A 111,738-nucleotide genomic window follows, 5' to 3' on the forward strand; every position below is an offset into this window, starting at 1 on the left:
CCGGAATCGGCGGTCCAGCAGGTACTGAAAAACGCCGTCATTAACGGGCGCTCAGACACTGCGTAGTGCTGTCACTGGATACCGCGGCGAGGCGGTACCCTGTTAAAGAACGTTTTACATCGTGGCAACTATCTGCCGGTGTCAATGCGCGGGTGCCAACGGTGCCGAAGCGTTGGAGCCGGCGTCTGACTATTTCAAGTTTGTGAGGACTCTGTGGGTTCAGTTATCAAGAAGCGCCGCAAGCGTATGGCAAAGAAGAAGCATCGTAAGCTGCTTCGCAAGACCCGCCACCAGCGTCGCAACAAGAAGTAACCAGGATTTTTCCTGGGCAAACCCGCCGTCCCTTCGGGGACCGGCGGGTTTGTCGTTTAAAGCGGGTTGTCCTGCGGGCCGCAGGGGCCGGTACTGCCGGGGCTGAGTGGTGCCAGGGATCCCGATTAACGGGACCGGACCCAGGAGAAGCCCCGCCACAGCCCATAGGCCCCGCCGGCAATGGTGGCACCCTTCAACCCCAGGGTTGCCGCGCGCCGTCCGGACCGGAAATCGTAGATGGGCCAGTTGCGGTCCCTGGCATGGCGGCGCAGCCGGGAATCCGGGTTGATCGCCACCGGATGTCCCACCAGGCTGAGCAGGGGCACATCGTTGTAGGAGTCGCTGTAGGCCCAGCAGCGGTCCAGATCCAGGCCCTCTTTCTTCGCCAGGACCTTCACGCCCTCGGCCTTCGCCGGTCCGTGCAGGAATTCCCCCACCAGGCGCCCGGTGTACAGTCCGTCATCGATTTCGCTGACCGTCCCCAAAGCGCCCGTCAGGTGCAGCCGGTCCGCGATGACTGACGCCACCTCCACGGGGGTGCCGGTCACCAGCCAGACCGGCCGGCCGGACTTCATGTGCTGTTCGGTGAGGGCACGGGTGCCGGGCCAGATCTTGGATTCGATCATCTCGTCGTAGACTTCTTCGCCCAGGACCCGGATATCCGCCGCCGCCAGGCCGGTGGCCAGCGTCAGCGCGGCGTCGCGCACTGAATGAACATCCTTGAGGTTCTCGCCCTGCAGCATAAAGCGCACCTGTTTGCGGGCAAAGCCGAAAGCTTCCCGAAGCGTGAAGACCCGCCGCTGGTACATTTTGCGCCCCACATGGAAAAGGCTTGCTCCCCGCATCAGGGTATTGTCGACGTCGAAGAACGCAGCCTCGCCGGGTTTGACCACCGCTGGCAGAGGCTCGGAGGCTCGTACTGCGGTGGTTCTGGGCATACCCCTGAGTCTACGCAAAAAGTCGGCCGGAGCACTGGTGCCCGGACAAGGCACGGCATAACTGGACCCGGCGGCTATTTTAGATGTATGACCTCATCAGATGCGCACCCCGACCTGCTCCTGCTGACCCGCCCGGGCTGCCACCTGTGTGAAGCGGCCCGGACGGTCCTCGAACGGATCCGCGCCGACCTCGGCGTGGGTTGGCGTGAACAGTCCATCGAGGGGGACGCGGACCTTACCTCCCGCTTTGGAGAAGAAATACCAGTGCTTCTGATCGACGGGATCCAACGCGATTTCTGGCAGCTGGACGAGGCCCGGATCCGGCGGCTTCTGGGAGCCTAGCTTCCCGGGGCTTTGTCCGGCCCCGCTGCGGGCTTAGAGTGGGAAAACCGGGCAGCCCGGAGGGACCGGCGGCAAGCCGGCAGGAACCGCAGCCGCCCGGGCGGCACAACAACCGATAGGGACATGTGAGCACCTCCGAGGAATCCGACCGGCTGGCCGGTGCGGCCGTCCGGCACATCCCTCCTGCATCCCTGGCCCGCCTGACCATCTATCTGCGGGCCCTGAGCAGCATGCTGGGCGAGGGAATTGACCGGGTGTCCTCGGACGAACTGGCGGAAGCGGCGGGAGTTAATTCCCCCAAGCTCCGCAAGGACCTGTCCTATTTGGGTTCCTACGGCACCCGGGGCGTTGGGTACGACGTTTCCTATCTCAGCGAACAGATCGCCGCAGCCCTGGGCCTGACCCGCAACTGGCGGGTGGCGATTGTCGGCGCCGGAAACCTCGGCCGCGCCTTGGCCGGTTACCCCGGATTCGGATCCCGCGGTTTCGAAGTGGTGGCGCTGTTCGACGCCGACCAGTTGGTGATTGGCCAGGAAGTCGGCTGGCTGCGGGTCAGCTCCATTGAAGCCATGGAGAGCGTACTGGAGCGGACGGGAGCAAACATGGCTGTCCTGTCCGTTCCCGCAGAGGTGGCGCAGGACCTCTGCGACCGTCTCGTGGCGTCGGGCATCACCAGTATCCTGAGCTTCGCACCCGTGGTGCTGCAGGTCCCGGACGATGTCCAGGTGCGGAAGGTGGATATGGCCACCGAGCTGCAGATCCTTGCCTACCACGCGCAGCGGGCCCAGGTCTCGAACATTGCGTCCAAGGCCCGGGCCCGGCTCGCAACCTAGGGTGGGGGCGGAGTAACGAACCCTGAGGGCTCGCTCAAGTACTGGCTGCGCCGGGGCCGAAAGTACCTCCTGCAGTCACTGCGGTACAGCATTCCCAGGCCGGCGGCGGCCACCAGCAAAGCAGCCACCTGCACTCCTGAGCCGGCGGCAACCGCTTCGGTGAGTGCCGCTGCTGCGAGGACGGAACCACCAATGCGGGCCCAGTTCCTGCCTTCACGGATCAGGACCGCGAGCAAAAGATAGATTCCGAAAACCACCAGGGCTGCGGCCAGGGTCACCACCTGCATCGCGGCGGCATATTCTCCGGCATCAACCCCAAGCATCTCGAGCTCAGCGATGTTTGGCGGCAGCTCCGTTACCGGGCTGCGGCTTGTCGCGATTCCACCGCTGAGGCTGATGATCCCGCCAACCACGATCAGCGCGAAAGCCAAGCTCACCGCCCGCGGCCTGGGGCCCTTCCACTCGCTGAAGGGAATGCGCGCCGGCAGCGCCGGTGGTGGAGCAGCCGCCGGCGGTTTGGGGATCACCAGTTCACCGGCCGGTAATGCTGTTGCTGTGGGGGGTCCGGCTGTTGGCGGGGCCGGTCGGTCCGCCCTTCGGTGTGCGGCCGGAACCCGGGCCCCGAGAACACCCCGGGCTTTTCTGCCGAGGTCAAGGACACGGGGTTTTTGGGGATTGGGGGAAGCGGGAAGTGAACTCATGGTCGGCTGCCGCCTTCGTGAAAAGGGATACGCTCCCCGCCGGACTCTGCTGCCGTCCAGAGGGGTCATCAAACGCTACAGCGCAGGAACGGCGGTGTGACCAGCTGCAGTGGTTTGAGGGGCTTCGCGGGAACAAAAAGGGCCGGTCCGGACTCCGGACCGACCCTTTGCCCGCTTCAAGCGGGAAGGTTCAGCGCTGTGCCTCTGACCCCGCGGCTGTCAGTAGTAGGGGCCGAAACGTGGCCGCGGCTGGAAGTACGGCTTCGCCTGGGGGCGGTACAGCATCACAATGCCGGCGATCCCGGCGAGCGAGCCGAGCAATCCGATCAGCTCCATGGGAGAGGAGAACGCAAGGCCGCTCAGCAGGGAGAGCAGTGCCGATACGGCGGACAGCGCCGCAAAAACGGTTCCCAGAATCCTCGCCCAGTTCTTGCCCCTGCGGACCAGGAACGCAATGAGGACGTAGACCAGCAGGACGATCAGCGACAGGACGACCCCGGTGGTCACGAAGACGCTTCTGAACGTTTCCTCGTTCATGCCGGCGTCTTCGACCATCTGCCGGTCACTGTCCGAAAGCATGGTGAAGCTGACGGAGTCCGCGAGGGAGAGGTATGTGCTGGTCAGGTAGATCAGCGTCAGGAGCCCCGCGGCGAGGATCAGCCAGAATCCCGTCATCACATCACGGGGAGGAACGGGCTTGCCTCCGGGCATCTGTCCAGCCCCGGGAGTGGCATAACCGGACGGCTGCGCCGACTGGTAGCCGTACGGGCTCTGCGGCTGCTGGCCGTACTGCTGCTGCCCGTACGGAGGCTGTCCATAGGAGGGCTGCTGGCCGGGAGCCTGTGCCGAGCCCTGCTGGCCATACGGAGTGTAGGGCTGCCCCTGCTGGGACTGGCCATACTGGGGCTGACCATACTGCGGCTGGCCGGATTGGTCCTGGCCAACCGGATTCTGGCCGTACGGGGGAGTCTTCGGCAGGCGCTGGCCGTACCTGGGTTCGTCGTCGGCCGCAGCGCCGGGGTCCCTGGGCTTGTTCGGGTCGCGGGGGTCCGGGGAATTCGGGGGTGTGCTCATTGTGCGCCTACTTGCTCGTTGGTGCAGATGCTGCCCTGGCAGACGCCGGGTCTTTTCGGTGCAGCGGTTGGATTTCCCCCAGCCTATCGCGGCTGCACCCTCCGCCGCAGGCCTTCCCCCAGATGCAGAAGGACACCCCGGCGCGCTGCCGGGGTGTCCTTGTGTAGCTGTCGGTGAGGGCGGGTGCCCGGGCCTTGGGCTAGGCTGCCGCCACGAACTCGGCGTCCACGCTGATGGTCACCTTGTCGCCCACGAGCACGCCGCCGGTTTCCAGGGCTGCGTTCCAGGTCAGGCCGAAGTCCTTGCGGCTGATGACGGTGGAGCCGGAGAATCCGGCGCGGGTGGCGCCGAAGGGGTCCACGGCCACGCCGTTGAACTCGGTGTCCAGGACCACCGGAAGAGTGGTTCCCTTGATGGTGAGGTCGCCGGACACCTTGTAGGTCTCGCCCGAACCCTCAACGCCGGTGACGGAGAACGTCAGCTCGGGGAACTGCTCGACATCAAAGAAGTCCGCTCCCTTGACGTGGCCGTCGCGGTTGGCATCGTTCGAGTTGAACGACGCGGACTTGATCACGGCGTTGATGGTGGAATCGCTGATGGACGGGCCGACCTCCATGACCGCGGCGACGTCGTCGAAGTTGCCGCGCACCTTGCTGATTCCGGCGTGACGAACGGTGAATCCCACCTCACTGTGCGAGCCGTCGAGGGTCCAGGTGCCGGTGGAAAGTCCGTTGGGGATCATGCTGTTCTCCTGTTGCTGGTTGGTGTCGGGGTCAAACCCCGATGCATGTCGATGCATTTGCATCTACTCTGACACAGATTCGTTCAAGCTTCAAGTATTTCGGAGATTTAGTTCCGGACGCTTCCTCTGCGAAACTTATAGACATGTCCCGTGCCTCGATCCACCTCGTCCGCCATGGAGAAGTCTTCAATCCGGACGGTGTCCTCTACGGGCGCCTCCCGGAGTTCCATTTGTCCGAACTGGGACAGGAAATGGCCCGCCGCGTCGCCGGCCACTTTGAAGACCGCAAGAATGACGGCGCGAAGCTGGTGCACCTGGTCGCGTCGCCGCTGACCCGGGCGCAGGAGACCGCTGCGCCGATCGCCGCCGCCCTGGGTTTGGAGATCGCCACCGACGAACGCATCCTGGAGGCGACCAACCGGTTCGAGGGCCTCTCCGGGGTTACCAGCAGGCTGCGCAACCCGCGGTACTGGCCGCTGATGTACAACCCGCTGAAGCCTTCCTGGGGAGAGCCCTACACGGCGCAGGTGGAGCGTGTCATGGCCGCGGTGCAGGATGCCCGGAGGCAGGCTCTTGAGCTTGGCGGAGACAAGGCCGAAGCCGTTTTGGTCAGCCATCAGCTGCCCATCTGGGTGACGCGCCTGGCCGCCGAGGGCCGCAAGCTGTGGCATGACCCCCGTAACCGCCAGTGCACCCTGACTTCCGTCACCACGCTGGATTTTGATGGTGACACGCTGATCGGTGTCCGCTACGCGGAGCCCTCCGCGGACCTGCTGCCCGGGGCTGCGAATATTCCGGGAGCATAATAGTATTACTACGCGTTGTAGAAGTGGCAGCCCCCGCCGCGATGAAAGCTGGAAATAGTTGAAGAATCCTCAGAGCACTCCCCAGCCGGATGCCATGCGCCGCCGCTCCTTCCTGAAATTCGGCGCCGGCCTGGCCCTTGGCGTGCCCCTGGTCGCCGCAGCGGCGGGATGTGCCGTGGAGGATCCACTGGCTGCACAGGCCAAAGCGGGGGACAACAAGAACTACATTGCCGGTGACGGATCCGTTACTGAATACGCCGCCGGCCAGCGCGGCGAACCGGTCGAATTCAGCGGCACGCTCTTTGACGGCACAACCGTTCCCTCCTCGGACTTCGCCGGGGACGTGGTGGTCCTGAACTTCTGGTACGCGGCCTGCGCACCCTGCCGCAAGGAAGCTCCGGACCTGGTGGAGCTGCACGGAATGTTCGAGCCTGACGGCGCGCGTTTCTATGGCGTGAACATCCGCGATGAACGCAGCACCGCCGAGGCCTTTGAACGCTCCTTCGGTATCGATTACCCCAGCTTCCAGGACAAGGACGGCGGAATCCTGCTGGCCATGACGCAGTTTGTGCCGCCGTCGGCCGTTCCCACCACACTGGTCCTGGACCGGGAGGGACGTGTGGCCGCCCGCATCCTCGGCCTGGCAGACAAGAGCACCCTGAAGGCCCTGATCTCCGACACGCTGGCAGCCTAGCCGGCATGTTTGATTCCGCCGTAACCGCAGCAACCGCCGTCGTTCCCGCAGCAGCGCTGCCGGCAGCGAATGTGTTCGCCGAAACCATCCTGAACGGGTCCATGCTGCTGGCCATCCCCGTTGCAGCCCTGGCCGGGCTCGTGTCCTTCCTGTCCCCGTGCGTCCTGCCGCTGGTTCCTGGCTATCTGGGCTACGTCACCGGGCTCACCGGCGTGGACCTTCAGAAGCAGCGCCGCGGCCGGATGTTCGCCGGCATCGGACTGTTCGTCCTGGGGTTCTCGGCGGTCTTTGTCATTATCGGTGCTGGCGTCGGGCAGCTGGGCAGCTGGCTGCGCGGCGCCGACCAGGCCTGGATTACGCAGGCCCTGGGCGCCGCGATTATTGTTCTGGGCATCGTTTTCATGGGCGGCCTGAGCTGGTTCCAGCGCGACCGGAAAATTGCCGCACGACCGCCGGCCGGGTTGTGGGGTGCCCCGCTGCTGGGTATCACCTTCGGGCTGGGCTGGGCGCCATGCCTTGGGCCGACCCTGTCAGCAGTGCAGCTGCTGTCCTTCTCCGGTGACGACGCCAGCGCCGCCAAGGGTGCGTTCCTGACCTTCATTTACTGCCTCGGCCTGGGGCTTCCCTTCCTGCTGATCGCGCTGGGGTTCCGGCGCGGCATGGGCGCACTGGGCGTTTTCCGCCGGCACCGGCTCGCCCTGCAGCGTTTCGGCGGCGGCATGCTGATTGTCCTGGGCGTCCTGATGCTCACAGGAGTCTGGAACATCTGGATCAACCATCTCCAAGGTTGGTTGGATAGTGTGACCCTGCCGATCTGATGAGCTTTTCCCCCGAGCCAGCCACGGCTCCTGTCCAGCACGAACCCTCAAAAGAACTATGAGAACCAGTTGAACCGTGAACCGGATGTTTTGACCGAAGCCGAGAAAAACGGCGGCAGCACCTCCGCCGTGCCCGGAAAGGGCGGCAAGGGCGGTAAAGGCGGCAAAACCGGCGGCCGCAACGGTGATGTCCAGCTGCCCTCGCTTGGCCCGCTGGGCTTGCTGCGCTGGGCCTGGACCCAGCTGACCAGCATGCGCACGGCACTGTTGCTGCTCCTGCTGCTGGCCGTGGCGGCCGTGCCGGGTTCGCTGTTTCCGCAGCGGCCGGCCAACCCCGCCGTCGTCACCCAGTACCTGGAGGACAACCCGGACTCCGGCCCCTGGCTTGACCGCTTCCAGCTCTTTGACGTGTATTCCTCCGTCTGGTTCTCGGCCATTTACCTGCTGCTGTTCATCTCCCTGATCGGCTGCGTCATTCCGCGGGCCAAGGCCCACTACCGGGCCATGCGGTCCAAGCCTCCGCGCACCCCCAAGCGGCTGTCCCGGCTGCCGGAATACGGCACGCTGGCCGTTCCGGCGTCGTCGGGCCTCACCGCCGCCTCCGCCGTCGAACAGGCAGCGCAGATGCTGCGGAAGCGCGGCTACCGGGTGGATGTCCGCGATCTCGACGGCGACCGTCCCTCCGTGGGCGCCGAACGCGGCTTCGCCAAAGAGGTGGGAAACCTGGTGTTCCACACGGCCCTGATCGGGGTCCTGGTCTCCATCGCCGTTGGCGGGCTCTTTGGTTACAGCGGCCAGAAGATCGTGGTGGAGGGGGAGTCCTTCGTCAACACCCTGGTCGGTTACGACTCCTTCACCCCCGGCACCAGCTTCACCGAGGAGCAGCTGGCCCCCTACTCGCTGACGCTGGACAAGTTCGATGTCCAGTTCGACCGCGAATCGCAGACCCACTACGGCCAGCCGCTGGACTTCGCCGCCACCATGACGGTGAAGGAAAGCCCGGACGCCGAGGAGCACACGGAAACCCTGAAGGTCAACGCGCCCCTGACCATCGGCGGCAGCCGTGTCTACCTGGTGGGCAACGGTTATGCCCCGGTGGTCACGGTGCGCGACGGCGAGGGCAACATTGCGCTGCAGGGCCCGGTTGTTTCCGTCCCCAGCGACGGCATGTACACCTCCTTGATGGTGATCAAGGCTCCGGATGCCAAGCCGGACCAGCTCGGCTTTGTGGGCTTCTTCCTGCCAACGGCCATGCTCGATGACCAGGATGTGTCCTACTCCGGTGACCCGGACCCGTTCAACCCGCAGTTGAACCTAAACGCCTACTACGGGGATCTGGGGTTGGATGAGGGCGTGCCGAGCAATGTCTACGTGCTCGACACCGAAAACCTGACCGAAATCAACAGCCGGAACCTGGATGAGGGCGGCATTGTGCTGGGGGCTGACCAGACGTACGAGCTGCCCGAGGGCAAGGGTTCCATCTCCTTTGACGGCATCAAGCGGTACGCCGCACTGGACATCCACTATGACCCGGCCAAGATCTGGGTCCTCGGCTTCGCCACCCTGTCGCTGGCCGGTCTGGCCGCCTCCCTGTTCCTGGCACGCCGCCGCATTTGGATCCGCACCGGCACCCACGAGGACGGGCGCATCATGGTCGAGTACGGGCTGCTGGCCCGCGGCGAAGACCAGCGGTTGTCCAGCGAAGCGGCAGCGGTCCGAAGCCTGCTGGAGAAGCAGTGGTTGGCGGGCAGCAGCACAGTGGAGGACAATGGCGCGGAGGACACATCCGCTCCGGGTTCCGGAGAACACAGCACAAACCGGCACACAAAGCCCGGAGCATCAGCGGTGGACAGCAAGGCCGCTCAGGAGAAGGAAACAGGTAAGGACTCGTAATGCCAGACATGCCCTCCATTGACTACACACTCGCTGAGTACAGTGAGCTGTTCATGCTGTTGGCGGCGTTCGCCTATACGGTGGCGTTCCTGGCCTTCACCTGGGACCTCGCGCAGAGCAGCAGGACCATCAAGGCGGTGGAGAGCAGGCTGACGCAGCAGGGCTCCGCAGCCCCGGCGAAGTCTGAAGCGTTCTCCGGCGCTTCCGCTCGCACGGCCGGCTCCGGACGCCCCGGGGGAGCAGGCTCCGACAGCTACCTGGCCGACGGAAACGTCCGCGGCTGGGATGCCGACGGCGAGCCGGTGGCACAGACCGCCGACGCCTCCATGGGATACGTGGGGGCGCGCCGGAACACGGCCCGCGTTGCCGTCGCACTGACCGTCCTTGGTGCGCTGATCCACACCGCCGCCGTCGTTTCCCGCGGCATGGCCGCCCACCGTGTGCCCTGGGGCAACATGTACGAGTTCTGCACCACCGGCGCCCTGGTGGTGGCCGTGGTGTTCCTGCTGGTCCTGCTCAAGCGCGACCTGCGGTTCCTGGGCACCCTGGTGCTGGGTCTGGTCCTGGTCATGATGATGGTTGCCACGATCGGATTCCCGACGCCGGTGGCACACCTGATTCCCGCGCTGCAGAGCTACTGGCTCATCATCCACGTCTCCGTGGCTGTCATTGCGTCGGCACTGTTTACCCTCACCTTCGCCATGTCGGTGCTGCAGCTCCTCCAGGCCGACCGCGAGACCAAGATCCGCGCCGGCGGAACGTCCAAGCTGGGCTTCCTGCGCATCGTGCCGTCCGCGCAGAGCCTGGAGAACTTCTCCTACCGGATCAACGCCGTCGCCTTCGTGCTGTGGACCTTCACGCTCATGGCGGGCTCCGTCTGGGCCGAGCAGGCCTGGGGCCGGTACTGGGGCTGGGACACCAAGGAAGTGTGGACCTTCGTGATCTGGGTGGTCTACGCCGGCTACCTGCACGCCCGTGCCACCCGCGGCTGGACCGGTACCCGCGCCGCCTGGCTGTCCATCGTGGGTTACCTGTGCGTGATCTTCAACTTCACCATCGTGAACGTGTACTTCGCCGGTCTGCATAGCTACTCCGGCGTCTAGCCGGTCCTGTCACCGGCGGACAGCGTCCGCAGCCTCAAAACCCGCCTTCCGGTTCTCCGGGAGGCGGGTTTTTGCTCTGCACGCCCGCTGGGCCGGAGGCGCTCCCGCACAGGTTCCCACTCTTTGGGGCTGGTGTGACTGGTGTGGCACCTTCCGTCACGGGAGTGCTCACAGGGTGGGAACCAGTGGGCCGGGGGTGGCCGGGTGGAGGGGCGGCCGGGAGCGGAAACCGCCGACAGCAGTCTGCCACCGGGGAGGGCCGGGGGGAGGGGGGAGCGCCGCCACAACGAAGGAACCCGCCCCCGGATGCCGGGAGCGGGTTCCTTATGGAAGTGAGGTGCTGGAGGGCGCGATGCTACGCGCTGGGCTTCTCGTCGTCGTTCTTGTGCCCGGACTGCTTCTCCCGCTCGCGCAGCTCGGCCTCGCGGCGCTTGAGCTCGGCTTCCTTCTGCTGCTGGCGGCGCCGGATCTCGAGATTGCGCAGGAAATCGGGGTCGTCGTCCGGTGCGGTGGGATGCCGGGGTTGGCGGTTTTTCGGTTCCGGTCCGCTCTTGGGGCGGCCGAAGAGGAACCACAGCAGGGCACCGAGCACGGGCAGCAGCACAATCGTGAAGAGCCACGCGGTCTTGGAGATGCTGCGCACCTCCTGCGCCCGCGACATGACGCAGTCGATGATGGCATAAATAATGACAGCGGCGACAATGATGACACCGAAAAGCACGAGGCGAGGCATGACTCAATTGTAGTGGAGCAGGACACAGCTGTGTCTTCCCGGTTCGGGCCGGGCGGGTCGGTTCTCCGTCAGGCACCGGACCGACCACGCCGAAAGTCCTGTTAGCAACTAGAATGGGCCTGTGGCTTTCTGGAAATTTACCGCTCTCCGCCTTGGTTTGGTGGCCCTCTTCTTCGCTGGATGCTATTGGCTGGGCCTTGGCCTGGTGTTCTCGGCGATTATCGGCGCCGTGCTCGCATGGTGCGTGACCTACCTGTTTTTCCGCGAGATGCGCGACGCCGCGGCCCGCAGCGTGCAGCAGCGCTTCCACGGCGGCGCGGCGCCCACCCGCAACCGCGGGGAACTGGAGGACGCCGGAGCCGAGGATAACCTGCTCGACGCCCATCCGGACGTGCAGATCGACAATGACCGCAAGCCCCGCCGGAAGTAAGCGTTAGGCGAGGCCGAACAAGCCTTAGGCGAGCAACCGGGTCAGCACCAGCCCGAGGCTGTACAGCATGGCGAAGCCCATGTTGATGAGTCCCGTCTGCTGCAGGACCGGGATCAGACTCCGGCGCTTTTTCCCCTTCAGCATGAGCCAGCTCGGCATCAGGCACACCGGGATGAGCAGCAGCACCAGCAGGACCCACGGGTAGTCCGCGGCGATGAACAGCGGCAGCAGGATGGCCAGCGCCAGCATCATGACGTAGCTGATCCGGGCCGCTTCGTCCCCGAGCCGCACGGCCAGGGTGCGTTTGCCGGCTTCGCGGTCCGTGGGGATGTCGCGCACGTTGTTGGCCATCAGCAGGGCCATGGCAATCAGCCCGGTCCCCACGGCGCCAAGCACCGCCGGAAGGCTGATCTGGCCGGCCTGCGTGTAGGTGGTGCCCAGGGTGGCCACGAGGCCGAAGAACACAAACACGAACACGTCGCCCAGACCCATGTAGCCGTAGGGGTTGCGGCCGCCGGTGTATCCCCACGCAGCGGCGACGCAGCCGATGCCCACCAGGATCAGGAACCAGGTGGAGGACAGGATGATCAAGGCCAGTCCGGCAATCATCGCCACGCCGAAGCAGGCGAAAGCGGCGTATTTGACCTGCTTCGGGGCGGCCGCGCCGGATCCGGTCAGCCGCAGCGGCCCCACCCGGTTGTCGTCGGTGCCCCGGATGCCGTCGGAGTAGTCATTGGCGTAGTTCACGCCCACCTGCAGCAGCACGGCCACCAGAGCCGCCAGCAGGGCGTTCACAGGCTTGAAGGAACCCAGGTCATACGCCGCCGCCGTACCGATAATGACCGGCGCCACCGCCATGGGCAGCGTGCGGGGGCGGGCTCCTTCTAACCACTGCGCGGCTGTAGCCACAATCAACGTCCTTTTGTTATGAGAGATGTATAACGTTCTATTCTTCCGCAGCCGTGGAGCGCGGAAGGCCTGATCCGCGGACGGGTCAGGGGTGCGTGTGACCCGCCGCGGCCAGCAGCTGGCGCAGGCCCATCCGGTCCGTCTTGCCGTTGGGCAGCAGGGGCAGCGCCTCCAGCAGGAGCACCACCTTGGGCACGGCGGGCTTGCCCAGCGACGAGCGGACGGCCGCCTTGACCTTTTCCGGGTCCACGGAGCCAACGACGGCGGCGCCCACCAAGTGGCCCCACTCGGGGCTGTCCAGGCCCAGGACAATGGCCTCGGAGACCTCGGGCAGCTGCTCGATGGCGGCCGAAACCGCGGCGGCGGAGACCTTGATGCCGCCGGTGACGATCACGTCATCCAGCCGGCCGGACACCGTCACCAGCCCGTTCTCCACGGTGCCGGCGTCATCGGTGCGGTACCAGCGTTTTCCCGAATTGAAGCGGAACCGCTGAGCGGTCAGTTCCGGCTGGCCCATGTAGCCCTCGGCCAGGACATCGCCGGCAATCCACAGCGAACCGGATTCCACCTCCACGTCCACACCTGGCAGCGGAACGCCGTCGTACACGCAGCCGCCGCAGGTTTCGCTCATCCCGTAGGTGGTGACAACGTTCAGGCCCTGGGCCGCCGCCTCGGCCAGCAGCCCGGCTCCGGCCGGCGCTCCGCCAAGGAGGATGGCGTTGAAGCGGCGCAGCACGCGCAGGGTCTCGGGCTCCGGATTGGTCAGCAGCCGGTGCAGCTGGGTGGGCACCAGGGACGTGAAGCGGTTCCGGTCAGTCATGTCCGCAGCCGCTGAGGTGAAGCGGGCTGCGCTGAAGGACCCGGAGGTGTCCATGAAGACCGGATGCGTGCCGGCGTACAGGGAACGGATGAGCACCTGGACGCCAGCAATGTAGTGCGCCGGCAGCGCCATCAGCCACTGGCCGTCCGCGTGCAGCGCCATGGCGGTGGCCATGGACGATGCAGCGAGGGCATCGGTGGTGAGCATGGTCTGTTTGGGCGCGCCCGTGGACCCCGAAGTACTGATGACCAGGGCTATGTCATCGTTGGGCAGCTCGCCGGAGAAGGTCTGGTCCGGATCCGCATGCGGGGCGACGGCGGGGCCTTCGCCGGCGAGGGCGGCCGCCAGCGGGGCCAACAGTTTTTCGGCATTAAATCCGGCGGGAGTGTGGACAGTCAGCAGTTCCATGGCGGCGGCCTAGAAGTAGTAGGGGAAGGAGGACCAGTCGGGATCCCGTTTTTCGAGGAAGGCTTCCTTGCCCTCCACCGCTTCGTCGGTCATGTACGCCAGCCGGGTGGCCTCACCGGCAAACACCTGCTGCCCGGCCAGGCCGTCGTCGGCGAGGTTGAAGGCGAACTTCAGCATGCGGATGGCCTGCGGGGACTGGCGGGCGATATCGGCAGCATACTCCAGGGCCACCTTTTCCAGGTTTTCGTGGTCCACGGCCTCGTTGACGGCACCCATGGCCACCATGTCCTCGGCGGAATATTCACGGGCGAGGAAGAAAATTTCGCGGGCCTTCTTCTGCCCGATCTGCCGGGCCAGAAGGGCCGATCCGTAGCCGGCGTCAAAGCTTCCCACCGTGGCGTCGGTCTGCTTGAACTTTCCGTGCTGACGGGAGGCGATGGTCAGGTCCGAGACCACATGCAGGCTGTGCCCGCCGCCGGCCGCCCAGCCGTTGACGACGGCGATGACCACCTTGGGCATGGTCCGCATCAGACGCTGTACCTCCAGGATGTGCAGCCGTCCGGCGCGTGCCGGGTCGATGGTTTCCTTCGTTTCACCCTCTGTGTTGTGTACTACGTACCTGTAGCCGTCACGGCCGCGGATCCGCTGGTCGCCGCCGGAGCAGAACGAATGGCCGCCGTCCCGGGGAGAGGGGCCGTTGCCTGTGAGCAGGACAGTGGCCACGTCCGGGGTCATCCGGGCGTGGTCCATGGCCCGGTACAGCTCATCAACGGTGCCGGGACGGAACGCATTGCGGACTTCCGGACGGTTGAACGCGATGCGCACCGTCGGCAGGTCACGCACGATACCGCCGTCGGCCGTGCGCTCCACTTGGCGGTGGTAGGTCATGTCCTGCAGGTCCTCAAATCCTGAGACAAGACGCCACTGCTGCGGGTCGAAAATATCGGACACCTGTTGGGGAAGTTCTGTGCTCACGGTTCCGAGTTTATCGCTCCACCCCAAACCGGCCGTGCGAGGGCTGTTTTGGTCCCGGACCCTGTCACCGGATGGAGGTGCTGCAATACGTTGGCAGCATGGCTGGCTCTGCACCGGGGATCGATGGCCCCGCATCCGAAACAATGCTCAAGCTCGGCAGGTTCTTCACCCGCTGGGACGAAACCGCCGACGGCCGCGCGGTGTTCCGCGAGGGCGGGCGGAAAGGAGACTCCTTCTACCGGAACCGGTGGAGCCACGACAAAGTCGTCAGATCAACGCACGGGGTGAACTGCACCGGCTCATGCTCCTGGAAGGTCTACGTCAAGGACGGGATCATTACCTGGGAGGCGCAGGAAACCGACTATCCGACGGTTGGCCCGGACCGGCCGGAATATGAGCCGCGCGGCTGCCCGCGCGGCGCCGCCTTCTCCTGGTACACGTATTCACCCACCCGGGTCCGCTATCCGTACATCCGCGGCGTGCTGCTGGACATGTATCGGGCCGCGAAGCGGGAAACGGGTGACCCGGTGCTGGCCTGGGAACAGATCATCAACGATCCCGAGCGCCGCCGAAGCTACCAGCGGGCCCGCGGCAAGGGCGGCCTGGTGCGTTCCAGCTGGGCTGAGGCACTGGAAATGACGGCAGCCGCCCACGTCTCCACGGTCAAGAACTACGGGCCGGACCGCTGCACCGGATTCTCGCCCATCCCGGCCATGTCCATGGTCTCGCACGCCGCCGGAGCGCGGTTCATCAACCTGATCGGCGGGGTGATGAACAGCTTCTACGACTGGTACGCGGACCTGCCCGTGGCCAGCCCTCAGGTTTTCGGCGACCAGACCGATGTGCCGGAATCGGGTGACTGGTGGGACGCAACCTACCTGATGATGTGGGGCTCGAACATTCCGGTGACCCGCACCCCCGACGCGCACTGGATGGTGGAGGGGCGGTACCGCGGGACCAAGGTGGTTTCGGTCAGCCCGGACTATGCGGACAACACGAAGTTCGCCGATGAATGGCTGCCCGCGCAGGCCGGCTCCGACGCTGCCCTGGCCATGGCCATGGGGCACGTGATCCTGAAGGAGAACTTCGTGGAGCGGCGGGTGCCGTTCTTTGAGGAGTACGTCCGCCAGTTCACCGACCTGCCGTTCCTGGTCACTCTGGAGACGCGCACCGACGGCAGCGTGGTGCCGGGCAAGTTCCTCACCGCCGCGGACCTGGGCCGCAGCGAGGCCAAGGCCTCGGATGCCGCCTTCAAGACGGTGCTTTTGGACCGCGACGCCGGCACCCCGGTGGTGCCCAACGGCTCGGTGGGTTTCCGGTACAACGACGAGGACGCCGGCAAATGGAACCTTGACCTGCAGGGCGTGGTCCCGGCCCTGTCCATCGCCGACGCATCCTCCTGGGAACGCGAAACATCCCGGGTGGAGCTGCCGGCGTTCACCGACCCCTCCGGCGTCGGCTCCGTGATGCACCGCGGCGTGCCGGTGACCACCGTGGCGGGCCGGACCGTCACCACAGTCTTTGACCTGATGCTCGCCCAGTACGGGGTGGGCCGGGAGGGCCTGCCGGGGGAGTGGGCAGCCGGCTACGACGACGCCGACACCCCCTACACGCCGGCCTGGCAGGAGGAGATCACAAACGTCCGCCCGGACGCGGTGCTCCGCACGGCCCGGGAGTTCGCCGCGAACTCGGAGAAGTCCAAGGGACGGTCAATGATCATCCTCGGCGCCGGCATCTGCCAGTGGTACCACGGGGATGTCACCTACCGGGCCATCCTGGCCATGCTGATGCTGACCGGCTGCGAGGGCCGCAACGGCGGCGGCTGGGCGCACTATGTGGGCCAGGAAAAGTGCCGCCCCATCACCGGGTGGGCCGCCATGGCCTCCGCCGGAGACTGGAACCGGCCGCCGCGGTTCATGATTGGCACCGCTTTTTGGTACATGCACACCGATCAGTTCCGCTCCGACGGTTATTCCTCGGACTCGATGCAGTCACCGCTGGCCCAGGGGCACCTGCGCGGCATGCACACCGCCGACGTCATCGCGAAGTCCACCCGGATGGGCTGGATGCCGTTTTATCCGCAGTTCGACAAGAAGAACTCGCTGGACGTGGCGGACGAAGCCACGGCGGGAGTGGCCAAAGGCGAAGCGGCGGATGAGGCCACCTGGGTGGCGCGGCGGCTCAAGGACGGGCGGCTGCGGTTTGCCGTGGAGGACGTGGACGCCCCGGAGAACTGGCCGCGGACCCTGGTGCTGTGGCGGTCCAACCTGCTGGGGTCCTCCGCCAAGGGCGAGGAGTATTTCCAGAAGCACCTGCTGGGCACGCTGAACAACGTCATGGGTGAGGACCACAGCGAATCCCGGCCCGCCGACGTCGTTTGGCACGAGAACGCGCCGCAGGGAAAGCTCGATCTGCTGGTCTCCGCGGACTTCCGGATGACCAGCTCCACCCTGCTGTCCGACGTCGTGTTCCCGGCCGCCACCTGGTACGAAAAGTACGACCTGTCCTCCACCGACATGCACCCGTACGTGCATGCCTTCACTCCGGCCATTTCCCCGCCGTGGGAGGCCAAGACGGATTACGACCTGTTCCGGCTCCTGTCCAAGGAGTTCTCCCGACAGGCCGCCACGCACCTGGGTGTGCGGAAGGATCTGGTGGCCACGGCGCTGACCCACGACACTCCGGGCGAGATAGCCCAGCCCGGCGGACACGCTCCGGACTGGAAGGGGACGGACATTCCCGCGGTGCCCGGCAAGAACCTGCCGGACCTGAAAATCGTGGAGCGGGACTACACGGCCATCGGCGAGAAATTCGTTGCCATCGGTCCGCTCGCGGACAAACTCGGGCTCACCACCAAGTACGTGAAGTACGACGTGGCCAAACCGCTGGCCCAACTGGCCCGCAAACACGGAGTCTTTGACCGGGGCGCCGCCGCCGGCCGGCCCGCGGTGGACACCGATGCCAGGATGGCCGAGGCCATCCTGATGCTCTCCGGCACCACCAACGGCGAGCTGGCCGTGCAGGGTTTCAAGACCCTGGAGAAACGCACCGGCACGCGGCTGGCGGACCTGGCCGAGGGGGCTGAAGACAAACAGATCACCTTCCGGGACACGCAGGACCGGCCGACGCCGGTGATCACCTCCCCGGAATGGTCCGGCTCCGAGACCGGGGGCCGGCGGTACGCGCCGTTCACCATCAACATTGAGCGGCTCAAACCCTTCCACACCCTCACCGGCCGGATGCACTTCTTCCTGGACCATGACTGGATGCAGGACATGGGGGAGGCGCTGCCGATCTACCGGCCGCCGCTGGATATGCACCGCCTGTTCGGCGAACCGGCGCTTGGCACCCGCGGTGAACTGTCCGTGGCGGTGCGCTACCTGACGCCGCACAATAAGTGGTCCATCCACTCGGAGTACCAGGACAACCTTCTGATGCTCTCGCTGTCCCGCGGCGGCACGGCGGTGTGGATGAGCACCCAGGACGCCGCGCTGATCGAGGTGGCCGACAACGACTGGGTGGAGTGCGTGTCCACCAACGGGGTGCTGGTGGGCCGGGCGATCGTGAGCAGCAGGATGCCAGCCGGCGTCCTCTACGTGCACCACGCGCAGGAACGGATCATCGACACCCCCAAGTCCGAGGCAACCGGCCGGCGCGGCGGCATCCACAACTCGGTGACGCGGATCCTGGTCAAACCGACCCACATGATCGGCGGCTACGCGCAGCTGTCCTGGGCCTTCAATTACCTCGGCCCCACCGGCAACCAGCGCGACATCGTCACGGTTGTGCGCAAACGCTCCCAGGAGGTGCGGTACTGATGCGAATCATGGCACAAACGGCAATGGTCATGGCACTGGACAAGTGCATTGGCTGCCACACCTGTTCGGTGACCTGCAAACAGGCCTGGACCAACCGGGCGGGAACCGAATACGTCTGGTTCAACAACGTGGAAACCCGGCCGGGGCAGGGCTATCCGCGCCGGTACGAGGACCAGGAAAAGTGGAAGGGCGGCTGGGAACTGAACAGCCGCGGCAAGCTGAAGCTGAAGGCCGGCGGCAGGCTGGCCAAGCTCTTCGGCATTTTTGCATCTCCCGTGCAGCCGGAGCTGAGCGACTACTACGAGCCCTGGACCTATGACTACGAAAACCTGATCAACGCTCCGGCCGGCAATGACTTCCCGGTGGCGAAACCCAAGTCCCTGATCACCGGCGAGGACATGAAAATCACCTGGTCCGCCAACTGGGATGACAGCCTGGGCGGATCGGGGCGCACGGAGCTGCAGGATCCGGTGCTGGAAAAGATGCGACGGGAGGCCGAAGAACAGGTAAAGCTGGAGTTCGACTCCACCTTCATGTTCTACCTGCCGCGCATCTGCGAGCACTGCCTGAATCCCTCCTGCATGGCCTCCTGCCCCTCAGGGGCCATCTACAAGCGGGAGGAGGACGGCATTGTCCTGGTGGACCAGGACCGCTGCCGCGGCTGGCGCCAGTGCGTCACGGGCTGCCCGTACAAGAAGATGTACTTCAACCACCGCTCCGGCAAGGCGGAGAAGTGCACCTTCTGCTATCCGCGGATCGAAGTGGGGCTGCCCACCGTCTGCGCCGAAACCTGCGTGGGCCGGCTGCGCTACATCGGCATCTTCCTGTACGACGCCGACAGGGTCACCGCTGCGGCGTCCGTTCCCAACGAGCAGGACCTGTACGAGGCGCAGCTGGACCTGATGATGGACCCCAATGACCCGGAAGTCATCGCCGCCGCCCGTGCCGAAGGAATTCCGGAGGACTGGCTGGACGCTGCCCGGCGCTCGCCGGTCTACGCCATGGCCAAAGTGTTCCGGGTGGCGCTGCCGCTGCACCCGGAATACCGGACCATGCCCATGGTCTGGTACGTGCCGCCGCTATCCCCGATCGTGGACGTTCTGCAGCAGCAGGGGCACGACGGCGAGAGCGCGGACAACCTCTTCGGCGCCATCGAGGCGCTGCGTATTCCGGTGGAGTACTTGGCTGAGCTGTTCACCGCGGGGGACACCGACCTGGTGACCGGCGTGCTGCGCAAGCTCGCCGCGATGCGCGCCTACATGCGGAATATCACCCTGGGCGATGCACCGGACGAGAAGATCGCCGCCGACGTCGGCATGACGGGTGAGCAGATCGTGGCGATGTACCGGTTGATGGCAGTGGCGAAGTACGAGGAACGCTACGTCATCCCCAGCGCCCATCTGGAAGACGCCCACAACCTGGAGGAAATCGGTTGTTCCCTGGACGTCGACGGTGGTCCCGGAATGGGGCAAACCGGTGTCTTCGGGGAAGCCTCCGGCCGGCCCACCCCGGTGGCAGTGGAGAACTTCGCCGCCCTGCAGGCCCGGCAGCGCGGCGAAGACCCCACCGGCAACGGTGACCTGGGCGGACGGGTGAACCTGCTCAACTGGGACGGACGCGGCGCACCCAAGGGACTCTTCCCGGCCAATGACAACCGCGGGGCACCGGACCACGGCGGAGGCAGCGGCGGATCGACCGGGGACGGCGGATCAACCGGGGACGGCAAGGGAGCGGTGTACGACCAGGCCGAGGGGGACGGGCCGCAGTCCGGCACCGGTCCAGGCCCAGGCCCGGGCCGCGAAGGGGGAACACCATGAGCCTGCTGGAGAAGCTGCTGGGCAAGGCGGGCAAGGGCACCTTCGACCCGGAACCGTACCGGGACGCGCACCCGCGGCGCAGCGCCGTCGTGCGGCAGGCAGCCGGGCTGCTGCTGGAATATCCGGACGAGGAGCTGGTGCATCTGGTTCCGGCGCTCCGGGACGCGCTCGTGGAAGCCGGGGCTGACACGGCACCCGTGGAGGAGCTCTTCGCCGCGCTGACGGACCGCCCGCTGACCGAGGTGCAGGCGGAGTACGTGCAGGAATTCGACCTCTCCAAACGGCACAGCCTGCATCTGACCTATTGGACCGACGGCGACACACGGCGCCGGGGCGAGGCGCTCGCGGCCTTCAAGGAAATCTACCGGGCCCACGGGGCGCTGCCGGAAGGCACCGAACTGCCCGACTACCTGCCGCTGGTGCTGGAGTTTGCGGCGAAGGTTGCGCCGGCGGACGGATACGAACTGCTGCAGCGCTACCGGCCGTCGCTGGAGCTGCTGCGGCTGGCGCTGCGCGATGACGGCCTGCCGCACGCCGGGGTGCTGGGCCTGGTCTGTTCCACGCTGCCCGGCGTTTCCCCGGAGGACAAGCAAACCGTGATGCAAACCGCAGGCTACGGTCCGCCCACCGAAACCGTGGGGCTGGAACCGTACAGTTCACGGCTGCTGCCGGTGCATGAAAGGAACGCGCCATGAGCCCGCTGAGTGTTCCCCTGCCAGTCCCCCTCGACGTTCCCCCGCCGGCCAACGTGCCCGTGGGACTGGGCGACGTGATGCTGTGGGGCGTGCTTCCCTACGTGGTGCTGGCCGTGCTGATCCTGGGTTCCATTTGGCGGTACCGGTATGACCAGTTCGGCTGGACCACCCGTTCATCGCAGCTGTACGAATCCCGGCTGCTGCGCATTGCGTCGCCGCTGTTCCACTTCGGCATCCTGGCCGTGATTGTGGGGCACTTCATGGGGCTGGTGATCCCCAAAACATGGATGGATGACATCGGGATCAACGAGGACCGCTACCACTTCTTTGCCCTGTCGGTGGGCTCCATTGCCGGGCTCGCCACCCTGATCGGAATCGTGCTGCTCATTTACCGCCGGCGCACCACCGGGCCGGTGTTCATGGCCACCACCCGCAACGACAAAACCATGTACCTCTTCCTGCTCGCCGCCATCCTGACGGGTCTGGCCACGACAGTCTTCTCGGTTTTTGACCACGGGATTGTGAACTACCGGGACACCGTGGGGCCCTGGTTCCGCTCGATCTTCATCTTCCAGCCCGACATCGAGGCGATGACCGCCGCGTCCCTGTCGTTCAAGATCCACACGCTCTGGGGACTGGCACTGTTCGCACTGTGGCCCTTCACCCGGCTGGTGCATGCCTTCACAGCTCCGCTGCAGTACTTGTTCCGCCCCTACATTGTTTACCGCTCCCGGGGAAAGCGTCCCGTAACGGGAGCAGCCACGCCGCGCGGCAGCTGGGCGCCGGTGGGCACCCCCGACCGGGACCGCAAAGGCACTCCCCGCCCCTGACTGACCGGACAAGCACCTGACCCAGCCTGCGAGTAAGGACCGACGCCATGCCAGCATCAGCGCAAACCCCGGCATCCGCAGTGAACCTGAAATCCGGTCAGCTCCGAAACCTCATCGTTGCCACCATCGCCTCCACCGTGGGGTTTTGGGCCTGGACCATCATCGGTCCGCTGTCCAGCCGGTACGCGGCGGGTATGGAGCTGGGGCCCGGACAAACATCCATCCTGGTGGCCATGCCCATCCTGGTGGGCTCGGTGGCCCGCATCCCGGTCGGCGCGTTGACGGACCGGTACGGCGGGCGGATCATGTTCACCGTCATCCTCGGCGTCACCGCACCGCTGGTGCTCCTGACGGGCATCGTGGGGCAGCTGGAAAACTTCCCGTTCCTGGTGGTCATCGCGTTTTTCCTGGGCATTGCCGGCACGGTGTTCGCCATCGGCATTCCGTTCTGCTCAGCCTGGTATGACCGCACCCGCAAGGGTTTCGCCACCGGAGTCTTCGGCGCCGGCATGGTCGGCACCGCAGTGTCGGCGTTCTTCACGCCGCGTCTGGTCAACGCGGCCGGCTATATGGGCGCGCACATCATCATCGCCGTCGTCGTGGCCGTGATGGCACTGCTGAGCTGGCTCATCCTGCGTGAGTCTCCCGCATGGAACGCACCCACACAGCCGGTGCTTCCGAAGATCACGCATGCCTTCACGCTGCGGGTCACCTGGCAGCTGTGTTTCCTCTACGGAGTGGTCTTCGGAGCCTTTGTGGCCTTCTCCAACTACCTGCCCACCTATCTGGGCAACGTTTATGACTACGACGCCACCGCCGCCGGCACCCGCACAGCCGGGTTTGCCGTCGCCGCCGTCATCGCCCGTCCCATCGGCGGAACCATCGCCGACAAGATCGGACCCAAACTGGTCACCCTGACCTCCCTGGCCGGCACTGTGGTGCTCGCCATCATCGTTGCCCTCCGTCCGGAGGAGGAACGGGTGTACGGAACCGCGTTCATCCTGATGGCGCTCTTCCTGGGGCTGGGCACCGGCGGCGTGTTCGCCTGGGTGGGCCGCGCGGCCCCGGCGCAGGACGTGGGAACCATCGGCGGGATCATTGCCGCCGCGGGCGGGCTCGGCGGCTACTTTCCGCCGCTGGTCATGGGCGCCACGTATGATCCGGCGAACCGCAGTTACTTCGTGGGCCTCATGCTGCTCGCCGCCTTCGCCGCTGTCGCCTTCCTGCTTACCTTTACGGTCCGCAACGGCGGCAAAGTGGATGAGCGGACCCGCACCTGACCCGCCGGTCCAGCGCCAGCTGCAGGCAAACCCCGGCTACAGCGGGTCGTGCACCCATGCGGCAAGCCAGTACGGGGAACCGTTCGGGAGGCCAACCGTGAACTCCACCTCCTTGACGGCAGCAGTATCCCTGCGCAGGAATACAGCTGCGGGTAGAGTCGGACAATGGGTGCAATCGAACTGATCCTCATCCGGCACGGTGAAAGCGCGGGGAATGTTGCCGCCACGGCAGCACAGCGCTCCGGAGCCGAAGTTATCGACATTGGGCTGCGGGACCCGGACGTGCCGCTCAGCGAGGCCGGCGTGGAACAGGCCCGTGCCCTGGGCCGCTGGCTGGCCGGCCTTCCCCCGGAACAGCACCCGGAATCCGTGTGGTGTTCGCCGTATTTGAGGGCCCGCCAAACCGCCGAACTCACCACCATGCAGGACCCCGGCACGCCGCAGGACCTGCGGATGGACGAGCGGCTGCGGGACCGTGAACTGGGCATCCTGGACCTGCTGACGTCCGCGGGCGTCAACGCCCGGTTCCCGGAGGAGGCGCAGCGCCGCAACTGGCTGGGGAAGTTCGCCTACCGCCCGCCGGGCGGGGAGTCCTGGGCCGATGTGGCACTGCGGCTGCGGTCGGTGCTGCGCGACATCGATGACGACGAGGACGGCAAACGGGTGGCCGTGGTTTGCCACGATGCGGTGATCATGCTGATCCGCTACATCTGTGAACGGCTCAGCGAGCAGGAACTGCTGGACATCGCTGCCAGCACAAGCGTCCGCAACGCCTCCATCACGCGGCTGGTGCGGCCGTCCGGGCAGGGACGCTGGACCCTGGACAGCTTCAATAATGTGGACCATTTGGAATCCGGCGGCGCCCCCGTCACCGAGCATGCAGGAGATGAAAACCATGTCCACCCCCGCTGAAGTTGTCACGCCGGCGCTGCTCAAAAACTGGCAGGTCAACCGCGAGGCACAGGATAAGTCGGACCGCGGCACTGTCCTGGTGGTCGGCGGAGCGCTGCGTTCCCCGGGAGCGGCCCTGCTCGCCGGACGCGCTGCGCTGCGGGTGGGCGCGGGACGGCTGACCCTGGCCGTCACCGAGTCGGCGGCAGTGGCAGTGTCGGTTGCGGTGCCGGAATCCGGTTCAGTGCCCCTGCCCGAGGACGACGGCGTGATCTCCGGCGGGCGGGCAGCGAAAGCGCTCGCTCCGGATCTGGAGACCGCTGACGTTTTGCTGCTTGGACCCGGCCTGGATGACGCCGGGCAAACCGAGGAGCTGCTCCGGGGGATCAGCCCGCTGCTGAATGATGACGCCGCCGTCGTCCTGGATGCCTATGCGCTGGGGGTGCTGCACGGATTGCCGGAGGTTTACCAGCGCTGGGCCGGACGCCTGGTCCTGACGCCAAACCAGAAGGAAGCCGCCCGGTTGCTCGAAACGGACCCGGACGGTGACACCGATACTGAGCAGACCGCCGTGGACATCGCCGCGAAATATCAGGCCGTCGTGGCGCTGCACGGGGTGATAGCCGCTCCGGACGGGCGCCGCTGGGTCATTCCCGCCGGCAACTCCGGGCTGGGCACCTCCGGCTCCGGCGACGTGCTGGCCGGTGCCATCAGCGGTTTCCTGGCCCGCAAGGCTTCCCCGGAACAGGCTGCCTGCTGGGGCACCTATCTTCATTCCACCGCCGGAGACCGGCTTTCCGCAGCTCAGGGGCCGCTGAGTTTCCTGGCCGGAGAGCTGCTGGAAGCCATGCCCCGCGTCATGGCGGAGCTGACCGTCTAAGAGTGGCAGCCATGACCCGGCCGGCCATTGCGCCGCTGCCCTACACCTTCACCCGCCGGGACGCGTTTGCCGCCGGGTTCTATGTTGTCTTTGTCCTGATCTTCAGCTACGCACCGGGACTGGGAATCCCCGGCCTGACCCGGCTGATTCCCGACCCGCTGCTGGCGGGCTACGTGGTGAACCTGGCGTTCTACCTCTCCGCCGGCGCGCTGGCGGCGTGGGCCTCCTGGCGGTATGCCGTCCGTGAAGTCCGCATTCTGGCCACCCGCCCCTGGCTGACCCTGGCCATCATCCCCGGCGGCGTCTTTGCGATGCTGCTGCTCACCGTCGTCGTTGCAGCTGTTACCGGACCACCGGAAACCGCAGTAAATCAGGAAGCGGTTGAGGGGCTGGTTGTCTCCCTGCCCCCGCTGCTGATCATTCCGCTGCTGGTGGTGATTGCACCGTTTGTCGAGGAGTACATTTTCCGCCACCTGCTCATCGGCAAGCTGAGCAAATACCTCAACATCTGGATTTGCTGCCTGATCTCCCTGCTGCTTTTCGCCGGCATCCACCTTGCAGGCAAGGAGGCTCTGGCGCTGCCCGTGCTGCTTCCGTATCTCGTCATGGGTGCTGTGCTGGTGGGCGTCTACGTGTGGGCGGGAAACAACTTCATGCTGTCCTACGGGGTCCACGCCGCGAAGAACCTCCTCGCGGTGATCCTGACCTATGCCATACCGGCGGAATTGCTCCAGCAGGGATAGGCATTGCAGCAGGGCTACGGTCTTGCGTCAACGCTAGGCGATGCAGAACTCGTTGCCCTCGGGATCGGCCATGGTGTACCAGGAGGACGGCCCCTGCTCGGCGCTGTACAGGAAGGTGGCACCCCGCGCCTCGAGCTCCGCGCGCATAACGTCCTTATCAGCCCCGTTCAGGTGGATGTCCAAGTGGATCCGATCCTTGGCCGTTTTGGGTTCGGGCACGGGCTGGAACAGGATGCGCAGGCGTTCCGGGGAGCCCACTTCGCTCTGCCGGCAAATCGCAGCACCGTCGCGCCACCGGCGCTCCCCGTTGTGGTTGATCAGCAAGTCCGGACCAATCGTCCCGTCCGCGAGCAGTGAGTCAATCAGCGCCTGGTCCAGGGGTTCAGGAACCCAGCCCAGGGTTTCGGCCCACCAGTCGGCCTGGGAATGGGCATCGGTGCAGTCAACACAAATCTGAATATTGAAGGTCATGATCAGGAGCCTAGCTCCCGCACTTCAGCCGGCTCCCAGCACTGCGGACAGATGCCGTCCGCAACGGTGTCTCCGCCGGATCCTGACGACGTCGGTCGGCGAAAATATTGACCGCGCGGCACCACCGTGCCATTGTTTGAGGACGCAGTTTTAGAACGAACGGTCAGTAAATAGCGCCGTGCCGGACAGCAAAGCCCGCCGCGCAGCATCAACAGTGGGAGCAGACATGGCTGAAGCGTTTCTTGTGGGCGGAGTGCGGACTCCGGTCGGCCGGTATGGCGGCGCACTGTCCAGCGTCCGCCCCGACGACCTCGCAGCCCTGACGCTGCGGGAACTGGTCGCCCGCGAAGGGCTGGACCCCGCCGTCGTCGACGAAGTGATCCTTGGCAACGCCAACGGTGCCGGCGAGGAGAACCGCAACGTGGCGCGCATGGCGGCTCTGCTGGCCGGCTTTCCCACTGAGATTCCGGGCATCACGGTCAACCGGCTGTGCGCTTCGGGCCTGTCCGCAATCATCATGGCCTCGCACATGATCAAGTCCGGTGCGGCCGACATTGTCATTGCCGGCGGCACCGAATCCATGAGCCGTGCCCCCTGGGTCACCGAAAAACCCACCACGGCGTTCGCCAAGCCCGGGGACACCTTCGACACCTCCATCGGCTGGCGCTTCGCCAATAAACACTTCACCTCCGGCGAGCTGTCCCGTGACGGCAAAATGACGTACTCCATGCCGGAAACGGCAGAAGAGCTGGCTGCCGTGGACGGCATTTCCCGGGAGGATGCGGATGCGTTTGCCGTGCGCTCCCACCACAACGCCATCGCCGCCACCGCAGCCGGGCGGTTCAAGGACGAGATTGTTCCGGTCACGGTTCCGGGACGCAAAGGCGACACCACCGTGGTGGACACCGACGAAGGCCCGCGTGAGGGCACCACCCCCGAAGTCCTGGCCAAGCTGCGTCCGGTGGTCCGCTCCGGCGGCATCGTCACCGCGGGGAATTCCAGTTCCCTGAACGACGGCGCCTCCGCCGTCATCGTGGCTTCGGAGCGTGCCATCCGCGACTACGGGCTGACCGCCCGTGCCCGGATTGTAGACGGCGCGTCGGCCGGAGTTCCGCCGGAAATCATGGGCATCGGCCCGGTGCCGGCCACGCAGAAGGTCCTTGCCCGCAGCGGCGTGCGGCTTGCCGACGTCGGCGCCTTTGAACTGAATGAAGCCTTCGCCACCCAGTCCCTGGCCTGCATCCGCCGCCTGGGCGTGAACGAGGACATCGTGAACAGCGACGGCGGAGCCATTGCCCTGGGCCATCCGCTCGGTTCCTCCGGATCACGGATTGCCATCACGCTGCTGAACCGGATGGAGCGTGAGGGTGCTTCCCGCGGTATCGCCACAATGTGTGTCGGTGTCGGCCAGGGAACCGCCATGCTGATCGAGGCCGTCTAGGTGGGCGCCGATTACAGTTCGTTCACCACCCTGCAGGTCACCGAGGGCAAGGACCGCGTCACAGCCCTCCTGAACCGGCCCGAGGTCCGCAACGCCATCGACGCCGCCATGGCCGAGGAACTGCACCAGCTGTGCGCCGGACTGGAGGAGAACCCCCGGATCCTGATTCTGACCGGCAGCGACGGGGTGTTCGCCTCCGGCGCTGACATCGCCCAGCTGCGCGAACGCCGCCGTGACGACGCCCTGCGCGGAATCAATTCCAGCGTTTTCGCCCGCATAGCCAAGCTGCCCATGCCCGTAATCGCTGCCCTGGACGGCTACGCCCTGGGCGGGGGAGCGGAACTGGCCTTCGCCGCGGACTTTCGGATCGGCACCCCGCGGCTGAAAATCGGCAACCCGGAAACATCGCTGGGCATCATGGCCGCCGCCGGCGCCACGTGGCGGCTGAAGGAACTGGTGGGCGAGCCGCTGGCCAAGGAAATCCTGCTGGCCGGCCGGATCCTCACCGGCGACGAGGCACTGGCCGTGCGCCTGGTCACGGAACTTGCAGACCCGGAGCACCTGCTCGACGCCGCCCATGCCCTGGCCGACCGCATCGCCCGCCAGGATCCACTGGCGGTACGGATCACGAAAGCCGTGTTTGCGGCACCGGCGGAGGCCCATCCCATGATCGACACCCTGGCCCAGGGAATCCTCTTCGAATCCGCCGCCAAGTTCGACCGCATGTCAGCCTTCCTCGAGCGGAAAAACAAGCCATGACAGTTCCCTCCAGGGTGGGAGTGCTCGGCGGCGGACGCATGGGGGCGGGCATCGCCCATGCCTTCTGCACGGCCGGTTCGCGGGTGACGGTGGTGGAGCGCGACGACGACGCCGCTGCCGCCGCCTTTGAGCGCGTCGCCGGCAACCTGGCCAAAAGCGTGGACCGGGGAACGGTTGCCGAATCCCTGGCGGACCTTACGGCCCGCCTGTCCGTCTCCACGGACTACGCTGACTTTGCCGGCTGTGACCTCGTGGTGGAGGCCGTGCCCGAGGATTTCAGCCTCAAGGCCGAGGCGCTGACAGCCGTGGAGTACCAGGTGGCCCCCGGCGCCTGGCTGGCCTCGAACACCTCCTCGCTGTCCATCGCCGAACTCGCCGGTAAACTGCGGCGCCCGGAACGGTTCTGCGGACTGCACTTCTTCAATCCGGTCCCGGCTTCCGAACTGATCGAGGTGGTGCTCGGGCCGCAGACCTCCGTGGAACTGGCCGACGCCGCCTCCACCTGGGTTCGGGAGCTGGGCAAGACGCCCGTCGTCGTGCAGGACGCTCCGGGCTTCGCCAGTTCCCGGCTGGGGGTGACCATCGCGCTGGAGGCCATGCGGATGGTGGAGGACGGCGTCGCGTCTGCCGAGGACATCGACGCCGCCATGGTGCTGGGCTACAGGCACCCCACCGGACCGCTGCGGACCACCGACATTGTGGGCCTGGACGTGCGCCTGGGCATCGCGGAGTATCTCGCCTCCACCCTCGGCCCCCGGTTCGAGCCGCCGCAGATCCTGCGGGACAAGGTGGCCCGCGGCGAACTCGGCCGCAAATCCGGCAAGGGTTTTTTCGACTGGCAGTGAGCTAGCTGAGCTGGGCGCGCGTGACCGGCTGCTGCAGCTCGGTCACCCAATCCGACTGGTCCTCGGACACCGCCCGCACGTACAGCTCCCGGCAGGGACCAGACGGGGTGAACCCGCGGGCGAAAATCTCAGCGTGCACGGCCTGCCAGCTCTCGGCTATGCGTTCCATGGACCCCAGATGCACACCGCACAGGGCTGTCTCGACGGCCGGCAGCTGGACCGCTTCCACGCCGTCCGGCACTTCTCCGGTATAGGCATATCCGGCGAGGATCCGCAGGCCGTCTTCGCCCGCGTCGTACTGTGCCACCGGAGTGTCCAGCGGCGCACCGGTGGGCCCCAGTGCGGCGGCAACGGCGTCAAAGAGTGGGCCGACGACGCCGGGGACCTCGGGCTGCTCGGACACCACCGCGGTGCGGGCGGCGAGCCGGAGGGCGGGCAGGGACTTCTGGATGACTTCGATCTGTGACATGGCATGTTCCTTTTCAATGAGGTGGAGCCTGCGTTCCACGTCGATGAGCCTGGCGGCAGCTGTCCGCTGTTCCTCCTCCACCTCGGCGCGGCGAATCCGCAGCAGAAGGGCGAGGCGCTCCGCGTTGACACCGGACTCGAGCATGGACGCAGTGTCTTCCAGTCCGAAGCCAAGCTGACGAAGTGCAACAATCCGGTGCAGCCTCTCCAACTGCGACGGATCGTAGGAGCGGTAGCCGCTGAACTCGTCCACGTGGGCGGGAACGAGCAGGCCGGCGGCGTCCCAGTGCCGCAGCATGCGGTGGGTCACCTGGCCGATCTGCGCGAATGCTCCGATGGATAACATGCTTCAGTTCTCCCGTCTGCCACAGTGTCAGGGTCAAGACTGTTCGGAATCAAGCTTGTCAGGCTCAAGTATCGCTGGGCCGGGTTCGGCCTAGGCTGGAAGCATGGATATCTGTGTGGACCGCACCGTGACGTGGGAGGGCGCCGCCAACGCCCGTGACCTCGGGGGCATTGCCCTTGCCGACGGCGCGGCTCTGGCCCCGGGCCGGATCTTCCGGATGGGGCGCTCGGAATGGCTGACTGAGAACGGCTGGCGGCAGGCGCATGACGCCGGCGTCCGCACCGTCGTCGACCTCCGGAACGAACCCGAGATCGGCCGCCGGGACACCGATCCGCGGGTTTCCCCCGAAGCCGTTGCCGGCATCACGTTCCTGAACCGGCCCACGCAGGAGGCGAAGGACCCGGAGTTCACCGCGCTGACCGGTCCCTACATGGACTCTCCACGCTTCTACCGGGAAAACCTGCGGCGCTGGCCGGAGAAGATCTCCGCCGTGATGCGCTCCATCGCTGAGGCCGGCGACGGCGCCGTGGTGATCCACTGCTCCGCCGGCCGGGACCGCACCGGCCTGATCGCGCTGCTGCTGCTGCAGCTGGCCGGTGCGGAACCCGAGGCCATCGCCGACGACTATGAGCAGGCCGTCCGGGGCATCAACGCCTTCCACACCACCCAGGTGCACCCGCGTGAAAAGCCGCTGACGGATGACCAGCTTCGCGAACGGGTGGCCGAAGGCCGGAAGGAACTGCTCCGCGCGCTGGACGGGTTCGACGCGGAGCAGTACCTGCTCTCAGCGGGACTTAGCCCACGGGTGCTGGAGCTGCTTCGACGCCGGATGCTGCCCTAACCCGCTGGCAGGGACGCACTCCCTCCGGCGCTGCCAAGGAGAAAAAAGAGCGCCGGGCAGGGCTGTTGAAGCCGCCCGGAACCAGGAGCGTGGAATAGCGGGCGCACCACTGCGCCGCTCCGCCGGAACCTGCCAGCGCCAGTGCCAGGGCGGCCAGGTCATGGAACCACATCAGCTGCTGCCGGCCGTCGACAACCAGCTGGAGCAGGTCAAGATCGATATCGGCGTAGGCCTGGACATCCACCCAGTCGTCAAACCCCGCCGGACCGCCGGAGCGGCTGGCAGGGGTGTTGTGGCCGGGGATGAAGCTGACGCATGAAGTGTCACTGGAAATGCTCACAGTGTGTTCCTTTACGGTTTGTCCTTGCCCGTGCCGGGTGGCTGCAGGCCGCTTCGTCATCCGAACCACCCGCCGAACAGTGGGGTTGGTGTGAGGCCAGTCGGAGCTTTTAGAGCCGGATCTGATCCGGCCGTTGGCCACCTCTCGTGAAGCTGAGACAACCTTAGCGCACGACGGCGACACTGGGAACCGCCGTCGTCATGCGCTTGGTGCGTGACCCCGCGCACTTCATGCATACGCATAGACTTGGGGTTGGGGGACATTCCGCACGACGAAAGAGGATTGGAATAATGCGCGCAGTTGTTTTTGAAAAGTGGCAGACCTTCCCCGAGATCAAGGACGTGCCCCGGCCTGTGCCGGGTCCCGGAGAAGTACTGCTGAAGGTGGCCGGCGCCGGGGCCTGCCACTCCGATGTTGCTCTCTACAAGGACTTCGCCGAAGGCGCGCCCGGGTCCATTCCGCCGGCGTTCATTCTCGGGCACGAGAACTCCGGCTGGGTGGAGGAACTGGGCGAGGGCGTCACCGGTGTCGAGGTCGGTGCCGCCTACCTGGTCTATGGTCCCGTGGGCTGCGGCCGCTGCAAGGCCTGCTCCCGCGGCCAGGACACCTACTGCGAGAACGCAGCCGAGATGCCGTACCTGGGCATGGGCCTGGGCCGCGACGGAGGCATGGCGGAATACATGGTGGTTCCGGTCCGCAATCTGGTGCCCCTGGGCGACGCAGATCCCGTGGCCGCCGCCCCGCTCTCCGATGCTGCGCTGACTCCGTACCACGCGATCAAGACCGCGCTGCCGCATCTCAACGGCGGCGGTAAGTTCGCTCTCGTGATCGGTTTGGGCGGGCTGGGCCAGATGGCGGTACAGATTCTGAAGGCACTGACCGGTGCCACCGTGATCGCCACCGACATGAAGGAAGAAGCCATGGCCAAAGCCGCAGCCAGCGGTGCCATCGTTGTTCCCGGGGGTGAGGGCCAGATCGAGCGCATCCGGGAAATCACCGGAGGACGCGGAGTGGACGCAGCCTTCGACTTTGTGGGCATTGCGCCCACGGTCGCCACTGCCGCTGGTTCGATGGCCGTGCAGTCCAAACTGACCGTCGTCGGCATTGCGGGCGGCGGCTACGAGTGGAACTTCTTCAAGACCCCGTATGAGTCCACCCTGACCAACACCTACTGGGGCACCATCGAGGACCTGCATGAGGTGGTCGACATGTACCGGGCCGGTCAGATCAAGCCCGATGTGGAGCTGTTCACCATGGACCAGGCACTGGACGCCTACCGGAAGCTGGAATCCGGTCAGCTTGCCGGCCGGGCCGTCGTGGTTCCGCACGGCAAGTAACAACCCGGCAGGGCCGACGGCGGTGCCTCCTTCCGGAGAGGGGGCACCGCCGTCGTCGTCCCGGCCCGCAGCCAGCTCGTCCAATTAGCGCCAGCCGGCTGCCGGAGCAACGTGCTTCATGATGTTCTCCAGCAGCTGCGTGTTGTAGTCCACGCCCAGCTGATTGGGAACGGTGATCAGCACGGTGTCGGCGTCCCGGACCGCGGCGTCGCCGGCGAGCTGTTCGGCGATGACGTCCGGTTCTCCGATGTAGCTCTTGCCGAAACGGGCCAGCCCGCCGTCCAGCGTGCCCACCTGGTCCCGGGTATCGGCCAGGGCGCGGAGCCCGAAGTACCGCCGGTCCTCGTCCGTCACCAGCGGAATGACGCTGCGGCTCACGGAAACCCGCGGCGTGCCCTCGTGTCCTGACTCGGCCCAGGCCGAGCGGTACAGGGCTATCTGCTCTGCCTGCAGCTGGTCAAAGGGAACGCCGGTGTCCTCAGTCAGCAAGGTTGAGCTCATCAGGTTCATGCCCTGCTGCCCCGTCCATTTGGCCGTGGCCCGCGTGCCTGAACCCCACCAGATCCGGTTGCTAAGTGAAGGCGACTGGGGTTCCACCGACAGCGTTCCGGAGGTGCCCGTCATCACCGGATCCGCGGGCGCAAGGCCGGCGCCGGCGATGGCGGCACGGAATACGAGGGTGTGTTTGCGGGCCTCATCGGCGTCGGTGTTCCCGTCGGCCGGAACGTAACCGAAGGCCTCATAGCCGCGCAGGGCAGGTTCAGGGGATCCCCGGCTCAGGCCCAGCTGCAGCCGCCCGCCGCTGATCAGGTCCGCGGCAGCTGCTTCCTCGGCCATGTAGAGGGGATTTTCATACCGCATGTCGATCACCGCGGTGCCCAGTTCCAGAGTGCTGGTCCGGGCCGCCATGGCCGACAGCAGCGGGAACGGAGCCGCGAACTGGGGAGCGAAATGGTGCACCCGGAGATACGCTCCGTTGACTCCGAGGTCCTCCGCAGCCACCGCCAGGTCGATGGTCTGCAGCAGCGCGTCACGGGCAGTGCGGACAAAGGATCCCTGCACATCCCGGTAATGTCCAAAGGACAGGAAACCGATGTTCTTCATGTTCAGGCACAGCGCCGGTTCCCGAAGAGATATTCCCCAAAAAAGCATCCCGGATCCGGCACCGGCTGGATACGCGGCGAAGGAAGGCGGAAACAGCATGCACCTGACCATGGTCCCCGGCATTGGCGGTTCCAATGACGCACACTGGCAAAGCCTGTGGCAGGCCGGTGCGGCGGAAATGTCCCGGATTTCGCCGTCGTCCTGGGATGACCCGAACCTGGAAAATTGGCTGGACGCGCTCGACGACGCCGCCGGCCGCCGCGCCGGCGACACCATCCTGGTGGCCCACAGCCTGGGCTGCCTGGCCTCGGCTGAATGGCTGCTGCGCAATCCCGGCGGTGCCCGCGGCGTACTGCTGGTTGCGCCGCCGGACCCGGCCGAACCGGCATTTCCCGACACCGCCGGTTCCTTCCGGGATCCGAGGCTTCAGCCGCTCCCCGTGCCCGGACTCCTGGTGGCCAGCGAAAATGATCCGTACTGCACCCTGCCGGGAGCGCGGCTGCTGGCCGGAGCGTGGGGTGTTCCACTGGTCGACGCCGGCGCACTGGCGCACATCAACGATGAGAGCGGCGTGGGGGACTGGCAGCAGGGACGGAACTTGCTGACCGCGTTTGCCGCCGGGCTGGGCGCAACCGTGTTTCCCGGGTAAGAATGGGCGCATGAGACTTCCGGTCCTGCCGCCCGTGGCCCCCATGCTGGCCAAAGCCGTCAATTCCCTGCCTGAGGGCGAGTATTCCTACGAGCCCAAATGGGACGGTTTCCGTTCCATCATCTTCCGGGACGGGGATGAGCTGGAGATCGGCAGCCGCAACGAAAAACCGATGACCCGCTACTTTCCCGAGCTCGTTCAGTCGCTCAAGGACAACCTGCCCGAGCGCTGCGTGGTGGACGGCGAGATTATCCTGATCAGTGCTTCCGGCGAACGGTTGGACTTCGAAGTGCTGCAGCAGCGCATCCATCCCGCGGCCAGCCGGGTGAAGCTGCTCGCGGAGCAGACTCCGGCGGCCTTCGCGGCTTTTGACCTGCTGGCCCTCGGTGACGACAGCTACCTGGACCGGCCGTATGCGGAACGCCGCGCAGCGCTGGCAGAAGCTCTGGCCGGAGCGCAGGCGCCGGTATACCTCACCGCCGCCACCACCGATCCGGCAACCGCGCAGCGCTGGTTCGGCGAATTCGAGGGTGCCGGTCTGGACGGAATTGTGGCCAAGCCGCTCGGGGATATCTATCAGCCGGGCAAGCGGACCATGGCGAAGTACAAGCATGAGCGGACCGCGGACTGCGTGCTGGCCGGCTACCGGGTGCACAAGAGCGGGCCCGACGCCGTGGGCTCGCTCCTGCTGGGTATTTACAACGACGACGGCGACCTCACCAACGTGGGCGTAGCCGGCGCCTTCAGCATGGCACGGCGGCGGGAACTGTTCACCGAACTGCAGCCGCTCATCTCAGACTCCGCGGACCACCCGTGGACGGCGGACAAGCAGGACGCCGGCACACGCACTCCGCGCAATTCCGAGGGCAGCCGCTGGAGCGGAGACAAGGACCTGTCCTTTGTGCCGCTGCGTCCCGAGCGGGTGGTGGAGGTCAAGTACGACCACATGGAAGGTGAGCGGTTCCGGCACACCGCCCAGTTCCTGCGCTGGCGGCCGGACCGGACACCTGAGTCCTGCACCTATGACCAGCTGGAGGAGCCGGTGAAGTTTGACCTGGCCGAGGTGCTGACCGTTCGGGCCGGGGCGTAGCCACTCCCGTCGGGACGAAGTCAACCGTCCCGGGCCGAAGCCGTCCCGTGCCGGGGAAGCTGCGATCAGTCAGCCGCGATCAGTCAGCCACGTCCCCGGCAGCCGCCGTCCCCCTTGCCGTTCCGATTCAGGAAGTCCACGGCTTCCACGATGGCCGGCAGATATCCCTCGCAGTAGCCGGCAGCGGTGGGATGCAGGCCAAACTGCACGTCCGGGGGGAGGATCCAGGATTCCGCGGATCCAATGCCGTGGCCGGCAAACACCTCAGTGACGTCCACAAACGTGCCGTCGCCAACCTGCTGCGCCACAACTGCGTTAAGGGCGTCGGTTCCGGCGTTAAACAGGTTCTGCGCTTCAATGCTGAGGGCTCCGGGGGTGGTGCCATCAAACAGGTGCGGATATCCGGCCACCACGAGTTCGGCCCGGGGTGCGGCCTCGCGAATCGCGGCGAAGCTGGCCTGAAGCTGGGGCACGACGGCGGTCTCGGCAAAGTTTTGGGCCGCTGCAAGAGCCGGGGCGCAGGTTTCCGGAAGCACATCTCCCAAACAGGCAGCCACTACGGACCCGAACTGCACGTCGTTGCCGCTGATCGTGACGGTGACCAAATCGGTTTGACGGTTCAGGAGATCGGCAGAGACAGCGGCGGAGATTTGCTCGGGCAGGTCCACGGGGCCGGCAGGGGGAGCAGGTTCGGTGGTGAGAGCGGTGGCGCCGGCGCAGGCTTGGAAGCTGTCCAGTTCCACGCGCGGCAGTGCATCCAGCAGAGTGGGGTACCCCTCGGCGGTCCGGCCGCAGGCATCCAGGACGGGGCCGCCGCCGTAGCCTGAAGCGTAGGAGTCACCGAACGCCACGTAATCGACGGTCCGGTTCCGGCCGTGGCCGTGCCCCCGGCCGTCCCCGTGACCGCCGCCCCAGCCGCGCCCGTCGCCTCCACCACCGCGCCCGTCGCCTCCACTGCCGCGCCCCTCACCACCACGCCCCTCACCACCACGCCCGTCGGGCCATGCCTGCTGGTCCGCGGAGCTGACCGTCACCGTGGAGGCGCCGGCCGGAGCTGCGGCACCGGCGAGCAGACCAGTGAGGCCAAGCGTCAGCGCGATGACAAACCCGGCCCGCCGCAGCCGGGGTGCCGTACTGCACCCGGGATGGGATCCAAAGGTTGTTGGGGCTTCAAAGTTCCGCATGATCGCTCCTCTGCGAGTCCGGATACGCGCTCAAACCCTAGTCCCGCGGTCATGTCCAAGAGGAGTCTGGTGTCCGGAAACGGGTAGATTTCCCGTGGTTTACCTCGGAAGCCTTCTTTCAGTAGTAAGGGTGTGCGGCACTCCATCCTCCTGTAGCCTGATCCCTATTACCGACCGTCCGGTCAGTTATGCAGCGGTGCCCCTCCCGCTCACTGCGGGGCCTCATCTCCGGTTACCGCCGGGACTGCCTGCCGCACTGCCCGGACGAAGCCGCCCGCCGCACGGCCGGCCGGATCAACGTTGTGAAAGGGCCTGTCAAAGATGACCTCAACCGCCATAGACGTTTCCATTGTCCCCAGCTACGTCCGCGACTCCTGGTGGACTCCCGACCGCTCCGAGCTCACGGCCGCGGAACCAGCCGAAGTGCGGGACGCCAGCACCGGAGAGTCCCTGGCGCTGGTCAGCACCGCTGGACTGGACCTTGCCGCCGCCGTCGAACACGCCCGCACCGTTGGCCGCCGCGGACTGCAGCAGCTCACCTTTCACCAGCGGGCCCTGAAGCTGAAAGAACTCGCGGGCTATCTGAACGCCCACCGTGACGAGCTGTACGAGGTCTCCGCCCGCAGCGGCGCCACCCGCACCGACTCGCTGGTGGACATCGACGGCGGCATCGGCGTGCTGTTCACCTTCGGCTCGAAGGGCCGCCGCGAACTGCCCAACTCCACGGTGCTGGTGGATGGCCCGCCCGAAGCGCTGTCCAGGGACGGCTCCTTCATTGGCGAGCACATTTACACCTCCCTGCCCGGGGTGGCAGTGCAGATCAACGCCTTCAACTTTCCGGTCTGGGGCATGCTGGAGAAGCTCGCACCGGCGTTTATTGCGGGGCTGCCCAGCATCGTCAAACCGGCGACACCCACTGGCTATTTGGCGGCGGAAGCGGTGCGGCTGATCGTGGATTCCGGGATTCTTCCAGCCGGTTCCCTGCAGCTGATCTCCGGCTCCGCCCGCGACCTGCTGGATCATTTGGACTACCGCGACTATGTGTCCTTCACCGGTTCCGCCTCCACAGCCGAGCGGCTCAAGGCACATCCGAACGTGGCGGAGGGCGGCGTCCGCTTCACCTGCGAGACCGACTCGCTGAACGCCGCCATCCTCGGCCCGGACGCTGCGCCAGGCTCCCCCGAGTTCGAAGCCTTCGTGAAATCCCTGGTCACCGAGATCACCGTGAAGGCCGGCCAGAAGTGCACAAGTATCCGCCGCGCCATTGTGCCCGCAGCCCTGGTGGACGACGTCGTGGCCGCCGCCGGGAAACGCATCGACGAGCGAGTGGTCCTGGGCGATCCGCGCGCCGACGGGGTGACCATGGGGGCACTGGCCTCCGTTGAGCAGCTCGAGGGCGTGCGCTCCTCCGTCCAGGCACTGCTCGACGCCGGTGCCAACCTTGCCTACGGTTCGCTGCAGGCTCCGGAAGTGGTCCGCGCTGACGGAACACGTGGGCCCGCAGCCGACGGCGCTTTCCTGGCTCCGATACTGCTGACCTGGGATGACACCGAGGCGGATGCCCTGCACTCGGTGGAGGCCTTCGGCCCCGTGGCCTCGGTTATCGGCTACCACGAGGTTGGCGACGCCGTGCGCCTGGCTGCCCGGGGAGGCGGATCCTTGGTGGCCACCGTGTGCACCAATGATCCGGACACCGCGCGGGAGCTGACGCTCGGCATCGCCGGACACCACGGCCGGGTGCTGATCCTGAACCGCGAGGACGCCCGGACCTCCACCGGACACGGCTCGCCCGTGCCGCACCTCATCCACGGCGGCCCCGGACGTGCCGGCGGCGGTGAAGAACTCGGCGGCATCCGCTCGGTGCTGCACCACATGCAGCGCACCGCAGTTCAGGGATCACCTAACATGCTCACTGCGCTGACCGGCGTCTGGCACACCGGCGCGGACCGGAACTTCGATGCCACCCATCCCTTCCGCAAGGACCTTGCCGCTCTGAAGATTGGCGACGCCGTCCGGTCGGAGCTGCGCGAAGTCACGCTGGCCGACATAGACGCCTTTGCCCGCACCACCGGGGACACCTTCTACGCACATACCAACGCCGAAGCCGCCGAGGCCAACCCCTTCTTCCCGGGAATCGTGGCCCACGGCTACCTGCTGTTGTCCTGGGCGGCCGGGTTGTTCGTGGATCCGGCGCCGGGGCCCGTGCTGGCCAATTACGGCCTGGAGAACCTGCGGTTCATCACGCCGGTGGCCGCCGGCGACTCCATCCGGGTCACGCTGACGGCCAAAAAAATCACTCCGCGCGAAACGGACGAGTACGGCGAAGTGGCCTGGGACGCGCTGCTGACCAACCAGAACGACGACGTCGTGGCCACCTATGACGTGCTGACCCTCGTGGCCAAGCACAGCTAGGGCTGCCACGGGCTCTCCCGCGGGTCATGATTCGGGCAGGTAGTTGGTCTCAAAAGACGGGTATCCACGGGGCGGGTATTGGTCTGCTGAAGGCTATTTAAGGCTGTTTTCGGGGGCGGAAATGTCAGAGGCGGATGAAAGCCTGAAGGCATGGATCAGCACAAGACTTTTCCCGGCCGCTCGGTCTTCCACGCTGTACCGGTTCCCGCTGCCGGTGTCTCTTCCGCCGATGTTTCCGCCCGCCCCGATATCTCGCCTGCTCCGGACGGCTTTCGTGCTCGGGGCGGCTTTCCTGCTCCATACGGCCCTCCTGCTCCGGGGGACGCTGCCGGTTTCTCCGGCACGTTGGTCCTGCAGGGCGCGGACGGACTGGATGAGGAGACCGCCGGTGTGGCGCTATCCCGCCTTGATTGCCTGATCCGGTGGGCGCAGGCGCAGCAGGCCAAAGTCCTGCACCGGATGGAGAACATCTACCGGGATGAGATGACTTTCCCGTCGGGGAAACCTGACGCCGGAATGGTGTTCAGCCTTGCGGCCTCGGAGGCAGCGGCCATCCTTGCCGTTCCGGAAAGCACCGCTCAACGGCTGATGTCCGAGGCGGGGAGGCTGTGCCGGGCGTACTCCGCGACGCTGGCCAGGCTTGAGCAGGGCGGGATCGGCTATGGCCACGCGCAGACGGTATTGGATCAGTCCCAGGGTGTTGAGTCGAAAGATCTTCCAGCCTTTGAAACGGAACTGCTGGACGCCGCAGCAGGCCAAACCCCGCCCCAGTTCCGGGTGCGGGCCCGGCGGCTGCGGGAGAACCAGTTTCCGCAGAGCATCGTGGAGCGCCAGCTGACCGCGTTCGAGAAGCGAAAGGTCTGTTTGGAACCGGCCGATGATGGAATGTCCTGGCTGTCAGCCTTCCTTCCGGCGGAGAATGCGCAGGCGGTCTTCACCCAGCTGAGCAAAGCCGCCAGAGGCGAGCAGGCAGATGGAGATCCCCGCACCGTGGACCAACTGCGGGCGGACATCCTTGCGGATCTGCTGATAAACAGTGTCGGCCGCCCCTCGCACACTGGCAGCGGCAGCGGCAGCGGCAGCGGCAGCTGCACCGGCGACACCGGAGCCAACGCGCGAGCCAAGGCCCGGACTGAGGTCCTGGTACTGATTAACGCCGAAACCCTCTTCGGGGCGGACAACCAACCTGCCGAGCTGCTTGGCTACGGGCCGATCAGTCCGCAAACAGCCCGCCGGATGGCCCGCGAGGCCATGAAGTGGACTCCTGTGGAGAGGGATCCTGAAACAAAAGAAATCCTGCGCGGGTTGGGCGCCGGAGGAAAGTTCCGTCAGGACTGCAGCGCTGGCTGAGGGCTCGAGACGGGACATGCCGTTTTCCCGGGTGCCGGTCCGGCGCCGTGATATCCGAGATTGATCACACCAAGCCCTGGGCTCAAGGTGGAGCCACGGATCATGACAACCTCGAATATCTGTGCCGGCGGCACCACATGTTCAAGACGCAGGGATTCTGGAAGGCATGCCAGCCGGTGGCCGGGATTATCGAATGGACATCGCCGGGAGGGAGGACGTACCGCACCGAACCACACCTGGCTCTTGCCCCGGTTCTGCGGGCGAGTCAGCCGGATGTTGTCCGGACCGGATCAGCCGCAGATACCTCTCCGGGCAATAGTGACGACGACTACGGTGGGGACCCGCCGCCGTTCTAGGCCACCACGGGGAGGAGCGCACCACGGGGAGGAGCGCTGGGCTCAGAGGGGACAAAGGTGGGGCAACAGGGGAGGGTCCAGGGGACAGATGGTTCCAGTTTCAATTCACCCGTGGTTCTGCGCAAAGGGTCCTGTCAGTTAGCTGCTGCGGTGGAGGCCGTCAAAGACCATCGTGATGAGGTCGTCCGCCAGTTGGTCCGGAGAAATGGGGCCGCCTGGCCGGTACCACTCCACGATCGAGTTGATCGTGCCGAACAGCAGCCGCGTGGTGGTCCGCGGGTCAATGTCGCCGCGCAGCGTCCCCTCGTTCTGGGCGGCCTGCACCAGGTCCGCAACGCGGTGGTCAAAGTCTCGGCGCCGGGCCAGCGCATCGCGCTCGATGTCCGTGTTTCCGCGGAGCCGCAGCAGCAGCGTCACAAACGGGAGCCGCTCGGTAAGGACCTGGATGGTCCCGCGCAGCACAAACTCCAGCTGGGCATCCGCGGGACCGTTGGAGGAGCGTGCGTCGTCGAGCACCGCTTCGAGCCCGCCCAGGGCGTTTTCCAGAGCCAGCCGCAGCAGGTCGCCCTTGGACGGCACATGGTGGTAAATCGCGGACTTGGTGATGCCCAGGTTTTCGGCGAGGATGCCCATCGACGTGGCCTCGTAGCCGTGCTTGTTGAACACGTCCACGGCAATGGCAAGGACTGACTGCTGGTCATATCCGGGACGGCCGCGGCGGGCGGCAACAGGGCTGGCTGCGGCAGGACCGGCCGAGGCAGCGGGGGTTGAAGGCATGGGATCCATTTTCACACGAACCACCGCGGCAGCCTCAGCCCTGCAGGGCTGAGGCGTCCTTGCCGCGCAGATCGTAGATCCGGCGCAGTTTGCCGCTGGAGCGGGCAAGCGTCCCGGGTTCCGCCACCTGCACCCGGCATGAGGACCCGGTGTGGACCTTAATTTGGGTCTCCAGTTCGGCGGCGGCAGCGAGGCAGACAGCCAGGGTGGATTCGATTCGGCGCTCAATTTTCACGGTGAGCTCATCCATCCGGTCCGGCCTGGTGATTTCCAACTGGAAGTGCGGGCTCAGAGCCGGGACGCGTAGGGCGATCTCCTCGATTTGGCTGGGAAAGAGGTTTACGCCGCGCAGGATGATCATGTCGTCGCTGCGTCCGGTAATCCGGCCCATGCGGCGCATGCCCGGACGGGCGGTGCCTGGCAGGAGGCGGGTCAGGTCATGTGTGCGGTAGCGGATGATCGGCAGCGCCTCCTTGGTCAGGGATGTGAACACCAGTTCGCCGGGTTCCCCGTCGTCGAGCACCCGGGTGTCATCAAAGGGGTCAATGATCTCGGGACGGAAATGGTCCTCCCAGATATGGGTGCCGTCCTTGCTTTCCACACATTCGCCGGCGACGCCGGGACCCATCACCTCGGACAGCCCGTAAATGTCGCACGCGTCCAGCTCCATGGCGGTTTCGAGTTCGTGGCGCATTTCCTCGGTCCACGGTTCGGCGCCCAGCACGGCGTTTTTCAGTGCGGTGGACCGCGGATCTACGCCTGCGGCCGTCAGGGCATCGGCAATGGTCAGCAGGTAGGTGGGGGTGCACAGGATGGTGTCCGGTTCGAAGTCCAGGATGAGCTGGACCTGGCGCTCGGTCTGCCCGCCGGACATGGGAATGACCGTACAACCCAGTTTCTCGGCTCCGGCATGGGCGCCCAGGCCGCCGGTGAACAGGCCATAGCCGTAGGCGTTGTGGACTTTGTAGCCGGGCTTGACCCCGGAGGCGCGCAGCGAGCGGGCCACGAGGGTGGCCCAGCGGTCCAAATCCCCGGCCGTGTAGCCCACAACGGTGGGCCGGCCCGTGGTCCCGGAGGAGGCATGGATCCGGGCCACGCGGTCCTGCGGAACGGCAAACATTCCGAACGGATATGTCTGCCGCAGGTCCTCCTTGGTGGTGTACGGGAACCGTGCCAGGTCCGACAGTTCCTTCAAATCTTCCGGGTGGACGCCCGCGTCGTCGAACTTCCGCCGGTACAGCGGCACGCGCTCATAGGCGTACGCCAGGGTGTGCTGCAGACGGGTCAGCTGCAGGTCCTCGATCTGGTCGCGGCTCATCCGCTCTTCCGGATCCAGTGAGCCGGGATCTGCGGCTGTCGATTTGAGCAGTGCGGAGGTGGAAGCCATGGGGGTGCCCTTTGCGCTGGTGGTGTCGGCGGCTGGTGGTGTGGGAGTGGGGCTAGGACCTGGGCCGGTAAGCCGGGTTCGGAATGGAGCGTGAACGGCCGCGGAACTCGGCCACAATCCGGGCACTGCCACCGGCTTCGACGGCGGTGACCTCAATGTCATAAACGCCGCTGCGCCCCGACGACGCCCGGTGTTGGGCCACCGCCCGGAGGGTTTCACCGGGCATGGCGGCCGAGATGAAGCTGATGTCCGCGCCGGAGGCAACGGTGATCAGCTCCATGCCACTGATGGTGTCTGTGCCGCCGGGGTTGCAGGCCAGCGCAAACGCGGTATCGGCAAGGGAAAACACCATGCCGCCGTGGGCCATGCCAAACCCGTTGAGCATGTCGGCCCGCACGGCCATGGTGCAGGTTGCCTCACCCGGGCCCAGATGTTCGACGGCGATGCCCAGCAGCCGGGCGGCGTCGTCGTGCTCCAAAATGGCGTGGTCCAACCCCTGGTCCAGTCCCGAAGTGTGCTGTTCCGAAGCGGCGACACCGGCGTCGGCCATAAAACCTCCCGAATTCTTTACCGAATGTTCATGAGGTAATCCTGTGACGGGCATCACTGTCAAGTGCCGGGCGGGGGAACGGAGGCGAGGTCAGGGCCGGGTTTGCGGCAGGCCGGGACACCGCCCGGTGCAGTGCCGTAGTTTGAGGAGGTGATACTTTTCAACGCCGCGGCCGCGGCTGGGGAATCGGCCTGCGGGGCTGCGGTGTCCCATGCTTCCTGAGTGGCTGGATCCACAGGTCTTCCTGGCCGATCCGGCCCTGGGTCCCTGGGTGGTACTGGTGGTTTGCGGCATCGTGTTTGCCGAAACGGGACTGCTGGTGGGGTTCTTCCTGCCGGGAGACACCCTGCTGTTCACGGCGGGGCTCCTGATCGCCACCGGAACCGTGGACGTGAACGTGTGGCTGATGGGACTGCTGATTTCCCTGGCAGCGTTTGCCGGAGACCAGCTGGGATACTGGATCGGCCGGCGGGCCGGCCCTGCGGTGTTTTCCCGGCCGGATTCCCGGATATTCCGGCGCGAGAACGTGGACCGGGCCGAGGAGTTTTTCGCCCGGCACGGCGGCAAAGCGATCACGCTGGCCCGGTTCGTGGGAATCGTTCGGACCTTTACGCCAGTGGTGGCTGGAGTGGGCAGGATGCGCTATTCCGCGTACGTTATGTTCGACGCCGCGGGCGCCCTGCTGTGGGGGATGGGACTGACCCTGCTGGGCTACGTCCTCGGGAACCGGTTCCCGTTTATCCGCGACCACCTGGACCTGCTCATCGTGGGGGTGGTCCTGCTGACGGTGGCGACCATTTCACTCACACTGCTGCAGCAAAACAAGCGGGCACCCAAGCAGGCGCGGCAGGGCGGCAAGCCACCCAGGCAGGAGCCGGGAAATAAGCCGGCACCAGCGAAGAAGCCGCTGAATAGACCTGCGCCCCTTAACAAGCCGGCGCCGGAACCGGGCGAGTAAACGTTCCGGTTCCGGCGCCATAAGCTGCCAGCCAGTCAGGCGTCCTGCTGTTACTTTCCTGCTGCCGGGATCGGCTCCTCAGCACCCAGGGCGTCCAGCACAAAGGCGTAGTCCCAGGACCGGTCCTTCCAGGCCTCGTACCGCCCGGAGGCGCCGCCGTGTCCGCCGTCCATTTCGATCTTCATGACAATCGGCTCGGTTCCGGTAGTGACCTCGCGCAGCTTCGCGACCCACTTGGCGGGCTCGGTGTACAGCACGCGGGTGTCGTTGAAGGAGGTCACCGCGGCAATGCGCGGGTAGTCCACGGCGCGGATGTTCTCGTACGGGGTGTACTCCTTCATGTACCGGTAAACCTCGGGGTCGGTGATCGGGTTGCCCCATTCCTCCCACTCCAGTGCCGAGAGCGGCAGCTCCGGATCCAAGATGGTGGTCAGTGCGTCCACGAAGGGCACCTGCGCCACGATCGCCCGGTACTTCTCCGGCGCCAGGTTGGCCACGGCGCCCATCAGCAGTCCGCCGGCGGAGCCGCCCATCGCGGCAATCCGGTTCGGGTCCACCCAGCCGGAGGAGGCAATGTAGTCGGTGGCCGCCACAAAGTCGCTGAAGGTGTTTTTCTTCTGCAGCTTCTTGCCCTGGTCGTACCAGGTGCGGCCCATCTCGCCGCCGCCGCGGATGTGGGCGACCACGAAGATGACGCCGCGGTCAAGCAGGGACAGCCGGGCAACGCTGAAGGCGGGTTCCATGCTGATTTCGTAGCTGCCGTAGGCGTACACCAGCGCCGGGTTGCTGCCGTCCTGCTTCAGCTCGGCACGGCGCAGCACCGAGAGAGGAATGCGGGTGCCGTCGCCGGCCGTGGCCCAGGCGCGCTCGGCAACATACTCGGCCGGGTTGTAGCCGCCCTTGACGGGAGTTTCCTTGCGCAGCTCCAGCTCGCCGGTGGCCAGCACATAGTCGTAGACGCGCGGGGGAGTCAGGTAGGAGGTGTAGCTGAGCCGGATAATCGGGGAGTCGTACTCCGCGTTGGCCAGGTTGGCCGTGTAGAGCTCCTCGTCAAAGGCCGGCTCCACCGGGTCTCCCTGCACCTCGGTGCCCAGGCCTTCCAGCGGAAGGATCTGCACCCGCTCGGTGGTGTCCTTGCGGACCGAGACAATGACGTGGGTTTTGGTGACGGCCGCGCCGTTGACCCGGACGGCGTCGTCGTGCGCCACCACGGTGTTCCAGTGCTGCTCGTCCAGCGGCAGGGCGAACTCCGTCTCGGCCACGAGCGAGAGCATGGAATTCAGGGCGTCCTTGTTGTGCGTGATCAGGTAATGGCGCTCGCCGGCGAGGGTCACGGGCTCGGCCTCGTAGAGGATGCGTTCGCTGCGCGGAATCAGGGTCCGCACTTCGCCGGCGGGATCCTCGAAGTCCAGGACCCGGTACTCCGAGTATTCCGAGTTGCTGATGCCAATCAGCAGCTGCTTCCGGTCCGCGGAGAGGTCAAAGCCGGTCCACATGGCGACGTCGTCCTCCTGGTAGATGACGACGTCGTCCTCCACCGGAGTGCCGAGGGTGTGGGCCTTGATCTGGTAGGGGCGCCAGGAGTCGTCAACGACGGTGTAGAAGACGCGGGTGCCGTCGGGGGAGAAAGCCAGGGAATAGAAGACGTTGGCGACGGTATCCGGCAGCAGCTCTCCGGTGCGCAGGTCCTTGATCCGCAGGGTGAACCGCTCGTCGCCGGCATTGTCCTCGGAGTAGGAGAGCAGGTTGCCGTCCTCGGTGACGGCGAGGCCGCCGAGCGCAAAGAAGGGCTTGCCCTCGGCCTCGGCATTGCCGTCGATCAGGATCTGCTCGCCGGGCACCGGTACTCCGGGCTCGACGACGGGTGGTGTCCAGTCGGCGTCCAGGTCTCCGGTGTCCTGCGCCGCGGTGCGGCAGTGGATGGAGTACTGCTTGCCCTCTTCGGTGCGGGAGTAGTACCACCAGCCCTTTTTGCGGGCCGGCACGGACAGGTCGGTTTCCTCGGTGCGGTTCTTGATCTCGTCGAAGATCTCCTGGCGCAGCTTCTCCTGGTGCGCGGTGACCTCTTCCATGTAGGCGTTCTCGGCCTTGAGGTGGGCCACCACCTCGGGGTTTTCCTTCTCCCGCAGCCACTCATACTCGTCAATGAACGTGTCTCCGTGATGGACGCGCTCGGTGGGAACCTTTTTGGCAACGGGAGGGGTGGGAGAAGTAGTCATGCCCCGAATATATCCATCCGGCTCCGGGGGACGAAGGGCCCCGCGCTGTTTATGCTGGCGGCTTACCGGGCGGGCCGCGTGCAGTTGGCTCCGCCCAACTGATTGAGTTTGACCAAGAGTGTCTCTGATAATCTGCAACGCATGACAGATGAGAGGCGCCCGGCTCCTCCGCGGTCACCCAGCGAGGAAGAGGCCAAGGCCCTTGCCTCGGCGGTACGGATGCGGATCCTCCGCCTGTGCCTGCAGGAGCAGTTGACCAACAAGGAGATTGCCACCCGGCTGGGAGCCAATCCCGCCACGGTTCTCTTTCACGTCCGGAAGCTTGTTGCCGCGGGTTTCCTCGAAGCGCAGGATGCCCGGTCCGGGCCAAGCGGGGCCTATGAAGTGCCGTACCTCGCCACGGGAAAGTCTGCCCGCCTCAGCATGGATGCCCGGGACATAGGACTGCGCAGTGCCATGATCAACGCCTTTGTCTCGGAAGTGGGGCAGGTGCCCGATTCCGCAGAGGTGGAGATATCCCGCCGCGGTGTCCGCCTCACCAAGGCCGGGCATGACAGGTTCCTGGACCGGATGATGGAGCTCCTCGACGAGCTATCCGCGCAGGAACCCCCGGAATCCGATGAGGACGCCACCCGGTATTCAATTTTTATGGCCGTGCACCCCGAGACGTACACCCGCCCGAAGACCTGAGGCTTGTTCCAGGAACGGCAGTGCCTAGGGCCGCAGCAGGAACCAGGCGGCCAGGGCGGCCGCGGCCAGGAAGAGCATCCAGTTACCCAGCACTTCCAGCAGCATGAGGCCAAACGATGAGTGCGGCGCAGTCTTCATCGGTTCCACGATCGGGTCATCAGTGACGCCTTTGCGGAACTGTCCCCAGAGGGAAGTGGCCAGCAGCACCGCGCCGCCGACCAGCGCCAGGGGAACCGCCGGCAGCGTGAAGAGCACAACGCCTCCGGCGAGCAGGGCGACCACCACCTGCAGCGAAAAGAAGATCCCGCCGGCCAGGGCGACCAGCCACATCGGGCGCCGGACAATGAAGCCCATCAGGAGAGGCGCGCAGGCGGCTCCCGCCAGGCCGGTCAGGGCGAGGAGGAAGCCCGACAGCGTGACCTGGACGCTGGCGTCACTGGAGCTGACCGCAGCGGCCACGGTGAAGAAGCCCAGCAGGCCCAGGCAACTGGGAACCAACAGTGCGGCCCACGCGGATGGCGACATTCGGTTGCGTGGGAGGTCCAGGTTTTCGGCGTAGGTCCGGGGATCACCGAAGACGTCGGCCGGGGTGCCGCCGGAGTCAGCCAGGAATTCCCGCGCTGAAGCCACGGCGTCGCCGATGGCTTCGCCCGGGACATCACGCAGGCGTAGTTCCATGGTGAAGTCATCGAACCAGCGGCGGGTGGCTTTATCCGGCGTTGTGCCGTTGCGGCCGTCACGGGTTTCCATGGGTGCCCCTTTCGGAGGTGCGGTCATGATGTTCCTGCACAAACAGGTAGTGATCCACAGTGCCGGTGAACCTGACCCACAGCTCGCGCTGCGCTTCCAGTTCCCGGCGGCCGTCGGCAGTGAGGGAAAAGTACTTGCGGCCGGGCCCGCCGTCACCGGCCCGCCAGGCGGTGGTCACCCAGCCCGCGGTTTCAAAGCGGGTCAGCAGGGGGTACAGCGTGCCGCCCTTGATGTTCCCGAAGCCCTGTTCCTCGAGCAGCGCCGCGATGGCATAACCGTAAGTGGCGCCGCCGTCGAGCGCCTTCAGGACGCACAGGCCAAGGGTTGCCCGCATCCAGTCGCTGGGCCAGGGGAGTGTCTGCACAACTAGATAATGGCATTAACTAGTTTGTCTGTCTACCTAGTGGCTTCCTTGACGTGATGCAGCCCACACGCATATCCTGAACGAACGGTCAGTAAATGCGTTCCATCCGTTCTGTCCGGCTCCGTTCCGCACATTGAGGTGGCAGTTATGCAGTTGTTTACCGAAGCTCCTGTGGCGTCCGTTCCCGCCGAAGCACCGGCTGCCGGCGACACATCCGGCCCGGAATCACATTTTGAGCATCTGCTGGCCGAAGACTCCCGCGTTGAGCCGCGGGACTGGATGCCCGAGGCCTACCGGAAGACCCTGGTCCGCCAAATCTCCCAGCACGCGCATTCCGAGATCATCGGCATGCAGCCGGAGGCCAACTGGATCACCCGCGCACCCTCGCTTAAGCGCAAGGCCATCCTGATGGCCAAGGTGCAGGATGAAGCCGGCCACGGACTTTACCTGTACTCAGCCGCCGAAACACTCGGCACTCCGCGGGAGAAAATGACGGCGGACCTGATCGCCGGCAAGGCCCGCTACTCGTCGATCTTCAACTACCCCGCACTGAGCTGGGCGGACATGGGAGCCATCGGCTGGCTAGTTGACGGCGCCGCCATCTGCAACCAGGTGCCGCTGTGCCGGGCATCTTACGGACCCTACGGCCGGGCCATGGTGCGGATCTGCAAGGAAGAGTCCTTCCACCAGCGGCAGGGCTTTGAAATCCTGCTGGAACTGGCCAACGGCACCGAAGCGCAGCGGGAGATGGCGCAGGACGCGATCAACCGCTGGTACGCCCCGTCGCTGATGATGTTCGGCCCGCCCGATGACGATTCGCCCAACTCCAAGCAGTCCATGGCCTGGAACATCAAGCGCTTCTCCAACGATGAACTGCGCTCGCGCTTCGTAGGCATGATCGTGGAGCAGGTGAAGGTCCTCGGGCTGACCCTGCCCGATGACCGGATCCGCTACAACGGGGACACCGGCCAGTGGGAGCACGGACCGCTGGACTGGGCGGAGTTCAAGGAAGTCCTTGCCGGCCGCGGTCCCTGCAACGCCCAGCGCCTGGCCCGCCGCCGGGAAGCACACGAAGACGGCGCCTGGGTGCGCGAAGCAGCGGCCGCCTACGCGGCCAAACAGGCGGCGGCGACGGCGGCGGCACAGGCACGACAGGCAGAGGTGGCGTAAGTGGTTTCCGGATCAACAACGGGCGACGACGGCGCCAAGCCCGCAGGCACGCAGACTTCCGATACTCCGGGGACGGCCGCCGAAGCCGCGGCGCTGGGATCGGCCTGGCCGTTGTGGGAAGTGTTTGTCCGCTCCTCGCGCGGGCTCTCCCACGTCCATGCCGGCTCGCTGCATGCACCGGATGCGGAGATGGCCGTGCGCAACGCCCGCGACCTGTACACCCGCCGCAACGAGGGCGTATCACTCTGGGTGGTTCCGGCGTCGGCCATTATTGCCTCCGACCCGGATTCCAAGGGCTCCTTCTTTGAATCCCCGCAGGGCAAGGACTACCGCCACGCCACGTATTACACCAAGTCCGAAGGAGTGAAGCACCTGTGAGCTCGGACAGCGCCACCCGCATCACTCCCGGCAACGCCCTGCGCCCCGAGGACATCGCCGCGTCCGGCACCCTGGCGCCGGCCGACGTCGCCGACTATGCCCTGCGCCTCGGTGACGACTCCCTGATCCTGGCCCAGCGGCTGGGCTGGTGGATTTCCCGGGCTCCGGAGCTGGAGGAGGACGTGGCGCTGGGCAATATCGGCCTGGATCTGCTCGGGCACGCCCGGTCCTTCCTCACCTATGCCGGATCGGCGACGGGACGGACCGAGGATGACCTGGCCTTCTGGCGCCGGGAGGGCGAATTCCGCTCCGCGCACCTTTTTGAGCAGCCCAACGGTGACTTCGCGCGGACCATAGCCCGGCAGCTGGCGGCTTCCTTTTATTCTTTCGAGCTCTACACCGCGCTGGTGTCCTCCACCGATCCCACCCTGGCGGCCATTGCCGCCAAAGCGGTCAAGGAGGTGGATTACCACCGCGACCACAGCGCCCAATGGATCCTGCGCCTGGCCGGCGGTACCGACGAGTCCCGCCGCCGCATCAGCCGCGGACTGGAACTGGTGTGGCCCTATCTGGGCGAACTGTTCGACGACGACGACGCCGTGCGCGCCCTGGCCGGGTCCGGCGTCGCTCCACTTCCCTCCTCGCTGCGTACAAACTTCGACGCCGGCATCGGCGCCGTCCTGGGCGAAGCAGAGCTGGAAGTCCCGGACGTGCCGGCCGCACCGGGCGGCGGACGCCAGGGACGCCACAGCGAACATTTGGGCTATCTGCTGGCGGAGATGCAGGTGCTGGCCCGGGAACACCCCGGCGCCAGCTGGTAGGCAGCAATGACCGAAACCCGAACGCAGGCCGTGCGGCCCGCCGACCCCGCAGCTGCCCGCGCCTGGGACCTTGCCGCCACCGTCTGCGATCCCGAAATTCCGGTGCTGACCATCGAGGACCTCGGGGTGCTGCGCGGGGTTGAGGTTTCGGGTCCGGACAGCGTCACCGTGACGGTCACGCCCACCTACTCGGGCTGCCCGGCGATGGACGCCATCAGGGAAGACGTCACCGCCGCCCTGGCCGCCGGTGGCTTTGACCGCGTGCGGGTGGACCTGGTCCTGGCTCCGGCCTGGACCACCGACTGGATGAGCGAAGCGGGCAAGGACAAGCTCACCGCCTACGGCATCGCACCGCCCACCGGACTCGCCGCCGCCGGCCGGGTGAGGCTGGGCCTGAGCGTGAAATGCCCGCAGTGTTCATCACTGAACACGCGCGAACTGACCCGGTTCGGCTCCACCTCCTGCAAGGCGCTCTACGTCTGCCAGGAGTGCAGTGAACCCTTCGACTACTTCAAGGTGCTCTGACCATGCCCTCCACCGCGCCGGCGTCCGCTGCGACACCGCCAGCTGCCTCTCCGTCCCGCCGCACTGCCTTCCATCCCCTGACGGTCGCCGGGGTCCGGCGCCTGACGGAGGACGCCATCGAAGTAACATTCGCGGTTCCCGAGGCCCTGTCCGGGTCCTACGACTACCTTCCCGGCCAGTACGTTGCGCTGCGCACCACCCTGGACGGCCAGCAGATCCGGCGCAGCTACTCCATCTGCGCCGAACCGGTGCCCGGGGAAATCCGTGTCGCAATCAAGCGTGATCTCGGCGGAAAGTTCTCCAACTGGGCCAACGAACACCTCAAGGCCGGCGACGTGCTGGACGTGATGAGCCCGTCCGGCGGGTTCATCTCCAAGCATCCGATGAACGGGCTGAACCACCCCGAGGACCTCGACGTTTCCGGGGAAGACGTGTTTGTGGCCGTGGCGGCGGGATCCGGCATCACGCCGGTCATCGCCATAGCCCGCACCGTGCTCGCGTCATCGGGCACCGCCCGCTTTGACCTGGTGTACGCCAACAAAGCAGCCATGGACGTGATGTTCCTGGAAGAGCTGGCGGATTTGAAGGACCGGTATCCGTCCCGGTTTGCCCTGCACCATGTGCTGTCCCGCGAACAGCGCATCTCACCCCTGCTGTCAGGACGTATCGACGCCGGGAAGCTGGCCACCCTGATCGACGCAGTGCTGCCCACGCCCCGGGTGGACGAATGGTTCCTCTGCGGGCCCTTTGACCTGGTCCAGATGTGCCGGGACGCCCTTGCGGACCGTGGGGTGCCGGCGGAGAAAATCCGCTATGAACTCTTTTCCACCGGCCAGCCGGGCCGGCCCGAGGGCTCCACGGGACGTCCCGTCGTCGTCGACCCCGGTGCTGACAGCTACTCCATTACCTTCCGGCTGGACGGACTGCAGGGAAAGGTGGCCAGTCCCACCCATGCCCGCGAATCCATCCTCAATGCCGCGCTACGTGCCCGGCCGGACGTTCCGTTCGCCTGCGCGGGCGGTGTCTGCGGCACCTGCCGCGCCAAGATTGTTTCCGGCACTGTGGAGATGGAAGAGAACTACGCGCTGGAACCGGACGAGCTGGAAAAGGGATACGTCCTGACCTGCCAGAGCCGGCCCACCAGCCGGGAAGTCATCGTTGATTACGACGCCTAGATCCCTCAAGGAACGGAGCACCCCGTGATTGATCTGACTGTCACTGACGGCATCGCGGAAATTGTCCTGAACTCGCCGCGGAAATTGAACTCGCTGAATGAGGAGGCGCTGGCGCAGCTGTCCCAGGCGTACGACGCCGCGGCGGTGCCCGGGGTGCGCGCCCTCCTGCTGCGCGGTGAGGGGAAAGCGTTCTGCGCCGGCCGGGACATTTCGGTGGTGGATCCGGCAAATGACGATGCGTACGCCTTTTTGGGGGAGCGGGTCACGCCGCTGCTGCAGAAGATGGCCGCTTTTCCGGCGCCCACCTTCGCTGCGGTCCAGGGGGCATGCCTCGGCGTCGGACTTGGCCTTCTGGTGGCCACCGACGTGGTGTACGTGGCGGAGGATGCCAAGATCGGCTCCCCGTTTGCGGCGCTGGGCGCGGCCCTGGATTCCGGCGGACACTGGCTCTTTACCGAACGCCTGGGCACCCACCGTGCCCTGGACCTGATCTATACCGGCGACCTCATGACCGGGGCAGAGGCCGTAACCTCCGGGCTGTTCAGCCGTTCCTTCCCGGCCGGCCAGCTGCTGGAACACACCCGGGACATCGTGGCGCGGGTGGCTGCCGGTTCAGGCGGCGCCTACCGGATTTCCAAAGCTCTGGTGGCCGAAATCCGGGACTCACGAATTGGACTGTGGACCGCCATGGAGGAAGAGAACAAAGCCCAGGGCATCCTCAGCGGAACCCGGGACTACACCGAGGGGTTCTCGGCCTTTATCGAAAAGCGCAAACCCGTATTCCAGGACTGAGGCCAGGCGATTTAAAGCTCCGGGACGCGCCGGGATTAGGAAAACTCCACGGCCCAGTACAGTTCCGAATCGGCACTGACATCGATGGATATTCCCGTGCCGTCCTTGTAGGGGTTGATCCCGCTGATGACCTCCACCGGTCCGCAGGGGATCTCGGTGCGGGGTCCGCCGCTGATGGAGATGCTGGCGGTTCCGGTGTCGCAGACAAACCGCGCTTCCAACGGGCCGGTCAGGAGCGGGCCAAGGTGCAGCTGGTTCGGAGCGTCCGGGCCGGCAACTCCACCGCCGGAGGTGGATGTTTCCGGGACGCCACCGCCGTGCGAAGCTGCCAGTTCGGACTGCAGCTGTTCGATCCTGGCCGCGCCGGCATCAGCCGCGCCGGCATCGGCTGCGGCGGACTCCTGCCCTTCGGCAGTCCCCGTCCCGCACGCGGACACAAGCAGCAGGGCCGGGATCGCGATGCCCACAGCAGACGTCCTGATCCATGTGCCGGCTATCCTGCCGGTTCTCGTGCCGATTCTCCTGCTGGTAACCACTGCTGCCCCCGATCCAGCTTGTGTTTGGACGTTCCGCCCGTTTTCGACCACCCTAGCGGAATGCCCAGAGGCAGCCCCCGGACCGGCAGCCGCAGCCTATTCGACAACCTGTAGAAATACGGGAAGAATGTCTTGCAGCCGGAGAAGCACCTGCCGAACCGGCCCGAGCCGCATCCGGGAGGGATCATGAGCACGCGTGGCGCACGCCTGGTGCGCGGCTGGGCCGCAGCATTCGCGGCCACGGCCGTGGCTGCCGCCTCCCATGTGCTGGCCGGCGGCCTCATTCCCCACCCCTCCATTGTGCTGTTCTGCCTGGCGCTGTCCGGGATGGTGTCCTGCGCGCTGGCGGGGCGGTCGCTGTCCCTTCCCGGTACAACCGGAGCAGTTCTGGCCAGCCAGGGTATTTTCCACGTGCTGTTCACTGTCGGCGGCGCGGGAATCCCGTCCGCTGGTGCGGGCGCAGCCGCCCAGGAAAGCCATGCGGGTCACGCCGCCCACTCCGCTCATGCCATTCCGCTGAATCCGGACGCCTTTGCTCACTTGGCGGGGACAGGACAGGACGCAGCCGGAATGGCGGCCGGGCATTCCTCCGCGCTGATGTGGCTTGGCCACCTGCTGGCCGCCGCGGCCACCATTGCCCTGATCCGCAACGGAGAGGCCGCTTTGCTGCGCATCCTGGCGGCCATGCGGCTGCGCATCACCACCATCCTGCCGCTGATTCTTCCGCTGCCCCTGGGGCCGCGGATCCCCAAGCTCTCCGTGCTGGTTCCGGTTGCTCCGCTCCGGAACCTCGGCGTACCGCTGCTGGCCATGCGCCACCGGGGACCACCGGCTGCTGCTGTGTCCTTCTAGTCCCGCACCAATCCGTGCAGGGCTTTCCTCCCAGCAGCCGCCGGCAGCACGCCGGCCAGGAAGCAGCCATGTCTATTTTTTCGTACCCATCAGTTTTCTCCTCCACAGCATCCGTCCCATCAGGAGCATCAGGAGCAACAGCAGTATCCGCAGCATCCCGTCCCGTCCGCCCTGCGCAGGCACTCCGCGCACTGCTCCTCGCAGCCCTGATTTTGGCCGGTGGCGGCGCCGCGCTGGCTACCGCTCCGGCGGCGGCCGCGCATGACGAACTTGTCAGCACCCTTCCGGCTGCCGGAGAGCGGCTGGAAGCAGCACCGGCGGAATTGGAGCTGACGTTCAGCTCGGCCCTGATGGACCTGGGCAACCAAATTCAGGTCCTGGACGCCGAGGGACGGAACTGGGCCGAAAGCGCCCCCGTCCTGAACCGCGAAACCCTCGCCCAGCCGCTGCCCACAGATATGCCCAATGGAGAATATTCGGTCCGGTGGCGCGCCGTATCATCTGACGGCCACCCGATCACCGGAAGCTACGAGTTCCTCGTTGGCGCTGACGCTGTGGCAGGTTCCGCCGCCACAGCGGTTCCCTCCGAGGCCGGTGACAACGCGTCCGACGCCGAAGCGACCGAGAGCGCTGAAGGCACCGAGACGGCCGAAACCAACGACGGCGGACTCCCCGCCTGGCTGGTTCCCGGCATCACCGGTGGCGTCACCGGCCTGATCATCCTCGCCGTGTTCACCGTGGTCTCCCGGCGCAAGCGCGGCCGGACCGAGTAAACCGCCGCAGCCTTTCACGCTGCCGCACCCTTTCTGCTGCGCCCTCACCGGCGGAGCCTTCCCACGGAGGCGTCCACGCGACGTTCTCCCCCTTGCGGCGCCCTCAAGAACCCGGTTCCACGCGAGCCGCGCGCCCCACCACAGGAGCAGAACCATGACCTTTTTTCCTTCCCGCAGTTCGTATCGTTCCCACAAATCCGTGCTGCTGGTCCTTTCCACAGCGGTGCTCGGAGCAGCCCTGACGAGCGGCTGCGCAACCCCGCCGGAAACGCCGGATTCAGCTGCTGCCGCCTCGGGCGCAGCCAGCAACCCACCGGCCGCATCTTCCGCGTCCCCGGGCGAAGCGGCGCCCCTGACCATTGAGCACCCGTGGGTCAAGGCTGCAACCGGCGGCATGACCGGAGCCTTCGGAGACCTCACCAACAACGGCACCGAGGACCTGCACGTGGTGGCAGCGGCATCACCTGCAGCGGCCTCCGTGGAACTTCATGAAACGGTGCTCCAAGCTGACGGAACCGCAGCCATGGCGGAGAACGGGGACGGATTCACCATCCCGGCCGGAGAAAGCTTCGTCCTGGAGCCCGGGGCCAACCACCTGATGCTCATGGGACTGGAGCAACCGGTCCTTGCCGGGGATGAAGTTTCCTTCACGCTGACGCTCTCCGACGGCAGCAGTGTCGAATTCACGGCCCCGGCGAAGGACTTCGCCGGAGCCAACGAGAGTTACCACGGAGGGTGACCGTGACCGGGGATACTGAATCACCGTCCACCTGCGCCCGCCGCAAGGTTGTGAACCGGCGGCACCTGCTGTTCGGTGGGGCGGCAACCGGACTCGGCGCCCTGGCTGCCGTGGGCGTTCAGCTCACCGGAGGGCACGCCGGGCCGGACTCAGGGGAAGGCTTGGCGCCCGGGGCCGATGCCACCGGCGTCAACGGCACCACTGTGGTGCCCTTTTACGGAGCACGGCAGGCGGGGATCGAAACACCGGCACAGGCTCACTCCGTGTTCCTGGCCCTGGACCTGAAACCGGGCCTGACGGCGCAGCGGCTGGCGGCACTCCTGCGGCTGCTCACCGACGATGCTGCGGCCCTGACCCAGGGGCGCCCGGCGCTGGCGGACACGGAGCCTGAACTGGCGGTGCAGCCGTCGCGGTTGACGGTCACGTTCGGATTTGGTCCGGCCCTGGTGGCGCTGGCAGCACCGGACAGGGTTCCGGCGTGGCTGAAACCGCTGCCCGCCTTCGGGATCGACCGATTGCGGCCGGAGTACTCCGCCGGCGACCTGCTGCTCCAGATCTGTGGGGATGACCCGATGGCGGTGGCCCACGCCCGCAGAATGCTGCTGAAGGACAGCCGTTCCTTCACCTCGCTGCGCTGGGTGCAGCCCGGATTTCTGCACGCCTATGGTTCGGGACCTCCGGGTGTAACTCCGCGCAACCTCTTCGGGCAGAAGGACGGAAGCGGAAACCCGCGGGTCGGCAGCGCGGAGTTCGAACGTGTGGTGTGGGGACACGGGGGCATTAAGCCGTGGCTGGAGAACGGCACGTCACTGGTGATCCGGCGCATCGCCATGAATCTGGACACGTGGGACGAGCTGGACCGCCGCGGACGGGAAGAGAGCATCGGACGCACCCTGGCCAGCGGTGCGCCGCTGACCGGCACCGAAGAACATGATGAGCCCGACTTCGCAGCCCGCACCGGGCTCGGCTTCCCCGTGATCGCCGATTCCTCCCATCTGCGCAGGGCGCGGCCGGATGATGAACGGCAGCGCATTTTCCGGCGGCCGTACAACTACGATGACGCACCCGGAACGGCGGATGGCGCGGGACCGGGGATCTCAAATTCGGGGCAGCTTTTCGTCTCCTACCAGGCCGACGTCGAGCGGCAGTTTGTGCCCATCCAGCAGCGGCTTGACCAGCTGGACATCCTCAACGCGTGGACGGTTCCGGTGGGATCGGCTGTCTTCGCAGTGCCTCCCGGCGTCCCGGAAGGAAGGTTTATCGGCGAGCAGCTGTTCTCCTGAGGAAAATCGGCCCGGGTTGATCAACACCACGCTCAGGTACTAGGTTGGAGCTAATGATCAGCATGCTGATGATTGGCTCCGGCTTAGCCGCAGCGGTCGTTCCTCTGCATGCGTCACAGACTGGATGGAGGCACTGATGACGGACGGTTACGATCCGAACAATGACCCGGCCAACCCCGACAAGCCCAAGGATGCCGGGAAAAACCTGCGGGATGACACGCGTGAAGGAACCGGCAACGCGGCGCCCAGCACGGAGAAGGGTGCGCATGCCAACCCCGATCCGGCGGCGGGCAATGTCACCGGCCTTGAGCCCGGAGGGGGAGTTCCGCCCGGAGAGACTCCTCCCGCGGAAGATCAAATGAGCATGGATCAGGGACACGACGAAGACTGAGCCGTGAATCCTGAGCCCTGAGTTCAGGCGGCGGCCCGGCACCCGGAATGTGGGGTGCCGGGCCGCCGCTTTTCTTTTTGCCCGCGCCTACCGCGAGTCCAGGTCCTCGAACACCAGGAAGGTCTGTGTATCCAGCACGCCCGGCATCGATTGAAGCTGGTCGAAGATCACCTGCCGTAAATGAATGTTGTCCTCGGCCCGCACCAGGAGGATGACGTCGAAGGAGCCTCCCACCAGGGCAATGTGGTGGATTTCAGGAACCGCGCTCAGCTGTTCCTTCAGCTCCCGCCAGGAGTGCTGCCGGACCTTGAGCGTTACATAGGCTGATGAGCGCAGTCCCGCCTTGACCGGATCGATGACGGCGGTGAACCGGCTCAGCACCCCGGTTTCCGTGAGCTTCGCTATCCGCGAGTACGCGTGCGCCCGCGAAATGTGGACCGCCTCGGCCACGGCGGTGACAGAGGCCCGGCCGTTGCTGCTGAGTTCCGCCAGGATGCTGCGGTCAATGCCGTCCAGCCGGGGTGCCGCGTCCTGTTCGGTGTCCCGTGGCATAGTGTCCACGCCCTCTCCTGTAATCCAGCTCACATTTTGCAGTCTGTCCATCAGCGTAGCGGTATCGGCAGCAACCATCCACGGTTTCTGCATCCTCTGGATACGAATACGGGTGCGTCAGCATACTGGGATGACAGAACATCCACGGCAAAGAAGCCCCGCGATGGCCGCTGACGGAGGCAAAATGACTATTTTTACGGGCAATCCGCCCCCCGGTGCCATGGAAGACCCCCGCCGGGGCACCCGTTCACCCGGGGTCCCCGACACCGATGCGCATCTGCTTCCGTCCGGCGTTCCGGTCCAGCTGGTGGACCCGGACGGCAACCACCGCCACGATGACAGGTATCCGCTGCCCGACGGCGGGATACTCCGGGCCGCCTATGCCCGGCTGGTCACCGGCCGGCGCATCAATGACCAGGCGAACGCGCTCGTGCGGCAGGGCCGGCTCGCCGTTTATCCCTCATCGCACGGACAGGAAGCATGTCAGGTGGCCGCCGCCGTCGTCCTTGAATCCGGCGACTGGCTCTTTCCGACCTACCGCGACACCGTCGCGGTGATCTCCCGCGGTGTTGACCCGCTGCAGGTCCTGACGCTGCTGCGCGGCGACTGGCACTCCGGTTATGACCCCTATGAACACCACACCGCCCCGCAGGCCACCCCGCTGGCCACGCAGCTGCTGCACGCCGTCGGGGTGGCGCACGCGGCGAAGCTCCGCGGCGAGGACACCGTGGTCCTGGCCATGTGCGGTGACGGTGCCACCAGCGAAGGGGACTTCCACGAGGCACTGAACTTCGCCGCCGTGTTCCATGTGCCGGTGGTCTTTTTTGTGCAGAACAACGAATACGCCATCTCGGTGCCGCTGAAAAACCAGTCGGTGGCACCGTCGCTGGCACATAAGGCCATCGGTTACGGCATGCCGGGAGAACGGGTGGACGGCAATGACCTGGCCGCACTGCTCGCCGTGCTCGGCGCCGCGATGGAGCGGGCACGGGAGGGCGCCGGTCCGTCCCTCATCGAGGCGCACACCTACCGGATGCAGGCGCACACCAACGCCGACGACGCCACGCGCTACCGCAGCCAAGAGGACGTTCAGAAGTGGGTGCCGCGGGATCCGATGACCCGGATGCGTGCCTATCTCCGCGGCCTGAATCTGCTGACGGACGACGATGAACTCCGCTTCGCCGGGGACGCCGAGGCCGTTGCCTCGCACATCCGCGACGGTCTAAACACTGAGGCCGAACCGGATCCTCAGGAGCTTTTTGCCCACGTTTATGCCCGCCGTACCCCACAGCTTGAGGAACAGGCCAACCTGCTGCGCGATGAACTTTCGCGCCAGGACGGCTGAAAGGCACCACGATGACTGTTACCCAAACCGCGGAAGCCCCCGCAACCGCCGCGGCGGCACCGGAGTCCCTGACCTTTGCCAAGGCCCTGAACACCGCGCTGGCCGATGAAATGGCCGCCGACACCTCAGTGCTGATGTTCGGCGAGGACGTGGGCCCGCTGGGCGGCGTCTTCCGCATCACCGACGGACTGACCGCCCGCTTCGGAGCGGAACGCTGCTTCGACACCCCGCTGGCGGAGTCCGGCATCATGGGCATGGCCGTGGGTATGGCCATGAACGGCATGCGCCCCGTGGTGGAGATGCAGTTTGATGCCTTTGCCTACCCGGCCTTCGAGCAGGTGGTCAGCCACGCGGCGAAAATGGCCAACCGCACTCGCGGCAAGGTCCGCCTGCCGCTGGTCATCCGGATTCCCTACGCCGGGGGCATCGGGGGAGTGGAGCACCACTGCGACTCCTCCGAGTCCTACTACGCACACACCCCGGGGCTGACCGTCGTCGCCCCCGCCACCGTCGCCGACGCCTATACACTGCTGCGCGAAGCCATCCGGCTGAACGATCCGGTGGTGTTCCTGGAACCCAAAAAGCTGTACTGGACCAAGGAAGACGTGGACCTGGCCGCCCTGCGCGCCCGCTTCGATACTCCGGACGGCCATGCGGACGCATCGGCGCACGACGGCGGTCCCCGGCCCGGCGCCATCGGCACCGCCGCGGTGGCACGCAACGGAACCGATGCAACACTGATTGCCTACGGTCCGTCCGTTTCAATCGCCCTCGCCGCCGCCGAGGCCGCGGCCGCCGAAGGCCGGTCCCTGGAAGTGATCGACCTGCGCTCCATCGTGCCCTTTGACGACGAGACCGTCACCGCGTCGGTCCGCCGAACCGGCCGAGCCGTGGTCATTTCCGAAGCCCCCGGGTTTGCCTCCGTTGCCTCGGAAATCGTGGCCCGGGTGCAGGAACGCTGCTTCCACTCGCTGGCCGCGCCCGTGCTGCGGGTGACCGGATTCGACATCCCGTACCCCGCGCCCAAGCTGGAGCACTGGTTCCTGCCGAGCGTGGACCGGATCCTTGACGCCGTTGATGAGCTGCAGTGGGAGGACCAATGAGCGTGCGCACCTTCCTGCTGCCGGATTTGGGCGAAGGCCTGACCGAAGCCGAGCTGGTCACCTGGCTGGTGGCCGTGGGCGATGAAGTCCGCGTGGACCAGCCCGTGGCTGAAGTGGAGACCGCCAAATCGCTGGTTGAGGTGCCGTCGCCGTTTGCCGGCACCGTCGCGCAGCTGCACGGGGAAGCCGGACAAACGCTCGACGTCGGGCGCCCGCTGATCTCGGTGATGCCGTCGGCGTCGGCTGCCGCAGCGGCTGGTTTGCCGGCTGCGGAAAGCCCGGCTCCCGGGCACAGCGATCCCGACGGCGAAGCGTACCGGCAGGAGGAAAAGGCCGGCTCGGGCAATGTACTGATTGGCTACGGCACCCCCGGCGGGCACGCAGTGGCGCGGCGGACCCGCAGGTCACGGGCCAGCAACCCCGCGGCTGCTGCTCCGGTCCTTACTTCCGCCCAGGCCCTGCCAGCTGAAGCACCGCCCGCCGAAGCGCCGCGGTGCATTTCCCCGCTTGTCCGGAAGCTGGCACGGGACGGCGGACTGCGGCTCGCGGAAATTTCCGGGACCGGTCCGGATCGCCTGATCCTGCGCTCAGACGTTGAAGCGGCCCTTGCTGCTGCCGCCGGCAACGGGTCATCCGCCGTCGCCGCCGCGCCAAGTGGCGAAACGGATCCAGACCCGCGCACCGGCCCAACTGGCGGAGCGAGTCCAGACCCGCGCACCGGCCTGGCCATCGCGTCGCGCACCCCGGTCACCGGACTGCGGAAGACCGTCGCCGCAAACCTGACCGCCAGCCGCAGCATCATTCCCGAGGCCACCGTGTGGGTGGACGTGGATGCAACAGCGCTGCTCGAGCTGCGGGCGGACCTCAAGCGCCGGAATCCGGACACCACTCCGGGGCTCATGGCTTTCTTCGCCCGGTTTGTCCTGGCCGGGCTGGCAAAGTTCCCCGAACTCAACACCCGCTTCGATCCGGCAGTTTCTCCGGCGGAAGGTGCGCAGCTCACCGCCTACGAGGGCGTGAACCTGGGGTTCGCAGCGCAGACGGACCGCGGACTTATGGTGCCCTCGATCCGGCGGGCGGACACGATGAACGCCCGGCAATTGGACGCCGAAATCCGCCGCCTCACAACCGCTGCACGGGCTGGCCGGGCGACACCGGCGGAGCTGACGTCGGGCACGTTCACGCTGAACAATTATGGAGTGTTCGGGGTGGACGGCAGCGCCGCGATCATCAACTATCCGGAGTCGGCCATCCTGGGTATCGGACGCATCATCGACAAGCCGTGGGTGGTGGACGGAGCGCTGGCGGTCCGGAAGCTAACCGAGCTGACCCTGGTGTTCGACCACCGGGTGTGCGACGGCGGCACCGCCGGAGGCTTCCTGCGCTACGTTGCCGACGCCGTCGAAAATCCGGGCAGCGTGCTCGCCGATCTGTGACCGGGGGCGTGCGGCGCGCCCGGAACGGTTGAAAGCAACAATTGCCGTCCGGCACCGCCTCCGCCGCGCCGGCGGGATAGGTTGGAGGCGACACTTCGCACCCGAACCCGGAAGGACCATTCCATGACCGACGCAGCCGGGCAGGACACCGCAACGTGGCGGGAGGTGGCTCCCCGGGTGCTGGTGCACACCAACCCGGGATTCGGCATGAACACGGGCCTCGTCATCGGCGACGAGCGGGCGCTGATCATTGACACCGGTGCCGGGCCGCGGCAGGGCTGCGCCATCCTCACCGCCGTCCGGGAGCGCACCGGCCTGCCGCTGATCGCGGTCAATACGCACGCGCACTTTGACCATTACTTCGGCAACGCCGTCCTCGCCGCCAACGGCGTGGAGGACATTTGGGCGACCAGCCGCTGCGCCGCCGTCATCGCCGAATCCGGCGATTCCCAGCGTCCCGCCGTCGCGGAAGTGGAAGCTGAGATGGCCGCAGGCGAAGGCGTCCACACCGAGATTCGGGTTCCCAACCGGCTGGTGGACGGTGCCCCCGTGGACCTGGATCTGGGCGGGATCTCCGTGACCCTGTTTCATTTGGGCCGCGGGCACACCGACCATGACCTGCTGGTTGGCGCCGGGGACGTGCTGTTCACCGGAGACCTGGTGGAGCAGGGCGCTGACCCGTCCTTCGAGGATTCCTTCCCCAAGGAGTGGATCCGGACGCTGGGCAAGATGGCGGCACTCGATGATCTCTACACCCACTTTGTGCCCGGCCACGGCACTCCGGTGACCGTGGACTTCGTGACCACGCAGATGAACAAGATGCGCACCGCCGTCGCCGTCACCCGCAGCGCAATGGATCAGGCCTCCGTGGACATGACCAAGGCCATCCCGATCCTGCCGTACGGGCCGGAACAGTCCCGCGCGCTGCTGATGCGGCTGCGCACGCTGGCCCGCTGGAAGTGGCTCAAGCAGTAGGGGCGGTAGCCTGAACCGGTGCCTGCCGACTCCTTCAGCCTCAAGACCATAGCCATTCCGGCGTTTGGGCCCACCCTGCTCTACGGCGTGGCGACCGGCGCCATCCTGCCGGTCATCGCACTCACCGCACGGGACCTTGGCGCCACCGTGGCGCTCGCGGCCCTGGTGATTACCCTGACCGGGATCGGGTCCCTGCTGACCAACGTTCCCGCAACCGTGCTCACCACCCGCTTCGGCGAAAAGTGGGCGCTGGTCATCGCATCCCTGTGGTGTGCCGCCGCGATGGTCACCGCTGCCCTGGCACCGGTGCTGTGGCTCTTCGCCGTCGCCGTGTTCATGGTGGGCATGGCCGGGTCGGTGTTCGGACTGGCGCGGCAGAGCTACCTCACCGAAGCCGTGCCGGTGTATTTCCGGGCGCGGGCCTTGTCCACGCTCGGCGGGGTGAACCGGATCGGTGTGTTCGCCGGTCCTTTCGCGGCCGCCGGCGCCATCCACTTCACGGGTACCCCGGGCGCCTACTGGGTGGGGGCCACGGCAGCCCTGCTGGCGGGCGTCATCAGCCTGAAGGTTCCCGAGCTCCGCCTCCCCGGGGACAGGATGAGCCGCTCCGGCAGGGCGAACCGAAAAACCGGGGGTACGGGATCCGGCGGCACGGGCAGGGGCAGCGGCACCGGTCCGGGACTGCCGGTAGCTCCGGCGCCCACGGTGCGGTCGGTCCTGCGCAGCCACGGCCGGGTGTTCCGGACCCTGGGCCTGGGAATCCTGCTGATCGCCGCGGTAAGGGCGTCCCGGCAGGCGGTCATTCCGCTGTGGGCCCAGCACATTGGCCTGGACCCCACCCAAACCGCGCTCATCTACGGGCTGTCCGGCGCCATCGACATGCTGATCTTCTATCCGGCGGGCAAGGTCATGGACCTGAAAGGCCGGCGCTGGGTGGCGGTGCCGTGCATGCTCACCATGGCCGCGGGCCTGGCGCTGATGCCGCTGACCAGCAACGGAACCGGGCTGCTGCTGGTCTCCCTGGTGCTGGGGTTCGGCAACGGCATCGGATCGGGCATTGTCATGACCCTGGGCGCTGATTTCTCGCCCTCCCCGGGCCGGCCGCAGTTCCTGGGCATCTGGCGGCTGCTCGCCGACACCGGCACCATGGCCGGCCCGGCGCTGCTCTCGGCGGTGACCGCACTCGCGTCCCTCTCAGCCGGCATCGCGGCAACCGCCGGGCTGGGACTGCTGGGGGCCGCGGCTCTGTGGTGGTGGGTGCCCAAGGGGCGCCCCGGCTACGGACAGCCGGCCGAAAACTCTGCGGGGAAACCGGGGAAACCGGGGAAACCGGCGGGACCGGTCAGTGGGCCGGATCTCCCGCCTGCATAGAGAACAGCCAGCAGGCCAGCGCGCTGAGCACGTACCCCACTCCGACAATCAGGCTCAGGCCGGACCAGAAGTACAGCAGCATGGACTCGCTGCTGCCCAGCACCGTGGCCCCGCTGGTGGCATACAGATAGGCGCCCACCGCCAGCGCCAGGGCGAGCAGGCCCGGAATGGCGCACAGTGCCGTAAACACCGGTGATCCTCCGCGGCGCCGGCCGCCGGGAGGCCAGTAATTCCAGTCCGGTGTTGTCCGCATCATCACCAGTCCGCCGATCAGCGTCCAGGTGCCCACCACCAGGAAGGAGGCGACGACGTCGGCCGGGCGGTGCCAGAGGTTAATGAACGTGGCCGCTCCCGCGAGCACGGCGTAGCTGCCGCCCGCCGCCGCAACAACCGGACGCCAGCGCGGGGACGCCAGCAGGAAGACCACCGCGGCAGCGGACGCCGCCAGCGTGGTGTGGCCGGAGGGCAGGGAATTGAAGTCGAGCGTGATGACCCCGCGGTCGGGCCGGTCAAAAAAGAGCCGCTTGAGCAGCTGGCTGCTGATATTCGCTGCTGCAAAGGTGCTCAGCGCAATCACCGCCGGGGCCAGCCGCCGTCGTCGCACCGTCACCACAAGGACCACAGCGCCGGCGATAAAAACCGACAGCAGCGGCAGATTATCCAAGAACTCCAGGACCGGCAGCGGGGAAGCGGGCATCGCCACTTCGGCTTCGCGCCAGGCTGATTCATCCGCAAGCTGGCCAGTGGTGGTACGGACAAATGCCCAGTAGGTCACCGCCACCGCGGCCGCGCAGAGCATGGCCCCGAAGAGGAAAACAGCAGCGTTGTGGGCGGGGCGGCGCTGGGATGGAGCACGCCTGTTCAGGAGATTGCGGGTATTCATTGTCTCCTAGTCTGCCACTGGATCTTGGCACTTAGCTGAACGACCAGCGTGACCGCACTCATGCGGCGGGGGACCGATGCCGGGACTAGGCTGGCTGGGTGGCTATCCCAGATCTTCCCCCGGTGACCGGCTTCCGCCCGGGCCTGTCCGCCCTGCTTTCCGAAGCCCGCGTGGTGTCGGTCCCCATGCGGGTTAAATTCCGCGGCATCCTGCACCGCGAGGCGCTGCTCCTTCCCGGCCCGGCGGGGTGGGGCGAGTTTTCCCCCTTCCCCGAGTACGACGACGCCGAGGCCGCACCCTGGCTCGCCGCCGCCCTGGAAGCGGCGGGGGAGGGCTATCCCGAACCGGTCCGGACCTCGGTGCCGGTCAACGGCACCGTGCCCGCCGTCGGCGTCGACCAGGTGGAAACGGTCCTGGCCCGGTTCGGTGCGGTGCCGGCCGTTAAGGTCAAGGTGGCCGAACGCGGCCAGACGGTGGCCGAGGACCTGGCCCGGGTGGCCGAGGTCCGGCGCCTGCTGCCGGACGCCGGCATTCGGGTGGACGCCAACGGTGGCTGGGACGTACCCACCGCCGTCGCAGCCCTGGAAGCCCTCGCCGAGGCCGGGCTGGAATACGCCGAGCAGCCCGTTCCGGACATTGCCGGGCTGCGTGCGGTGCGCGAAGAACTGGCGCGCCGCGGGGTTCCGGTGCTGATAGCCGCCGACGAAAGCGTACGCAAGGAAACCGATCCGCTGCGGGTGGCCCGGGAAGACGCCGCGGATTTGATCGTGGTCAAGGTGGCCCCGTTGGGCGGAGTGCGCCGGGCACTCGCCATCGTGGCTGCCGCCGGGCTGCCCGCCGTCGTCAGTTCGGCGCTGGACACCTCGGTGGGCATTCGTGCCGGCGTCGCGCTGGCCGCGTCCCTGCCCCAGCTGCCGTATGCGTGCGGACTGGGCACGTTGTCCCTGATGGACGGCGATGTCACGGAGGAACCGCTGCTGCCCGACGGCGGAGCGCTGGCCGTGCGCGGTGTGCCCGTGTCCGAGGAGCTGCTGGAGCGCCATGCCGCCGATGCGGACGTGACCCGGTGGTGGCTGGACCGGCTGGCCCGGGTGTATGCGCACCTTCCGGGCGTTTCTGGCGCTCAGGGGCCCACGGACGCCAGGCAGCAGTAGCCAGCTGCGGTTTCCCTCCACTTTGGGAAATCCCTCCGCTGCGCAGTGGCAGGGATTTCCCAAACCGGAGGGTTTCTCCCAAAACGGAGGGTTTCGGCTCCTCCGCTGGTGGCTTTGGTAGCCTCGCACCTACGAAGCAGGTTCACCGGAAGCTATGGCCAAACACGGGGGAGACAGACCATGCAGGTGTTGCAGCCAGGCGTCATTGTTCTTATCGGGCTGAGCTTGGGCGTTGTGAGCGGCCCGGCGCGGATCCCGGACATGAAATGGATTCCCTGGCTGGCCGCTGCCGTCCTGACAGCTTGGAGCTATACGGCGCTTCTGGTTCTCTGGGAGATTTCCCTGGCTGAAGCCCTTCTCTTCTTGGTCGCCCTGTTCGGGGGATCGGTCCTTTACGGCGGCAGGCTGTGGCAGCAGCTTGGCCTGGAACCCGGACTTTCCTACTGGGAGTGGGTAAAGCGGGACTTTGTCCACACCCGGTACCTGCGCCGCCTCTACCGGACCTCCCGGGCCAACCGCTAGAAACACAGGGGGACTCCGGGCCGCCGACGGCGTTTCGACTCTTTCGTTTCGACGCCTTCGTTTTGACTCCGATGCACAGCGGCGCAACGATGGAAAATTCCCCAAAGGAGGTTATTCGTGAAATATGCACGTTCCTTAGCGACTCTCTTCCTCGCCGCCGGTGGCCTGGTGGTGTGGATCGTTGCCGATCATCTGTTGCTGGGCCTGGGAATGACGGCAGTGGCGCTGGCGCTATGGGCCGGCGCTCCCAGCGTCATAGGGCGGCTTGGATCATTCGCCGGATCAACTGACGCCTCCGAGCCACAGCGGGTTCGCGAATACCGCGCCGGCCACCACGGCGCAACGATTGCCGACGGCATCCGTGCCGTGAGGCGGAAGGGCTAACGGCCAGCTGGTTGTTCACCCGGCGTTAAACCTCCGGTCTCCAACGCGTCGCCTGCCCCTGCCAGCGTGGGCAGCGACATGCACCCCCGGAGGAAGGCCGATCCCTTTGACGAACCAGCTGAACGCACCCGCACCCGCAGACTCTGCACCCGCAAACCCTTCACCGGCAAATGCTGCCCTGCGGAAGAAGCTGCTGCCGATGCTCGGCCATACCCGCGGCAAGCGCAGCGCCGTCACCTGTGCCCTGAAATGTGACAATGCCTGCAGTAAGGCAGTGTGCAACACCTCCGCCAACAGTTACTTCCGGGACATCGTCTCCGCGGAGTTCTCCCGGCGCACCGCACTTGGCGCCGGAGCGGCGGGAGTCTTGGGCGCGGCGGTACTGGCGCTGAGCGGTCCGGCGACGACGGCGGCAGCGGCACCACCCGGCCGCGGGCCGAAGGCGGGGCGCCTGGCCTTCACACCGATCGCACCCGTGGATGCTGCCGTCGACAGCTTCGATGTTCCCGCCGGCTATGACTGGGAACCGCTGCTGCGGTGGGGAGACCCGTTGTTCGCAGATTCCCCCGAGTTCAACTTTGGCGCCCAGAACGCCGCAGCCCAGGCCCGCCAGTTCGGCTACAACAATGACTACTTGGAAATCCTCCGCCAGCCCAACGGCAAAAAGGGCCTGCTCGTCTGCAATCACGAGTACGTCAACCCGGAGATCATGTTCCCGGCGGCCCCGGCTTCAGCCGCTGAGGAACTGGAGCGGCGCAACATCTTCCGCAACGCCGTCGGCATGTCGGTGGTGGAACTGGAACGCAGCAACCGCGGGAAGCCCTGGTCCTACGTCCGCGGCGCCAAGTTGAACCGGCGCATCACCCTGGACACTGTTTTTGAACTCACCGGTCCCGCAGCGGGTTCCGACCTGCTCAAAACGGCAGCTGACCCGCAGGGCCGGTATGTGTCGGGCACGCTGGGCAACTGCGCCGGCGGCAGCACTCCGTGGGGGACCGTGCTCTCCGGCGAGGAAAACTTCAACGGGTTTTTCCGCACCGACGGCACCAGCGCCGAGGACAAGCGGTACGGGCTGGGCAGCGAGGCTACGGCCATGGGCTGGGAACAGGAAGACCCGCGGTTTGACGCCCGCACACCGGAAACCCGGAATGAACCGAACCGGTTCGGCTACATCGTGGAGCTGGACCCCGAGGACCCGGAATCGGTGCCGCGCAAGCACACCAGCCTGGGCCGGTTCAAGCACGAGGGCGCCAACGTCATCATTGCCCGCAACGGCAGGGCTGTTGCGTACTCCGGCGACGACGAGCGCTTTGACTACCTCTACAAGTTTGTCTCGAAGAACAAATACCGGAAGAACGACAAGCGCCACAACATGACCCTGCTCAGCGAAGGGGACCTGTACGTGGCCCGGTTTGCCGGCAATTCACCGGAATCCGAAATTGACGGCACCGGAGCCGTACCCAGCGACGGCGGATTCGACGGTCGGGGCACCTGGCTGCCGCTGGTGGTGCGCGGCAAGTCGGCCGTGGCCGGGATGAGCGTGGAGGAAGTCCTCGTCTACACCCGGCTTGCCGCGGACAAGGCCGGAGCCACCAAGATGGACCGCTGCGAGGACGTGGAGCCAAACCCCGCCACCGGGCACGTGTATGTGGCCTGCACCAACAACTCCAACCGCGGCGTCGACGGCAAGGCACCCGTCGATGAGGCGAACCCGCGGCGCGAGAACCGCGACGGACACATCGTCGAAATCATCGAAGCCCGTGACGACGCGACGGCCACCGACTTCCGCTGGAACCTGCTGATGCTCTGCGGCGATCCCGCCCAGGGTGACGTCACCTATTTCAGCGGCTACCCCCGGGACAAGGTCAGCCCGATTTCCTGCCCCGACAATCTGGCCTTCGATTCGGCCGGCAACCTGTGGATTTCCACCGACGGGGCGCCGTCGGGCATCGGTTACAACGACGGACTCTTCAAAGTGGGGCTGTCCGGGCGGGAGCGCGGCAGGGTGGAACAGTTCCTGTCCGTGCCGCGCGACGGCGAAACCTGCGGACCGGTGATCCACGACGAGGAATCCATGGTGTTCGTGGCCGTGCAGCACCCCGGGGAGGACGGCAGCTACGGCGCGCACACCTCCTACTTTCCCGACTACGTGCCCGACGGCGGAACACCGGGCAGGGGCGAAGTACGGGCCCCGCGACCGTCAGTGGTGCAGGTCTTCACATAGGACACCAACCCCGGCTGGCCCGGACACAAGGGACGGCATTGAATAAAAGATGCATTTACATTTACCATTCCGTGATAGTGCACCCTCTCCTCATTCCTGTTTGACATCTGCAGATGGGGCCGTAAGTATGGAAATGTAATAAGCAATAGCAAGTTGCAAATTCATGCACAATGGGGGTAGTGAAAAATGAATAACAACAAGCTTAGAACAACGCTGTTGAGTGCTGCGGTTACGGTTGGTCTCGTGATGGGTGGGGCCTCAGCGGCAGCGGCGCACCCAGCTGCGCCGGAGAAGTCCGGCTCGCCCGCGGCCGGATCAGTAAACGCCGCCACCGCGAATATCTCCACGGCCGATATGGAGGATGGGCTTAACGTCCTCATGTCTATCCCGGATGCCGTACTGATGCAGGGCGACGCGGCCACTCAGCAGTGGCTGCAGCAGAACCCGGGAGTCTCCGGTTCCAGTAACGGCGTCGCAACAATGGCCGCGGACTTCTGGGGATGCTCAGGTTCCATCGTGCTGGCGTTGGGTGGAGTGGCGCTTCCCGCCGCGAAAATCCTCAAAATCAAGAAACTCATGAACGAGCTCGGCGGCGTGACCGAAGCGGTCAGGACAATGTGGGGCGCCAGCTTCAGCTACGAGAAGATGCAGGCAGCAGGCGGCGCCCTGGGTGCACTGGGCGCAGAGCTGCTGGGAATAGCAGGAATTAAAGAAAAGTGCTTCAACTAGCTTCGAATGGTTTTATGCAATAAGTTTGACTATTTTCCTCAGGAGGAAATTGTCGTGAAGTATATTATTCCGTCTCTCATTCTCGTCCTGGCCGTTGCCGGCATCGCCGTCTGGCTGTTCGCGGACAACCTGATGCTGGGTCTTGGCATGACGGCTGCGGCCCTTGTCCTGTGGGCAATCGCCCCAAGCACCCTGGGCCAGCCCGGAGGTTCCAGCGGGACAACAGTCAAGGTCGATCCGCAGCGGGTCAAGGATTACCGCACCGAGAACCCGGGTGCCACGATTGCTGACGGGATCCGCGCCACGCGGCCGTAGACAAATGAACCACACAACTGCAGGGTGCCCATGAGGAAGACGGGCAGCCTGCAGTTGTGTGGTCTTCGGATAGGTTGTCCCCATGACGGCCTTTGACGCAGTGATCTTCGACTGGAGCGGCACCCTGGTGCATGATCCGCCGCTCCGCGACCGGGTGGCAGCCGCCGGAGCGAGGCTGGGACGGCCGGATTCTCCGGAGGCGGACCGGATCTGCGACGCCCTGGCCCGGCATGAAAACGATCCGGACATCGCCGCAGCCCAGCTTGAAGCCGACACCTCCAGCGCCAAGTACTGCGCCGCCGAAACCCTGCACTTTGACCGCGCAGGCCTGGACGAGGAGCTTGCCGAAAGCCTGCTGCACGTGGATGAGGACCCCGCGTTCCGCCCGTTATATCCGGATGCGCTGCCGGCACTGCGGCGGCTGAAGGAGTTCGGGTGCCGCATCGCCGTGCTGAGTGACATTCATTTCGACATCCGTCCGCTGCTTAAGGAACAGGGCGCCGGCGACCTTATTGACGACTACGTGCTCTCCTTCGAACACGGGGTCCAAAAGCCGGATCCCCGGATCTTCGAGTTGGCGCTGGCACGCCTGGAGCTGCCGGCGCACCGGGTACTGATGGTGGGAGACCGGTCAACGCACGACGGCGCTGCGGCGGAATGCGGCATGGCCACGCTGCTGCTTCCCCGGCTTCAGGCATTTGGCTGCCGCGGCCTGTCCATGGTCGAGAATCTGGTCCAGGGACACGGAAACGTCCAGGGGCAGGGGCAGGGGTAGGCCGTGGAACCGGGGAACTACTACGCCACTCCCGAACTCGCAGCCGCGTATGACGCAGACAGTGCGGGCCGCCGGGACCTGGACTTCCATCTGGAGCTGGCTGCCGGGTTGAACGCCGTCCGGGTTGCCGACATCGGCGCCGGAACCGGTCTGCTGTGCAGCATGCTGGCCGGAGCGGGGCACGAGGTGGCCGGTGTTGAACCGCAGCGCACCATGCTGGATATCGCCCAACGGCAGGAACACGCCGCCGCCGTTTTGTGGCTGCACGGAACGGCCGAAAGACTGCCGGCCGGATGGGCCGACCTGGTGGTGATGACGGGGCACGTCGCCCAGTACTTCCTGGATGATGCAGCGTGGGCTGAAGCGGCTGCCCACGCCAAGCGGGCCCTGAGGCCGGGCGGTCGGCTGACCTTTGAAGTGCGCAATCCCTCGGTGGAAGCCTGGCGGACCTGGCCGACGGCGGGACGGAGCTGGCCGGCCCGGAGCATGGATCGGGGTGCCGGGCCGGGGACAGGGAATGCCCCAGGGCGGGGGATAGTCAGCACGGAAGTCCGCCGCGAAGGTGACCTGATAACCCACCTTGACACTTGGACCATGGACCACAGCTCTTGGACCACAACGGAAACCCTGAGATTCCCCTCAAAGGAAGCCGTGCTGGCGGGTCTGGAATCGGCGGGGTCGACGGTGGACCGCATCTGGGGGGATTGGGACCGCAGCCCGGTAACACCTCAGTCACCGGAATGGATCTTCCTCACCCACCCGGTTTAGCCCGGACCGCAGCGTCTACACTGGGCTCCCTGCGCCACCACTGCCGCTCTGCCGCCACCATCACAGCTGCCGCTCTGCCGCCACCATCACAGCTGCCGCCCTGCCAATACCACCGACCGCCTGCCGATAGCACCGACCGCCTGCCGATAGCACCGACCGCCTGCCGATACCACCGACCGCCTGCCGATACCACCGGAGGACCCCATGCCCGACTACGGCCGTAACCTGTTGTTTGGTTCCTTCATAACGCCGGCAGCGTCGCCGCCGCAGCATGCCGTGGAACTGACGGTCACCGCCGAATCTTCGGGGCTGGACCTGGCCACCTTCCAGGACCATCCGTACCAGCCGCGGTTCCTGGACACCTGGACGCTGCTCTCCTACGCCGCTGCCCGCACCGAGCGGATTACCCTGGCCACCAACGTGCTGAACCTGCCGCTGCGCCAGCCCGTTATTGTGGCCCGCAGTGCAGCCAGCCTGGATCTGCTGAGCGGCGGCCGGTTTGAACTCGGGCTCGGCGCCGGAGCGTTTTGGGATGCCATTGTGGCCGTTGGGGGAGAGCGGCTGGAACCGGGAGATGCAGTCACCGGACTTGGCGAAGCGATCCGGATCATCCGGGGCGTCTGGGACGAGGCCGGGCGCACACCGCTGCGGGTGGACGGGAAGATCCACCAGGTGCGTGGCGCCAAGCGCGGGCCGGCGCCCGCGCACGACGTCGGTATCTGGCTCGGCGCCTACAAGCCCCGCATGCTCCGGCTCACGGGGCAAACGGGTGACGGGTGGGTGCCCTCGCTGAGTTACCTGCCGGGCGGCCCCGCCGATTTGGGCCCCATGAACGAGACGATCGACGACGCCGCCACAGCGGCGGGCCGGAACCCCGCCGTCGTGCGCCGGCTGCTGAACATCAGTGGCACCTTCTCCGCCACAGGCGGTGGGCTGCTGCAGGGACCGCCGGACCAGTGGGCGAAGGAACTGGCCGCGATGGCCCTGGAACACGGCATCTCCGGCTTCCTCCTGGCGACCGACAGTGGAGAGGACCTGGCCCGGTTCGGCCAGGAGGTGGCCCCGCAGGTGCGGGAACTGGTGGCCGCTGCCCGGGGTGGAACGCCGGAGGCCGGCCAGGCATAGCTCGGCCGGCCTCCGGCCTGCGCCGAAACCGCTAGGAAGAAGTGCGTTCTTCGGTGGGTTCGGGGGCTGGCTGGGAAATCGGTGCGGAGTCCAGAGCCTTGCGCAGCGGGCAGGCCGGGACGAAGAACCAGCACAGCACTGCGGCGGCGGCGATCACTGCGGCGGTTATCCCGACCACGGCGTTGCCGGGGGAGGGCAGTTCCTGCACCAGGACGAAAACGCCCATGAGCAGCACGAAAACGCCAAAGCCCTTCCGCAGTGCGGCTTCCGGAATCCGCCCGGCCAACCGGGCCCCGAGGAAGGAGCCGGCTACGGCCGCTGCGGTGACTCCGCCGACCAGCGCCCAGTCGAGACTGACGCTGGTGAGGTATCCGCCGAGCCCGGCGAAGGACTTCATGGCGATGACAACCAGCGAGGTGCCCACTGCCACGGGCATGGACAGCCCGCCGAGCAGCGCCAGCGCGGGGACCACGAGGAACCCGCCGCCGGCGCCGACCAGCCCGGTGACCAGGCCGACGACGAGGCCTTCAACGATGACCTTGCCCACCGGCAGATCATTGTTGTGGGTCGCCGCAGAGACGTCCCTGCGGCCCCGGATCATCGCCATGGAGGTGGCGACCATCATGAGGGCGAAGGCGATCATCAGGATGGTTCCGGGAATGTGCCCTCCCACGAGCCCGCCGCCGAAGGCCCCGGCCATGCCGGCGGCACCGAAGATCAGTCCGGTGCGCCACTTCACGCGCCCCTTGCGGGCGTGGGTGACAGCGCTGACGGCGGAGGTCACGCCGACGACGAAGAGCGACGCGGCGATGGCCTCCTTGGGGTTCATGCCCGCAACATAGGTCAGGATCGGAACGGTGAGAATGGACCCGCCGCCGCCGAGCAGGCCGAGCGAGAGGCCGATCAGCACCGATAGCAGGAGGGTCGCAACGAGGGTGACGGTCATGGCAGGTGCTAGGCCTTCACAGCGGGCAGCGAGGCAATAACCGAGTCGCGGGTCGGTTCATTGGCCGTCTTGTTCCACGGCATCGCAGACAGTGCCTTGCCCATGGCGCAGGTGTTGGTGGCCGCGGAGAAGGTCAGCCCGGCGCCGATGAAACCGGCGACGGTGCGGAGCCGGGGGGACAGGAACTTTCCGCCGGCCAGGCCGGCAATCACCAGGGAACCGGCCGCCATGCGCACCTGGCGCTCCAGATCCCAGGTCTTGGCACCGGCAACGGTTTCGCCGCCGGCCTGGGAATAGGCGGGGACGCCGCCCACCAGGACATGGGTGTCATTGAAGCCGACTCCGGCCAGGTTCTTCCGGGCTTCGGAGGCGCGGACACCTGACTGGCAGACGAGCACCACCTTGGTGTCCAGCTTGGCGGCAAGCTCATCGGTGTGTTCAGCCAGCAGGGGAAGCGGCACATTGTAGGAGCCCTTGATGTGCAGGGTTTCGAACTCGGCGGCGGAACGCACGTCCAGCACCACAACCTCCTTGCCGGAAGAGATCCAGTTCTTGAGGTCTTCGGAGATCACGGTCTGCGGGGTATTGCTCATGGGGTTCTTTTCTGTCGAAAGGTCAGCGGGTTAGGCGTTGTGCGTGAAGTTCCAGGCGTTCCAGCCCGCGTAGCTGCCTTCGAGCTCGACGACGTCGAACCCGGCGCGGCGCAGGGCCGAGGCTGCCACGGAGTTGCGGACTCCGGACTGGCAGTAAGTGACGATGGTTCCGTCAGCGGGCAGTTGATCCGTGTTCCACAGCACCCGTCCGGCGCTGAGCTGGGCGGAGCCGGGCACGTGGCCGGCGGCATGCTCGGTTTTGTTGCGGACGTCCAGTACCAGGGCCGCGTCGAAGTTCTCCAGTTCCGCCGGGGAAATGGTGCGGGGAACGGAGACCGGCAGTCCGTCGAGCGTGGTGAAGTAACCGGCGACGGCGTCGATGCCCACGCGGACCAGGTGATCCCACAGGTCCATGGCGCTTTCCTGGTTCCCTGCCAGCAGGATCACCGGGCGGTCATCCCGCTCGGGGTCCAGCGCCCAGGCTCCAAAGCTGGCGAACTTGGTTCCGGCCGGAATATTCACGGCCCCCTGCACCGTGCCCTGGTGGACCAGGCTGTGGGGACGGGTGTCCACCACTGAGATTTCGTCGGCAGCCAGGCGGGCGGCAACTGTTTCCACCGGAATTTCAGGAAGCGGCGTACGCTCTCCCATCACAGCCGGACCCTGACGGTTCTGACGCTTCATCCGGCCAAAGTAGGCGTGGGCATCGGGCTGTCCGTCGAGCAGTGCGGCAATGAACCCTGCCTCGTCGTCCGCGGCCAGGAAGGGGCCCCACCAGGAGAAGTTGCGTTCGTAGCCCACGGTGGAGGAGGGGAGTGCGCCCAGTGCCTTGCCGCAGGCGCTGCCCGAGCCGTGACCCGGGAAGACCTGAACGTAGTCAGGCAGGGTAAGGAACTTCTCCTTCAGGGAGACGAACAGATCGTGCGCCCCGGCGAAGCGGGTGTCGACGCCGCCGGCGGCTTCGTCCAGCAAATCGGGGCGGCCCAAATCACCGGAGAAAACGAAGTCTCCGGAGAGCAGGAATCCGGGGCTGTTGCTGAAGGCACCGTCGGTGATCAGGAAGGACAGGTGTTCCGGCGTGTGCCCGGGGGTGTGCAGCGCCTTGACGGTGATGTTGCCCAGAGTGATCGCGGACTGGTCAAAGAGGCGCTCGCCGTCGAAGCCGTACTGCCAGTCTTCTCCGCCTTCACCGGAAACATAAATCTGCGCGCCCGTGGCAGCGGCAAGCTCCCGGGTTCCGGAGAGGTAGTCGGCGTGGATGTGCGTTTCGGTGACGGCGACGATCTTCATGCCGTTGGCTGCAGCCAGCCGGCGGTACACCTCGATGTCACGGCGGGCGTCCACCACCAGCGCCTCGCCCTTGGCCTGGCAGCCGATGAGGTAACTGGCCTGAGCCAGGTCTTCGTCATAGATGCGTTCGAGAAGCATGTGTCTCCTTGGGATTCGAGAGTTGATACCCGGAGGGGTATGAGGGGATCTTCACCGCCGCGCCTCCGGGGCATGGCGGCTACTTCGGCTAGCGGCCGAGAAGGCGCGTTAGCCAACCCTTTGACGGCGGCGCTTTCGGTGCGTTCCTGTCGCAGGTGCAGCGCTCGCTGCGGGGAATGTGCGACATGACCTGCTGGACATGCTGTCCGCATCCAGCCCACGTCATCTTCTGGCACTTACGGCAGGTAACTGCGCGGCACATGTGTTTCTCCTCTGGTGTGGGTGGCTGGCGGTTGCTACCGCCACATCGAGTCTGGCATATACCCCCGGGGGTATCCAAATCACTCATGCGGGGCGCCTGAGGAAACCCCCTGGGGTATAGGATGAATGGACGTTAACCGAGGAGGGGCAGCATGCAACTGGAATCAGACGACATGAAACCGGCCATCAACAGGCTCAAGCGGGCCAGCGGGCAGCTCAGCGCCGTCATCCGCATGCTGGAAGAAGGCGCCGACTGCAAGGATGTGGTGACGCAGCTCGCGGCAGCTTCCAAGGCCATTGACCGCGCGGGGTTCTCCATCATCGCGACGGGGCTTGAGAAGTGCCTTGCGAACGAGGATTCCACGGCCGACCGCGCCGAGATGGAGAAACTCTTCCTGACCCTGGCCTAATATCGCCCCCTGCGCCCAGATGCCTCGCCAATGTGGTCAGATGCCTCGCCAATGTGGTCAGATGCCTCACCAAATTCTACGCCGGCTTCACGGCGTGAGAGCTTTAAGGCAGAGCCTCACCATCACAGTGAGCCTCCCGGACGATGGGTGCCGTACCCGGTGTGCGACAAGACGGCCCATGGGAGATTGTTATGGCGTGGATCATTCTTGTTGTGTCCGGCGTACTGGAAGCTGTATGGGCAACTGCCCTGGGCAAATCCGACGGCTTCAGCAAACTCGGACCGACTCTGGTGTTTATTCCGTCGCTGCTGGCCAGTATGGCCGGCCTTGCCTTTGCGATGAGGGAGCTGCCCACCGGCACGGCCTATGCGGTATGGGTGGGAATTGGCGCATCTTTGACCGTTGTTTATGCCATGGTCACCGGAGATGAGGCGTCATCGCTGCTGAAGGTTGTGTTCCTTATGATGATCGTTGGCGGGGTAGTGGGCCTCAAGCTCAGCCACTAATCCCTTCGGCCTTGAATGCGGCCGGCTAATCCATCAGGAAAACGAAACCGGCCCGTGCCGGGCATAGCTGCGAAAACTCTCGCAAGTCCCCCAACTTTCGCAATGCCCGGCGGCGGGCCGGTTTCTCCATAATACATGATCGGAACATGTTCCGATCATGAATGCAGCGGGACATCAGGTACATTGATGGTTCCCATGGATGAACAGCTGCGCCGAACCGCGAGAGACGCCTTTGACCGTCTCCGATTGCCCGAGCGCATAACCCTGGAATCGCTGATCAAGCACTTGGAAACCCTCCGCAACCGCAGAATCGTGATTGTCGAGAGCGAAAAGCTCAACGGAAAGAAAATCTGCGGACTCTGGATTCCGCGGGAGCACGTTGACGTGGTTTATCACTCGGCAACAAAAGGAATCCTGCACCGCCAACAGCTGATTCTCCACGAGCTCTCCCACATGATCCTCCGGCATGATGAATACGAGGGCGCCACGTGGCAGGGGATAAAAATCTTCCAGGAACTCTCCGGGGAGACGGTAACCAAAGCGTTGGCCCGCGGAGATTTCCGCTCCGACCTGGAAGCCACCGCCGAACACTTGGCTGACCTTCTGGCAGCGGCGCTGCGGGAATCCACCCAAGAGATCTTCAGATATGAGGCGTACTTCGAATGATGAACCTGCTGGTCGCGGCGTTCATGTGGCTGCTGGTCCTGACCCTGTCCCTCCGTGCCCGCGCCCGCCCGGACAACTCGATGCTGAAAGCCGCCGTGGTCATAGCGGCGTCCCTGACCACCAACATCAATGAGGTGTACCGGTGGGCTGCGGAGCTGCTGCCCTGGGCCAACGCACTGGACCTGGTCTCCAATATTCTGCTGATTACTGGCGTCTTTTACCTCTCCCGCGCCATCACCCTCGGCGCCACGGCCGGGAGCAGCCGGGGCAGTGGAGGGGTGTGGGGGCGAGCTGGCGCGCTGGGGACCGCCGTGGTGATGGTGGTTACCTTCGCGGCAATCGACAATCCGATGCCGTCCACAACATTCATGCTGGATTACGGCGACCAGCCCGCAGCCGCCCTGTACTCAGCCGTTCAATATGTCTACATCTTTGCCGTCATGGCGGCCACACTCGGAACCTGCGTCCGGAACGTTCCCCACATGCGGCGCCGGCGGTTCCGGGCCGGATTCAGCATTATCGGCACGGGCTGCGGCGTGGGCCTGCTGCTGTGTGCGTCAGTGATTGTCATGGACGTCACGCATGTGACGGGGCAAGAGGGCATCATGAGGTCAGTCGGCGGCGTTTATGACGTGCTGTATCCCCTGACGGTTGTCCTGTTGTCCGTGGGCCTGGCAGTTCCTCCGCTCGGCAGGATCATCAATGACATCAGTATCAAGCGCCAGATCAGGCAGCTCGAGCCGCAGCTCAAAGCCCTCTGGACCAAAACTGCCGCCCGGACCCCCGACGTCAGCCTCATCGGAGGCACGCCGGACACAGCCCCTGCACTCCGGAAATCCGCGCGCGGCGCCACTGACGCCATCCACCGCCTGGTCATTGAGATCCATGACTGGATAGCGGTGACCGGAAACCCGGGCGCTGAATTGTCGACGGCGGATGCGGCGGCCCTGCGGGAGGCCGAGGCGCTGTGCCTGAAACAGGGGCGCATGCTTTGATGCGCCGCCTCGCTGTGCCGGCGGCAGGCGCCGTCGTCGTGCTGGGTGCCCTTGCCGCAGTGAGCGGTTCGCTGCTGCGGGCCAAAGTGACGGATGCGGGCCGGAGCCAACGGCTGATCCCGGTCCTGGGAAGCGGACAAACGGCAGGCCGGGAGTATCTGGAATTTGAGCCCGGAGGGTTTGCCGCGCACCCGGGACGGCTGAGCATGCGCGCACCGTCCGGTGGCGACCTCGTGGTGCTCGCTCCTCCCAGCGTGTCCGGCCAGCGGCTGCGTCGGACGGTGGAAAGAGGCAGCGCCTCCCATATTGCGCGCGACGGCGCGGGACAGTTGAGCGGACATCTGGGCGAAAGCCCCGCCGACTTCGGGTACCCCTATCAGGAGGTGTCGGTGGAAGGGCTCCCCGCGTGGGTGGTTCCGCCGCCTGTTCCGGCGAAATCCAGCGGGCTGTGGGTGATCCATGTTCACGGGTTGGGCAGTTCGCGCAGCCAGTGCCTGCGTGGAGTGGAAGCCTTTGCCGGCCTCGGATTCACCTCTTTGCTGCCGTCGTACCGAACGTCGCTGGATCTCTCGCCGGATCCGGGGCCCAGCCACTTGGGGGTCAGCGAGTGGGAGGACATTGACGCCGCGAGGCGTTACGCCCTGGACCATGGCGCGAAGCGCATTCTGTTTGTCGGGTGGTCCCTGGGCGCCTCCATCGTGCTCCGCACGATCGCCCGCGCGGGGGACAACAGCACGGCGGGAGTTGTCCTGGTGTCCCCGGCACTGGACTGGCCGGCCATTATCTCGGCACAGCTGCGGGGCATCGGCTGCCCGCGGATCATCGCCCGATTGCTGCCTCACACACTCAATCTGGTGCGTGCCAAGGGTGAGCCCGTTATCCGCTGGAAGGAGATGCCCGGGACATACATGCAAAAACATTTAACATTGCCCACTATGATTTTTCATGGGTCGGATGATCATTCCGTGCCGGTGGAGCTCTCCCGAATACTCGTGTCCAGGCAAAAGCAGCCTGTCCGATTCGTTGAGTTTGAAGGCGCCCACCACACCTTGGAGTGGAATTCCGCTCCGGAGTTGTGGAATCAATCTGTTCAGGCCTGGTGCCGTTCCCTGGGCCTGGACGTTAGCGAAGACTTTATCGATCACCCTGTCGGAGGCGAAATAAACCATGGCCGCTGAAAGCACTGCCCAGCGCAACCTGAGGGAATCGCAGATCCTCGCCCGCAAAATCGATCTGCTGCTCGATGTCATGGTGTCAGCCGACGGAAAGCCCTACGAGTTTCAGGACATTCAGACAGCCCTGGCCGCAAAGGGCGTAAAACTTTCCCGCACCCGCTGGCACCACATCAAGACAGGGGATACCACAGTCCGGCAGCCGGCGGAGGTGGTCATTGCCCTGGCCGAATTCTTCCAGGTCAAACCGGATTATCTCCTCGATTCCGACGGAGCGGTTCCGGAGCGGATTCAGCACGAACTCGAACTGCTGGCTGCCATGCGCCGGGCCAGGGTCAAGGAATTCGCCACGCGCACGTTAGCCGATGTGGACAATGAAACCCTTAATGCCATTGCGGCCCTTCTGGACGATTCGCAGAAATACTAACCGCCGCCCCGCCCGGCGGCTCCGGCGCTCAGCCTGTGCGGGGTCACGGCGGCAGGCGCCACTCCGAGCCGTGCCGGAACTGATGACTTTACTTAACGTTGCTTAACACTCTTGCGTCCCCTCTAATAGACACGGTGGCGTTCGTCACACTGATGATCGCAGAGCCGCGGAGGAGGCAGCATGACCGGCAGGGAAACCGCAACTGCTGTGCCGGACGAGGCATCGGCCCATGTGCCGGCAAGGCTCAGCAAGGTCTCCGCCGCTGCCGTCGCGCGTGCCTGCGGTGTGTCCCCGGCCACCGTCAGCTATGTGATGAACGGCAGGCCAGGGGTTTCCGCCGAGACCCGGCGGCACGTGGTCAAAATCGCCAACGAACTCGGTTTCCGCCCTGCCGGCCACGGCAACCTTCCGGACCCGCTGCTCACCCGCGTTGTGGGGCTGATCCTTCCGAACATCGTCAACCAGATGTACACCGGCTGGGCCCAGCACGTCATCACCGCCACCGCGGCCGAGGGCTTCGAGGTTTTTGTTGCCACCACCCAGGATGACCCGGAGTCACTCGCCCAGATAGCCTCGACGCTGGCGGCACGAAACGTTGACGGAGTCATTATCGCTGCGGCGCTGCGTGAGGACTCACGTGCGCTGCGCACCCTGAGGCAGAAGCGCATCCCCTACGTTTACCTGTCCCGGCGCTCCGAGCACAGTCCCGGAGACTTCGTGGGAATTGACGACGACGCCGCGGCTTCCGCGCTGATGTCCCATATCCTGGGCCACGGCTACACGGAAATTGCCACTGTCATTGGCCCGCGCTTCTCCACCGCATCACTGGCCCGCGAACAGGCGTTTGTCCGCACGGCAGCGGCAGCGGGCATCAGCATCTCCGGGGACCGGAAAATCAGCACCCGGCTCAATTCCGACGGAGGGCTGGTGGCAGCGGAAAAGCTGCTCAGCTCAGCCGCTCCGCCACGGGCGATCGTGTGCGGCTCGGACGAGATCGCCATCGGCGTGATGGAACACGCGCTCTCCCTGGGCCTTCGCATCCCGGAGGACCTCGCTGTGGCCGCCGGTGACGGCCTGCCCCACAGCCGCTCCAGGCTGATCGGTTTGACCACCATTGTGCAGCCGGTCAAAAAGATGGCCGAACTGGCCTTTGACCTGCTGCTGGACCAGATCACCACCCCGCGCAGCACTTATGCCCACGAAGTGTGCGGCCACCGCCTGCACCTCGGGACAAGCTGCGGCTGCCGGCCTGACCCGCCGGCAACATAACCAGCAAAGTCACTCCCGCGCACCCAGCGCCGATTACCCTCCCAGCACCATCCGATCCCAGAAGGGCCATATCGTCATGCTCCAGTCACCGCACATTGAGGTGTTGCTCGACATAAAAACCACGTTGGGCGAAGGCCCGATCTGGGATGCGGAGTCCCAGCGGCTGCACTGGATCGACAGTGCCGACGGGCGTATTTTCCGCGCCACCCATGAGGGCAGGGAGCTCCGCTCCTGGGACGTGGGAGAGCCCATTGGCTCCATGGCGGTTTCCCGGGACGGCAGCTTCTTCCTGGCCGCGCTGAAGAGCGGACTCCACCGGGTCGGCGTCGCGGACGGCGTGCAGGAACTGATCATTAACCCCGAACCCGATCTTCCCCACAACAGGCTGAACGACGGAAAGGTGGACCGGCAGGGACGCTTTGTCTTCGGCTCGATGGACACGCTGGAGGAGCAGGCCAGCGGAAAGCTGTACAGCTACACCCCCGAGGGGGAGCTGAACATCCTGGACAGCGGGATCGTGGTGTCCAACGGCCCGTGCTTTAGCCCGGACGGGCGCATCCTGTACTTCGCCGATACCTGGACCGGCCTGATCTGGGCCTATGACTACGATCCGGCAACCGGCCAGGCGAGCAACCGGCGCACCTTCGCCACCGTGGACACCAGCAGCGGCGGCGCCGCGGACGGCGCAACCGTTGATGCCGAGGGCTACCTGTGGCAGGCCCTGGTCTACGGCGGAAAAATCATCCGCTACGCACCCGACGGCACGGTGGACCGGGTCATCCAAACCCCGGTCCTGAAGGTCACCAGCCTCGCCTTCGGCGGCCCCGATCTGGACACGCTGTTCGTCACCTCCATGGCGCGACCGCCGCTTCCCCGCTTCCCCCAAGACGGCCAGCAGCGCGGCTCACTCTTCGCCGTATCCGGCCTGGGCGTCCACGGACTCCCCGAACCCCGCTTCGGCGCCTAAGCAGAAAGTCCGCCGTGTCTACCTCGCCAAAACGCTCCCGTCTTTCCCTGAAATCCGTCCACAAATACTCGTGGGTGTCCCTCCTGGTGTGTTGGCTCATCTGGATCCTCAACGCCTATGACCGGGAAATCATCCTGCGCCTGGGCCCCACCATCTCGGAGACCTTCAACCTCTCGCCCGAGGCATGGGGCGGCATTGCCTCCGTGGTGATGCTCGCTCTGGCCGTCATGGCCATCCCCGGCGCCGCCATGAGCGATAAATACGGAAGCGGCTGGAAACGCGCGCGCTTCCAGGTCCCGCTTGTCATTGGCTACGCGGCCCTGTCCTTTATCTCCGGCTTCAAGTTCATCAGCCACAACATCGTTGCCTTCATCGCCCTGCGCGTGGGCGTCAACCTCGGTGCCGGCTGGGCCGAACCGGTGGGAGTCAGCAACACCGCCGAGTGGTGGCCCAAGGAACGCCGGGGCTTTGCCCTGGGCGCGCACCACACGGGATATCCGATCGGCTCCCTGCTGTCCGGGCTGGTGGCGGCCATGATCATTTCACTCTTCGGACCGGAAAACTGGTCCTACGCCCTGTTCCTGGCCCTGATCATCGCCATCCCCCTGATGCTGTTCTGGGGAAAGTACTCCACGCCGGACAAAATCACGGCACTGTACGCGGACATCGAGGCCCAGGGCCTCACCCCGCCGGAACTCGCCGACCCGGCAGCCGAGCGCCCCAAGGGACTGCTGAAAAAAACCCTGAAGGAACGCACCATCATCCTGACGGCCGGCACCACGGCGCTCACCCAGATCGTCTACATGGGCATCAACATGGTCCTTCCCGCCTACCTGTTCAACGTCGTCGGCCTATCCCTTGCAGCATCAGCCGGCCTGAGCGTTGTTTTCGCCCTGACCGGCATCCTGGGCCAGATCATCTGGCCGACGCTCTCGGACATCATCGGCCGCAAAATCACCATCGTCATCTGCGGGGTGTGGATGGCGGCATCGGTTGCGGCATTCTACTTCGCGACATCCTCGCTCCTGGTGGTCATCATCCAGCTCGCCTTCGGGCTTGTGGCCAACGCCGTCTGGCCGATCTATTACGCGGCCGCCTCGGACGCCGCCCCCAAGGGAGCCACATCCACCGCCAACGGCATCATCACCACTGCCATGTTTATTGGCGGCGGAATCGCGCCGTTCCTCATGGGCCAGTTGATCACGCTGGGCGGAGGCTGGGAGGAACGCACCGGCTACGTCATCTGCTTCCTGGCCATGGCAGCGCTGGCCCTCCTCGGCGTCGTGCTGCAGCTTTTCACCCGCAGTGACGCGCACCCCGGGACCGGGGCAGCAGCAGAGCAAACCGAAGAGCCAGCCACCACTTAAATCCGCACTTTCCTCCACTTCCCCGCACCCCTCACCGAAAGTTCCTTCACCATGTCCTCGACTGCGCAAACTACGGCCATGAGGCCGCAAGCTGTCATCAACAAGATCATTTTCCGCCGCGTCATGCCGCTGCTGATCGCCGCCTATGTCATGGCGTTCCTGGACCGGACCAACATCGGCATGGCCAAGGACCGGATGGAGATTGACCTCGGCATCTCCGCCACCGCGTACGGCATTGGCGCCGGCCTGTTCTTCCTGACCTACGCCCTCTCCGAAGTGCCGTCCAACCTGATCATGCACAAGGTCGGTGCCCGCTTCTGGATCATGCGCATCATGATCACCTGGGGCATCCTCTCCGCCTGCATGGCACTGGTCCAGGGCGAATGGTCCTTCTACATCCTGCGCATGCTGCTGGGAGTGGCCGAGGCCGGGCTTTTCCCCGGCGTCATTTACTTCCTGACCCAGTGGTTTGTCGTCAAGGACCGGGCCAAGGCCAACGGCATGTTCCTGCTTGGCGTTTCGCTGGCCAACATCATCGGCGCCCCGCTCGGCGGGCTGCTGCTGACCATGGACGGCATTGGCGGCCTGCACGGCTGGCAGTGGATGTTCATCATTGAAGGCCTGCCCGCCTGCGCCCTGGCCTTCGTCGTCTGGAAGTACCTGCCGGACAAGCCCACCGACGCGAAGTTCCTGACCCGCGCGGAAGCCGAGGACCTCGAGGCCCGCATTGCAGCCGAGGAAAAAGCCGGCGCTGAAGCCTCCGGAAACTCCAAACTGCGCCACGTGCTCAAGGACAAGCAGATCCTCCTGGTGGTGTGCATCTACTTCACCCACCAGATTGCCGTCTATGCGCTGAGCTTCTTCCTGCCCTCCATCATCGGCAGCTACGGCGAGCTGGGCACCGTCCAGATTGGGCTGCTCACCTCGGTGCCCTGGATCTTCTCCGCCGTGGGCGCACTGCTGCTGCCCCGCCTGGCCACCAACGCATCGCGCTCCCGACTGATCGCCACCTGCACCATGGTGGGCATCGTCGCCGGGTTCACGCTTGGCGCCGTCGGGGGACCGGTGCTCGGCATGATCGGATTCTGCCTCGCCGCCTTCAACTTCTTTGCGCTACAGCCGATCCTCTTCACCTACCCGGCAACCCGGCTGTCCGGCGCGGCACTGGCCGGCGGCATCGCCTTCGTCAACAGTGTTGGCCTGCTTGGCGGCTTCCTCGGCCCCTACATCATGGGCTTCATGGAGGACATCACCGGGTCCAAGGTCTCCGGCCTCTGGTTCATCGTGGCCATGTGCGCCATTGGCGCCGTCCTGACCCGCTCGCTCAAACGCGGCGCAGAAAACCCGGAGAAATCCGCCGTCGCGGCCCACTAAAGCCTCCGCCAACCCCACACCTTTCCACCGTTTAGGAGCACCACCCATGGAATCCACCGGACTCGACTACACCGGACGCAAGGTCCTCGTCACCGCCGGCGCTGCCGGCATCGGTCTGGCCATCGCCACCCGGTTCCAGGAACTCGGCGCCGCCGTCTTCGTCACCGACATCAATCCGGCAGCCGTCGAGGCCGCCCGCACCGCTGGTTTCGCCGCTGCCGTCAGCGACGTTTCCGACGAGGACCAGGTCCGGGTCCTGATGGACACCGTGCGCGCCGAACTTGGCGGGCTGGACGTGCTGGTGAACAACGCCGGCATTGCAGGACCCACCGGACCCATCGACACGCTGGACGCAGAGGCCTGGAAAACCACCTTCGACGTCAACGTCCACGGCCAGTTCTACTGCATCAAGCATGCACTGCCGCTGCTGCGCGATGCGGAGCAGGCCGCCGTCGTCAACCTGTCCTCCGCGGCGGGACGGCTCGGCATGGCCGGACGCAGCCCCTACTCGGCCTCCAAATGGGCCATCGTGGGGCTGACCAAGACCCTGGCCATTGAGCTCGGCGGGGAAGGCATCCGGGTCAACGCGATCTGCCCCGGCGCCGTCAACGGCCCCCGCATTGGCGCCGTCATCGAGGCCAAAGCCGCCATGCTGGACCGCCCGGTGGAGGAAGTCACTGATCTGTACCACCGCCAGTCATCACTGAACCGGCTGGTCGAGGCACAGGACATTGCCAACATGGCCGTCTTCCTGGCCGGCAACCTTGCCCGCAACGTCAACGGCCAGGCAATGGCCGTTGACGGCAACACCGAAAAACTCTACTGACCGCTGCTCCACCACGTAAGGAACCACCATGGCCACGAAGCGTAAAGTCATCATCACCTCCGCCGTCACCGGAGCCATTCACACCCCCACCATGTCCCCGCACCTGCCGGTTACGGCTGACGAAATTGCCGAAGCGGCAATCGGTGCGGCAAAGGCCGGAGCGGCAATTGTGCACATGCACGCCCGCGATCCGAAGGACGGCCGGCCGTCCCAGGACCCCAAGCACTTTGAGCCGATCCTGAACAAACTCAAGGCCAACACCGACGCGGTCATTAACATCACCACCGGCGGTTCTCCGCACATGACCGTGGAGGAGCGGATGCTGCCGGCGTCCACGTTCAAGCCGGAACTGGCATCCCTGAACATGGGGTCCATGAACTTTGGCCTGTACCCGATGCTGGAGCGGTACTCCGAGTTCCAGCACGAGTGGGAGCGGGAGGGGCTGGAGAAGTCCCGGGACCTGGTCTTCAAGAACACGTTCGCTGACATCGAGAACATTCTGGCCATCGGCAACGCCAACGGCACCCGCTTCGAGTTTGAGTGCTACGACATCTCGCACCTGAACAACCTGGCGCATTTCCACGGCCGCGGCCTGGCCCGCGGACCGCTGTTCGTGCAGTCAGTGTTCGGCCTGCTCGGCGGCATCGGGGCCCATCCCGAAGACCTGATGCACATGCGCCGCACCGCTGACCGGCTCTTCGGCGCTGATTACCAGTGGTCCATCCTTGGCGCCGGTAAGAACCAAATGCCGCTGGCCACCATCGGCGCGGCCATGGGATCCCACGTCCGCGTGGGGCTGGAGGATTCCCTGTGGATTGGCCCCGGCCAGCTCGCCGCGTCCAACGCCGAGCAGGTCACCCGCATCCGCACCATCGTGGAGGCCCTGAACTTTGAGGTGGCCACACCGGATGAAGCCCGCGAAATGCTGCAGCTGAAGGGCAGCGTCAATGTTGGCTTCTAACCCGCTTTCCGAGCAGAAGGACCGCGACCGTGGATAAAACGTACAGCTCCGCCGCAGCCGCCGTGGCCGACATACCTCATGGAGCTTCGCTGGCCGTTGGGGGCTTCGGCCTGTGCGGAGTGCCCTCGGCCCTGATTACCGCACTGCGGGAACAGGGCACCGGAGACCTGGAACTGGTGTCCAACAACTGCGGCGTGGATGACTGGGGACTGGGCGTGCTGCTCGCTGACCGCCGGGTCCGCCGGGTGGTCGCCTCCTACGTGGGAGAAAACCGTGAATTCGCGCGCCAGTACCTGGCCGGTGAACTGGAAGTCGAACTGACCCCGCAGGGCACCCTCGCCGAGCGCCTGCGCGCCGGCGGGTCGGGGATTCCCGCGTTCTACACAGCCACGGGCGTGGGCACCCAGATCGCTGACGGCGGCCTGCCCTGGAAATACGACGGCGACGGGACCGTTGCGGTTGCCTCTCCGCCCAAGCCCACCGCCGAATTCACCCTCGGCGGCGCCGCAGGGGAGTACGTCCTGGAAGAGGCCCTGGTCACCGACTACGCGCTGGTGCGTGCCGCCAAGGCTGACCGGCACGGCAACCTGGTCTTCCACAGCGCTGCCCGCAACTTCAATCCGCTGTGCGCGATGGCCGGAAAAATCACCATCGTCGAGGTCGAGGAGCTGGTGGAACCGGGTGAGCTGGATCCGGACGAGATTCACCTGCCCGGCGTCTATGTCCACCGGGTGGTGCTCCTGAGCCCGGAGCAGATCACGGCCAAACGGATTGAGAAACGAACTACCAGTCCCGAACCACTCCCCGAAACGGAGCGCAACTAATGTCAGCTGACAAAGGCTGGAGCCGCAGCGAAATGGCTGCCCGTGCCGCACGGGAGCTTGAGGACGGAAGCTACGTCAACCTGGGGATCGGCCTGCCGACGCTGGTGCCCAACTTCGTGCCCGACGACGTCGAGATCACCCTGCAGTCCGAAAACGGGCTGCTCGGGCTCGGTCCCTATCCGCTGGACGCGGAGGTGGACCCGGACCTGATCAATGCCGGCAAGGAAACGGTAACCCTGCGCCGCGGTGCCTCCACGTTTGACTCCGCCATGAGCTTTGGCATGATCCGCAGCGGCAAGATCGACGCCGCCATCCTCGGCGCCATGCAGGTCTCCGCCGCGGGGGACCTGGCGAACTGGGCCATTCCCGGCAAGATGATCAAGGGCATGGGAGGGGCCATGGACCTGGTCCACGGCGCCCGCAGAATCATTGTCCTGATGGAACACACCGCCAAGGACGGCGCTGCCAAGATTGTCCGCGAATGCTCGCTGCCCTACACCGGCCGCGGCGTGGTCAACCGGATCATCACTGACCTGGCCGTTCTGGATGTGGTTCCGGGCGAGGGGCTCGTGCTGCGCGAACTGGCGCCGGGCGTCTCTGTGGCGGACGTGCATGCCGCCACAGAAGCCGAGTTCACCGTTGATGTCAGCCTGACCCAACCCGCACGCTGAATAGGACCTCCCATGGCGCACACAACAGATTCCCGCAACCGGACCGTCATTGTCGGCGGCGCCCGCACCCCCTTCGGCAGGTTCCTCGGCGGCCTTTCCAGCCTCACGGCCGCGGAGCTTGGCGCAGCCGCGATCCGTGCCGCGCTGGAGCGTTACGACGTTCCGGCCGCAGCCGTGGACCATGTGGTCCTGGGCCAGGTCCTCACCGCGGGTGCCGGGCAGATACCGGCCCGCCAAGCGGCCAGCCTGGCCGGGCTGGACATGAGCGTTCCGGCCACCAACGTCAACAAGGTGTGCCTCTCCGGCATCGCCGCGATTGCTGACGCGGACCGGATGATCCGCTCCGGCGCCGCACAGGTGGTGATTGCCGGCGGCATGGAATCCATGTCCCAGGCACCACATCTGCTGCCCGCTTCGCGCACCGGAAACCGCTACGGTGATTTCACCGCGGTGGACTCCATGAACCATGACGGCCTGTGGGACTACTTCACGGACCAGTCCATGGGGGCGCTGACCGACAGCGCCAATAACTCCGGGGACGGTTTCAGCCGCCGGCAGCAGGAAGAACTCGCGGTGCTCAGCCACCAGCGTGCCGCCCGCGCCCAGGAGGACGGCACCTTTGACGCCGAAATCACCCCAGTCGATGTTCCCCTGCGGCGGGGCCGGACCATTACCGTCTCCGCGGATGAATCAGTCAGGGCCGATGTCAGCGCCGAAGCACTGGCCGGCCTCCGCCCGGCTTTCGGCGCGGAGGGCACCATCACTGCGGCAACGGCGTCACCCATTTCCGATGGAGCGGCTGTGGTGATCCTCATGAGCCGGGCACGGGCCGAGGAACTGGGCCTGTCCTGGCTGGCCGAAATCGGCGAGTACGCCTCGGTGGCGGGACCGGATTCCACCCTGCAGTACCAGCCCGCCCGGGCCATCCAACAGGCGGCATCCCGGGAAGGGCTGGCACCTGAGGAGCTGGACATCATCGAGATCAATGAAGCCTTTGCGCTGGTGGGGCTCGCCAGCGCCGGCATGCTGGGCGTGCCCGCTGAGAAGATCAACGCCAACGGTGGGGCCCTGGCATTGGGACACCCCATCGGGGCCTCCGGCGCGCGGCTGGTGCTGCACACAGCACTCGAGCTCAGCCGCCGCGGCTCGGGCACCGGTGCTGCGGCACTGTGCGGCGGCGGTGGACAGGGTGATGCGATGATCCTGCACGCACCGGGCCGCACGCCGTGAACATCCTGGTGGCACCGGACAGTTTCAAGGGCACGTATTCCGCTGCCGAGGTGGCCGCGCACATCGCGGCGGGTATCCGCTCCGCCGGGGGAACCGCCGAAGAGATGCCCGTTGCCGACGGAGGGGAGGGAACGTTCGACGTCGTCTTCCGCGGCCTGGATGCCCAACCCCTTCCCCTGCAAACCGTTGGTCCCTGGGGCGATCCAACCGAGGCGGTGATCGGCCTCAGCGCATCGGGCACGGCCGTGGTGGAACTGGCATCGGCCAGCGGCCTGAACCTTCCCGCCAGCGGGAAGCGGGATCCGGTGACGGCGAGCACCTACGGCACCGGCGTACTGATAGCGGAGGCGGCCCGGCGCGGTGCCCGCCGGATCCTGGTGGCTGCCGGCGGATCGGCAACGACCGACGGCGGCGCAGGCGCGATCCGGGCCATCGACGACGGCGGCGGGCTGCGCGGCGCCGAACTGGTGGTCCTGTCCGACGTCACCACCCGCTTCACCGACGCTGCCCGCGTCTTCGCACCGCAGAAAGGCGCCGATGCGGCAACTGTGGAGCTGCTGACCAGAAGACTCAACGAGTTGTCCGGGACCCTGAAACGCGACCCCCGCGCCGTGGACCGGTCCGGTGCCGCCGGCGGATTTGCCGGCGGCATGTGGGCCCAATATGACGCCGACTTGGTCTCCGGCGCGGATTTTGTCCTGGACCTGCTGGAAGCCGACGCACGGATCGCCGCCAGCGACGCCGTCGTCGTCGGTGAAGGCCGCCTGGACTCCCAAACCGGTCAGGGCAAAATCATCGCGGCCCTGCTGGCCCGCAGCGGTGAGATCCCGGTTTATGCGGTGGTCGGCTCGGTCCATGAGGATCTGGGCAGTTACGCCGACCGGTTCGCCGGAATCATCATTGCCGGCGACGCTCCGTCGATGGTGGCGGCCGGAGCGGCTATCGCGGCAGGGTCATGATTTCGGCGCCGTCCTCAGTGATGGCGATCGTGTGTTCGCTGTGGGCCGTCCGGCATCCGGTGGCGCTGCGCAGCGTCCAGCCGTCGGCGTCCGTCACCAGCTCGTCGGTGTCCGCCATGATCCACGGCTCCAGCGCCAGCAGCAGTCCGGGGCGCAGCTTGTAGCCTCGGCCGGGGCGTCCGGTGTTGGTGATGTGCGGGTCCTGATGCATGGTGGATCCGACGCCGTGGCCGCCGAATTCGGTGTTTACCGGGTAGCCCGCGGCGCTGAGCACCGTGCCGATGGCATGGGAGATGTCGCCAACCCGGGCTCCGGGCCTGGCGGCGGCGATCCCAGCCTTCAAGGCACGTTCCGTCACCGCGATCATGTCTGCATCCTGCTTCGACTGTGAGCCCACCGTGAAGCTAATGGCTGAGTCCGCGACCACTCCGCCCAGGGATACCGCCAGGTCGAGGGACAGCAAATCGCCGTCGGCCACCGTGTAGTTGTGCGGGAGTCCGTGCAGCACCGCATCATTCACCGAGGTGCAGATGTAGTGGCCGAAGGGTCCGCGCCCAAAGGACGGGGCATAGTCGACGTAGCAGGAAACGGCTCCCGCCTCGAGAATCATGGCTTTGGCCCACTGGTCGATCTCCAGCAGGTTGGTCCCCACCGTGATGCGGCCCTTCAGCGTTTGCAGGATGTCCGCAACCAGCGCGCCTGTTTCCCTGGCGCGGACGAGCTCGGCGGGACTCATGATCTCGATCATGCGGAACCTTTCTGTTTTCCAATAACTATCCCGGCAATAGTATCCCGGTATTAGTATTGGAGCCATGGTTAGACTGCCGCACACTCCCGCCGAGGTTCAACGAGGACAGCGCCTCGGTGTTTTGCTGCGCCGGGCCAGGGGAGACCGGCCCATGTTAACGACGGCGCTTGACGCCTCCGTTTCGCCGGAGACCCTCCGCAAGATCGAATCCGGCCGGGTGGCCACTCCGGCGTTTTCCACCATCGCCGCCATAGCCGGGGTGCTCGGGCTGTCCCTCGATGAAGTGTGGGCGGAAATTAGCCGGCCCGATCCCGGCGTGGCCTCCGCTGCACCGGACTCCGGCGCAGGGCAGCGGCTGGCCTCCTAGCCCGTCTCCCCGCGGCGGGGCGCGAAAACCAGTGCGCCCGCGGTGCAGGCGACGGCGGCGGTGAGGAACGCCGGCCCGAAACCCGCTGCCTCGATCATGCCGCCGGTCACGGCTGATCCCGCGGATTGCCCCAGGACGAGGCCGATGAACAGGACTGACGTTCCGGCGGCGCTGCTGGCCGAGACCTGCGCGGCCCAGATGATGAGCACCGAGGTGGAGCTGGTGTAGGCGAGGCCAAAGAGTGCCGAGGCTGCGAAGCCGAGGAGGGGGATGTCCGGCGCCGCGGCAAAGGCGCCGGTGGCGGCGGCGACGGCCAGTACGGTGATCCGCCAGGTTGTCCGCACCGGGTGCCGGGCGAGCCACGGCGCTGCCAGGACGGCGGCCGCGCCGCCCAGCCCCAGCGCAATCCACGCCGCCGCAGTGGCTGCGGCCGGCAGCCCGCCCTGTTCTTCGAGCAGAAGCCGGCCGTGGACCCATACTGCAGCGGAGCCGGCACCGAAGATCAAGGCTGCGGCGATGGGGCGCCGGAGCTTCCGCATGCTCACAGTGCCGGCCGGCGGGACTGATGCGGCGCCCGGCTCACCATCCCCGCCACGCTCCCCTCCCTGTCCACGGTCTTTACCGGAGCCGGAAGGAGCCGCTGAGGTGTCCGCGCGCAGCACGCCGATCATGGCCGCGAGCGTGATCACCGCTATGAGGCCCCAGGCCAGCCGCCAGGACGAGCCCAGGGCAAGGGCGAGGGCACCGGCAGCCACCACCCCAAATCCGGTGCCCGAATTCACCACCGACTGGAACTTCTTCTGCTTCCCCGATCCGACGTTGCGCTGGACCAGCTCCACCAGGGCCGGTGAGGCGAAGCCGGCCCCCAAGCCTGCAACCAGGACGGACCCGGTAAAAAACGCCGTGCCGGGCGCGACGGCGATGCCTGCGCTGCCCAGCGCCGCCGTCGTCCCGGCCAGCACCGTCATCAGGCGGGGACGGGTGGGGGCATAGCGGAAGCCCGCCAGCGCAGCGGCGCAGTACAGCACCGAAGTTCCGGATGCCAGCAGCCCGCCGATGGTGGGGCTGAGGCTGAAGGCCGCCGAAAAAGCCGGCAGGAAAAGACCGTAGCCGAGCCGCGCCAAGCCATACGTCGCGGCGACCAGGGCGACGGCACCCACCGCAAAAAGGGGACCGGCCGGCGTTTCTGTGGACTGTAACGTACGTTTCATTGAAACGGACGTTATAGCCTTGGGGCATGACTGCGCAACCGAGTGCCCGTGAACGCCTGCTGGATGCCGCCGATGCCCTTGCCTTCAGGCAGGGGGTGGCGGCAACGCCGGTGGATGAGATCCTGCGGCAGGCCAACGTGGCGCCGGCCACCCTCTATGCGCACTTTGGCAATAAGGAAGGGCTCATTGTTTCCGCGCTGCAGCGCCGGCTTGCCCGCTGGGATGGGGTCTGGCAGCAGGAAATTGACGACGCGCCGTCGCCGGAGGGCAAGCTGCTGGCGGTGCTGCCGGCCATCCGGCGTTTCCGGGAGGCGGCCAGTGCTGCGCGGTGGTGCGCCTTCCTTGGTGTCGCGGCCGAATCGCCGCACCCGGGGCAGCCGCTGAAGGATGCGCTGGCCGGTGACACCCAGTTGCTGACCTCCCGCCTGCGCGGGCTTTCCGTGCCCGTGGCCGGAGCCGCACGGGCCGATGCCCTGGCGGGCCAGCTGGTGCTGATCTTCACCGGCGTGCTGGGGATGATTCTTCGCGGAATGGATACCGGTGACGCCGTGAGCATGGGACTCCGCACCGCTGAAGCAGCGGTTGAAGCCGTGCGCCGGCAGGCGTTCCGTCACGGAGCCTAGCCAAACGGCCAGAGGCGAGTAACATGTTACCCAGATCACCGGACGAGGGAGACCCCATGCAGTTGAGCACCGACGTCAGAAGCCGCCTGCGCACCGACGGGGCCACTCTGGGCGCCTACGTGTCCGACGCCTCCATTTTCCGGCGCGTGCCGAAAGCTGTTTTTGAGCCCCGGAGCGTGGAGGACATCCGTGCCGTCCTGCAGGTGGCCCGGGACGAGAACTGGCCGGTCACCGTCCGCGGCGGCGGCACCTCGGTGGCCGGCAATGCCATTGGCGAAGGCCTGGTGATTGACACATCGCGCCACTTCAACCGCATTCTCGACATTGATCCGGCGGCGCGCACGGCACGGGTTGAACCGGGCGTGATCTGTGACCAGCTGCGCGACGCCGTGGCCGGGCACGGACTGACATACGGGCCCGATCCCTCCACCCATAACCGGTGCACCATCGGCGGAATGCTCGGCAACAACGCCTGCGGATCCCACTCGCTGCAGTGGGGGACTGCCGCGGACAACGTGGTGGAACTGACCGTCATGCGGCCCGACGGCGAACTGGTCCGCCTCTTCCGCGGCGGAACTGACGACGCCGCACTGAATGAAGCACTCACCGCGCTCCGGGACGCCGAACTGGCGCTGCTGCGGACCGAGCTGGGCCGTTTTCCCCGCCAGGTTTCCGGCTACGGACTGCACTACCTGAGCCCGGAAAAGGGCTTCGACGTGGCCAAGGCATTTGTGGGGACCGAAGGAACCTGCGGCATCATTGTCGAAGCCGTGGTCAAACTGGTCGAGAAGCCGGCGGCAACGGCACTGGCCGTACTTGCCTTCGCCAGCGTTTTCGACGCCGCGGCAGCTGCCCCGCAGGTGCGCCGGGAGGGTGTTGCCACCGCCGAGGGGATGGGCGGAGACCTGCTCGACGCCCTGTACCTCAGCCAGGGGAACACGGGCGCCGAAGCCCTTCTTCCCGGGGCCGTTGGGACGCCCCGCCCCGCCGGCGGATGGCTGTTCTGCGAAACCACCGGTGCCACCCCGGACCAGGCGCGGCAGCGGGCCGCCGCACTGGCCGCGGAATTCGCGGTGCATCCCACCCGCCCCACCATTGCGTCCCTGGTGGTTAACGAGCCTGCCGAAATGCGGCAGCTGTGGCGCATCAGGGAGTCCGCAGCGGGCCTCGTCACCCGGCTCCCGGACGGACGTGAAGCGTGGCCGTCCTGGGAGGACTCCGCCGTCCCGCCGGAGAACCTGGCTGACTATCTCCGCGACCTGTACGCGCTGCTCGAGCGGCACGGCCTGGAAGGGATACCTTTTGGCCACTTCGGCGAAGGGTGTGTGCACCTGCGCATCTCCTTCACGCTGGGGACGGAGGAGGGTGTGGCAGTCTTCCGTGCCTTTATGCTGGACGCCGCTGCCACCGTGGCCAGCCACGGCGGCTCCCTTTCCGGGGAGCACGGTGATGGACGGGCCCGTTCCGAACTGCTGCCGCTGATGTACTCGCCCGCCGCCCTGGCCGCCTTCGAGAAGTTCAAAGACATTTTTGATCCGGAGCGGGTGTTCAATCCCGGGGTCCTGGTCCGCCCGGAACCCCTCGACAAGGGACTGAGGCCCGGCCCCGGACAGCGGACGCGGGAATTCATTCCGCTGCACGCGCTCACCCGCGACGGCGGTTCGATGGTCAACGCCGTCAACCGGTGCGTGGGGGTGGGGCTGTGCCGGTCCGAGTCGGAAGCCATGTGCCCCTCGTTCCAAATCACCGGAGACGAGGTCCACAGCACCCGCGGGCGGGCCCGCGTCCTCTCCGAAATGTTCCGAGGTGAGACCTACCCCGAGGGAACGGATTCCGAGGACGTCAAGGACGCACTTGACCTGTGCCTGAGCTGTCATGCGTGCGCCTCCGAATGTCCGGTCAATGTGGATATGTCCACTTACAAGTCCGAATTCCTGAACCAGCACTACACCTCACGCCGCCGTCCCATGGCGCACTACTCCATGGGATGGCTTCCCCTTTCGGCCCACCTGCTGCACCGGATTCCGGGTGCCGCCCGGGTTGCCGACAGTCTGCTGCGCCTGCGCCCGGTGGAAAAGCTCGTGATGCGCCTGGGCGGCATTGACTCCAGCCGCGGCATGATCCGCTTCGCTCCGCGCAGCTTCCAGTCGCTGGCCAGGCGCCGCAAGCCGCTCACCCGGGGCAGCGCCGGCAAGGTGGTGCTGTGGCCCGACAGCTTTTCCAACCACCTGGACACCGCAGTTCCCACCGCGGCAGCCGAAGTCCTCGAGGCCCTGGGCTATGACGTGATTGTGCCGCAGGGTTTCCTTTGCTGCGGCCTGACCTGGCACTCCACCGGCCAGCTGGAGACCGCGAAGAAGGTCATCAGTTCCACCCTGGACCGGATTGAAGAGCACCTTGACGGTTCCACCCCGGTGATCTGCCTGGAACCGTCCTGCACCTCGATGCTCATGGAGGAGGCGCCCCAGCTGCTTCATGACGATCCGCGGGTCCATTCCCTGGCCCGGCAGGTGGTGTCGCTCGGTGAGTTTATTGCCGCCCGGTCCGCGGAGGCCACGGACCAGCCCTGGCCCTTCGGGGAAGTGCGTGCCGAGGCACTCAGCCAGGTCCACTGTCACGAGCGGTCCCGCAAGGGCCACGGCGGAACGTCCGAGGTGCTGGAGCAGCTGGGCGTCAACGAGTCGACGATAGAAACCGGATGCTGCGGGCTGGCAGGCAACTGGGGGTTCGAGCCGGGACACGGGCAGATGTCACGTGATCTGGGGGAGCGGGAACTGTTCCCGCGCATCCGCGGACTCGAGGAGGATGCCCTCATCCTCGCTGACGGGTTCTCCTGCCGGACCCAAATCAAGGAAGGCACCGGGATGGCGGGAAAGCACCTGGCGCAGGTTCTGAGGGGTGCAATAAAGGAGGAGTAAGGCAAGTAACATGTTACTGTGATCCAGGTCGCAATAACATCTACCTGGAGCCGCCTCATGGGCATCGTCGCCCTCCTCATCTTCATCGTCGTCACGGTGGTCATGAACGTCATCGTGAAGCGCCCGATTTCGGAATCCCTGCTGGTCGCCCTGGTGGGCGCATCGCTCGCCGGCGGCACGCAGGCTCTTCCGCTGCTGTGGAGGAGCGCAACGGGCGCGGTGTCCAATGACGTCACCTTCGCCGGCATGGCCTTCGTTTTCATGGGCGTAGTTGTCGCCGCAACCGGCCTCATCGAGAGGCTGATCGAGATCTTCAACTCGGTCTTCGGACGGCTCCGCGGGGGAGCGGCCTACGTTTCCACCGCAGGATCCGCCGCCGTCGGCTTGGTGGCAGGATCCACCGCCGGAAACGCGGCCACGGTCGGATCGGTGACCATCCCCTGGATGAAATCCACTGGATGGTCCGGCCCCCGGGCCGCCACCCTGGTGGCCGGCAACTCGGGCCTGGGCGTTTCCCTGCCGCCCAACTCGACCATGTTCATCCTCCTGGCCACGCCCGCAGCCGTGGGCGTTTCCTCCGGCGACGTCTACGTATCGCTGGCCGTTGCCGGCACCTACTGCGTGCTGTACCGCCTGGCCTTGGTTTGGTTCTGGACGCGTAAGGACGGAATTCCCGCCACACCGGCCGAACTTGTGGTCCGGTTCGGCGTCGCCCTGCGGCAGGGCTGGTCCTCCACCCTCATCTTCATCGGCATCCTGGTTCCGGTGCTGCTCACCTTCGGGCCGCTGTCCCGGTTCCTCTCCAGCCCGGAGCGCGTGGGCGAAGACGCCATTGGATCCATCTCCATCATCGTGTGGGTTCCGATCCTGATCTCCGTGATCGCCCTGATCGAAGGCCGCAAGCGGCTCAGGGCACGATGGCCGGAATTCGTGAAGTCGATGCGCAGGGAAATACCGCAGTTCTCCACCGTCGGCGTTTCGCTTTTTGCCGCGCTGGCCGCATCCGGGGTCATGGAAGAACTCGGGGTTGGGCCGCAGCTGAGCGGGATGCTTGATGGACTGGCCCTGCCCAAGGCCCTGATGGTTGCCGTGGTGTGCGTGCTCTGCGTCATTGTGGCTACGCCGCTCTCGTCCACGGCCACTGCCGCAGCCATCGGAGCACCGGCCGTGCTCGGCCTGATCAGCGTAGGCGTGCCGCCGGTGGTGGCCATCTGCACCGTGCTGGTCTGCACCTCCACGGAAGGCGCCTCACCGCCCGTCGGCGCGCCGATCTACCTTGCCTCCGGCCTGGCGGAAGTGAATCCGTCAACAACCTTCCTGCCGCTGGTGACCTACTTCGTTATCCCCATCATTTTTATTGGCTGGTTGCTCGGAATGGGCTTCCTCCCGATCCCCAGTTAGGACCAGACACCATGAAACGCATTCTCGAGATCCTTTTCTGGATAACCCTCGCCGCATTCCTGGTATCCGGCGCCGTCGTTGTCTTTGGGCAGATGGCAGGAGTGCTGCTGCTCAACGGGGACATTGTTGCCGGAGTGGACGCCGCATTCGCGGACCTTACGTTCTCCCTCGCCACAGCCTGCGCCCTCATCGCCTTCATCCTCCAGTACTTCAAACGGACAGCGGACGACGGCGCCGGCGCAGGCCAGAGCGAAGGCTAGGAAAAGCTAGGAGAGGTAACCGGCGGTCAGCCGGTCCCATAGTTCGTCAGCGTCTTCGGAACCACCGGTGCGCTGCAGCGCCTGGTCAACCAGCAGGCGGCCGGTCGAAATCAGATGCTCCCGCATCGCCGCACCGGCCGCCTCGGCGTCTCCGCGTCCAATGGCCTCCAGGATCGGATCATGCTCGCGGGTAATGTCCTCATATCCGCGGTGGGATACAGCGGTGGAGGCGCCCAGCAGCCGGGTGGCGGACCGCAGCCGGTCGATCACTTCCCGCGCCCGCCTGGCTTCGCCGGCCACAAGGATCGCATCGTGCAGGTCACGGTCAAGCTGGAAGAACAATTCCTCGTTATCGTCCGCTGCGGCCAGGTCCATGGCAGCGCGCAGTTCAGCTAGGCACGCGGCGCCGCCGGCCCGGGCTGCCCGGCGCGCGGCCGGAACTTCAAGGGCGATCCGGATGGAGAAGATTTCGGCGACATCGGCCGGCGTGGTGGGGATAACCCGGAATCCCCGGTTTTTGACGAACTGGATCAGTCCGGCTTCCTCCAGCCGCAGCAGGCCGTCCCTGACCGGCGACCGGGAAAAGTTCAGCTGGTCCGCCAGCTGGTACACGCTGTACCACTCCCCGGGAGCCATCGTCCCGGAGATTACCGAGGTGCGCACATGCTCCATGACCTGTTCGGTGAGGTTCGGCTTCCGCTGGTCTGCGGGGACGGAGGGGTTGGGCTGCATCACTTCATTCTGCCCCACCGATCCGCCCCTGCTTACCTGTTTGCGGCCCGTGGGGCGCCGATGCCGGGATCGATCCGGAACGGCCCGGATGCGGATGGCCGCACGTCGAAGTCAAAGATGGAAGTCGGGATGTACACGGTGGAACAGGAATTGGGGATGTCCACCACGCCCGACAGCCGGCCCTCGATCGGGGCGGCGCCCAGCAGGAGGTACGCCTGCTCGGGGCTGTAGCCGAACTTGGTCAGGTAATCGATCGCGTGCAGGCAGGCCCGCTGATAGGACAGGTGCGAGTCGAGGTAGCGCTGCTCACCATCCAGCGTTACGGACGTGCCGGAAAACGCAATCCACTCGCTGAACTGCGGATCCACTTTCCCGGGCATGAAGATCGCATTTTCGTGCACCCCGTAGGTGTCCATGCCGCCCTTGATGATGTCCACCCGTAAGTCAATGAACCCGCCCATCTCGATGGCACCGCAGAAGGTGATTTCGCCGTCGCCCTGGGAAAAGTGCAGGTCCCCGACGGAGAGGTTCGCCCCGTCCACAAACACCGGATAGAAGATCCGGGAGCCCTTGGACAGGTTTTTGATGTCCTGGTTGCCGCCGTTCTCCCGCGGGGGAGCGGTGCGCGCGGCTTCGGCGCCCACACGTTCCCATTGGTCGCGGGGCAGGCCGCCGAGCACCGCATGTTCGGCCTCGGGCGGCAGCGCCAGCGGCGGCACCCGGTGCGGGTCGGTGGCGATCAGATCGCCTTCACGCTGGTTCCACTTCGCCAGCAGGGCGGCCGACGGTGCGGTTCCCATCAGCCCGGGATGGATCAGGCCGGTGAAGGAAACGCCCGGTACATGCCGGGACGTGGCCACCTGTCCGGTGAAATCCCAGATGGCCTTGTACGCGTCCGGGAACTGCTCGGTCAGAAACCCGCCGCCGTTCTCCCGCGCGAAAATCCCGGTGTACCCCCACCCCTGCCCCGCCAGCGGACCGCTGTCCTCTTGGGGGATGGGCCCGACGTCGAGGATGTCCACCACCAGCAGGTCCCCGGGCTTGGCGCCCTCCACCGCAAACGGGCCGCTGAGCTTGTGCACGGTCAGCAGGGGAGCATCAAGGATGTCCTCGGCGGAGTCGTCATTGACAATCGCGCCGTCGAACCATTCCCGGCAGTCCACCCGGAACGAGTCTCCGGGCTTCAGCACCGCCACCGGTGGAATTTCCGGGTGCCACCGGTTGTGGCCCAGCTTTTCCTGGTCCTCGAACTTCTTGGACGAATCCAGGGGAAAAACGACCTGAGGCATGGCAACTCCTTGGCTGGATACAGGATTTTCGGTTTATTCGGGGCGGGGCAGCTTTCGGTGGAGCGGATTTGTGCTGACTGCGGGATTTCTGGACACCGGACCCGCGGCACCGGGGGTGGCCGGGCCGGGGGAGCGGACGACGGCGGGCTCCGACGCCGAGCGCTGCGTGCTCTCGATCAGCCGGTATGCGCTGGAAGTCGCGCGGGAAAGATGCGGTGCGGTAAAACGGCGCGGAGAGGACGTTTTGCAGGCGGGGCACTGGATATCGGCGGGAGCTTGGCCCATGTCGAAGGAGACCTCGAAGTCCGAGCACTCCGGGCAGCGGTACGCGTAGAGCGGCATGGCGTTTTCCTTCCAGCAGCTGCGGGAGCGTGCGAGGCGGAAAAACGCGGTACGGCTCCGGCTTGCCCGTCAGCCTAAAGAGGGAACTGGCATGAGTCAACGGGAGTGGCTTCAAACAGCCTGCCTCCATTTACGGCGGATATTCGCGGCATATTGATGGCATCATTCTCCGCGGGACGCAAACTATCTCATGGCTGCTGGCGATAAGCGCGCATTATGACGGAATTTGAAGCCCCGGCATTCTGCTACGTCCGGGCACTGCTCTTCCCGGAAATCGGAGTTGTCATAATTCCTACGATAATGTCATTGCTTATGAATTCTGACTTTTCACCTCCAGGCCACGTCTCGGGCAGCACCGACGGGTCATCCGTCACCGGTTCACCGGAGCGCAGGTCCTCCGGAGGCCGTCCGGTTGAACGGGTGAAAAAAGCTCTGCGGCATGCTGCGTCGGAGCCGACATTTGGTATTCATCCTGGGCTCGTTCCGGGTATCAGCGTGGAGGATACCGGGGCCAGCTTCCCGACCAGGCGAAGTGTATTCATCGTCGCTCTGGCCGTCTCGCTCGCCGTCCTGGCCTGGGCCGCGATGGCGCCGGAGAACCTCAACCTGGCGGGCACCACCATGCAGGGGTGGGTGGTCACTCATTTCGGCTGGTTGTTCAACGCCACTGTCGTGGCCATCGTGGTGTTCATGCTGGTGGTGGGCTTCGGACCCACCGGCAAGATCCGCCTTGGCGCCGACGACAGCACGCCGGAGTACTCCACCACTTCCTGGATCTCCATGCTGTTTGCCGCGGGCCTGGGCATCGGCCTGATCTTTTACGGGCCGATGGAACCGCTCAGCCACTTCCTGAGCCCCCCGCCCTCCACCGACGCCGAGGCCGGCACCTCCGACGCCATCCTCCCGGCCATGACGGATGCTTTCCTGCACCAGGCCAGCATCGCCTGGTGCATCTACGCACTGGTGGGCGGGGCCCTGGCCTATGCATCGTATCGGCGCGGGCGGCTGCCGTTGATTTCTTCCCTGTTTGAACCGGTCTTCCCGGACGGCAACAACCGCGTTCTGGGAAAGATCATCGATATTTTCGCCGTCCTGGTCACCCTCTTCGGAACTGCGACGTCGCTGGGCATCGGGGCGCTTCAAATCCGCACCGGAGTGTCGATCATTACCGGACAGGAGCTTGGCAACGGATTCGTCGTTGCGGCCATCAGCCTCTTGACTATTGTCTTCACGGTTTCCGCCGTGGCAGGCATCAAAAAGGGCATCCGGCTGATGTCCAATGCCAACATGACCCTGGTGATCCTACTGGCCGTTTTCGTTCTGCTGGCCGGGCCGACGTTCTTCGTGCTGGATCTGCTGCCAGCCTCGCTCATCGCGTTTGTCGGCAATATGCCGGACATGCTCACCGTCTTCGCCGGCCAGGGTGCCGGGGAAGAGGAATACCTGACCGCTTGGACCACTCTGTACTGGGCCTGGTGGATCTCCTGGTCCCCGTTTGTGGGCATGTTTATTGCGAAGATTTCCAAGGGCCGGACCCTGCGCCAGTTCGTCACCGTTGTGGTCTTTGTTCCCTCGGCTATTTCCATCGTGTGGTTCACCGTCTTTGGCGGCAGCGCCATCTGGATGAACCAGAACGGCATGGATATGACCGTCAAGGGGGCGGGGGAGAACGTCATGTTCGACCTGCTGGGCAACCTTCCCTTCAACGCCGTCACGTCGATTGTCTGCCTGATTGCCATTCTGATCTTCTTCGTCACCGCTGCGGACTCCGCAGCCAACGTCATGGGGTCCATGTCCCAGTCCGGGCGGCCCGTGCCCTCCAAGGCGGTAACCATTGTCTGGGCGGCTGCCCTTGGGCTAATTTCGATGGCCCTGCTGCTGGCCGGCGGCCGGAACGCCCTCTCAGGACTCCAATCCATCATGGTGACCTGCGCACTGCCGTTCACGATCATTCTGATCGGGGTGATGATCTCGTGGGCCAAGGACCTCCGCAACGATCCCTACATGATCCGGCGCCGCTACGCGCTGGAGGCCATCAGCGGCGGCGTGCGCCGCGGCATTGACGAGCACGGCGACGATTTTGTGTTCGGCGCTGCACACGTCCCGGAGGCCGAAGGCGCCGGAGCGGACTTTGAGAGCGACGACCCCGCGCTGATCGAGTGGTACACGGACAGCGTGCAGGATCCGGATGCAGTGGAAGGGCCGGAGGAAGAGCACTCGGAGACGGAGGAGCCGGACAAAGCGAAGGCCGGCGCCATCGACTAGGACTTTGTCCGGGTAGGAACGGGAGCGGGAACCGGGTGGTTCCCGCTCCCGTTCTTTAATGAGCGGTTGGGCTGGTCAAGGAATAAATCCCCGGGGTCTGGAATGCGCGGGATGGGTGCCTGGGGAGACAGAATCTTTGCCAACGATACGGCTGTTGGTAATGCGCCTAAGAATGATTGGAATAGTTAATGCAGAGAACTTAAATTGTTGGAAATTATGTATATCTGCCGACTGCACTGCCGGTAACTTCGATGCACTCTTCCGGGAGCCGTGGCCGGGTATGGGGCGCGGTTCCGGCGATTTCGAGCGGCCGCACTGTGATCAACCGAACCTTAGGCCAGTGGGTGATTTACGCCAGCGATAAGTGCTGCCGCGGTATGATGTAAGAGTGCTTGCGCCGCGCTTGCCGGGTTATATGTAAGGTGCGGAGCAATTCACATGAATTAGAGTAATGTCCGCCCTTGCACTAATGTTTAGCGTTATGAATTCCGACTTTTCACCACCAGAGCACGTCTCCGGCAGCACCGACGGATCGAGCGTGTCGGGGTCTCCGGTGCGCAAACCCGCCGGGCGTCCGGTTGAGCGTGTGAAAAAAGCGCTGCGTACCGCTGCTTCCTCCCCAGCGCTCAGCCTCCACCCCGGGCTGATCCCGGGCATCAGCGTTGAGGACACCGGGGTCAGCTATCCGACCCGGCGCAGCGTGTTCATTTTTGCCATGGCCATCTCTCTCGCCGTTCTGGCGTGGGCAATTTTTGCGCCCAGCAACCTCAGTTCCGTGGGCACCGGAATACAGGGCTGGGTGGTTGTGCATTTCGGCTGGCTGTTTAACGCCACCATGGTTGCCGCCGCGGTCTTTATGCTGGTGGTGGGCTTCGGGCCGACCGGCAAGATCCGGCTGGGGGCCGACGACAGCACGCCGGAGTACTCCACGACGTCCTGGATTTCCATGCTGTTCGCAGCTGGTCTGGGCATCGCTCTGATCTTCTACGGGCCGATGGAACCACTCAGTCATTTCCTCTCCCCGCCGCCCTCGACTGACGCCGAGGCCGGCAGTTCCGCCGCCATCCTGCCGGCCATGTCGACCACCTTCCTGCACCAGGCCAGCCTCGCCTGGATCATTTACGCCCTGGTGGGCGGAGCCCTGGCCTACGCGTCGTTCCGGCGCGGCCGGCTGCCGCTGATCTCGTCGCTGTTCGAACCGGTCTTCCCCGACGGCAACAACCGGGTGCTGGGAAAAATCATCGACGTTTCCGCCGTGCTGGTGACGCTGTTCGGCACCGCGACCTCGCTGGGCATCGGCGCGATCCAGATCCGCACCGGAGTCTCGATTATCACGGGCCAGGAGTTGGGCAACGGCTTCGTCGTCGTCGCCATCAGCCTCCTGACGGTTGTCTTCACCATCTCCGCGGTAGCCGGCATCAAGAAGGGCATCCGGCTGCTCTCCAACCTCAACATGACCCTGGTCATTCTGCTGACGCTCTTTGTCCTGCTGGCCGGGCCGACGTTCTTCCTGCTCGATCTGCTGCCGGCATCGCTCATCGCGTTTGCCGGCAGCCTGCCCGACATGCTGACCGTCTTCGCAGGCCAGGGCGCGGAACAGGAGGAATTCCTGACCGGCTGGACCACCCTGTACTGGGCATGGTGGATCTCCTGGTCGCCGTTCGTGGGCATGTTCATCGCCAAGATCTCCAAGGGCCGCACCCTGCGCCAGTTCGTCACCGTCGTCGTCTTCGTTCCCATGACCATCTCCATCTGCTGGTACACGGTCTTCGGCGGCACCGCCATCTGGATGAACCAGAACGGGCAGGACCTGACGGTGACGGGTACCGGAGAGAACGTCATGTTCGATCTGCTCGGCAACCTGCCGTTCAGCTCCGTGACGCCGATCGTGTGCATGCTCGCGATTCTGGTCTTCTTCGTCACCGCTGCGGACTCCGCCTCGAACGTCATGGGTTCCATGTCCCAATCGGGCCGGCCCGTGCCCGCTAAATCGGTGACCATCATCTGGTCGGTGGCACTCGGGCTGATCGCCATGTTCCTGCTGCTGGCCGGCGGCCGCAACGCCCTCTCGGGACTGCAGTCCATCATGGTGACCTGCGCGCTGCCGTTCACCTTTATCCTGGTCGGCCTGATGATCTCATGGGCCAAGGACCTGCGTAACGACCCGCTGATGATTCGGCGCCGGTACGCGCTGGAGGCCATCAGCGGCGGAGTGCGCCGTGGCATCGACGAGCACGGCGACGACTTCGTCTTCGGCACCGCCCACGTGCCCGAGGCCGAAGGCGCCGGCGCTGACTTCGAGAGCGACGATCCCGCACTCACCGAGTGGTACACGGACAGCGTGCAGGACCCGGAGGCAGTGGAAGGGCCGGAGGAACAGCCGGACAAGGTAAAAGCCGCCAGCGGCGACTAGCAGTCAGGACCGGCTTGCGCTGCGCCGGCTCTGAAGGCGGCTGAAATGGAAGCGGGAACCGAATGGTTCCCGCTTCCATGGTTTAACGGCGCCACTCCAGCTGATCGGGACAGCAGGGATCAGTCCGCCCCCGGCTGAACCCGCCACTGGTACCAGCGCTGCGCTGCCAGGACCATGACTATGACGGGCAGCGTGGGAATCCGCGGCCCAAACCACACGGTCACCGCGACAACAACAGCCCAAACAATGACCGTTGAAACCAGCCATCCGGCGACACCGCGGGACGTAACCTGCGGTTGAGTTTCCGCACCGGTGGCGTAGCTGTCCCGCAGCTCCAGCCATGCTGCCCGTCCGAGAGGGAACATGACCAGCAGCACCAGCCCAAGCGCAATGAGCGTTGCTGCGAAAGGTGAGGCGCCGAGGGCTTCCAGCGGAATGCAAGTCCCGGGGGCGATCAGAAACAGCAGCAGGACGAGCCACAGCCAGAACCGCCGCCGCTTGGGCGGCAGCTCAGTCCACGTTGGGTTCCACCCCGATGGGCGGGAATCGGTGTTCCCGCTCATCGGGCCTCCCCAAGATCGAAGTAGTGCGTGCGCACCTGCCCGCCGAGGCTACGGGCCGCGCTGATGTTCGTCAACGCTGACAACACCGGCGAACCCGGGCCGGGGGCTCCACACACCAGAGCTGAAGCCGGGGTACCCCGCCCGCTCCCGGGCCACTAGGCTGTGGCCGTGGAGGGGAGCAAGCCATGACACCCAGGACCTACCCCGCGGGCGTGCCGTGCTGGATCGACACCGAGCAGCCCGACGTCGATGCCGCAGCAGACTTCTACGGCGGCCTCTTTGGCTGGACGTTCGAGGACGCCATGCCGCCGGGAGCGCCGGGCCGCTACCTGATTGCGCGGCTGAACGGCGCCGACGTCGGCGGACTGGCAGGCAACGATGGACAGGCTGCGTCTTGGAACACCTATGTGGCCGTTGACGACGCCGATGCCGCAGCCGAGCGGCTGCAGTCTGCAGGCGCCACGGTGCAGTCGGAGCCGGCCGACGCGGGGGAGGGTGGCCGCGCCGCTTCGCTGTACGATCCGCAAGGTGCCGGGTTCCGCATCTGGCAGGCCCGGCGCCGGCCGGGAACACAGGCGGTCAACGTCCCCGGGGCGTGGAACTTCAGTGACTTGCACACGGCCGACGTCGGTGCTGCCGCCGCGTTTTACGGCAGCGCCTTCGGCTGGGAGGCCGATGACCTGGGCTACGGATGGCTGGTCCGCAGGCCAGGTTACGGCAACCATCTTCAGTCCACGGTTGATCCCGGCATCCGGGAACGGCAGGCTGAAATCTCCGTCCCGCCCGGGTTCGAGGACGCCATTGCCTGGTACGTGGATGCCGCTGGCAATCAGCGGCCGCACTGGCATGTCACCTTCGCCGTGGAGGACCGCGATGGGACAGCAGACCAGGCAGAGCGGCTCGGCGCCGTCGTTGTGGACCAGAGCGACGAGGAATGGTCGCGCACCGCACGGATCCGAGACCCGCAGGGCGCGGAATTCACCGTAAGCCAGTTCACGCCGCCTTCGGGATGAAAAAGGACAACCGGGACGAGAAAGGAAACACTGTGCAGCTGGCAGGAAATGTTGCGATTGTGACCGGTGGCTCCAAGGGCATCGGATACGCCGTCGCGGACTATCTCATGGCCCATGGGGCCGACGTCGTGATCACCTCCCGCACCCCTCCGGAAGTGGAAGCTGCCGCAGAGAAGCTCACCGCCGCCCATCCCGGCCGCCGCGCGCTGCCGGTTGTCGCCGATGCCGCGGTGGCGGCGGACGTGGAACGCATGTTTGAGACCGCCGAGACGGAGCTTGGGCCGGTGGCCGTCGTCGCCAATGTGGCCGGGAACTACAGCCTGGGCCTGATCGCGGATCTGTCGGAGGAGGATTGGAAAACCGTCCTCGACACTCATCTGACCGGGACGTTCCTGTGCACCCGCGCGGCGATCCGGCGGATGCGCGCCAGCGGCACCGCCGGCGCCGTCGTGAACATCGGGGCCGTTGACGTGTACGGGACCACCCGCGGCAACGCGCACTACGCCGCGGCCAAGGCCGGAATCCTGAAGTTCACCGAGGTGGCAGCCTTGGAAGCCGGCCGCTACGGCATCCGGGTCAACTCGGTTTCTCCCGGCGTGGTGCCGGCCGCGGGCGCCCTGCCCCAGACCCTCACCGACGCGTTTCACCGCAGCTTCGCAATTGACCGGATGGGGGAACCCTCCGACGTCGCCAAAGCAGTGATCTTCCTCGCCTCCGACTATGCCACCTGGATCACCGGCGTCGACCTCCTGGTTGACGGCGGCACCCACCTGCGCGGACTGCCGGACTATGCCGAGCACCTTTTGGGTGAGAGCGGCTGACCGGGTTAGGCGAAGGATTCAGCTAGTCCCAGAGGCAGGCCGGCACGCCAGTACTGGCGGGCCAGGAGAACTGCGGCGACCATCAGGACGACGCCGATGACCAGGGAAACCACGAACCCGGCGACAGCGTTGAACGGCAGCGCAATCAGGGACCCTCCGATGGCCGCTCCTCCCACAGCGCCCAGCCACAGGTCAAAGCGCCAGCGGAACGTGATCCACCGCCATATCCCGCGCTGCGGCTCATTGGGCCGGAGATTGTCCGCAGCCTCCAGCGCCAGATAGTGCTGCTTCTTGAGGTGGGAGACCATGAGGGTGCCGGCGGCGGCCGCGGCGAGGCCGCCGTACAGGGCGAGGTTTACCCAAACGTGGTCCTGGGGGAGGTCCCGCACAGTGGCAGGCCACCCGCCCCCGAGTGCCAGGAAAACCGGCAGGGGAATCAGCGCGAACCAGAAAGCGGCTGCCACACCAAGCCAGGCCAGATGGGCACGGGGCGTGAGATAGGTGTTGAGGGATACAACGGATCCGCCCTCCAAACCTCTCGTATCGACGGTGCCCACTTTGCCCCGCAGAACCCGCGCGGAACAGATCAAGCAGAAGGAGATCAGGAACAGGCCTCCCGGGACGGCGTCGAGGAGCGCCAGCTGGCTGATTTGTGATGGGGACAGGGCGAAGAGCCCTCCCGGCACCGTGACGTCCTTCTCCCAGGTCTCCAGGTCGTAAATGTGCGAGAAAAAGACCAGGTTCTGGACCAGCACGGCCAGGCCCAGCACGGCAAGTGCCAGGCCGAAACCCATAACAACCTTCAGCGTTCGGGACTTCACGCGTTTGTTGCGTTTGGTGTCGGCCATCCGGTTCCCCCCAAGAATGAATAGTGTGCAGAAGTCACAATCTAGCCCGGCTGATAGCGTGGGCCGGAATATCGAAACAATCTGGATTGATTTGTTCGACAGGAAGAACGTTGGGAAGGCTGGTTATGCAGCATAAACCGAACCGTCTGTTTCTTGGCACCTTTATGGGGATGGCAGTCCTGGGGGCCGCACTTCTGCTGTCGATTCCGGGGCTTTTCAGCCCCCATGATTCCCAACGCCTGTGGCTGACCGGGATCCTGGGTGGTTTGACCCTGCTGCTCGCAGTGGCCGTCCTCGGAATGCGGTTCCGGGAGCGGCGATTCCCGGAACGGCGGGGACAAAACGGACCCAGCCCCCGCCGTTGACCGTCCCGCTCTACTGCTTGAGCGCTTTTCCTTCGGCATCCAGGTAGTCGCGCCAGGACCGCTTCGGCTCCCAGCCCAGCATTTTATGGGCCTTGCCGCTGGAAATCCCCGAGGCGTCGGGCCGGTCGAGGCCGCGCAGCTCGATCTGGTCGCCGTAGTACTTGGACAGGATCTCGGCGAAGTTGTGGCCGCCCACGTTGTCCGGTGAAGCGATATAGAAAACCTCGTGGCCGGGCAGGTCCGATTCGGTGGCGAGGACAATGGCGTCGGCCAGGTCATACACATCCACATAGCTCCACAAACCGGGGCTGAGCACCGAGCTGTCGCGGATCTGCGGCCCGAGGTTTGTTTCGTAGTTGCCTTCAAACTGCACCCAGCTGGGACGGATGGAGATGCACTGAATGTCGGACCGCGCCACCGCGGCGTCCATCAGCTGCTCGCCAAAATGCTTGGAGAGCGCGTAGGGGTCCTGAGGATGAATCGGATGATCTTCGTCCACCGGTGCGTACTCGGGAAGGAAATCGCGCTCGGCAAAGAAGAACCCGGGCACCGTTTCGCTGGAGATGTAAACGAAGCGTTTGACGCCGAAACGGACGGCGGCTTCCAGCACGTTGAACGTCGCCATCAAATTCGTTTGGAAGACGACATGGGGCGGATGGCCCGACGGCTCGGGGATAGCTGCCACATGCACGACGGCGTCAGCTCCACGCACGACGGCGTAGGCCTCGCCCGCGTCGGTGAGGTCTGCCCGCGTGTATTTGGGGGTTCCTTCCGGCTTGCGCTCGTAACCGGGACGTGTGAGGTCAGTGGTCATGACTTCATGGCCGGCATCGATCATCGCTTGCGTAACGGCGCGGCCCACTTTTCCGTGAGCGCCGGTGATGAGGACTTTCATGTTTCTCCTTGGGGTGCTGAGCGCCGGCTTCGTTGCCGTTACGGTGCCGAGACTACCGCTAACTTCCCGCCCCCGCCGCACCACACGCTTGCCCGCGGGCGGAGTGCCTGGAGTTGCAGCTTCCGTGGCGTTATGTGGTTCAGTGGGCTCACGTCCTGTTTCCTTGAGGAAGGCCCCGGCCATGCATCCATCCCTTATCCCGCCGCGTCAGGTCGGGATCAACGACGCCGCATTGTTCCTCGGCATGACACCGCAGGGGATTCGCCACTACCAGGAGGCAGGCCTGCTCCCCGAGCCTGGACGCGGCGGAGACGACCGCCAATATGGCTACGAAGATATGATCCGGTTGCTGTGGATCCGGAAGATGGTCGACGCCGGCATCGCCGTGGACGGGATCCGTGGCGCTTTCGACGACACGGCCCCGGCAGGTACCGGCGGTGACCGCGGCGTTGTGGTGCAGGCCATGCGCACCCCGGAGGGCAGGATGGGCCTGCTGTCCGACTTCGTCACCCGCCGGCTGAAGAGCATGCCCGGCGGTTCTCTGCGCCAGGCGGACCTGGACATCCTGCTGGTCACCGAGCGGATTTTCGGCCCGCTCGGCGCGGCCGTCCAAGCCGCCCGTTTCATCGCCGTGGCCACACACCCCGGTTTGCGGGAGGAATCCGACCGGGTTGATGCCGCCGAGGAATCACTTGATGACACGGTTGCCGTCGACGACCCCCGGGTGGCGCAGGTGGCTGCCGATCGGCACGCCTTCGAACTGATGATCCAGGCAGCCATCGAACATTCCGGCCTGGCGCAGGACGACGATGAGCTTTTCGACTCCTGGGATGCTCTGCACCCCGCTGTTGACAGTGGGGACAGCGACGGCCGGGCCTGCGGCGTGGGGCAAGGGGCCATGAGCCTGGTCGAAGCCGTTGGCAAGATGCCCTACGACTTCTCCCCGGCGCGCCTGCGCTGCATGGAATTGACTGAAGAACTCTCCGCCCACGAGTTCCGCGCCTCGTAGGCGGCGGTCAGGCGCTGAGGGAAAGCCAGACGAGAACGGTCATGGTCATGACCGCCAGCCCAGCCAGGCAGAGCAGCAGCCGGTGGCCGGCCATGACCGCTATGAACTCCCGAAGATAGGCGCTGGGCCAGAAGTACAGGGCGGTGGGGGAGCCGACGGCTTGGGCGTTAAGCCCGACTTTTCGGGCCAGCATCGCGGCCCGGGGCGCGTGGTAGTTGTTTGTCACGATCAGGTAGGGCTGAGCTATGCCGGCCCGCTGCAGCAAACCCGCACTGTAGCGGAGGTTTTCCTCGGTGGTTCGCGCCCGGTCCTCCACCAAAATGTCCCGGTCAGGGACTCCTCGGCCGCGCAGCCAATCCGCCATGGCTTCCCCCTCAGAACGGGATTCATCGCGGCCCTGCCCGCCGCTTGGAACGATCGGAATGCTGCCGCCGGCTCCTGCTTGCCGCTGGGCCGCGGCTGCAAGGGCTCGCTCCAGGCGTCCTGCCAGGAGCGGTGGCACCTGCCCGGAAAGCAGGCCGGCACCGAGCACGA

General features: G+C 65.9%; 116 protein-coding genes and 2 riboswitches (2 of these 118 running past the window's edge). Of the genes, 82 read left to right on the forward strand and 34 right to left on the reverse strand.

Features of this window, described 5'->3' with window-relative positions; genetic code table 11:
* Window positions 1–66, forward strand: the final stretch of a protein-coding gene (locus AAE021_RS00240; protein ID WP_342023707.1) for a helix-turn-helix domain-containing protein. It extends 147 nt beyond the left edge of the window; the window shows 66 of its 213 coding nt (coding positions 148–213); its start codon lies off the left edge, out of view; the stop codon is at window positions 64–66.
* A 147-nt stretch (window positions 67–213) separates the two neighbouring features.
* The gene (locus AAE021_RS00245; protein ID WP_003792170.1) at window positions 214–312 is read left to right on the forward strand and encodes a 30S ribosomal protein bS22; all 99 of its coding nucleotides are present in this window, start codon (window positions 214–216) and stop codon (window positions 310–312) included.
* 125 nt (window positions 313–437) lie between these two features.
* Here the strand turns inward: AAE021_RS00245 and AAE021_RS00250 are convergent, their stop codons facing one another.
* Window positions 438–1,250: an HAD-IB family hydrolase gene (locus AAE021_RS00250; RefSeq protein WP_342023708.1), complete on the reverse strand. Its 813-nt coding sequence runs from the start codon at window positions 1,248–1,250 to the stop codon at window positions 438–440.
* Between the two features lie 87 nt (window positions 1,251–1,337).
* Between AAE021_RS00250 and AAE021_RS00255 the strand changes: the two genes are divergently transcribed.
* Complete coding sequence (locus AAE021_RS00255) at window positions 1,338–1,592, forward strand: glutaredoxin family protein (RefSeq protein WP_342023709.1); 255 nt, start codon at window positions 1,338–1,340, stop codon at window positions 1,590–1,592.
* Between the two features lie 125 nt (window positions 1,593–1,717).
* Window positions 1,718–2,425, forward strand: a complete 708-nt coding sequence (locus AAE021_RS00260; protein ID WP_342023710.1) for a redox-sensing transcriptional repressor Rex — start codon at window positions 1,718–1,720, stop codon at window positions 2,423–2,425.
* On the opposite strand, the gene AAE021_RS00265 is transcribed toward AAE021_RS00260, so the two are convergent.
* The 3 genes from AAE021_RS00265 to AAE021_RS00275 all read right to left on the reverse strand — a co-directional run bounded on the left by AAE021_RS00265 (window position 2,422) and on the right by AAE021_RS00275 (window position 4,942).
* A complete protein-coding gene (locus AAE021_RS00265; protein WP_342023711.1) occupies window positions 2,422–2,862 on the reverse strand; it encodes a hypothetical protein in 441 nt (146 codons plus the stop codon). The genes AAE021_RS00260 and AAE021_RS00265 overlap by 4 nt on opposite strands.
* A 483-nt stretch (window positions 2,863–3,345) precedes the next feature.
* Window positions 3,346–4,200, reverse strand: a complete 855-nt coding sequence (locus AAE021_RS00270) for a hypothetical protein (protein WP_342023712.1) — start codon at window positions 4,198–4,200, stop codon at window positions 3,346–3,348.
* A gap of 199 nt (window positions 4,201–4,399) precedes the next feature.
* On the reverse strand, window positions 4,400–4,942 hold the full coding sequence (locus AAE021_RS00275; RefSeq protein ID WP_342023713.1) for a YceI family protein: 543 nt from the start codon (window positions 4,940–4,942) through the stop codon (window positions 4,400–4,402).
* Between the two features lie 143 nt (window positions 4,943–5,085).
* On the opposite strand from AAE021_RS00275, the gene AAE021_RS00280 reads away from it, so the two are divergent.
* The 5 genes from AAE021_RS00280 (at window position 5,086) to ccsB (ending at window position 10,256) form a co-directional block, all read left to right on the forward strand.
* Entirely contained in the window at window positions 5,086–5,748 is a 663-nt protein-coding gene (locus AAE021_RS00280) for a histidine phosphatase family protein (protein ID WP_342023714.1), read from the forward strand.
* 94 nt (window positions 5,749–5,842) lie between these two features.
* On the forward strand, window positions 5,843–6,442 hold the full coding sequence (locus tag AAE021_RS00285) for a TlpA family protein disulfide reductase (protein ID WP_425362493.1): 600 nt from the start codon (window positions 5,843–5,845) through the stop codon (window positions 6,440–6,442).
* Between the two features lie 101 nt (window positions 6,443–6,543).
* Window positions 6,544–7,260, forward strand: coding sequence for a cytochrome c biogenesis CcdA family protein (locus AAE021_RS00290; RefSeq protein WP_342025466.1), 717 nt, complete (start codon window positions 6,544–6,546; stop codon window positions 7,258–7,260).
* 129 nt (window positions 7,261–7,389) lie between these two features.
* Window positions 7,390–9,153 (forward strand): cytochrome c biogenesis protein ResB, encoded by a 1,764-nt coding sequence (resB, locus tag AAE021_RS00295; protein ID WP_425362494.1) that lies wholly within the window; start codon window positions 7,390–7,392, stop codon window positions 9,151–9,153.
* An 8-nt stretch (window positions 9,154–9,161) separates the two neighbouring features.
* Window positions 9,162–10,256 (forward strand): c-type cytochrome biogenesis protein CcsB, encoded by a 1,095-nt coding sequence (ccsB, locus tag AAE021_RS00300; protein WP_342025468.1) that lies wholly within the window; start codon window positions 9,162–9,164, stop codon window positions 10,254–10,256.
* Window positions 10,257–10,611: 355 nt separating this feature from the next.
* Here the strand turns inward: ccsB and AAE021_RS00305 are convergent, their stop codons facing one another.
* Complete coding sequence (locus AAE021_RS00305; RefSeq protein ID WP_342023716.1) at window positions 10,612–10,989, reverse strand: PLD nuclease N-terminal domain-containing protein; 378 nt, start codon at window positions 10,987–10,989, stop codon at window positions 10,612–10,614.
* 121 nt (window positions 10,990–11,110) lie between these two features.
* On the opposite strand from AAE021_RS00305, the gene AAE021_RS00310 reads away from it, so the two are divergent.
* A complete protein-coding gene (locus AAE021_RS00310; RefSeq protein WP_342023717.1) occupies window positions 11,111–11,419 on the forward strand; it encodes a DUF4229 domain-containing protein in 309 nt (102 codons plus the stop codon).
* A 24-nt stretch (window positions 11,420–11,443) separates the two neighbouring features.
* Here AAE021_RS00310 and AAE021_RS00315 read toward each other — a convergent pair whose 3' ends face one another.
* From AAE021_RS00315 to AAE021_RS00325, 3 genes are all read right to left on the reverse strand, one after another.
* Window positions 11,444–12,328 (reverse strand): 1,4-dihydroxy-2-naphthoate polyprenyltransferase, encoded by an 885-nt coding sequence (locus AAE021_RS00315; protein WP_342023718.1) that lies wholly within the window; start codon window positions 12,326–12,328, stop codon window positions 11,444–11,446.
* 85 nt (window positions 12,329–12,413) lie between these two features.
* Complete coding sequence (locus AAE021_RS00320; RefSeq protein WP_342023719.1) at window positions 12,414–13,556, reverse strand: AMP-binding protein; 1,143 nt, start codon at window positions 13,554–13,556, stop codon at window positions 12,414–12,416.
* 9 nt (window positions 13,557–13,565) lie between these two features.
* Window positions 13,566–14,531, reverse strand: coding sequence for a 1,4-dihydroxy-2-naphthoyl-CoA synthase (locus AAE021_RS00325; RefSeq protein WP_342023720.1), 966 nt, complete (start codon window positions 14,529–14,531; stop codon window positions 13,566–13,568).
* A gap of 98 nt (window positions 14,532–14,629) precedes the next feature.
* Here AAE021_RS00325 and AAE021_RS00330 point away from each other — a divergent pair, with 98 nt between their 5' ends.
* From AAE021_RS00330 to AAE021_RS00365, 8 genes are all read left to right on the forward strand, one after another.
* Entirely contained in the window at window positions 14,630–18,349 is a 3,720-nt protein-coding gene (locus AAE021_RS00330) for a nitrate reductase subunit alpha (RefSeq protein ID WP_342023721.1), read from the forward strand.
* Window positions 18,349–20,166: a nitrate reductase subunit beta gene (narH, locus tag AAE021_RS00335; protein ID WP_342023722.1), complete on the forward strand. Its 1,818-nt coding sequence runs from the start codon at window positions 18,349–18,351 to the stop codon at window positions 20,164–20,166. Before AAE021_RS00330 ends, narH begins: the two co-directional genes overlap by 1 nt.
* The gene (gene narJ, locus AAE021_RS00340; RefSeq protein ID WP_342023723.1) at window positions 20,163–20,861 is read left to right on the forward strand and encodes a nitrate reductase molybdenum cofactor assembly chaperone; all 699 of its coding nucleotides are present in this window, start codon (window positions 20,163–20,165) and stop codon (window positions 20,859–20,861) included. The genes narH and narJ overlap by 4 nt, the downstream gene beginning before the upstream one ends.
* Window positions 20,858–21,691 carry a respiratory nitrate reductase subunit gamma gene (gene narI / locus AAE021_RS00345; protein WP_425362426.1) on the forward strand — a complete coding sequence of 278 codons (834 nt, stop codon included), beginning with the start codon at window positions 20,858–20,860 and terminating at the stop codon, window positions 21,689–21,691. The genes narJ and narI overlap by 4 nt, the downstream gene beginning before the upstream one ends.
* 47 nt (window positions 21,692–21,738) lie before the next feature.
* Window positions 21,739–22,971: an MFS transporter gene (locus AAE021_RS00350; RefSeq protein ID WP_342023724.1), complete on the forward strand. Its 1,233-nt coding sequence runs from the start codon at window positions 21,739–21,741 to the stop codon at window positions 22,969–22,971.
* A 165-nt stretch (window positions 22,972–23,136) separates the two neighbouring features.
* A complete protein-coding gene (locus AAE021_RS00355) occupies window positions 23,137–23,883 on the forward strand; it encodes a histidine phosphatase family protein (RefSeq protein WP_342023725.1) in 747 nt (248 codons plus the stop codon).
* Window positions 23,867–24,742, forward strand: a complete 876-nt coding sequence (locus tag AAE021_RS00360) for an NAD(P)H-hydrate dehydratase (protein ID WP_342023726.1) — start codon at window positions 23,867–23,869, stop codon at window positions 24,740–24,742. The genes AAE021_RS00355 and AAE021_RS00360 overlap by 17 nt, the downstream gene beginning before the upstream one ends.
* An 11-nt stretch (window positions 24,743–24,753) precedes the next feature.
* The gene (locus AAE021_RS00365; RefSeq protein WP_342023727.1) at window positions 24,754–25,485 is read left to right on the forward strand and encodes a lysostaphin resistance A-like protein; all 732 of its coding nucleotides are present in this window, start codon (window positions 24,754–24,756) and stop codon (window positions 25,483–25,485) included.
* Between the two features lie 33 nt (window positions 25,486–25,518).
* Here AAE021_RS00365 and AAE021_RS00370 read toward each other — a convergent pair whose 3' ends face one another.
* A complete protein-coding gene (locus tag AAE021_RS00370; protein ID WP_342023729.1) occupies window positions 25,519–25,956 on the reverse strand; it encodes a VOC family protein in 438 nt (145 codons plus the stop codon).
* Window positions 25,957–26,182: 226 nt separating this feature from the next.
* On the opposite strand from AAE021_RS00370, the gene AAE021_RS00375 reads away from it, so the two are divergent.
* From AAE021_RS00375 to AAE021_RS00385, 3 genes are read left to right on the forward strand one after another with little or no spacing between them, the layout of a single operon-like run.
* Complete coding sequence (locus AAE021_RS00375) at window positions 26,183–27,397, forward strand: acetyl-CoA C-acyltransferase (RefSeq protein WP_342023730.1); 1,215 nt, start codon at window positions 26,183–26,185, stop codon at window positions 27,395–27,397.
* Entirely contained in the window at window positions 27,398–28,156 is a 759-nt protein-coding gene (locus tag AAE021_RS00380; protein WP_342023731.1) for an enoyl-CoA hydratase/isomerase family protein, read from the forward strand.
* Window positions 28,153–29,001, forward strand: a complete 849-nt coding sequence (locus AAE021_RS00385) for a 3-hydroxyacyl-CoA dehydrogenase family protein (protein ID WP_342023732.1) — start codon at window positions 28,153–28,155, stop codon at window positions 28,999–29,001. The genes AAE021_RS00380 and AAE021_RS00385 overlap by 4 nt, the downstream gene beginning before the upstream one ends.
* Window position 29,002: 1 nt before the next feature.
* Here AAE021_RS00385 and AAE021_RS00390 read toward each other — a convergent pair whose 3' ends face one another.
* Complete coding sequence (locus AAE021_RS00390) at window positions 29,003–29,815, reverse strand: MerR family transcriptional regulator (protein WP_342023733.1); 813 nt, start codon at window positions 29,813–29,815, stop codon at window positions 29,003–29,005.
* 103 nt (window positions 29,816–29,918) lie between these two features.
* Between AAE021_RS00390 and AAE021_RS00395 the strand changes: the two genes are divergently transcribed.
* Window positions 29,919–30,656: a tyrosine-protein phosphatase gene (locus AAE021_RS00395; protein WP_342023734.1), complete on the forward strand. Its 738-nt coding sequence runs from the start codon at window positions 29,919–29,921 to the stop codon at window positions 30,654–30,656.
* Here the strand turns inward: AAE021_RS00395 and AAE021_RS00400 are convergent.
* Entirely contained in the window at window positions 30,610–30,996 is a 387-nt protein-coding gene (locus tag AAE021_RS00400; protein WP_342023735.1) for a hypothetical protein, read from the reverse strand. The two genes, AAE021_RS00395 and AAE021_RS00400, sit on opposite strands and share 47 nt — an antisense overlap.
* Before the next feature lie 15 nt (window positions 30,997–31,011).
* A riboswitch (SAM riboswitch) is annotated at window positions 31,012–31,148 on the reverse strand.
* 138 nt (window positions 31,149–31,286) lie between these two features.
* On the opposite strand from AAE021_RS00400, the gene AAE021_RS00405 reads away from it, so the two are divergent.
* On the forward strand, window positions 31,287–32,333 hold the full coding sequence (locus AAE021_RS00405) for an NAD(P)-dependent alcohol dehydrogenase (RefSeq protein ID WP_342023737.1): 1,047 nt from the start codon (window positions 31,287–31,289) through the stop codon (window positions 32,331–32,333).
* Between the two features lie 84 nt (window positions 32,334–32,417).
* Here the strand turns inward: AAE021_RS00405 and AAE021_RS00410 are convergent, their stop codons facing one another.
* The gene (locus tag AAE021_RS00410) at window positions 32,418–33,437 is read right to left on the reverse strand and encodes an LLM class flavin-dependent oxidoreductase (RefSeq protein WP_342025268.1); all 1,020 of its coding nucleotides are present in this window, start codon (window positions 33,435–33,437) and stop codon (window positions 32,418–32,420) included.
* A gap of 97 nt (window positions 33,438–33,534) precedes the next feature.
* Here AAE021_RS00410 and AAE021_RS00415 point away from each other — a divergent pair, with 97 nt between their 5' ends.
* The gene (locus AAE021_RS00415; protein WP_342023738.1) at window positions 33,535–34,086 is read left to right on the forward strand and encodes an RBBP9/YdeN family alpha/beta hydrolase; all 552 of its coding nucleotides are present in this window, start codon (window positions 33,535–33,537) and stop codon (window positions 34,084–34,086) included.
* Window positions 34,087–34,096: 10 nt separating this feature from the next.
* The gene (locus AAE021_RS00420; protein ID WP_342023739.1) at window positions 34,097–35,176 is read left to right on the forward strand and encodes an ATP-dependent DNA ligase; all 1,080 of its coding nucleotides are present in this window, start codon (window positions 34,097–34,099) and stop codon (window positions 35,174–35,176) included.
* Window positions 35,177–35,259: 83 nt separating this feature from the next.
* Here AAE021_RS00420 and AAE021_RS00425 read toward each other — a convergent pair whose 3' ends face one another.
* Window positions 35,260–36,360 (reverse strand): SGNH/GDSL hydrolase family protein, encoded by a 1,101-nt coding sequence (locus tag AAE021_RS00425; RefSeq protein ID WP_342023740.1) that lies wholly within the window; start codon window positions 36,358–36,360, stop codon window positions 35,260–35,262.
* Window positions 36,361–36,681: 321 nt separating this feature from the next.
* Here AAE021_RS00425 and paaZ point away from each other — a divergent pair, with 321 nt between their 5' ends.
* The 3 genes from paaZ (at window position 36,682) to AAE021_RS18060 (ending at window position 40,478) form a co-directional block, all read left to right on the forward strand.
* Window positions 36,682–38,772: a phenylacetic acid degradation bifunctional protein PaaZ gene (gene paaZ / locus AAE021_RS00430; protein WP_342023741.1), complete on the forward strand. Its 2,091-nt coding sequence runs from the start codon at window positions 36,682–36,684 to the stop codon at window positions 38,770–38,772.
* 150 nt (window positions 38,773–38,922) lie between these two features.
* Window positions 38,923–40,122: a DUF222 domain-containing protein gene (locus AAE021_RS00435; RefSeq protein ID WP_342023742.1), complete on the forward strand. Its 1,200-nt coding sequence runs from the start codon at window positions 38,923–38,925 to the stop codon at window positions 40,120–40,122.
* A 47-nt stretch (window positions 40,123–40,169) separates the two neighbouring features.
* Window positions 40,170–40,478 (forward strand): HNH endonuclease, encoded by a 309-nt coding sequence (locus AAE021_RS18060; RefSeq protein ID WP_425362427.1) that lies wholly within the window; start codon window positions 40,170–40,172, stop codon window positions 40,476–40,478.
* Between the two features lie 138 nt (window positions 40,479–40,616).
* Here AAE021_RS18060 and AAE021_RS00440 read toward each other — a convergent pair whose 3' ends face one another.
* Genes AAE021_RS00440 through paaI form a run of 3 tightly spaced genes read right to left on the reverse strand, consistent with a single transcriptional unit; the run spans window position 40,617 to window position 43,192 of the window.
* Window positions 40,617–41,255 (reverse strand): TetR/AcrR family transcriptional regulator, encoded by a 639-nt coding sequence (locus tag AAE021_RS00440; RefSeq protein WP_342023743.1) that lies wholly within the window; start codon window positions 41,253–41,255, stop codon window positions 40,617–40,619.
* 34 nt (window positions 41,256–41,289) lie between these two features.
* A complete protein-coding gene (gene paaK, locus AAE021_RS00445) occupies window positions 41,290–42,642 on the reverse strand; it encodes a phenylacetate--CoA ligase PaaK (protein ID WP_342023744.1) in 1,353 nt (450 codons plus the stop codon).
* A 52-nt stretch (window positions 42,643–42,694) separates the two neighbouring features.
* Window positions 42,695–43,192: a hydroxyphenylacetyl-CoA thioesterase PaaI gene (paaI, locus tag AAE021_RS00450; RefSeq protein ID WP_342023745.1), complete on the reverse strand. Its 498-nt coding sequence runs from the start codon at window positions 43,190–43,192 to the stop codon at window positions 42,695–42,697.
* Between the two features lie 211 nt (window positions 43,193–43,403).
* Between paaI and AAE021_RS00455 the strand changes: the two genes are divergently transcribed.
* On the forward strand, window positions 43,404–44,150 hold the full coding sequence (locus tag AAE021_RS00455) for a DedA family protein (protein ID WP_342023746.1): 747 nt from the start codon (window positions 43,404–43,406) through the stop codon (window positions 44,148–44,150).
* A gap of 50 nt (window positions 44,151–44,200) precedes the next feature.
* Here the strand turns inward: AAE021_RS00455 and AAE021_RS00460 are convergent, their stop codons facing one another.
* Window positions 44,201–46,369 (reverse strand): S9 family peptidase, encoded by a 2,169-nt coding sequence (locus AAE021_RS00460; RefSeq protein ID WP_342023747.1) that lies wholly within the window; start codon window positions 46,367–46,369, stop codon window positions 44,201–44,203.
* Window positions 46,370–46,510: 141 nt separating this feature from the next.
* Here AAE021_RS00460 and AAE021_RS00465 point away from each other — a divergent pair, with 141 nt between their 5' ends.
* The gene (locus AAE021_RS00465) at window positions 46,511–47,059 is read left to right on the forward strand and encodes a winged helix-turn-helix domain-containing protein (protein ID WP_342023748.1); all 549 of its coding nucleotides are present in this window, start codon (window positions 46,511–46,513) and stop codon (window positions 47,057–47,059) included.
* Between the two features lie 24 nt (window positions 47,060–47,083).
* Here AAE021_RS00465 and AAE021_RS00470 read toward each other — a convergent pair whose 3' ends face one another.
* Entirely contained in the window at window positions 47,084–47,809 is a 726-nt protein-coding gene (locus AAE021_RS00470; RefSeq protein WP_342023749.1) for a hypothetical protein, read from the reverse strand.
* Complete coding sequence (locus tag AAE021_RS00475; RefSeq protein WP_425362466.1) at window positions 47,796–48,143, reverse strand: PadR family transcriptional regulator; 348 nt, start codon at window positions 48,141–48,143, stop codon at window positions 47,796–47,798. Before AAE021_RS00475 ends, AAE021_RS00470 begins: the two co-directional genes overlap by 14 nt.
* 177 nt (window positions 48,144–48,320) lie before the next feature.
* Between AAE021_RS00475 and paaA the strand changes: the two genes are divergently transcribed.
* From paaA to AAE021_RS00505, 6 genes are all read left to right on the forward strand, one after another.
* Window positions 48,321–49,343, forward strand: a complete 1,023-nt coding sequence (paaA, locus tag AAE021_RS00480; RefSeq protein ID WP_342023751.1) for a 1,2-phenylacetyl-CoA epoxidase subunit PaaA — start codon at window positions 48,321–48,323, stop codon at window positions 49,341–49,343.
* 93 nt (window positions 49,344–49,436) lie between these two features.
* Window positions 49,437–49,721 carry a 1,2-phenylacetyl-CoA epoxidase subunit PaaB gene (gene paaB, locus AAE021_RS00485; RefSeq protein ID WP_342025269.1) on the forward strand — a complete coding sequence of 95 codons (285 nt, stop codon included), beginning with the start codon at window positions 49,437–49,439 and terminating at the stop codon, window positions 49,719–49,721.
* Window positions 49,718–50,542 (forward strand): 1,2-phenylacetyl-CoA epoxidase subunit PaaC, encoded by an 825-nt coding sequence (gene paaC, locus AAE021_RS00490; protein WP_342023752.1) that lies wholly within the window; start codon window positions 49,718–49,720, stop codon window positions 50,540–50,542. The genes paaB and paaC overlap by 4 nt, the downstream gene beginning before the upstream one ends.
* 6 nt (window positions 50,543–50,548) lie before the next feature.
* On the forward strand, window positions 50,549–51,067 hold the full coding sequence (paaD, locus tag AAE021_RS00495) for a 1,2-phenylacetyl-CoA epoxidase subunit PaaD (protein WP_342023753.1): 519 nt from the start codon (window positions 50,549–50,551) through the stop codon (window positions 51,065–51,067).
* A 2-nt stretch (window positions 51,068–51,069) separates the two neighbouring features.
* Window positions 51,070–52,242, forward strand: a complete 1,173-nt coding sequence (gene paaE, locus AAE021_RS00500) for a 1,2-phenylacetyl-CoA epoxidase subunit PaaE (RefSeq protein ID WP_342023754.1) — start codon at window positions 51,070–51,072, stop codon at window positions 52,240–52,242.
* A 24-nt stretch (window positions 52,243–52,266) separates the two neighbouring features.
* On the forward strand, window positions 52,267–53,034 hold the full coding sequence (locus tag AAE021_RS00505) for an enoyl-CoA hydratase/isomerase family protein (protein ID WP_342023755.1): 768 nt from the start codon (window positions 52,267–52,269) through the stop codon (window positions 53,032–53,034).
* Window positions 53,035–53,069: 35 nt separating this feature from the next.
* Here the strand turns inward: AAE021_RS00505 and AAE021_RS00510 are convergent, their stop codons facing one another.
* Window positions 53,070–53,501 carry a hypothetical protein gene (locus AAE021_RS00510; RefSeq protein ID WP_342023756.1) on the reverse strand — a complete coding sequence of 144 codons (432 nt, stop codon included), beginning with the start codon at window positions 53,499–53,501 and terminating at the stop codon, window positions 53,070–53,072.
* A gap of 255 nt (window positions 53,502–53,756) precedes the next feature.
* On the opposite strand from AAE021_RS00510, the gene AAE021_RS00515 reads away from it, so the two are divergent.
* From AAE021_RS00515 to AAE021_RS00535, 5 genes are all read left to right on the forward strand, one after another.
* Window positions 53,757–54,422 carry a hypothetical protein gene (locus tag AAE021_RS00515; protein WP_342023757.1) on the forward strand — a complete coding sequence of 222 codons (666 nt, stop codon included), beginning with the start codon at window positions 53,757–53,759 and terminating at the stop codon, window positions 54,420–54,422.
* Window positions 54,423–54,490: 68 nt separating this feature from the next.
* On the forward strand, window positions 54,491–55,195 hold the full coding sequence (locus tag AAE021_RS00520) for a copper resistance CopC family protein (RefSeq protein ID WP_342023758.1): 705 nt from the start codon (window positions 54,491–54,493) through the stop codon (window positions 55,193–55,195).
* A gap of 154 nt (window positions 55,196–55,349) precedes the next feature.
* Window positions 55,350–55,934 carry a copper chaperone PCu(A)C gene (locus tag AAE021_RS00525; protein WP_342023759.1) on the forward strand — a complete coding sequence of 195 codons (585 nt, stop codon included), beginning with the start codon at window positions 55,350–55,352 and terminating at the stop codon, window positions 55,932–55,934.
* 2 nt (window positions 55,935–55,936) lie between these two features.
* Window positions 55,937–57,217, forward strand: coding sequence for a Dyp-type peroxidase (locus AAE021_RS00530; RefSeq protein WP_342023760.1), 1,281 nt, complete (start codon window positions 55,937–55,939; stop codon window positions 57,215–57,217).
* A gap of 136 nt (window positions 57,218–57,353) precedes the next feature.
* Window positions 57,354–57,608: a DUF6480 family protein gene (locus AAE021_RS00535; RefSeq protein WP_342023761.1), complete on the forward strand. Its 255-nt coding sequence runs from the start codon at window positions 57,354–57,356 to the stop codon at window positions 57,606–57,608.
* An 87-nt stretch (window positions 57,609–57,695) separates the two neighbouring features.
* Here AAE021_RS00535 and AAE021_RS00540 read toward each other — a convergent pair whose 3' ends face one another.
* Window positions 57,696–58,160 (reverse strand): Lrp/AsnC family transcriptional regulator, encoded by a 465-nt coding sequence (locus AAE021_RS00540; RefSeq protein WP_342025270.1) that lies wholly within the window; start codon window positions 58,158–58,160, stop codon window positions 57,696–57,698.
* A gap of 220 nt (window positions 58,161–58,380) precedes the next feature.
* Between AAE021_RS00540 and pdhA the strand changes: the two genes are divergently transcribed.
* The 5 genes from pdhA to AAE021_RS00565 all read left to right on the forward strand — a co-directional run bounded on the left by pdhA (window position 58,381) and on the right by AAE021_RS00565 (window position 64,390).
* Window positions 58,381–59,505 carry a pyruvate dehydrogenase (acetyl-transferring) E1 component subunit alpha gene (pdhA, locus tag AAE021_RS00545; protein ID WP_342025271.1) on the forward strand — a complete coding sequence of 375 codons (1,125 nt, stop codon included), beginning with the start codon at window positions 58,381–58,383 and terminating at the stop codon, window positions 59,503–59,505.
* 11 nt (window positions 59,506–59,516) lie between these two features.
* The gene (locus tag AAE021_RS00550) at window positions 59,517–60,608 is read left to right on the forward strand and encodes an alpha-ketoacid dehydrogenase subunit beta (RefSeq protein WP_342023762.1); all 1,092 of its coding nucleotides are present in this window, start codon (window positions 59,517–59,519) and stop codon (window positions 60,606–60,608) included.
* Window positions 60,605–62,044 (forward strand): dihydrolipoamide acetyltransferase family protein, encoded by a 1,440-nt coding sequence (locus tag AAE021_RS00555; protein ID WP_342023763.1) that lies wholly within the window; start codon window positions 60,605–60,607, stop codon window positions 62,042–62,044. Before AAE021_RS00550 ends, AAE021_RS00555 begins: the two co-directional genes overlap by 4 nt.
* Window positions 62,045–62,167: 123 nt before the next feature.
* Window positions 62,168–63,019: an MBL fold metallo-hydrolase gene (locus AAE021_RS00560; RefSeq protein WP_342023764.1), complete on the forward strand. Its 852-nt coding sequence runs from the start codon at window positions 62,168–62,170 to the stop codon at window positions 63,017–63,019.
* An 18-nt stretch (window positions 63,020–63,037) separates the two neighbouring features.
* On the forward strand, window positions 63,038–64,390 hold the full coding sequence (locus AAE021_RS00565; RefSeq protein WP_342023765.1) for an MFS transporter: 1,353 nt from the start codon (window positions 63,038–63,040) through the stop codon (window positions 64,388–64,390).
* On the opposite strand, the gene AAE021_RS00570 is transcribed toward AAE021_RS00565, so the two are convergent.
* Window positions 64,362–65,273 carry a phosphatase PAP2 family protein gene (locus tag AAE021_RS00570; protein WP_342023766.1) on the reverse strand — a complete coding sequence of 304 codons (912 nt, stop codon included), beginning with the start codon at window positions 65,271–65,273 and terminating at the stop codon, window positions 64,362–64,364. The two genes, AAE021_RS00565 and AAE021_RS00570, sit on opposite strands and share 29 nt — an antisense overlap.
* A gap of 185 nt (window positions 65,274–65,458) precedes the next feature.
* Here AAE021_RS00570 and AAE021_RS00575 point away from each other — a divergent pair, with 185 nt between their 5' ends.
* From AAE021_RS00575 to AAE021_RS00615, 9 genes are all read left to right on the forward strand, one after another.
* On the forward strand, window positions 65,459–66,427 hold the full coding sequence (locus AAE021_RS00575; protein ID WP_342025272.1) for an o-succinylbenzoate synthase: 969 nt from the start codon (window positions 65,459–65,461) through the stop codon (window positions 66,425–66,427).
* Window positions 66,428–66,607: 180 nt separating this feature from the next.
* Window positions 66,608–66,949, forward strand: coding sequence for a hypothetical protein (locus AAE021_RS00580; RefSeq protein ID WP_342023767.1), 342 nt, complete (start codon window positions 66,608–66,610; stop codon window positions 66,947–66,949).
* Window positions 66,950–67,066: 117 nt separating this feature from the next.
* Entirely contained in the window at window positions 67,067–67,333 is a 267-nt protein-coding gene (locus tag AAE021_RS00585; RefSeq protein ID WP_342023768.1) for a hypothetical protein, read from the forward strand.
* Window positions 67,334–67,532: 199 nt separating this feature from the next.
* Entirely contained in the window at window positions 67,533–69,557 is a 2,025-nt protein-coding gene (locus tag AAE021_RS00590; protein ID WP_342025273.1) for a PhoX family phosphatase, read from the forward strand.
* Window positions 69,558–69,743: 186 nt separating this feature from the next.
* Window positions 69,744–70,286, forward strand: a complete 543-nt coding sequence (locus AAE021_RS00595) for a hypothetical protein (protein WP_342023769.1) — start codon at window positions 69,744–69,746, stop codon at window positions 70,284–70,286.
* A gap of 54 nt (window positions 70,287–70,340) precedes the next feature.
* Complete coding sequence (locus AAE021_RS00600) at window positions 70,341–70,601, forward strand: hypothetical protein (RefSeq protein ID WP_342023770.1); 261 nt, start codon at window positions 70,341–70,343, stop codon at window positions 70,599–70,601.
* Between the two features lie 82 nt (window positions 70,602–70,683).
* Complete coding sequence (locus AAE021_RS00605) at window positions 70,684–71,376, forward strand: HAD family hydrolase (protein ID WP_342023771.1); 693 nt, start codon at window positions 70,684–70,686, stop codon at window positions 71,374–71,376.
* A gap of 3 nt (window positions 71,377–71,379) precedes the next feature.
* Entirely contained in the window at window positions 71,380–72,144 is a 765-nt protein-coding gene (locus AAE021_RS00610) for a class I SAM-dependent methyltransferase (RefSeq protein ID WP_342023772.1), read from the forward strand.
* Window positions 72,145–72,348: 204 nt separating this feature from the next.
* Window positions 72,349–73,269, forward strand: a complete 921-nt coding sequence (locus tag AAE021_RS00615; RefSeq protein WP_342023773.1) for an LLM class flavin-dependent oxidoreductase — start codon at window positions 72,349–72,351, stop codon at window positions 73,267–73,269.
* Window positions 73,270–73,300: 31 nt separating this feature from the next.
* On the opposite strand, the gene AAE021_RS00620 is transcribed toward AAE021_RS00615, so the two are convergent.
* From AAE021_RS00620 to AAE021_RS00630, 3 genes are read right to left on the reverse strand one after another with little or no spacing between them, the layout of a single operon-like run.
* Window positions 73,301–74,215 (reverse strand): sulfite exporter TauE/SafE family protein, encoded by a 915-nt coding sequence (locus AAE021_RS00620; protein ID WP_342023774.1) that lies wholly within the window; start codon window positions 74,213–74,215, stop codon window positions 73,301–73,303.
* Window positions 74,216–74,223: 8 nt separating this feature from the next.
* Window positions 74,224–74,808, reverse strand: a complete 585-nt coding sequence (locus AAE021_RS00625; protein ID WP_342023775.1) for a rhodanese-like domain-containing protein — start codon at window positions 74,806–74,808, stop codon at window positions 74,224–74,226.
* Window positions 74,809–74,838: 30 nt separating this feature from the next.
* Window positions 74,839–76,236, reverse strand: coding sequence for a rhodanese-like domain-containing protein (locus tag AAE021_RS00630; RefSeq protein WP_342023776.1), 1,398 nt, complete (start codon window positions 76,234–76,236; stop codon window positions 74,839–74,841).
* A 413-nt stretch (window positions 76,237–76,649) separates the two neighbouring features.
* Here AAE021_RS00630 and AAE021_RS00635 point away from each other — a divergent pair, with 413 nt between their 5' ends.
* The 16 genes from AAE021_RS00635 to AAE021_RS00710 all read left to right on the forward strand — a co-directional run bounded on the left by AAE021_RS00635 (window position 76,650) and on the right by AAE021_RS00710 (window position 91,121).
* On the forward strand, window positions 76,650–76,907 hold the full coding sequence (locus AAE021_RS00635) for a metal-sensitive transcriptional regulator (RefSeq protein ID WP_152220029.1): 258 nt from the start codon (window positions 76,650–76,652) through the stop codon (window positions 76,905–76,907).
* 110 nt (window positions 76,908–77,017) lie between these two features.
* A riboswitch (guanidine-III (ykkC-III) riboswitch) is annotated at window positions 77,018–77,088 on the forward strand.
* Window positions 77,089–77,098: 10 nt separating this feature from the next.
* The gene (locus AAE021_RS00640; RefSeq protein ID WP_342023777.1) at window positions 77,099–77,413 is read left to right on the forward strand and encodes a multidrug efflux SMR transporter; all 315 of its coding nucleotides are present in this window, start codon (window positions 77,099–77,101) and stop codon (window positions 77,411–77,413) included.
* Between the two features lie 195 nt (window positions 77,414–77,608).
* The gene (locus AAE021_RS00645) at window positions 77,609–78,079 is read left to right on the forward strand and encodes a hypothetical protein (protein ID WP_342023778.1); all 471 of its coding nucleotides are present in this window, start codon (window positions 77,609–77,611) and stop codon (window positions 78,077–78,079) included.
* A complete protein-coding gene (locus tag AAE021_RS00650) occupies window positions 78,076–79,074 on the forward strand; it encodes an MAB_1171c family putative transporter (protein ID WP_342023779.1) in 999 nt (332 codons plus the stop codon). The genes AAE021_RS00645 and AAE021_RS00650 overlap by 4 nt, the downstream gene beginning before the upstream one ends.
* Window positions 79,074–80,252, forward strand: coding sequence for an alpha/beta fold hydrolase (locus AAE021_RS00655; protein ID WP_342023780.1), 1,179 nt, complete (start codon window positions 79,074–79,076; stop codon window positions 80,250–80,252). Before AAE021_RS00650 ends, AAE021_RS00655 begins: the two co-directional genes overlap by 1 nt.
* Window positions 80,242–80,673 carry a hypothetical protein gene (locus AAE021_RS00660; protein WP_342023781.1) on the forward strand — a complete coding sequence of 144 codons (432 nt, stop codon included), beginning with the start codon at window positions 80,242–80,244 and terminating at the stop codon, window positions 80,671–80,673. Before AAE021_RS00655 ends, AAE021_RS00660 begins: the two co-directional genes overlap by 11 nt.
* Window positions 80,674–80,853: 180 nt before the next feature.
* Window positions 80,854–81,942: a LacI family DNA-binding transcriptional regulator gene (locus AAE021_RS00665; protein WP_342023782.1), complete on the forward strand. Its 1,089-nt coding sequence runs from the start codon at window positions 80,854–80,856 to the stop codon at window positions 81,940–81,942.
* A gap of 76 nt (window positions 81,943–82,018) precedes the next feature.
* On the forward strand, window positions 82,019–82,909 hold the full coding sequence (locus AAE021_RS00670; RefSeq protein WP_342023783.1) for an SMP-30/gluconolactonase/LRE family protein: 891 nt from the start codon (window positions 82,019–82,021) through the stop codon (window positions 82,907–82,909).
* A 14-nt stretch (window positions 82,910–82,923) separates the two neighbouring features.
* Entirely contained in the window at window positions 82,924–84,276 is a 1,353-nt protein-coding gene (locus AAE021_RS00675; protein ID WP_342023784.1) for an MFS transporter, read from the forward strand.
* 78 nt (window positions 84,277–84,354) lie between these two features.
* Window positions 84,355–85,650, forward strand: coding sequence for an MFS transporter (locus AAE021_RS00680; RefSeq protein WP_342023785.1), 1,296 nt, complete (start codon window positions 84,355–84,357; stop codon window positions 85,648–85,650).
* 46 nt (window positions 85,651–85,696) lie between these two features.
* Window positions 85,697–86,476, forward strand: a complete 780-nt coding sequence (locus tag AAE021_RS00685) for an SDR family oxidoreductase (RefSeq protein ID WP_342023786.1) — start codon at window positions 85,697–85,699, stop codon at window positions 86,474–86,476.
* A 28-nt stretch (window positions 86,477–86,504) separates the two neighbouring features.
* Window positions 86,505–87,437, forward strand: coding sequence for a 3-keto-5-aminohexanoate cleavage protein (locus AAE021_RS00690; protein ID WP_342023787.1), 933 nt, complete (start codon window positions 86,505–86,507; stop codon window positions 87,435–87,437).
* Window positions 87,438–87,466: 29 nt separating this feature from the next.
* Window positions 87,467–88,261, forward strand: coding sequence for a CoA transferase subunit A (locus tag AAE021_RS00695; protein ID WP_342023788.1), 795 nt, complete (start codon window positions 87,467–87,469; stop codon window positions 88,259–88,261).
* On the forward strand, window positions 88,261–88,932 hold the full coding sequence (locus tag AAE021_RS00700) for a CoA transferase subunit B (protein WP_342023789.1): 672 nt from the start codon (window positions 88,261–88,263) through the stop codon (window positions 88,930–88,932). Before AAE021_RS00695 ends, AAE021_RS00700 begins: the two co-directional genes overlap by 1 nt.
* Window positions 88,933–88,944: 12 nt before the next feature.
* Complete coding sequence (locus AAE021_RS00705) at window positions 88,945–90,162, forward strand: acetyl-CoA C-acyltransferase (RefSeq protein ID WP_342023790.1); 1,218 nt, start codon at window positions 88,945–88,947, stop codon at window positions 90,160–90,162.
* Between the two features lie 8 nt (window positions 90,163–90,170).
* Window positions 90,171–91,121, forward strand: a complete 951-nt coding sequence (locus tag AAE021_RS00710) for a glycerate kinase (protein ID WP_342023791.1) — start codon at window positions 90,171–90,173, stop codon at window positions 91,119–91,121.
* Here the strand turns inward: AAE021_RS00710 and map are convergent.
* Complete coding sequence (gene map, locus AAE021_RS00715; protein ID WP_342023792.1) at window positions 91,102–91,869, reverse strand: type I methionyl aminopeptidase; 768 nt, start codon at window positions 91,867–91,869, stop codon at window positions 91,102–91,104. The genes AAE021_RS00710 and map overlap by 20 nt on opposite strands.
* Before the next feature lie 64 nt (window positions 91,870–91,933).
* On the opposite strand from map, the gene AAE021_RS00720 reads away from it, so the two are divergent.
* Entirely contained in the window at window positions 91,934–92,236 is a 303-nt protein-coding gene (locus AAE021_RS00720) for a helix-turn-helix transcriptional regulator (protein WP_342023793.1), read from the forward strand.
* On the opposite strand, the gene AAE021_RS00725 is transcribed toward AAE021_RS00720, so the two are convergent.
* On the reverse strand, window positions 92,233–93,447 hold the full coding sequence (locus tag AAE021_RS00725; RefSeq protein WP_342023794.1) for an MFS transporter: 1,215 nt from the start codon (window positions 93,445–93,447) through the stop codon (window positions 92,233–92,235). The genes AAE021_RS00720 and AAE021_RS00725 overlap by 4 nt on opposite strands.
* A gap of 26 nt (window positions 93,448–93,473) precedes the next feature.
* Between AAE021_RS00725 and AAE021_RS00730 the strand changes: the two genes are divergently transcribed.
* From AAE021_RS00730 to AAE021_RS00745, 4 genes are read left to right on the forward strand one after another with little or no spacing between them, the layout of a single operon-like run.
* Entirely contained in the window at window positions 93,474–94,070 is a 597-nt protein-coding gene (locus AAE021_RS00730; protein ID WP_342023795.1) for a TetR/AcrR family transcriptional regulator, read from the forward strand.
* Between the two features lie 56 nt (window positions 94,071–94,126).
* A complete protein-coding gene (locus AAE021_RS00735; protein ID WP_342023796.1) occupies window positions 94,127–96,988 on the forward strand; it encodes an FAD-binding and (Fe-S)-binding domain-containing protein in 2,862 nt (953 codons plus the stop codon).
* Between the two features lie 57 nt (window positions 96,989–97,045).
* Entirely contained in the window at window positions 97,046–98,389 is a 1,344-nt protein-coding gene (locus AAE021_RS00740; protein ID WP_342023797.1) for a TRAP transporter large permease subunit, read from the forward strand.
* Window positions 98,390–98,400: 11 nt separating this feature from the next.
* Window positions 98,401–98,649, forward strand: coding sequence for a hypothetical protein (locus AAE021_RS00745; protein WP_342023798.1), 249 nt, complete (start codon window positions 98,401–98,403; stop codon window positions 98,647–98,649).
* Between the two features lie 6 nt (window positions 98,650–98,655).
* Here the strand turns inward: AAE021_RS00745 and AAE021_RS00750 are convergent, their stop codons facing one another.
* The 3 genes from AAE021_RS00750 to AAE021_RS00760 are packed head-to-tail and all read right to left on the reverse strand — an operon-like array spanning window position 98,656 to window position 101,012.
* Complete coding sequence (locus tag AAE021_RS00750; RefSeq protein ID WP_342023799.1) at window positions 98,656–99,381, reverse strand: GntR family transcriptional regulator; 726 nt, start codon at window positions 99,379–99,381, stop codon at window positions 98,656–98,658.
* A gap of 32 nt (window positions 99,382–99,413) precedes the next feature.
* The gene (gene fmdA / locus AAE021_RS00755) at window positions 99,414–100,670 is read right to left on the reverse strand and encodes a formamidase (RefSeq protein ID WP_342023800.1); all 1,257 of its coding nucleotides are present in this window, start codon (window positions 100,668–100,670) and stop codon (window positions 99,414–99,416) included.
* A 33-nt stretch (window positions 100,671–100,703) separates the two neighbouring features.
* A complete protein-coding gene (locus AAE021_RS00760; RefSeq protein ID WP_342023801.1) occupies window positions 100,704–101,012 on the reverse strand; it encodes a zinc ribbon domain-containing protein in 309 nt (102 codons plus the stop codon).
* Between the two features lie 495 nt (window positions 101,013–101,507).
* Between AAE021_RS00760 and AAE021_RS00765 the strand changes: the two genes are divergently transcribed.
* Window positions 101,508–103,277, forward strand: coding sequence for a BCCT family transporter (locus AAE021_RS00765; protein WP_342023802.1), 1,770 nt, complete (start codon window positions 101,508–101,510; stop codon window positions 103,275–103,277).
* A 481-nt stretch (window positions 103,278–103,758) separates the two neighbouring features.
* The gene (locus tag AAE021_RS00770; protein ID WP_342023803.1) at window positions 103,759–105,690 is read left to right on the forward strand and encodes a BCCT family transporter; all 1,932 of its coding nucleotides are present in this window, start codon (window positions 103,759–103,761) and stop codon (window positions 105,688–105,690) included.
* A 119-nt stretch (window positions 105,691–105,809) separates the two neighbouring features.
* Here the strand turns inward: AAE021_RS00770 and AAE021_RS00775 are convergent, their stop codons facing one another.
* On the reverse strand, window positions 105,810–106,253 hold the full coding sequence (locus AAE021_RS00775; RefSeq protein ID WP_342023804.1) for a hypothetical protein: 444 nt from the start codon (window positions 106,251–106,253) through the stop codon (window positions 105,810–105,812).
* Window positions 106,254–106,438: 185 nt separating this feature from the next.
* Between AAE021_RS00775 and AAE021_RS00780 the strand changes: the two genes are divergently transcribed.
* On the forward strand, window positions 106,439–107,266 hold the full coding sequence (locus AAE021_RS00780) for a VOC family protein (RefSeq protein ID WP_342023805.1): 828 nt from the start codon (window positions 106,439–106,441) through the stop codon (window positions 107,264–107,266).
* A gap of 32 nt (window positions 107,267–107,298) precedes the next feature.
* A complete protein-coding gene (locus tag AAE021_RS00785; RefSeq protein WP_342023806.1) occupies window positions 107,299–108,087 on the forward strand; it encodes an SDR family NAD(P)-dependent oxidoreductase in 789 nt (262 codons plus the stop codon).
* Between the two features lie 5 nt (window positions 108,088–108,092).
* Here the strand turns inward: AAE021_RS00785 and AAE021_RS00790 are convergent, their stop codons facing one another.
* The gene (locus AAE021_RS00790) at window positions 108,093–108,935 is read right to left on the reverse strand and encodes a hypothetical protein (protein WP_342023807.1); all 843 of its coding nucleotides are present in this window, start codon (window positions 108,933–108,935) and stop codon (window positions 108,093–108,095) included.
* A gap of 125 nt (window positions 108,936–109,060) precedes the next feature.
* On the opposite strand from AAE021_RS00790, the gene AAE021_RS00795 reads away from it, so the two are divergent.
* Complete coding sequence (locus AAE021_RS00795; RefSeq protein WP_342023808.1) at window positions 109,061–109,300, forward strand: hypothetical protein; 240 nt, start codon at window positions 109,061–109,063, stop codon at window positions 109,298–109,300.
* Between the two features lie 10 nt (window positions 109,301–109,310).
* Here the strand turns inward: AAE021_RS00795 and AAE021_RS00800 are convergent, their stop codons facing one another.
* On the reverse strand, window positions 109,311–110,195 hold the full coding sequence (locus AAE021_RS00800) for an NAD(P)-dependent oxidoreductase (RefSeq protein ID WP_342023809.1): 885 nt from the start codon (window positions 110,193–110,195) through the stop codon (window positions 109,311–109,313).
* Window positions 110,196–110,376: 181 nt separating this feature from the next.
* Here AAE021_RS00800 and AAE021_RS00805 point away from each other — a divergent pair, with 181 nt between their 5' ends.
* On the forward strand, window positions 110,377–111,204 hold the full coding sequence (locus AAE021_RS00805) for a MerR family transcriptional regulator (RefSeq protein WP_342023810.1): 828 nt from the start codon (window positions 110,377–110,379) through the stop codon (window positions 111,202–111,204).
* 7 nt (window positions 111,205–111,211) lie between these two features.
* Here the strand turns inward: AAE021_RS00805 and AAE021_RS00810 are convergent, their stop codons facing one another.
* A protein-coding gene (locus tag AAE021_RS00810) for a YdcF family protein (protein WP_342023811.1) crosses the window boundary here: on the reverse strand, window positions 111,212–111,738 show its end. It continues 529 nt past the right edge of the window; the window shows 527 of its 1,056 coding nt (coding positions 530–1,056); its start codon lies off the right edge, out of view; its stop codon occupies window positions 111,212–111,214.

This window comes from Arthrobacter citreus (assembly GCF_038405225.1).
Taxonomy (GTDB): domain Bacteria; phylum Actinomycetota; class Actinomycetes; order Actinomycetales; family Micrococcaceae; genus Arthrobacter_B; species Arthrobacter_B citreus_A.

Coding starts and splice junctions, on each gene's coding strand:
- AAE021_RS00250 (WP_342023708.1), bottom strand. CDS start 1,250: ATGCCCAGAACCACCGCAGTACGAGCCTCCGAGCCTCTGCCAGCGGTG.
- AAE021_RS00255 (WP_342023709.1), top strand. CDS start 1,338: ATGACCTCATCAGATGCGCACCCCGACCTGCTCCTGCTGACCCGCCCG.
- AAE021_RS00270 (WP_342023712.1), bottom strand. CDS start 4,200: ATGAGCACACCCCCGAATTCCCCGGACCCCCGCGACCCGAACAAGCCC.
- AAE021_RS00275 (WP_342023713.1), bottom strand. CDS start 4,942: ATGATCCCCAACGGACTTTCCACCGGCACCTGGACCCTCGACGGCTCG.
- AAE021_RS00280 (WP_342023714.1), top strand. CDS start 5,086: ATGTCCCGTGCCTCGATCCACCTCGTCCGCCATGGAGAAGTCTTCAAT.
- AAE021_RS00285 (WP_425362493.1), top strand. CDS start 5,843: ATGCGCCGCCGCTCCTTCCTGAAATTCGGCGCCGGCCTGGCCCTTGGC.
- AAE021_RS00290 (WP_342025466.1), top strand. CDS start 6,544: ATGCTGCTGGCCATCCCCGTTGCAGCCCTGGCCGGGCTCGTGTCCTTC.
- ccsB (WP_342025468.1), top strand. CDS start 9,162: ATGCCCTCCATTGACTACACACTCGCTGAGTACAGTGAGCTGTTCATG.
- AAE021_RS00305 (WP_342023716.1), bottom strand. CDS start 10,989: ATGCCTCGCCTCGTGCTTTTCGGTGTCATCATTGTCGCCGCTGTCATT.
- AAE021_RS00320 (WP_342023719.1), bottom strand. CDS start 13,556: ATGGAACTGCTGACTGTCCACACTCCCGCCGGATTTAATGCCGAAAAA.
- AAE021_RS00330 (WP_342023721.1), top strand. CDS start 14,630: ATGGCTGGCTCTGCACCGGGGATCGATGGCCCCGCATCCGAAACAATG.
- narH (WP_342023722.1), top strand. CDS start 18,349: ATGCGAATCATGGCACAAACGGCAATGGTCATGGCACTGGACAAGTGC.
- narJ (WP_342023723.1), top strand. CDS start 20,163: ATGAGCCTGCTGGAGAAGCTGCTGGGCAAGGCGGGCAAGGGCACCTTC.
- narI (WP_425362426.1), top strand. CDS start 20,858: ATGAGCCCGCTGAGTGTTCCCCTGCCAGTCCCCCTCGACGTTCCCCCG.
- AAE021_RS00350 (WP_342023724.1), top strand. CDS start 21,739: ATGCCAGCATCAGCGCAAACCCCGGCATCCGCAGTGAACCTGAAATCC.
- AAE021_RS00355 (WP_342023725.1), top strand. CDS start 23,137: ATGGGTGCAATCGAACTGATCCTCATCCGGCACGGTGAAAGCGCGGGG.
- AAE021_RS00360 (WP_342023726.1), top strand. CDS start 23,867: ATGTCCACCCCCGCTGAAGTTGTCACGCCGGCGCTGCTCAAAAACTGG.
- AAE021_RS00365 (WP_342023727.1), top strand. CDS start 24,754: ATGACCCGGCCGGCCATTGCGCCGCTGCCCTACACCTTCACCCGCCGG.
- AAE021_RS00370 (WP_342023729.1), bottom strand. CDS start 25,956: ATGACCTTCAATATTCAGATTTGTGTTGACTGCACCGATGCCCATTCC.
- AAE021_RS00375 (WP_342023730.1), top strand. CDS start 26,183: ATGGCTGAAGCGTTTCTTGTGGGCGGAGTGCGGACTCCGGTCGGCCGG.
- AAE021_RS00385 (WP_342023732.1), top strand. CDS start 28,153: ATGACAGTTCCCTCCAGGGTGGGAGTGCTCGGCGGCGGACGCATGGGG.
- AAE021_RS00390 (WP_342023733.1), bottom strand. CDS start 29,815: ATGTTATCCATCGGAGCATTCGCGCAGATCGGCCAGGTGACCCACCGC.
- AAE021_RS00395 (WP_342023734.1), top strand. CDS start 29,919: ATGGATATCTGTGTGGACCGCACCGTGACGTGGGAGGGCGCCGCCAAC.
- AAE021_RS00405 (WP_342023737.1), top strand. CDS start 31,287: ATGCGCGCAGTTGTTTTTGAAAAGTGGCAGACCTTCCCCGAGATCAAG.
- AAE021_RS00410 (WP_342025268.1), bottom strand. CDS start 33,437: ATGAAGAACATCGGTTTCCTGTCCTTTGGACATTACCGGGATGTGCAG.
- AAE021_RS00415 (WP_342023738.1), top strand. CDS start 33,535: ATGCACCTGACCATGGTCCCCGGCATTGGCGGTTCCAATGACGCACAC.
- AAE021_RS00420 (WP_342023739.1), top strand. CDS start 34,097: ATGAGACTTCCGGTCCTGCCGCCCGTGGCCCCCATGCTGGCCAAAGCC.
- AAE021_RS00425 (WP_342023740.1), bottom strand. CDS start 36,360: ATGCGGAACTTTGAAGCCCCAACAACCTTTGGATCCCATCCCGGGTGC.
- paaZ (WP_342023741.1), top strand. CDS start 36,682: ATGACCTCAACCGCCATAGACGTTTCCATTGTCCCCAGCTACGTCCGC.
- AAE021_RS00435 (WP_342023742.1), top strand. CDS start 38,923: ATGGATCAGCACAAGACTTTTCCCGGCCGCTCGGTCTTCCACGCTGTA.
- AAE021_RS00440 (WP_342023743.1), bottom strand. CDS start 41,255: ATGCCTTCAACCCCCGCTGCCTCGGCCGGTCCTGCCGCAGCCAGCCCT.
- paaK (WP_342023744.1), bottom strand. CDS start 42,642: ATGGCTTCCACCTCCGCACTGCTCAAATCGACAGCCGCAGATCCCGGC.
- paaI (WP_342023745.1), bottom strand. CDS start 43,192: ATGGCCGACGCCGGTGTCGCCGCTTCGGAACAGCACACTTCGGGACTG.
- AAE021_RS00455 (WP_342023746.1), top strand. CDS start 43,404: ATGCTTCCTGAGTGGCTGGATCCACAGGTCTTCCTGGCCGATCCGGCC.
- AAE021_RS00460 (WP_342023747.1), bottom strand. CDS start 46,369: ATGACTACTTCTCCCACCCCTCCCGTTGCCAAAAAGGTTCCCACCGAG.
- AAE021_RS00465 (WP_342023748.1), top strand. CDS start 46,511: ATGACAGATGAGAGGCGCCCGGCTCCTCCGCGGTCACCCAGCGAGGAA.
- AAE021_RS00470 (WP_342023749.1), bottom strand. CDS start 47,809: ATGGAAACCCGTGACGGCCGCAACGGCACAACGCCGGATAAAGCCACC.
- AAE021_RS00475 (WP_425362466.1), bottom strand. CDS start 48,143: ATGCGGGCAACCCTTGGCCTGTGCGTCCTGAAGGCGCTCGACGGCGGC.
- paaA (WP_342023751.1), top strand. CDS start 48,321: ATGCAGTTGTTTACCGAAGCTCCTGTGGCGTCCGTTCCCGCCGAAGCA.
- paaD (WP_342023753.1), top strand. CDS start 50,549: ATGACCGAAACCCGAACGCAGGCCGTGCGGCCCGCCGACCCCGCAGCT.
- paaE (WP_342023754.1), top strand. CDS start 51,070: ATGCCCTCCACCGCGCCGGCGTCCGCTGCGACACCGCCAGCTGCCTCT.
- AAE021_RS00515 (WP_342023757.1), top strand. CDS start 53,757: ATGAGCACGCGTGGCGCACGCCTGGTGCGCGGCTGGGCCGCAGCATTC.
- AAE021_RS00520 (WP_342023758.1), top strand. CDS start 54,491: ATGTCTATTTTTTCGTACCCATCAGTTTTCTCCTCCACAGCATCCGTC.
- AAE021_RS00525 (WP_342023759.1), top strand. CDS start 55,350: ATGACCTTTTTTCCTTCCCGCAGTTCGTATCGTTCCCACAAATCCGTG.
- AAE021_RS00535 (WP_342023761.1), top strand. CDS start 57,354: ATGACGGACGGTTACGATCCGAACAATGACCCGGCCAACCCCGACAAG.
- AAE021_RS00540 (WP_342025270.1), bottom strand. CDS start 58,160: ATGCCACGGGACACCGAACAGGACGCGGCACCCCGGCTGGACGGCATT.
- pdhA (WP_342025271.1), top strand. CDS start 58,381: ATGGAAGACCCCCGCCGGGGCACCCGTTCACCCGGGGTCCCCGACACC.
- AAE021_RS00550 (WP_342023762.1), top strand. CDS start 59,517: ATGACTGTTACCCAAACCGCGGAAGCCCCCGCAACCGCCGCGGCGGCA.
- AAE021_RS00555 (WP_342023763.1), top strand. CDS start 60,605: ATGAGCGTGCGCACCTTCCTGCTGCCGGATTTGGGCGAAGGCCTGACC.
- AAE021_RS00560 (WP_342023764.1), top strand. CDS start 62,168: ATGACCGACGCAGCCGGGCAGGACACCGCAACGTGGCGGGAGGTGGCT.
- AAE021_RS00570 (WP_342023766.1), bottom strand. CDS start 65,273: ATGAATACCCGCAATCTCCTGAACAGGCGTGCTCCATCCCAGCGCCGC.
- AAE021_RS00575 (WP_342025272.1), top strand. CDS start 65,459: ATGCGGGTTAAATTCCGCGGCATCCTGCACCGCGAGGCGCTGCTCCTT.
- AAE021_RS00580 (WP_342023767.1), top strand. CDS start 66,608: ATGCAGGTGTTGCAGCCAGGCGTCATTGTTCTTATCGGGCTGAGCTTG.
- AAE021_RS00590 (WP_342025273.1), top strand. CDS start 67,533: ATGCTCGGCCATACCCGCGGCAAGCGCAGCGCCGTCACCTGTGCCCTG.
- AAE021_RS00595 (WP_342023769.1), top strand. CDS start 69,744: ATGAATAACAACAAGCTTAGAACAACGCTGTTGAGTGCTGCGGTTACG.
- AAE021_RS00605 (WP_342023771.1), top strand. CDS start 70,684: ATGACGGCCTTTGACGCAGTGATCTTCGACTGGAGCGGCACCCTGGTG.
- AAE021_RS00615 (WP_342023773.1), top strand. CDS start 72,349: ATGCCCGACTACGGCCGTAACCTGTTGTTTGGTTCCTTCATAACGCCG.
- AAE021_RS00620 (WP_342023774.1), bottom strand. CDS start 74,215: ATGACCGTCACCCTCGTTGCGACCCTCCTGCTATCGGTGCTGATCGGC.
- AAE021_RS00625 (WP_342023775.1), bottom strand. CDS start 74,808: ATGAGCAATACCCCGCAGACCGTGATCTCCGAAGACCTCAAGAACTGG.
- AAE021_RS00630 (WP_342023776.1), bottom strand. CDS start 76,236: ATGCTTCTCGAACGCATCTATGACGAAGACCTGGCTCAGGCCAGTTAC.
- AAE021_RS00635 (WP_152220029.1), top strand. CDS start 76,650: ATGCAACTGGAATCAGACGACATGAAACCGGCCATCAACAGGCTCAAG.
- AAE021_RS00640 (WP_342023777.1), top strand. CDS start 77,099: ATGGCGTGGATCATTCTTGTTGTGTCCGGCGTACTGGAAGCTGTATGG.
- AAE021_RS00645 (WP_342023778.1), top strand. CDS start 77,609: ATGGATGAACAGCTGCGCCGAACCGCGAGAGACGCCTTTGACCGTCTC.
- AAE021_RS00650 (WP_342023779.1), top strand. CDS start 78,076: ATGATGAACCTGCTGGTCGCGGCGTTCATGTGGCTGCTGGTCCTGACC.
- AAE021_RS00655 (WP_342023780.1), top strand. CDS start 79,074: ATGCGCCGCCTCGCTGTGCCGGCGGCAGGCGCCGTCGTCGTGCTGGGT.
- AAE021_RS00660 (WP_342023781.1), top strand. CDS start 80,242: ATGGCCGCTGAAAGCACTGCCCAGCGCAACCTGAGGGAATCGCAGATC.
- AAE021_RS00665 (WP_342023782.1), top strand. CDS start 80,854: ATGACCGGCAGGGAAACCGCAACTGCTGTGCCGGACGAGGCATCGGCC.
- AAE021_RS00670 (WP_342023783.1), top strand. CDS start 82,019: ATGCTCCAGTCACCGCACATTGAGGTGTTGCTCGACATAAAAACCACG.
- AAE021_RS00680 (WP_342023785.1), top strand. CDS start 84,355: ATGAGGCCGCAAGCTGTCATCAACAAGATCATTTTCCGCCGCGTCATG.
- AAE021_RS00685 (WP_342023786.1), top strand. CDS start 85,697: ATGGAATCCACCGGACTCGACTACACCGGACGCAAGGTCCTCGTCACC.
- AAE021_RS00690 (WP_342023787.1), top strand. CDS start 86,505: ATGGCCACGAAGCGTAAAGTCATCATCACCTCCGCCGTCACCGGAGCC.
- AAE021_RS00700 (WP_342023789.1), top strand. CDS start 88,261: ATGTCAGCTGACAAAGGCTGGAGCCGCAGCGAAATGGCTGCCCGTGCC.
- AAE021_RS00705 (WP_342023790.1), top strand. CDS start 88,945: ATGGCGCACACAACAGATTCCCGCAACCGGACCGTCATTGTCGGCGGC.
- map (WP_342023792.1), bottom strand. CDS start 91,869: ATGATCGAGATCATGAGTCCCGCCGAGCTCGTCCGCGCCAGGGAAACA.
- AAE021_RS00720 (WP_342023793.1), top strand. CDS start 91,934: ATGGTTAGACTGCCGCACACTCCCGCCGAGGTTCAACGAGGACAGCGC.
- AAE021_RS00725 (WP_342023794.1), bottom strand. CDS start 93,447: ATGAAACGTACGTTACAGTCCACAGAAACGCCGGCCGGTCCCCTTTTT.
- AAE021_RS00730 (WP_342023795.1), top strand. CDS start 93,474: ATGACTGCGCAACCGAGTGCCCGTGAACGCCTGCTGGATGCCGCCGAT.
- AAE021_RS00735 (WP_342023796.1), top strand. CDS start 94,127: ATGCAGTTGAGCACCGACGTCAGAAGCCGCCTGCGCACCGACGGGGCC.
- AAE021_RS00740 (WP_342023797.1), top strand. CDS start 97,046: ATGGGCATCGTCGCCCTCCTCATCTTCATCGTCGTCACGGTGGTCATG.
- AAE021_RS00745 (WP_342023798.1), top strand. CDS start 98,401: ATGAAACGCATTCTCGAGATCCTTTTCTGGATAACCCTCGCCGCATTC.
- AAE021_RS00750 (WP_342023799.1), bottom strand. CDS start 99,381: ATGCAGCCCAACCCCTCCGTCCCCGCAGACCAGCGGAAGCCGAACCTC.
- fmdA (WP_342023800.1), bottom strand. CDS start 100,670: ATGCCTCAGGTCGTTTTTCCCCTGGATTCGTCCAAGAAGTTCGAGGAC.
- AAE021_RS00760 (WP_342023801.1), bottom strand. CDS start 101,012: ATGCCGCTCTACGCGTACCGCTGCCCGGAGTGCTCGGACTTCGAGGTC.
- AAE021_RS00770 (WP_342023803.1), top strand. CDS start 103,759: ATGAATTCCGACTTTTCACCACCAGAGCACGTCTCCGGCAGCACCGAC.
- AAE021_RS00775 (WP_342023804.1), bottom strand. CDS start 106,253: ATGAGCGGGAACACCGATTCCCGCCCATCGGGGTGGAACCCAACGTGG.
- AAE021_RS00780 (WP_342023805.1), top strand. CDS start 106,439: ATGACACCCAGGACCTACCCCGCGGGCGTGCCGTGCTGGATCGACACC.
- AAE021_RS00790 (WP_342023807.1), bottom strand. CDS start 108,935: ATGGCCGACACCAAACGCAACAAACGCGTGAAGTCCCGAACGCTGAAG.
- AAE021_RS00795 (WP_342023808.1), top strand. CDS start 109,061: ATGCAGCATAAACCGAACCGTCTGTTTCTTGGCACCTTTATGGGGATG.
- AAE021_RS00800 (WP_342023809.1), bottom strand. CDS start 110,195: ATGAAAGTCCTCATCACCGGCGCTCACGGAAAAGTGGGCCGCGCCGTT.
- AAE021_RS00805 (WP_342023810.1), top strand. CDS start 110,377: ATGCATCCATCCCTTATCCCGCCGCGTCAGGTCGGGATCAACGACGCC.